Here is a 113,717-nt window from a genome sequence, read left to right on the forward strand (position 1 = left end):
TGCCTGTAGCAGCCACACCTTTAAATACACCACCTAAATCTTCCCCTGCCTCTGCCATCAAGTTCGTTTCCTTGGTTGCATCCGTCATGGCATCGCCAATTGAAACAAGTGAGGGCATTAAGCCTTGGATGAACTGATTTTTAGCCCCTTGAACCTGCATATCTAAAAGCTTCAACTGAACCTTAAACTCTGCCGCTTTTTGGATCGCAGAATCATCCATGATTAAGCCATAACGTTCTGCGGCATCTGCCCAGAACTTAAACCCTTCCCCACCATTTTTAAGTAATGGAATCAAGTTAGTGGTATCTGAAGCCATGGATTCCAGATAGAAAGACATTTGCTGTTGGGAAACGCCTGCCTCCTCAAGCTTATCGACATAAAGCTGCAGTGCTTGTGGGCCTGATAAGTTCTGCATCTCAAGTGCAAGTTTCCGTGCACCCTCAGCACTACCTTCCGTTTGAACAGCAATTTGTTCAAAAAAGTCGACAGCACCACCCGAACCAATAGTAATGAACTCACCAAGCTTTTCATTAAAGTCTTTTAATTGGTCTGCCAATTTATCTGGATTAATATCTACCGATTGAGCCCCAGCAGACATTGCCTGAAATTCTTGCGTTGTCGCATTAGAAATCGCCGCAAATGTTTTTAGCTCCTGCGCTGCATCTGCATAGTTTTTTGCCATTGCAAATACTGCTGCCCCAGCTGCTGTCGCACCCGATACTGCTACAGCCCCATACGCAAGCACGTCCTTTTGCATACTCGAAAAACTAGTTTTGACCTGTTTTTCACTTTCTTTAATTGGCCCTACAAAGTTACCAATTCGGGTGACTAGATCCAGTGTTAATGTTCCAAGCTTGGCACTCATATAAAACCTCTAGGCATAAAAAAACCCCGCTTTCACGAGGCACTTATAATGTAGTCTTTTACTTCATCGCATCTAAGCATTTAATGTGTACATCATTTGAAAATTCCACAAGCTGCCTTTCTCTGAAAGATTCATCTGTAAAAACACCTTGCCTATATGCCTCAACTGCAATCTCTTTCAATACTGTCTTAGATTCCCCTGAAACATCAGCCATGGCATCAATTTCCTTAAATACATCAGCCATCAAAATATTATCTTGATGCTTTTTCATTACATTATTTGCAAATTTAGCCAAATTTATACACGTATTTTCTTTTTCAGAAACCCCATGAGTACCTGTTGATTCTCTGGTGCAAGCAGCAATAACTGATATAAAGATTAAACCAAGGAAAATTTTATTAATAGATGATAATGACTTACTCATAATCATCCACCATTAATCATATAAAAAAAATCATCTTCAGAAATAACAACAATATCTTGCCCTTTTTTGATAAGCGATAACGCTTTATCTTCTTTTGAACTAATGGTTTTACCATTTAATTTAAACAAGTCTTGCTGACCCTTAACCAAATAATTCGTCTTTTTAGTGACGCCTTTTCCTACATCAAATCCTAATTGAGAAGCCATAATACTAGCTTCTACACGTGGCATTCTTAGTTCTCCAGTAAAACATAAAACATCACCAAACCAATCACCTTCAGGATTTCCCCCCTCAATCACTACGTTTGTAGGATTAAGCCCTTCAGCCATACCGCCACGTGCAATTAATGTTGATATCTTCTTTTTAATCAACGAATCACAGTCATCAATTTTTAGTCCTTTCGCATTTAATGCAGAAACTAAAACCCTACCTGCTGCAATTGCATCTGCTAAAGCATCGTGATGTTTATCAATTCTTATGTCATTTAATTGACATACGTTCGCAAGCCCATAACCACTATAAGCTACTTGCTCCCAAGTTCGACGCACCACTCTTGTAATGTCCAACCATCGGTAATCTATTTCATTAAAATTTCTTTCTAACGCAACCTTATCAAATCCTGAATAAATACCTACCACACTATTTCCAATAAGCTGATCTAATTTTGATTTAACCTGTTGAATAGTAGGCGCATTCATTACATGACTTTCATCAATACCATGTATGGAAATATTCATAAAATCAAAGTGTGATTTAGGATTAATCAATGAATCCCAAGTTTCTACCAATTCACCATCTTTAAATACAGCAACGCCAATTTGACATATTGATCTAGGATCAGCATTCGCTGTTTCTACATCCAAAGCTACAAAGTTCATAAAACCCCCTTAAATTATACTTTTAAGGGAAATACTAATTTAGCATATAAAAAAAAGCCACCTTTTCAGATGGCTTAATTTATCTTCTAAACACCCCGCCAATTCAGTTTCCCTAATATCGGCATCAGCTCAACATCTAGCTCTAAAGAACTCTCTAACTTTTCTAAAGATTTAGAAAATAGCTCCAGTTCTTGAATAATGGTTTTACAGTCTTTCTTTACAACATCCAAGTGTGCTCTGCGAATCAAGGTGTACTGATCTGCCCGACGCACCACCAAAGTGCCGTCCTTTTGATTTTCTACAAAGTAACGCCCTTCTGTTTTAGGCAGGTACAAATCATTGCCAGTTGGAGCATAGGGCTTAACTTCATTTTTTACTATTACTTTTTGTTCTTGGTTAAAGTAACAATCTTCTAAACGCTCAAACACATCCCAAGCATGGTCTGTATCCAGCATTTTGGCATGACGCGCTGCACCACGTTCTGTCCATAAAATGATCCTTGCTGCATTCTTTGAAACATTCCCGAAATTTTCGGGGATGTTCTTAAACTCCTTTAGCGCCTCGCCTTGAAGTTTAAAAAAGTGTTTCCCTTCTACAAATCGGTCAGCGTTATAACGAAAATTATCTAAAATATTTTTTTGAGAAACACCATAAAACCCTGCAAGCTGCGCAGTAGTAATTACAGGCTTATTTTTAAAACGAATAACTTGATTTTTAGATGCAGAAATCTGTGTACTCATGGCGAATACTCCTGTTGATATAGGAACGTTCACCACCAAAACTGAGTCCAAGCAATTTGGGTGGCGGATTAAGTAGGATTGGACTTACCAGTCAACAGGGTCTGGCGCACCGAAGTGCTCCTACCTAACCCACCATAGCAGGTGCTTTCAGCAGAGTGCAGAAAGCTATAGGCAATAAAAAACCGCGAAAGCGGTCATATTGACCTGTTGACAAAATTGGAGTCCAATCCAAACACTAGATTTTGCTAGTGCCTTTTTAAAGTAGCTTGGATTGCGCGTCTTGTCAATTTCATTCGAGGTTTTCGCTAATATACAACAAAAATCTAAGTTTAGTTAATTTTTTGCGTAAAATTTAAGTTTACTTAATAAAAACCCGCCTAGACGGGTTTCTTTTTTATCGCTTTCAAACGTTCTTCTTCAAAAGTTGTCACTGGAGCATCTTCATGTGGCATATAGGTCAGAGCAGAGACTGATTCAGGATCTTTCACTTTGAACATTGTGTGATGAGCCATTAAATTACCGAAGCCCTGCTCAACCCTTCGCCCTATGAAGAGTGATCCTCTTTTTTCTCTGTACGCTCTCCAGATTGCAAACTCTCGCGGCGTGATCGTTTTTTTGGCTTTTTCAATGGTCCTTCCACCAATTCCGTTGAGGACAAGTTCGCACCAGAACTCTTCTTCTTCCAGATCCACTCCTTTCCCGAAAAATCATTAACCTCATCGGCTACGCGATACATCACATCCACAATTTCAGATGAAACTTCACCTGTGCTTTGAACCGTTGGGAAAAACGGCTCATCTGCCGAACTATAAATTGCTTTAAAAATAATGGCCTTGGTAATTTGATCAATCGTAGCTGTCTTCCGATCTTCCAAATCCCATGCATCAACAGCAGTAATTGTTTCATCATGCGACAAGCGCTTTACAAGAATTTCACCTTCAAATTCAGCCCCTTTCGAATCACGAAATGTAATTGTCTTTTCGGCGAAAGCACCAGTCCCAACAGCAGCCTTTGCAGCATTTAAGGTAAGCTTTGCCATTATGGAGTCACCTTAAACTGATCAATCACTTCTGATTGGCGTTTCATTGGAATGGTGTGATTCACCATGGCATCTACAGCAAAGACTGGGGAACCTTTACGCAAAATAGCTTCAAAGCTAGACCATGTACGAGTTTCAGGAAGTTCAACATCACTGCCTGTTAATGTTGGCTCCGCAATACCATCTGACCAACCTACATATACTTCAACCCGTTCTTTATTGGCTGCAAGTTGCAACACTGTCATATGCGATTGGTTTTTAGGGTCAGTATCGATTTGTACTGAACCTTCGCCAGGAGTAACAAGTCCATAGTCAGAGGTCGCAGTACTTGTTTCTTCTAGGCATGTTGTAATAATTTCAGTTGCACTGTCGTCACCCAAAACCAATGCTTTAATACAACTCATCTTTGTTAATGTAGGCACAGTACCATGGACAATCCATACAGCAGTACCATTCGCTAAAACACCTTTTTTTTGTGCTGCCATGAGTTACTTCTCCTCAAATCTTAGGCATAAAAAAAGCACCCTGAAAGGTGCTATTTAAAAATTTTAATTAACGTTCAGACCACCAGTTCATATCCCAACCACGGCCAAACAATTTACTTTCAGCATCTTCCAAATCAGGATGCTTACCTGTGTAAAAGAAAGTTGCTGCTTCTAAAACTTTACTTGCTTTCAAACGAATAGCTTCAGCTGCTTTAATATCTGTATGCCACACCACAAACTGAAATGCGTTATTTTCGTTTACGGCACCACAATCTAAAGTACTCCCAGGATCAGATCCAAATCCTTGAAAAACTAAATATGGAACTTCAACTTTTAGGGGAGCTGAAGACGGATAAATTCGATCACCAAGTAATGCGAATACTTCAGGATCAGCTTTTAGCGCACGTGGAATTTCTACAGTCATAAAGCCAGCTCCTTGTCTAATTCTGCGTTGAATACTTCGGCGAACTTATTTGTCACATTTTGTGTATTACTGTTAAACGCTGTTCGCATAAATGGCACCCCCATTGAACCCTTTGTTGGAAATTCAATAAACCGCCAGTGTCTTGTATCCCCACCACTTAATTTGGGTGAAACCCTGCTTGAGAAAGATGCACCACCACGAACACCAACCCGCATTACAAGCTCATTTGGATTGCGTGATTTCCCTGCAGAAACTGCAATATTTTTCCAAATTTGTTCAGCTGTTTGAGGATCATCTATAGCCTTAGCATTTTGTCTTGCGGCATTCCGAACAATGTTCATGCCCTGACGTGATGCTTTACGTACAATCGATTGGACTTTTTTAGGATTCGCAAGCCTTCTAAGTCTAGAAATGGCTTGATCCATTCCCTCAATTTTAAATTCTTCTGACATTTCACCCGCCTTAAGAGCGCTGAATGCCCTCTGAAAGTAAAAATGTGATGTATTCATTTCCGCTGTCTACATCCTCAAGCGCTTGACTATCAATAGCGTAACGCTTGCCTTTGTAGATCACTGACATTTCTGTATTAATGTCTTCGCGATAACGAATTTTTAAACGTGCAACAACTTTGGACTGATTCGCTTGGGCAGCTATCAAATCCTTACCAGATAAATGTGTAACCTTAGCCCACAACTTTTTATAATCAACCCACTCAGCAGGTATTGGATAATTATCTGAGTCACGATCAGGGCCTAAAATTTGGATGGCGACTCGATGCCGTAATTCACTTGCTAGAGACATTTTAATCACCATCCAAATACTGAGACGAAGACTGAGCGTCTGGATCATCATCCTGTAATATTTCGGAAATCAAATCATTGTTTTGATCAATAATTTTTGCCAAAAGAACATTTTGCTCAGCGTGGCTGCTGATCAATGCTGTCATTTGTTGGCTTTGATTGCTGATTGTCTCTAGAAGTTGAGAGACTAAGCTGCTGCAACAATTTTCGCATTCGCAGCTCTGCCCGCTTGGTTTGTTTTCTAATCCACTCACGTCTTTCCTCACAACTTGAACAGGTCATAACGATTACCACTGCATTTCAATACAATAGCTATTTCCTTGATCATCACTTGTATCAAACCAGCGATAACCTAATTCTGAAGCTTTATTTTTAAAGTTTCTTAAATCTACATTTGAATAAATATGCTTAGGAAAAAGAATGCAGCAGGAATCCTTTTTTTCCTTAATCGCTTCTTTGACCTTAGCCTCTGCAATTTTAAGCATTCGATCCAAATCAAGATTTGCCGTACCAAGCCGTAATGCTTCACTTGCCGTCAACATCAAATCACCTCACATAACCAATGGAACGTAATATCGAGAAAGTAAGTCTTTGACTGGCTGTGGTAAAAAACCGTCATTAGAAACGGTATCTTTACCAACTCCACGGTTATCATCAAAGTAACCACACATCATCAAAATTGCTCGCTGATGAATCTTATTTTCAGCATCGAATTTATTCAAAATATGGTCTTTCACGGCCTGTTCCGCACTATCTAAAATTGACTGCAAGTCTTGGGCAACAATGTCATCATCGTCATAGCGAAGATGACGTGCCACGTCAGCTGTTGTCAGCGCCATCATCATCTCCTTTAGACTTTCCCGCACTTGATTCAAACGGATTTTCTTTCGCATCACGCTTTGAAATAGCTTCAAGTGAATAATTTTGTTGTTGCATATATAGAGCATCACCACCTGTAACTGGTGGCAGATTTAATGCTGTTCGTCCTTCATTAGGTGTGACTAATGCACCTTTTACACCTGCAACGTAATAATTCATAAGAGAAATGCTATCCATGCGAAGCAGTGTCGAAAGATCTAGGAAAACCTCATAACCTTGAGACTTCAGATCAAATGCTTCATCAAAACAATTTTCAATGGCCTCAATTGGGCTTTGTAAGCAACTGTTCAGATAGATCCGCTCCATATCCTCAACTTTTTGGCCTTGAGGGATACTGCCAATACCTACTTTCCATGGCGGAACATTGAATACTGAACAACAAACTTCGGCAGCCCATTTATGTTGCTCAATCATTTGCGCATCCGCTGCTGGCATGGCCATTGCGATGTAGTTAACATCGCCACCAAGGACCGCAGTCTTACCAATATTTTCACCTGAATAGTTACTTTCCCACGCGTCTTTAATCTTTTTGGCATCTTCCTCAAGAATCTTGCCAGGCATGGTCAAAATTCCACTAGGACGACCATTATTATTGAAGAACTTGGCACCATATTTCTGAATGGCCACACCTTGAGCTGAACTTAATCCGCAAGCTACAAGTGGGCTAATTCCAACAAGTGGGTGATATAAGCAATTCCAACGGTCATGAATAATTTCAGAAGCAGGCAAAATGATAGATTCTTGCTGATTTGCAAGCTTATCTATTCCTATACGATAAAAAACATCACCCTCATCACTGACAAGAGGTTTAACATTGTCCGGGTTAAGCACAATCAACTGCTCTACATCACCTTGAAAACTCCGAAGCTTTAGAACATAGGTATTACCACGTGTTTCTTTTGAAATAATGTAATACTCAAGAAATTGCTGCATAGTTTGAAAATGATTAGGCTTATCAAAAAAAGGTAGACTTTTATCGCTAGCCTTTACCCAAACACCATTCTCTTTTTTACGTAACTCCAACGGCAACTTGCCAATATCTTTCGAAATGATTGAAATACATGCGAAAACAGCATGAAATGAAAGTTGATCTTCTTGGCTTAGCTCAATATTTCGCTGCCATGCTCCCATGAATGGTTCTAGAATTCGCCATCCGCCACCACCATTGACGGGTGACAAGGATTTTTTGCGAAATACATTGCTAAAAAAACCCATTGATTTCACCCCTTATTTAGATGCTTTAGAGCCTTTCTTGACTGGATTCTCAGGAACTAAAAGCAATTCTGGCTCTTGCACCATGTCTCTAAATTCATCAACTACTGGTCGCCCATTTAAATTTAATAAAATATTAGGCGGGATCTGCTCATATTCTTTTTCAGCTGCCAGACGATCTGCTTCAGCTTTTTCAACTGCTAAACGATCATTTTCTGCTTTTTTTGCCGCAGCTTTTTCATCAAAAATTTCTGCTGCACCCAATTGAATGAGCACATTAGCTTCATAATCCTGAAGGTCTTGCACAGATCCAGCTCGACCAGAGCAAAGATCTTTCAAAAATTTAACTTTTGGCATTTTCTCTACTCAATAAAAAAGCCCCTAAAAATTAGGGGCTTTTGCATAAATTAATTAAGTAAACTGGACATAACCCGCTGCAACACCACGAGGCTTCCAACGAATAAATCGCTCACCACGAATCGCAATCAAATCACTTTGATACAAACTCACCCAATTCGGTGCTGCATCAGTACCCGTATTAATGGATGCTTCAGAACTAATTGCAAAATCAACCGCACCGTCATCAGCCAGAAGAATTTGAGATGGAATAACCAATACGATCTTATCAGCACATGCAGCTGAAATTTCTACAGGCAGAGTCAGCAACTCTTTGGCACCATTGATATTCATACCCTCAAAGTACTTCTTACCCAAGGCATCACGGAGCACACTTAATTTTGCAGCGCGAGTTTCTGACATTACCCATGTTGCACCTTCCAATGTTAGGCCAGCATCAGTTGCCTGTTTAATAACAGCAGCAAGATCCGTTTCAATTGCAACGCCAGTTTCACCAGTACTCGGAATTGCTTCAACACCATTTAAAATGGATGCTGGGCTATCCGTAGATTCAGCTTTCGCTGGATCAAAGAATTGACCATCAATAAATGCTGCCGTTGATTTAAGTAAATCATCCAAGACAAGCCCATCCGCTTTTGGATTTGAAAAGCGCACCAACTCTTCAGAAAGCATAACAATCCCTGCGACTTTAGATTTAGTTAAAGTCACACTACCAAAAGTTGGATTAGTCACAGGTTTAGTTTTTGCTTCCCCTACCCAACCAACAGTTGATGCTCCAGTTTGAGAAGGAACTTTGACATTAAAAGGGACCTGACGCATTTTTGAAGCTAATTTATCGACAGCAGTTTTACCGCGTAGTAATTCGATAAACTCACCAGAAAGCACCTGGAAATCAACCAATGATGCTCCAAATGTAGCTTCAGATGTTGTGCCAACTAAAGCTTTTTGAGTCACTGCATTTTTTACAATCTCTGGAGCACGCCATGAATCGAGCACTTGCGTTGCTGTTACAGCACCTTTACTTAGTGCTGCAACTGCTTGTGCCTTAATAGCAATTGCAAAGCCAATACCTGGTGGCAAATTACTTTTTGTTTCAACAATTGGAGGTTTGCCTTGAGTCGAATTTAAGCCTTTTTCAGAAGTACCGCCTTCAACTGGAACTGTCGTACCAGGTAAGTCAACTTGAGATTTTTGAATTTTTTCCAATCGAGCAAGGTTTGCTTCTAAGTTTTTGATTTCAGCTTCATAACCTTTGATGGTTTCTTCATCAGCACCTTCAGGTGTTGAACCATTATCGTTAGCGGCTTTTGTCATGATGTCTGACATTTTCTTCATACGATCACTGATCGTTGCTTTAATTGCATCAATATGTTCTTGCAAAGTCATACGAGTTTCACTCCAGTAGATTTAAATTTTGGTGTTTCAAACAGCTTTACTCCGCCCACTTTTGGTACTGGAGCTGTTGAATTGGTTGATTGAGGTGGTTTGCACGGCAAAGACTTTGCTTGCTGCTCAATATTCTGTTTATTTGGCTGATCGGGATGGCAGAGTGTCTTAATGCCAGTGATTGTTGCTTCCTGATTCGCAGGAATCGTGACAGCGGATAATTCATACCAATCCCATTTGATGAACTTATATCCCCAAGTACCTTGAATATCAGCCACTTCAAGCCCACGAAAACCAATTGAAAGCCCACGAACTAGGCCCGTTTTAATGCTGTCCCAAGCTTCTTGCAGACGCTTTTTCAGTTCGTCTGATTCAACTTCTTCTGGTTTTACTAACTGGATGACAACCTTAATACCTTCGTCAGTAACTTGAGCTTCAGTGACTTTGCCAATTGGTTGTCGCTTATCGTGCTGCCATAAAAATGGAACTGGCAATGTGAACTGCGCTCCTTTTGGCTCAACAACATCATCAACACGGTCAGGCGTTGGCGTTGTTGCAATACCCTCAAGCTTCCACTCTTCATCATTGACCGACTTAACTTCGAGTAAGCTATAAGCAAGCTTCATCGCTTTTTTACTCCTTGGTTTTACTTCGCTTTGAGCCTGCTTGAAGTGCTTCCAACTTTTCACAAGCCAAAAAAAATCGCTTATCAATGTAAGCGATCTCTTTATCTGTTTTGCCTGCTGTTGTGCAGGCCCCGTAATGGTTTTGCAGGCTCCATTGTCGCCCAATTTCTTGCTTTATATTTTCATTTCGTGTCATACAAAATACACCCCATAGCTTTGAGCTGTTAACTCAGGATTCAATGACATCAAAGCAACTGCGTTAAATGTCGCAATTAATGGATCAATCTTTCCCTTGCCTGATTCTTGTTTTCGAATTGTCATCGCATTGCCCTGGTAAACCCCCTTTGCATTACCTACACACCAATTCATCATGCGCTGGCCAGCATGCTGAAATTTCCCTTCTGCTACTTTTCGTTCAGTGGTCTGTACATATCCTGAAAGCTGATAACCTTGAGGAACACCAATCAATAATTCAAATGGAACTTGTTCAAGCAACCCATCTTGTAGTGACGGCATACCAAGTTTGTCTAAACCGATAGCAGCTTTTTCAGGAAACTTTCCAGCATCATAAATACGCTTACATATTTGAGCTGCTTGACGAACATCATCACCAACGTTCTTTACGATGACCAAATCACCTTCTTTTTCAAAGTCCTTATAAGCTGGAGCATTTTCTTGACGACGCTCTAATGCAATAGGATGTACCCATGCACGGTTCCAACAATACCAAAGCGACCGATCATTTTTATCCCGCCCAATAATCGACATTCCAAACATATCGTCTAAACCACCACCATCGAATCCAGCCGTGCAGATTTCACTTAAATCCAAGATAGATTCAACAAACAACTTATCTTTGTATGCAGAGAGCATCCAAAAGTCTGCACCAGCCCAGCGATCCGCACGCTTATTCATGCCAATTTCGACATTCAAATATTTCGCTAGGAAAATTTGAACCGAATCATCACCACTTTGCTTTGCTTGTTCGTATTTATTTAGCAGGTATCTAATATGAGTAGAGCGCCCCAAGTTAGGATTAGTCACATAGAAATAATCAGGATTAAGATAACTTTCATCATCAATCATGCTTTGTGGAAATTCATACAGTAACGGCAAAAATGAAGGATTAATAATTTCACCATCACGCACCTTACGGGCATAGTCTAATTTCTTTTTAAATACACCAGCTGGCGGCTTGTCTGATTGTGTAGACAACCAAATAAGAAAGCCTTCTGGAAAAGATGCCATACCACCTGTTGCTTCCTCCAGCATAGATTCAGCATTTGCCCTTTCACCAAAAACCCAAAGTTCATCAACTAAAATAAAAGCACCTTTTGATCCAGCGCTTGACCCTGTTTCGGCTGCTACAACAGTTAAAACCGCTTTACTCGAACGATCCGTTATCGTCCTTGTATGTTCTGAAACACCGAAACGTTTTTTTAATTCTGAATCTTCCAAAATCATGTTTTTAATAGGAGTGAAACTATTATCTGCAACCTTTTTAGTTGGTGCGATAATGATAAATTCTGCCGCTTCACGACTATTCAAAATAATCGCTGTCAGCATAATTCCTGCTGCAAGCGTAGACTTGGTGTTCTTCTTGCTAATGAGCATGAAAAACTCATTAATCAATCGCTGCCTTGAAATTGGATCATATGCACCAAAAATCACGCTAACAAAATCAAAAACCCAATCAGCTGTCACTTCACCAATCGTTGGCTTACAATCCACATCAACTAAAATCAACTCTTTAATCACTTCGAGAGCCATTTCAGCTTCGTCAGGAAATAACGGCTCACAAGGTACTAAAGATTTTTTTTGTAAAATCCTTTGCTCCCAATCTAGGCAAGCCGTTGTCCAAGTAGGAAGCATTGATGTCATATCAACTCACCATTCGACTTTCACGTTGCTTTCGTCTTTCATCTGCAGTAGCAAATTTACCTGATTTAGCCACTCCATCAGCAGCATCTTCACGGCCCTGTTTAATCCCAACTTCACCAACTTTGCCCCGCGTATATGGCAAGGCTGCTTTAAGCGCCTCGATGCGATGCTTTATGTCAGCATTAGGGTTTTTCCAAATATGCTTTAAACCCTCAAGAGGATCTTCTATACTCTCTAACGCCTTAAATTCAGCTTCTTTAGCTGCCTGAACTAAAGGCAGAGAATCATGTCCCGCCCCCTCTCCCCCTGATTTTAAAAGCCCGTCCAGATAAGTTAATACCTCGGGGTTTTGCATCAATTGACTGCCTTTTGAGCCTGCGGACTTCTCTGAAAAGCCTGCGGCAATTGCTGCTTCTTTATTTGACTTGCCCTGCACCTTGGCATGGACAAATGCCTTCATCTTTGCAGTTAAAGCCATTTCTTTACCTATAATTCAGTTAGTTTGGAGAAATTAATCTAAATTTATGATTTTCAATAAAAAGTTTATTTACTTTTCTGAAAACAGAGGTTTTTTTTACAAATGAGAATAGGGGGCGGTGTCCGCTTAGACCCAAATTTTTAAAATTTGATACCCCCCACGGGGTTTAATTTGCACCAATATGATGCAAGTTATTAATTTTATTAAGATGTTCCACGAAAACCTTAATAGAATTAATATCTATACATGTTCCACGAATTAAAAATCCCTGCCGTTGCCGACAGGGATTAGAAGTGTCAATCATTATGGCCAACTTATGCGTTAATGGCTTGCCGTCACCAAAGTCAAATCCGTTTTGTACCCGCCTTATCTCAACATCCTGTCGAGCCTATAACGATCATGAGTTTTGCTTTCACATGAGCGTGCCGTCTATTCCAAGCTGTCAACATTGAGCCTTGCTAACGTGTGCAGGCTCTGTATGTTCAATTAATCTTTAATGCGCTGGAGTCCAAGTACAGCCAGTTGCTCATCGTTAAGTGATTCAATGCTTAATTCATGGTGCAGGTACATGACAGGTTTGCCAACCTTCAAACTGAAACCCTCAAGCTGCTCATGTACATACTTTGCTTTCTCAAGGGAACCGAATGACTGGAAGTCACCACGTACAACAATCAACACCGTGTCAGCATGGATTTGTTCAACGTCAATTATGTTCTCAGCCATCAACGCACCATCCCCAGCTTACTTTCTTGCTGCGACTTCTTGTCATGGCATGGCTTGCATAGCGACTGGAGGTTATCCATATCATCAGTACCGCCTTGAGCCTTGTTGACAATGTGGTCACACTCAAGATTCATGGTTACTCGTTGGCACTTGCAACAAGTCCAGCCATCACGCACATGAACAGCATGCTTTAATCGCTGCCAAGGTCTACCGCCACGGCCTTGTCCATAATTCTTCTGGGTGGTCAATGTTGGTTGATTACTCTTCAACGTTGGCAATGAACCACCAAGCTTTGCTAATCGTGTCATCACTTCACCGTATATAATTTCGCGTCTTTGGGAATGGGTTCATGCACTGTCAGCGTTTTGCCCTCATTGATTCGCTGAAAGCATGGTTCACACAATGCTTGCCAGTTTTGAATATTCCAAAATTTAACTTGGCTTGTCGGATCTATAAGGTGGGCAACCTGCTCTGCTGGGCTTGTATAACCACGCTTTGCACAATCATGGCAGTAATTATTTACCAATAAATAATCAGCACATGCTTTACGCCATGCTTTGGATTTATCATCCATCAATGACTTAGCTTTTGCCTTTTCTGCTTTGGCCACAGCACGTTCATGTTCTTTCCAGTGCTCATCCCGTTCACGCTTACCCATACAATCACCAACGAACTCGGCCATAAAAAAACCCACAAGACTGTCACCATGGCAATCTTGTGGGCATAAAAAAACTGCATGAACCTCTGAGAGAACATGCAGTCATTGAATTGAGCCTTACGACTCACTGGAGAACTACAGCGTTTTAATTACAGTTTTCCATTGTGGTAAAAATTAACTTAAATTTGCTTTTGCGTCAATAACTAATTTTACTTAGTTTTACTTACCTGAGTAAAAATTTTATCTTCGCCATTAGACAACTCCATGTTTAGATCTTGAATTACCCGATCTACCCATATTTTCATATGTTTTCGTACAGTGGTATCACTCCAGCCACAAAGTGCAGCTCTAGCTCTTTCAGTTGGTTTATAGCTGGCAGGCACTAAACAAAACTCTGTCACAGCAATCAGCAATATCGATTGATGATAATCATGGCTTACACCTGATTCAGTAAATTTTGATTCATACTTGCCCACCAATATTTCACTAAAAATTTTTACATTCGATTTTGTGTTTGCACCAAAGTATTTAAGGCGAAGTAGGTTGTCCTCAAACTGAGTTAATTTTGCATAACTCATTGCAAGTACTACATCTTGAGCAGTCAATGAAGGCGAACCTCCGTCAATGCGATCAGCACCATAGTCGATTGATTTTGGATTGAGCAAACGTAGGAATTTTTCCATTGGTCAGCCCTCATGTGAATCATGTGAATTACTTGGGAATGACTTTTTTAAGTCATTCACATGGTAAGCCATTGTTTTTATATTTATTTTATTTAAATGTGAATGAGTGAATAATAAAATATTCACACACGCGAAAAGAAAAAAAATAAATACACTTAAAATAGCGCGGAAAGATATAGAGAAAGGGGTTAAAAAATAATTTCTCACGTATACGCATGAGAAACTATTCACTCGTTCACATTGCTTTAATATAGTTTTATTATTCAAGCAATTACCATGTGAACGAGCGTGTGAATGAGGTTTTTTGTTATTCCCATCATTCACATACAACTGGTCACAAACCATTGTTTTAGCGTGAAAAATATTAGGTTCAAACCACTCGTTTGTCAAGAACATCAGGAACCCCCTTTTCAAAATCATTTGCACATTCACCATACCAATCCATATCGGTTTTGCCATCAGGACGATCACCAATGGAAATAATTAATGATTGCCCTTCCTCTCGCCCGTATCTCCAGCGCTGCTTCTCAAGCAATTTAATCCCATCAATTTTCTTTAAATCCTCTGTAAATTTTCGATATGAATATTTATGTTCAAGGGATGATGAAGCCCATTCCTTGTATGAGTCATAGAGCTGCTTTGCCTTACAACTTATGCATTTATATTTGGTTTCACCTGCCACCCATTCATCAATAAATACTTCAATAGATCGCTTACTGGCATTAAGCAACAGTCGTTTTGCATCGGTTATTGGTGGCTTGTCATGCTTAAAATCATCTAAGTCAACGCAAAGCAAATATGTATAAAATGCATCTAAACCATCGCCTGCAATCTCTGCATAAACCTGTTCACTCAATTTTTCATCAAGCTTACTTTCTGGAGCAATCACAAACCACCGACGTGCTTCACCATGTAAGGGGAATGGAATATTTTCATTTGATGCAAAGGCCATATTGAAATAAGCAGGAACTTGTTTTTGCGGACGCTGCTTCTCATTAATCGTGACACTTTTTGCTGTAATTAATGCATTCAAATAAGGCGTAACGTTATATTTAGTAGCATTGGTCGCAATTTCTTCACCAAAAATAAAAGCTGCATTATTCAACCAACCATTAAATTGTGGACTTTCCAGTTCCTGAGATGTAATCACTCGGTGATATTTTCCATAAATACCACCCATGACCTTTTCAAATAGTGTGGTCTTTCCTGAACCCTGAATATGACTGGCCATTAAAACAGCACTGTGTGCCTTTTGACCCTCATTCTGCAAAGGATAGGCTAGCCATTGAATTAACCACTGCTCAATATCTAAATCTCCATTACACAAAGACCAAATCATTTTCAAAATCCCAGCGCAACGTGACCGGGTTATGCCATATTCAAGACGATTTTGATCCTGATCCAAAAGCTCATTGACTGAATACCCCTCAAATGTATTGATATAATTTGGATCAATATCAATTTTTCGAGTTGGATCAAAGATCAATTTTTCATAATCAATTTCACTTCGAGTTGGACTTTCAATCCACTTTTTATATTCATGCGGATACATCAGTTGTGCAGCTGACCATGCAACTACTCTATTTAGAGACTTGTCGTATAAGAATGTTTCACCTTTAAGCAATACACAGTTTTTACTCATATTGGGCGCAACAAAACCCGCCTCTTCCACTAGCAGCTGCTCTACTTCATCTTTTTCAATCGTTTTTCGGTCTTCATGTGTATACCAGTGCTTAAAGACTGCGCTTAACGTATGTTTTAAAGATGAAATTTTAAATTTATGCTTTGTTTTAAGGTCAAATGCATCATTACTGCATGCAATAACCGCATAACGCTGTAAAGCATCTTGTAATTTATCTGGTTTTTCCCCATCCCCTTGAGATTTCTGCCCACCACTTTCGGAAACTTGATTCATGGCAGGTGCAAAATCTAGTGAGAAATCATCCTTAGGAATAACTTGATCTGTAACTATCTGATTTTCCTCACCTGCCGAAGTCATCCCCAAAACGTGGTCGGCTTGTAAAAGGGGGTTCGGGGAAACGGCAAAAGCAGAACATTGCGTAGAAATACCGCTTTCTATCTGCGCACGCACTTCTGCTAACCCGGACATCACATGCAAGTCATTGAAATCTGATGGGTGAGAATTTGATTGTGGCTGCTCTAAAATCTCTTCTTCACTCATACGTTCACCACTTGACTGAATTCGGGAAGAATCACAATACCGCCTGTTGCAGCCACAGCTTTATTAGCGGCTTTTAAGCCTGCATTTGGTGGAGTTGAATGACTGTCATCATCAGCAAAAAATACAAATTTTCCTGATGGATATAGTGATCTTAATTCCATTGCGACTTTATCCATATTCCCTGAATTAAAAACGATAACAACAACATAGCCAGTTGCTTCATAAATACTTGCACCCGTTGCATACCCCTCTGCAAAACCAATCAACTGATCAGGGGAAACAATTTCACCCATAATATAAAAACATCCACTAACACGTCCCCCTGACAAAAATGGCTTATGGCCATCTGCATGAATTTCTTGCACGTTCCAGATTTTTCCGTCCTTATCAAATAATGGAACTATCAAATTTCCTTTTCCATTAATACGGCAGCCATGGTTCTTTACTTGTTTACGCTCTAAGTATGGGCACTCTCGGTCAGCCGACTTATATGCCCAAATACGGGCAGCACGTTTAGCAGCAGTTTCTTGTGCTTTACGCTCTTCCAATTCAGCAGCTTTAGCCTGGGCTTCTGCTTTTTCTTTCCATTTTTTTCGGTCTGCATCTGTTACTTTTGTTTCAGCAGACAAGCCCAATACAGCTCCAACTTCAGTCAAAACTTCTGAGTAATTCATACTTCGTGATTTTTCAATTAGTGCGAAACCATCACCAGCACCACACTGATTGCAGATCCAAGTACCTTTGCCCTGCTTATCATCACAACGAAAACGGTCTTTACCTCCACAAATGGGACATGGCCCATGTATATTTTTCTTCTGTGGGACTGTTATTCCAAAAGCTGGGTAAAGTAAATCTATCCAACGTCCCAATGCAGCGTCGCGAACTTGATCAAACGAAAGTGCCATTATTCATACTCCGCGTCATGTTGCTGCTCAACCATTGCCAGTAACGTTAATGCAACTCGCACCAGATCCATCACATCCTTTTGGATTACAGCCAATTCATCTTCACTGATCACCCTATCACCAATTGCGGTGGCTATAGATTGAGATAAATCGCCTTGTTCACGTGCTAACTTTCCGATTTTCATAACAAAATCTGATGTATTTAGGTGTTCAGGTTTTGGTAATTCAAACCAAGCTGCATTGCCATGAATGGCACAAATACTGTCCATAATTCGACCATCTTGGGTTTCAGATAAAACTGCTTCCAAATGGTAAATATTAGGTTTATGAGTTGGTGTTGTTGGATTCAAAGAACTACGAAACGTATTGATATTGAATCCATTTTTTTCAGCAATAACTGCCATGAGTGAATCATCATTTTGACGGTACACTGCTGCTTTCAATGCCATAGTTAATGACAGTACTGTGCGTTCAATACGCTGTGTGCTAGTGAGTTTCATGTTTAAAACTTCCCAATTCATTCATTTTTTTAGTTATTTGCATGAGCTACATTTTGCTGAGTTTCAAGTGACTTTAGGCGATCCGCAGCAATATCTCTGATCTGATACTCACGTAACTGTGGAATTTGCTCTTTATTCCATCTTGCAACTGCGGCCGTGGTTATCCCCAGAGAATCTGCAAGCTCAGAAAGATTGCAACCTAATAATTCGATAGCTTCGTCTCTAGTCATTACTTTTCCATAAACTAACTTTAGTTAGTTAATTAAATAGAATTTAACTTAGCTAGTCAAGAACTAATATAAGTTAGTTATTAATGAGATTGAGCAATGGAAGATACATACAGCACAATCGGGTCGAGAATCCGCAAATTGAGAAAAGATAAAAAACTAACTCAAAAGGATGTTGCTAAAATCTTAGGAGTATCTGATGCAGCCATTGTGCATTGGGAAAAAGATCTAAACACCCCAAAACTAGAGCACCTTACTATTCTTGCGCCTACGTTAAACACAACAGTTGATTACATCATGTATGGAAAAACTGAAAGTGAAGAGAACGTTAAAGAATATCGACCTATTACTAGAATGCTACCCGTGTTAACACACGTACAATGTGGCAGTATGACAAATGTCCGCTCTATCTCTCCTCATGAAATTGAACAATGGTTACCAGGACCGCCAGAGGCTGGAAAGAATGGTTATTACCTGATTACACAAGGGGTTAGCAACTCACCTTATTTCAATGATGGTGAATTTATTTGTATAGATCCTGATGTTGATTTTAATTCTGTTCAGACTGGTGAAATGATTGTAGTTTGCCAAGATGATGAAGCAACCTTTAAAGCTCTAGTCAGAGATTTCAACAAAATCTACCTAAAAGCCCTAAATGAAAACTTCCAGCCAAACATCATTCCTTTGAAAGAAAATGCTGAGTACAAAGGAAAATATGTTGGAAAATTCACCCCAAGTAAAAAATTCATATAAAAATCTAATTTTTCATTTTTTATAAAACTCAGATTAATCTGAGTTTTTTTATAACTAAAAAATAAAACTAACTTTTATTAGCTAAAATTATTGACAATAAATCTAACCAAAGTTAGTTTAATAAGACAAATTAACTTAAATTGGTTTTTATTATGAACACTTCAAATTCCCATAGTAAAACTGATCAATTCGATCAAACCATCCTCAATCGTCTTCTTGCTGAAGACTTTGGGCAACCTCAGTTGTCTGATCTTGCTTTCTACAAACTTCGGGCTGCTGCACAAATTGGCAATGCAATCTCTGCCATGCGCAATGCAACCAATCAACATGATTTTACTCAAGCCCTCAATCAAGCCGATGCATTTATCACTGCTGCTTTAGATTACGAATTTATTGATCTTTCTGAAAAAGCTGTTTGGCTGGATGAAATGGCTGCCGTCGTTCGTATTCAAACGATTGGAGAGTCTGCATGAACTTAGCCCAAACCCCAGAAAGCATTGTGCCTGAACAATCAGTGATTGATTCATGGCCTACAAAGGTTCGCATAGCTTCGCACCCATGCCAGGAACAAAAACCAGTTGAAGTTATTTTTGATGCTGAACGTTGGCTCTATGAACGCAAAAGTGCTTATCCAATGGTGGAGTGTTTACCTGGTCCAGCTGATGGAATGTGGAAAACATTTCGCTACCACCCTGTTTGCAATGGTGTTGTTTTAAAAGACCAAGATGTTTTGGTTTTGTACCCAAATGGCAATTACTACGTTAAGCCTGATACCAACCAAGAAGGCTGCGAACATCACCCATCAAAATGCTGTCAATGCATGCTCAAAGAAATTGATGAGGAATATCTCAACTGGATGTCAGATGAGGAAAAGCATTTAAGCGCTGCACTGATTTCAATTAATGAGGTGCCGTGATGATCATGATCCTTATTCAAACACTGCCCTTTGCTTTAGTTTTTTTACTAGCAACAGCTTTCATAGCTGGATTGGTTTGGTGTGTATGTACTGCTGTTAACCACGCCAAATACTTAAAACTTGAAGCCAATCACCTTCAAAAAATTATTGAAGATCAGGAGAACGAGCATGCTCAAATTCACTGATAACCAAAAAATAGAACATGTTTTTAATTTAGAAAATTTGGTGCACGTGCATGTGCGCAAGTCTGACGAAAAAAATGTCACGCTCACTATGCATATGCTTGGGCCACACACCATTCCAGTAACTGTTGAAGCTAAGACAGCTAATTTTGTTTTGAGCGAATTAGGGGAACATTATGCAATCGAACATTGATCATAGTGCAATTATCAATAAGGGCAAATCTATTGCCCTTGCCATCCAAGTCGACGACTGGCTGAAGGCGCAGGGCAAATTAGAGCCGATACAAATTCCTTTTGGCCAAACTCGAATGAGTATGAAACCAAAGGACACCGAATATAAAACTGGCCAGCAATCTATGCGCGAATCTATGGCTGATTCTGTTAGTAAAAAAAGACCAGTTTTAAGCTCAACTGATCGTCCTTTAACGAAAGAACAAGAGCGTCATAAATTCAATTTTGAAGCTAAGACGAAAGCTCTTGCTAAAGGTGAAAGTACTTTTGGAGGCAAATGTGACTTGCATGGACTTACCGAGTTCAAAGCCTATCAATCTGGCAAGCATCACTGTGTCAAATGCCGTCAACGTACTAGCCAATTAAGAAAGGAACTTTCAGCATGAAAAATAAATTAATGGTTGATTGTGAAACTTTAGATATTGGCGAACGCCCTGTTTTACTCAGTATTGGTGCCGTGGTTTTTAATGATCAGCAAATTCAAGATTATTTTGAATACTTCATCAATAAAGAGACTGCTATCAGCGAAGGTTTTACTGTTAGTCAAAGCACACTTGATTGGTGGGATCAACAAGATCCAGATGCTCGTGCTTATGCGTTCAACGGTGAGGGAGATATACAAGAAGCCTTGAAGGCCCTGGTTCAATTTTACGAATTAAATGAATGCACTGAAATCTGGTCAAAAGGTTCACTGGCTGACATACGTTGGATTAACAATGCCTTGGATTATTTTGGCATCGAACGACCTTGGAAATATTACAAGGAGTTCTGTTTCCGTACCCTTTTAAAATCTGTACCAAAATTTGATATGCCATTTGTGGGAATGCCCCACAATGCCCTTGATGATGCAATTCATCAGGCTAAACAATTTATTCAAATTAAGAAAATGCAAGCGACACAACATCAGCTGCTCATTGAACAAGGTCAAGCATTCAATGTCCTATCTCAAAAGTGTGCAGATTTAGAATTTAAGCTGCTTCAAAAGGAGGCTGTGTGATGGATTTAAAAAACTCAGCAATCACAGCAATAGTTTTGATCGAATCATTAGTTCATTTACTTAAAAATGAAAACGTAGATATTTCAACGGTAAAGATTACCATTGGAAATAAAAAAGATGGGATTGAATCACCTGAAATACAACTTCAACAGCTTATTGATATATCACTTAAAGAGCTTCTCGAAATAAAGAATGGTGAAAAATCATGACCAATATATCTACAAAATTCAAAATTGACGACAAAGTTGTTTATTCAAATAAGCATGTTCCTAATAAATTAGTCATGACAGTAAAACGCGGTACGTACAAAAGTAGTGGTATGGAAATGGTAACTGTCGAATTACCAGGTGGACTTGCTCATACTTTTGCATCTGAATTAAGAATTGCAACACAAGCTGAAGTTGCAGCAGGTGTCCGTCATGACTCACCTTGACCTGCTCCGGAGCCCAAATTTCAAACGTTCTTTTGAACGTAAAATCGTGGCTCATATCAATGCAGAATATTTGAAAGCCGGTTTAAGTCCACCGCTACCAAAATTTGAAAATGACATGGCTACTTATGCTGAAGCAAATGTCTCGAAATTAGCAAACCGTGTCCGTACTGGAGCTGTGCTTTTTGCACAGTTGCTCGATGAACAAAAGGAGGCCTCTAAATGACTAATGAAATTTTAGATGCCCTACTCGAATTAGGCTTAACAGCTATTGATTGGGTGGATGCATGCCAATTTTCCAAGCTTACTGGCATTGAAGAACAGAAGCTAAACCATAGACGTAAGAAATGGCCAGAAGACAAAGTTTGGTCAAAACAAGACGGCAATATTTATTTTTCAATTCGAGGCTACAACCAATGGTTGACAGATCAAGCGGAACATCGTTACCACAAGGCATCAGGCTCAGAGATGGCACTATTGAAATCAACTTCACCCACAACAAGCAGCGCCAATACATCACGCTCCCGCACCCCGCGAATGCGGAAGGTATTAACGCAGCCCATAAAATTAGAAGTGAGTTAAAGAACAAGGCGAAATGGGGAATTTTAACTGAGCATGATATTGCCCAGGCTAAAGGTGAAATCGTTGATGAAAAGCATACTATTGTTGGTAATGGTGTGCTCTTTCAAGAGGCTGCACAAAAGTATTTAAAGCAATGTGAAAGCAACATGGACACCAAGAAAGGTTATAAAAATATCTTGGAAAAACATTGGATGCCACACTTGGCTTTAGTTCCTATTCATCAAATTACATCTGATGATATTAAGGAAATTATTATTGAAGCTGACTTTCAAACTGCAAAGACATTGAATAACTGTTTAATTCCATTGCGTGGGGTTTTCTCAACTGCGCTGGAGAACAAATATATTTCCGAAAACCCTGTGCAGTTTATTAAAAACAAAAAGGTTCAAGTTGATATACCAGATCCATTCAGTCGTGCGGAAATGACCGCACTATTATCCTGGTTAAACACGAATCTTGAGGACAAAGACCACTTTTATTATTGGTACTATGAAATGGCATTTTGGAGTGGGTGTCGTCCATCAGAATTGATTGCACTGCGCTGGGCAGACATTGATTGGTTTAATGGAACTATACGAATCAATAAAAGTCGTGTACGTGGGCATGAAAAAAATGTGACAAAAACACATGTAGCACGTGAGGTCTATTTAAATGAAAGATCGACTCAAGCTTTAAAGGCGATTAAAGATTTAAAACTCAGTAGCGATTACGTCATGATTTGCCCAGAGACTAATGCTCCATTTTTCAATGAGAAACCACCACGTTTGAGAATGGTGGAAGCCATGAAGTCCTGCATGATCCGCCACCGCCCTGCATATAATGCACGGCATACTTATGCAACCATGCTTTTAATGGATGGCGTTAATGCAGTCTTTGTCGCTGATCAACTTGGCCATAGTCTCCAAATGCTGATTAAGCGATACGCAAAATGGATACATGGAGATAAGAACAGGATAGAAATGGCAAAACTAAACACTACAAATGGCACTTAAGGTGCCTTTTTTAATGTCTATGAAAATGTGGCGGCTTTTGTGGTGAAGTGTGGCAAAAATGTGGCAATAAAAAAGCCACTTTTACAAGTGGCTGATTTATATAAAGAATTTTGGTGGAGGTGGCGGGAGTTGAACCCGCGTCCGCCAGCACTACGCTCGAGAATACTACATGCTTAGATATCGTCTACTGTTTTAACTCTTTGTGACCCGACGAACAGGGTACAAATCGCGATCCTCTTAATTTAGTACAAAACCCCGAGGCTTAGTTTTATACGGACTTGTGTGCGTGCGCTTCAGTCGGACTCTCTAACCACAAGTATTCGGAGAGGCGGACAAGCTGCCCTTAGGCAGCTAGAGCGTATGATTCGTCGTTTGCGACTAAAAAATGCAAATTTGATTTACGAGAGAAAATGCGCTCTCGACATGCATCTATGAGTTTCATCACCAGCGTCGAAGCCAGAAACACCCCCAAAGTAGCGGTAATCATAGCATAGTTGCTAGAAAATACGATCTATTTTCTAAACAAACACACATATTGATGCGCTTAATTACATAATTGCGCTAATATTTTGGTTTTCAAGTCCAACAATAAAATAATTTATGAGCTACTTACTTGCACTCGACCAAGGAACCACTTCGAGTCGTGCCATTATTTTCAATGAACAAGGTCAAGTTCAGGCAACGGCGCAACGCGAAACGCGTATACATACCCCTCAATCAGGCTGGGTAGAACAAGATGCTCAAGAGATTTGGAGCTCACAAATTGCCGTTGTACAGCAGGCTCTGGCCTCTGCTCGTATTTTAGCCAAAGACATCAAAGCCATTGGCCTTACTAACCAAAGAGAAACGACCGTGGTTTGGGATAAACGCACAGGTCAGCCGCTTGCACCAGCCATTATCTGGCAAGACCGTCGTGCATTTGAATGGTGCAATCAGCTCCTACAGCAAAACCTAAAAGATAAGATTCAATCCAAAACTGGACTCCGAATTGACCCTTACTTTAGTGCAGGAAAATTGGTCTGGTTACTCGAGCATGTCAATGGTCTACGCACACTGGCTGAACAGGGGCATGTGGCCTTTGGCACGATTGATAGTTGGCTGATTTGGAATCTTACCCAAGGTGCTCAACATGTCATCGAAGTCAGCAATGCCTCTCGCACCATGCTCATGAACTTAAGTACCCAGCAGTGGGATGAAGAGCTGTTAGATCTATTTAATATTCCGTCTGCATTACTGCCAAAAATCATCAACTCGGACACCTATGTCGCCGATACCGCGGCAGGCTTACTCGGTGCCAATATTCCGATTACAGGCATATTAGGCGACCAACAGTCTGCGCTGTTTGGACAGTCCTGTTTTGACATTGGGACTGCCAAAAATACCTATGGCACAGGTTGTTTTATGCTGTTCAATACAGGCGAGACCGTTCAATACAGTAAGAACAAACTGCTTTCGACGCTGGGTTGGAAAACGCAACATCAAACCACTTATGCCCTAGAAGGCAGTGTATTTATGGCCGGTGCGATTGTTCAGTGGCTACGAGATAATTTAGGCATTATTCAAAAAAGTAGCGATGTTGAAAAATTAGCTTGTACAGTTCAAGATACCGATGGCGTCATGCTAGTTCCGGCATTTACTGGACTCGGTGCACCACATTGGGACAGTGAAGCGCGTGCCCTCTTATGTGGAATGTCGCGTGGAACCAATAAGGCCCATATCGCTCGCGCAGCCTTAGAGTCCATTGCCTTTCAAGTCTCTGATGTACTGACCGCCATGCAAGCCGATATCCAGCAGCCGCTGAAAGAGCTCCGCGTCGATGGTGGTGCCAGCCAAAATGACATGCTGATGCAGTTTCAAGCCGATATTTTAAATGTGCCTGTACTACGCCCTAAGATGCAGGAGTCGACCGCATGGGGCGCAGCGGCCATGGCAGGGTTAAGGTGTGGCGTATTTTCAAGTTTGGATGAAATTGCACAGTCTTGGCAGCTTGAACGTGCTTTTGAACCCAAAATGAGTCCAGATCAACGTGAGTTTCACTTACAACAATGGCAATCTGCCTTGAAACGTGCAAAGTCAGAACTTTGATTATTTAACGCTATTGTTTTGAGATGTCAAAAACATCATAAAATTGCATAATAAAAAACCGCTTCAAGAAAGCGGTTTTTTATTACCTTAATGCGCATGCCCGCCACCGCCTGCCCCTATTTTAGGTTTAGGGCAGAGCCAAATAATAGATGCTGCAAATAGGAACACCAAGGCCAAGATCAGGAAAATATAGTTTGCCGATAAGGTCAACGCTTCTTTATCCACCAGACTAGAAATATAGCCTAATGCACCTTCCGCGCTCATTCCCTGCTGCATCAACACCGACTGGGTTTGATCTGTATGCAAACTGCCGACCATTTCGCTACGTGCAACTTTGGTATGGTCGTCCCAAATAGTGACAGCAATAGAGGCGCCTATCGCCCCTGCCATAGTTCTTAAGAAGTTCATTAAACCTGCGGCTGATGCCATTTCATGCGGCAATACCGATGACAGCGCCATATTTGATAATGGGATAAAGAAAAATGGTACAGCAAAGCCCTGCAAGATTTGCGGCAGTGCCAATGCAAAAAAGTCAGCATCTGTGGTCCAGAACGAGCGCATCAAAGTCACCCCGCCCAAGATGCTCAAACCAAAACTGGCCAGTGCACGTTGGTCATATTTGGTTGCCAATTTCGCCACAATGGGTGACATGGCTAAACTACCAAAACCCATGGTTGCGGTTAAATAACCAGCCCAAGTTGCGGTATAACCCAAATTGATCTGTAACCACTGCGGAATCAGTACAATACTGCCAAAAAATGCGCCAAAGCCAAAGGCTAGTGCCAAGACAGAAATCGTGAAACTACGGTATCTAAAGATTTGGATATTCACCACTGGATGCCGTTCGGTCAGCTCCCAAATGGTAAAAATCACCAAGCCAATCACAGCCGTTAAAGCCAGTACCACGATCGCAGGACTATTAAACCAGTCACGTTCATGCCCCAAATCGAGCATAAGCTGTAATGCCCCAATCCATAAAATCAGAAGGATCAATCCACCGCGATCAATTTTGAGTTTGGCCGTTGCGGTTTCCGCAGGTTTAAGCAGACGCATCGCAGCAAAAGCACACGCTATCCCAACAGGAATATTAATAAAGAAAATCCAGTGCCAAGACATGTTGTCACTAATGGTTCCCCCTAAAATCGGACCAAGAATTGGGCCAACCACTGTCGTCATTGCCCACATGCCCATCGCTTGGGATTGCTTTTCTGGAGGAAAAATCCGCATCAGTAACATCTGACTGAGCGGCATGATCGGGCCACCAAATAAACCTTGGCCAATTCGGCAGAAAACCAACATTTCCAAACTGGTCGATAAACCACAAAATACCGAAAATATGGTGAAGCCAATCAGACTTAAGGTAAAAACTCTCACGCCGCCAAAACGACCTGCGAGCCAGCCTGTTAAGGGAACACAAATCGCTTCAGCCACGGCATAAGAGGTAATCACCCATGTTCCTTGCGAACTCGATACCGCAAGGCTTCCCGTAATATGAGGCACAGAAACATTGGCAATGGTCATGTCCAGCACGACCATAAAGTTGGCCAAAGCGAGGACGAAGGCCGCCAGCATAAGGCGACCACCCTTTAAGTCACCATAGGGAACGTAGCTATTCATGCGCAATTACTTCGATTTCAAATCGATTTGAGCTTCCATCGACAAGCCAACACGTAAAGGATGTTCAGCCAACTCTTTCGGGTCGAGTTGAATACGTACAGGCAAACGTTGTACCACTTTAATCCAGTTGCCTGTGGCATTTTGTGCAGGAATCAGCGCGAAGGCAGAACCTGTTCCACCAGAAAAGCCCAAGACCGTGCCATGGAACTCAACCGAGTCACCATAGAGGTCTGAGGTTAAAACCGCTTTTTGACCTGGGCGCACATTTTCAAGCTGGCTTTCTTTAAAGTTCGCATCGACATATAACTGTGAAATTGGCACCACCACCATGAGCACCGAACCCGGCGCCACACGCTGTCCAACTTGAATTTTTCGGCTCGTCACCACCCCATCAAATGGTGCTTTAATTTCAGTACGTTCTAAATCAAGTAAAGCTTGTTTCAGTTTTGCCTGAGCAACCAAAACATCTGGCGTTGAATTTTCATTGCTACCTTGAATTAAAGCTTCATTTGCAGCCAAGTTACTTTGCGCAGCTTTCTGGCTGGATTTAGCCTGCGCCCAACCCGCTTGCGCCAAGTTATAGCCTGCTTGTGCATTATTTAAAGCAGCTTGTGCCGTGCTTAATTCTTCTTTAGAAATCGCGCCTGTCGCACTCAACTGCTGACGACGGTTCAAGTCATCTTGCGCTTTATCCAACTCTGCTTTGGCTTTAGCCACTTGTGCTTCAGCACTGTGAATGGCGTCATCACTCACAAAGACTTGCGAGTTTAGAGAGCTGCTGTTGGCCGCACTTTGTTTATACTGGCGCTGTGCTTTAAGTAATTCGGCCTGAGCTTGCGCTACAGCAATTTCAGCATCACGATGATCGACCAAAACCAGCACATCACCTTTTTTTACAGTTTGCGTGTCACTGACCAAAACTTTTTCAACTTGGCCTGTCACCATAGAGGTAATCGAGGCCGTTTCCGCGCCCACATAAGCATTATCAGTTGAAACTGAATGGTTAAAGAACAGTTTCCAAATCAAGAATAAAATGGCAGCAATGATCAGGATCACAGCCACGAAACCTAAGCTTTTCTTACGTTTAGCTTTCAGTGCTTGATCATTGATTTGATCGGCTGGATCAGTATCTGGCAGTGTATTTGAGGCATCTGTCATTGATTTTTCCTAAATCTAACAGACTTGGTCAGCCGGCATCATCCCTGCGAAAGGGACATCAGACAAGTATTGTCTGCATTGGTGTCGATGAGAAAGTCACAATAAAATTTGATGCATTCTAAGAGCAAATAATCACATTTTGAGAAAATAAATTGTAACTGCTCAGTCTATTTTAGTTTTCAGCATCCAACTTCCTATTAGATGCTGTAAATTTCACTTGAATATTAAATACTTAATTAATTTAAAACTAATAAGCATAAGAAGCAATCGCTGTTGCAATCGATTTGCCTTCATCATTGACCATGGTCATGCGCATGGTGCAGCCTTTACGCCCCAATCTTAGGGTTTCAGCACGGGCAATAAAGTATTTTCCACGTCCCGGCGCAAGATAATCAACTCGCATATCGACTGTAGCTAAACGGGATACTTTTTTAATGGTGTCCGCAATCGTGTCAGGTTCCGCTTTTTTATACAGCTCCCCCATCGCTACAATGCCACCAATACTGTCTAAAACCGTTGCAGCCACGCCCCCATGTAAAATTTGGAACGCGACATTGCCAATTAAGTAATCTTGCATATCGATATAGGCTTCAATTTTCCCGTCAACGACTCGCATGGTCATGGTGTTGTGCTTAAAAAATGGCGACGCATTAAAAGCCTTAACCAACTGCTCAAAAACCACATCTATATCCACTTTTGCTCCTAAGTGTATGCTGCCCGTCCAGCTTTTTTCACCACTACTCATAACAATCTGCTTCACTCTTAAAACAATAAAAACCCGTCAATATGTGCCCAAAGCCATAAGATAGGTCTACAATACTGACCTAGTTTAATACCGATTATCGAGATTTGTATGACCTATACGTTCAATCGTCCCGCCTTCCCCGCTACTCGCATGCGCCGTATTCGTAAAAATGAACATCTGCGCTCTATGGTTCGCGAGACCCATTTAACGACAGATCATCTTATCTATCCAGTATTTGTACTGCCGGGACAAAACCAAACGCAAGACATTCCCAGTATGCCGAAGGTGCAGCGTCTATCTGCAGACTTACTCTTAAAAAAAGCAGAACGTTTACTTGAACTTGGCGTATCGAAACTGGCGATATTTCCAGTTACTCCCCAAGAAGATAAAAGCTTAAGTGCAGAAGCGGCATGGCGTGAAGATGGTGTGGTTCAAAACACGCTACGTCTGCTCAAAAAAGAATTACCTGAAATGGTGCTGATTACCGATGGCGCACTTGACCCGTATACTACGCATGGTCAAGACGGCATCATTGATGACACGGGTTATGTACTCAATGACGAAACCGTTGAAGCACTGATCAAACAAGGGTTAAGCCACGCTGAAGCTGGAGCAGATGTCTTTGCGCCAAGTGACATGATGGATGGTCGTATCGGTGCGATTCGCCAAGCCTTTGAAGCCAATGGTCATATCTACACCTCAATCATGGCCTATTCAGCAAAATACGCGTCGAGCTTCTATGGCCCTTTCCGTGATGCGGTCGGTTCATCCAGCAACCTCAAAGGTGGCAACAAATACAACTATCAAATGGATGTCGGCAACCGCGCAGAAGCATTACATGAAATTGCCCTCGATATTCAAGAAGGGGCTGACATGGTGATTGTGAAACCGGGTATGCCGTATTTGGACATTGTCCGTGAAGTCAAAGACAACTTCGGTGTGCCGACTTTCGTTTACCAAGTCAGTGGCGAATATGCCATGCTCGCAGCGGCCATCCAAAACGGCTGGTTATCGGACAGCGTGATTATTGAATCACTGATGAGCTGCCGCCGCGCGGGTGCAGATGGCATCTGGACCTATTTTGCAGAAGAAGCTGCACTAAAACTAAAAGATATGAAATAACAGCGCGTTTAGAAGGATTGAGTTGCAATGCATATTGCCATCGTTGGCGCGGGAATCAGTGGTTTACTGACAGCGCTTGAGCTGATTGAACACGGTTGTTCTGTTGAGATTTTTGATCAACAACAAGCGGGGCAAGCGGCTTCATGGGCAGGTGGAGGGATTCTCTCCCCGATGTACCCATGGCGCTATCCACAAAGTGTCAATGACCTCGCCAAATATGGCAAAAGCATGTATCAAGCATGGAATGAAAAAATTAGTCCGGTTTCGGGGATAGATTTTGAAATCCACGAAACAGGTATGCTGATTTTTGATGAAGCTGATTTTGACATTGGCCTAAATTATAAAGATCAACACCAAGAACCGATGCAGCATTGTGAGCTTTTGCAACGTGAGCAACTGGAACAGGTCAATTCCCGCATTTCGACGCGCTTTCAACAAGCCATCCATTTTCCGCAATTGGCTAACGTCCGTAATCCACGACTGCTCAAGTCAATTGTGGAATACCTCAAACGGCAGCCACAAGTCACCTTTCATGAGCAAGCGTGGGTACATACCTTTGACATAGTCAATCAGCAAGTTCAAGGGATAAAAACTGCTGATGGACAAAGCTACCATGCAGATCATGTGGTGATTGCAACAGGCGCATGGTCACAGCACTGGTCCGAACAACTCCAGTGCAGCATTCCAGTGAACCCCGTACAAGGGCAAATGTTACTGTTTAAAACCCCTGAAAACTGGCTACCAACCATGTGTATGAATCAGGTTATGTATCTGATTCCACGTTTGGACGGTCATATCGTTTGTGGTTCAAGCATGGCGGATGTCGGTTTTGACCAACGCCCTTCGCTACAAACCCAGCAAAATATTTATAAAGCCTGTTTGGATATGGTGCCTGAGCTGGCAGATTTCCCAATTGTGAAGCATTGGGCAGGTCTACGCCCAAGTTCACCAACGGGTGTTCCTTATATCGGCCCCTTCCCTGAAATAGCCAATCTCTGGACAAACTTCGGTCACTATAGAAATGGTCTATGTATGGGGCCTGCATCTGCACGACTGCTACGCGAATTGATGTTGGAGCAAAGCTTAACGGTTGACGCCAGCGCCTATAGCCCTGAGCGTTTGGTAAGCTTTGCTTGATCAAACGCTACTTGGCTAAATTTTGCGGTTGAATAATGTGGATCAAGGCTTCTTTTAAAGTGGGATATTTAAACTCAAACCCCTGTGCTTTCAATGCTTCGGGGCGAACAAATTGACCATTCAACACCAATTGAGACTGCTCGCCTAAAAGTAACTTCAGCACAAAAGCTGGTAAAGAAAGTAATGGTCTACGTTTTAGAATTTGCGCTGCGGTTTGTGCAAATGCTGACTGGGTGACTTTTTCTGGACTGATGACATTAAAAACTTGTGCAGTGGTTTCATGCAACATTAAAAACTCAATCGCTCGCAGCACATCTTGAATATGCACCCAGACCACAGGTTGCCGCCCCGAACCGATACGCCCACATAAGTTCATTTTGATCGGAAACAACATTTGCGGCAAAATGCCAGCCCCTCGTCCAAAGACCACACCTAAACGAATAATTTTGGTATTTTGCGACGTGTCTTGCCGTGCAGATTGTTCCCATTTTTGACACAACTCTGACATAAAAATAGACTGCGGCGCTGACTGCTCATTACAACACTCTGACCATTGTTCAGTCGGATCGATGCCATAATAGCCCACTGCCGAACCTGAAATAATACATTTCGGTTTAATATTTCTTTTAGCGAGATATTGATAGAGTATTGTCGTGGTTTCAACACGACTGGCGATCAGCTTTTGCTTGCGGGCATCTGTCCAACGTCCCTGAGCAATACTTTCCCCAGCCAAATTCACCACATAATCAATGCGATCATGCTTGAGTTCTTCTAAAGCTCGAATCCAAGTCAAATGTGGGTGAATTTTAGGCAAATTTTTCTGTCGACTTAAGCCAATCACTTCATAATCTTTTTCTAATAAATAATCGAGCAAGTTTGAACCAATAAAACCACTTGCTCCTGTCACCAATACACGTTCTTTTTGCATAGCGTGATCTCAAATGATGCTTTTGCTCAAACTATAGCATTTAGAGGAAAGCTTTACGATTGATCGATCATTTTTGCTGCCATACGCTCCGCTTGTTTGCCATAAAACCAGTAAGTCAGCACATACAGCGGAATCGCAATCAATAAAATCAGAATCACCACCATACTGATAAACTGTGGTTGTTGGACGTAGAGCATAAAGTTTTGCCAAACTTCAGCATCTCCTTGCGCAAAGATAAATAAACCTAACATGAGAAAGGCAAAGTTATAGCTCCAAAAAATTAGACTAAAACCTAAAGTGAATTTCTTCCGCTCTGCTTGGCTTGGCGCACGGCGCTGCTGCTTAATAAATTTAAGTAAAACCCAAATCATGGCCACCAAATAAGGTACAGCCGTTAATACAGCTCCCATCCCTGTCGGAAGTAGTGCAGCGAGCACACCACAGACACAACTAAAGACAAAACATATGAAAAAAAACCAGAGAAAATATCGTGTTAGCGAAATCATAGCGCTACTTTAAACCCAGCCAAAAAATCATTATAAAAAAAATTCAGTTTTTTTTCATTTTCATGTCAACCAATCGAAGTTGATGTGCGTTAAATAGGGTACAAGGTCGCAGCAACCGTCAACATTGTACCGGCATCCACAATACGTACGGTGACCTTTCCTAGAGCAATAAGATTGGCTCCAAATTTAAATGTTGTCAGCAGCCGACATTTAAGCGTGAAGCAGTTTTCTTTGACCGACGATTTCATCATCACTCGAATCGTCGGTCTTTATTTTTTTGAGGACTGATTTTTCAGTGCTCCCCCACCTCAATAGATCAAGAAACCCTTAAAAGTTAATATGAGTTTAAGTGCTGGACGTCTTCTGCATCCTGAATGACATAACCATTACGTCCCCGCTCTTTGGCCAAATAGAGATTCTGATCGACCTCTTTTAAAAAGGCCATTTTGTCATTTTTTTGCGTTGGGATAATGGTCTTCACCCCTAAACTGACCGATAAACGCTGATCCAATGGCGATGAGCTATGGCAAATATCAGCGGTACGGATACTCTGTAAAATACGCTCCACCACTTCAATTGCAGACGCTTGTGTTGTATCAGGCAATATCAAAATAAACTCTTCCCCGCCAAAACGTGCGACCAAATCACGTGGTCGTGAGACACTTTTTTTCAGTATTTGTGCAATTTGTTTCAGACAAGCATCACCGAGAATATGACCATTATGATCGTTGTATTGTTTAAAATAATCGATATCCAATAAGATGAGGGTCAAAGGTTGCTGTTCACGCTGGGCATTGAGCCACTCACGTTGGTAGCTATCTTCAAAGAAGCGACGGTTGGCAATCTCCGTCAGACCGTCTTGATACGAATATTCTTCCAGTTGTTTTTTCAGTATTTCTAACTCTTGTTCCTGTTTTTTACGCTCCGAAATATCGAACATAAATCCAACCAAACTATCGACTTCCCCATTGGGTTTTCGCACTACATGCACCACATCGCGAATCCAAATATATTCTCCATTTATGGTCAGTGCGCGATAATCCGCCTCATGATCAACCCCAGAAATTGACTGCGCCACACAAAAATCAACCACCCATGCACGATCATTTTCATGTATTCGCATCGCCCAATCTTCGACTGTTCTCCACGAGTCTTGCTTCCAACCCAGCACTTTTTCAATTTGTGGGCCAATATAACTAAACTTTTTGGTACCCCAATCAATACTCCAAGGAATAGCAAGTGTTGATTCAATCAGCGTCTTATACACCAGATCATTAACAATACGAGGCGAACTGAAAATAGAATCAGACATAGTTATGTTCTCCTTATACCCTGTCCTATTCAAGGCATAACTTATTTTTTAGACATTCTGCATAAATCATTCTTATAAAGTCTCAAAATTGAATCCGTGATCGATGTTCACATTTCATTTACGACTTCGACACGATATACAATTTCACAGAATTACATAATACCCCATTAAAAGAACATTTTTTAATCAAAATTTATCTTTTTACTATGGTGTTAATCAAATAAACCCATCACATTCTTTTTCACATAATCGCTCAATAGTTTTTCTGTGCAATTCAACTTAAAAATAGGCACTCAACTATCAGGTCAAAGATTGTCGTCGTAGCGACAATTATCCATCGCATAATTTTGATTTATGTTAGCTTATAGCTCTATTGCGCTTTGAGCTTGGGGTATCTATGGCTGTTCGTTTTTTTCATACATCTGATTGGCATTTGGGACAGTTTTTTTATAACCATTCCCGTCAGTATGAACATGAACAGTTTTTAGCATGGTTACTGGAACAAATCAGTGCAAGACAGCCAAATGCGCTTTTGATTGCAGGAGACATTTTCGATGTCATCAACCCTTCATCGTCCGCACAAAAGCAACTCTATCAGTTCTTAGCGGATGCGCATGCACGTGCACCGCATATGCAAACCCTGATGATTGCAGGCAACCATGACTCAGGCTACCGCATTGAACAAGTTGAACCCTTACTGGCCAAATACAATGCCAAAGCGGTGGGAGTGATTCATAAAAATAGCCAACAACAGATTGATCTTGAGCACTTATTGGTCCCGATTTTAGATGAGCAACAAAATACTGTGGCATGGTGTCTGAGTCTGCCCTTTTTGCGTCCTGCTGAAATTACAGGCTTTAATGAACACACCACCAATAGCCAAAACGCGATTGCCTATTTGCATCAACAACTGATTGCCGTGGCCAAAGCCCGCAAAACAGCAGATCAAGCCCTGATTTTAATGTCTCATGCACATATGCAAGGCGGCGAAACCTCAGACTCTGAACGGCCTATTGTGATTGGGAATGAAGAAGCACTCTCCACGACATTATTTGATGAAATCATTGACTATGTGGCACTCGGGCATTTGCATAAACCTCAAAAAGTCGGTGAAGAGCATATCCGATATAGTGGCTCCCCGATTCCACTATCTTTTAGTGAAATTAACTATAAACATCAGATTGTTGAAGTGACACTTGATCCCACACAAAACGATTCATCCCGTTTTCAATTGAATGTTTTAGCAATACCACGAAGTATTCAACTGCATAAGATACGCGGTGAACTCAATGAAGTACTGGAAAAGCTGCAAGCACTGCCTCAAAGTGCCATCCCAGAGATTGATCAACGTGAATATGTCGATATTGAATACCATACTACTGTTCCACCGCAGCCCAATTTAAGACAACAATTCGAAGAGGCTCTACCCAAAGACCGTTATCGTTTAGTCCGTATTTCACGTCAATATTTAGCGACTGAGCAAGACCCCAATGCACCCGCTAAAGTAAGTTTAGAACCGCCTACACCAGAAAAACTGTTTCAGCAAATTTGGGAAAAACAGGGTTATCACAATGATGCAGAAGTGTTGAACGATTTTATGAGCTTAATGCGTGAAGCAGAACAATGCCTTGCAGATGAACACGAGGCTTAAAGGTTTAGTATGAATATTTTATCGATTCGAATTAAGAACCTTGCTTCACTTTCTGGCGAACATTTGATTGATTTTGAAAGTGATCCCTTAGCCAGTGCAGGTCTGATTGCCATTGTGGGGAAAACAGGCGCAGGTAAATCCACCATTTTAGATGCTATGTGTTTGGCCCTGTTTAACCGTATTCCACGACTAAAAGACAGTGATGGGAAACTTCAAGATGTCGATGGCTCAGAGCTGCTCACCAACTCCCCATTGACCGTTCTGCGTCGTGGCACTGCACATGGTTATGCCGAGCTTTGCTTTATTGCACAAGACCAAAAGCGCTATATCGCGCGTTGGGAATTAAAACGTTCGCGTGAAAAAGCCGATGGCAAACTACAAAGTGTGCAACGTTCTTTAAAATGTGTCACCGATGGTGTTGTGGTTGCGGATAAAGCCAAAGCCGTCGATGAAAATATTAAACGCATCACACAGCTCAGTTTTGAACAATTTACTCGTGCCGTTTTATTGGCCCAATCTGAGGTCACCGTTTTTTTAAAAGCACGGGACAATGAACGCGGCGAATTGCTGGAATATCTAACCAATTCCGCTATTTTTGGGAAAATTGGTCAACTGGCTTATGAGAAAACCAAATCCGTCGCCACGCAGCGCAAAGAACTCGAAAATGTACTGGGTCATATTGAACTATTAACTGGTGAACAAGTCACTGCATTATCGACAGAGTTTCAGCAGTGTGACAGGGATTATAAACAGCTTGAAGCTCAAAAGTCGCAACTAGAAAAACAACAACAATGGTTTGAACGCAAACATAAACTCGACAGTGAAATCATCAACAAACAACAACTCTTCGATACACAAAGCAAGTTACAACAAGATTTAGCTCCTGAGCGCGAACACTTGGCTCGTTTGGAGATCTTTTCAGAAATTCGTGCTGTGGTCTTCCAGCAACAACAGTTACAGCAAACGGTGCAGCAACTGACACCGCGTATTCAACAACAGCAACAATTGTTCAATCATTTACAGCTTAAATTTGAAAGTGAAAAAGCCCAATTTACTCAAGCTGAAATAGCAGTGAATGAACTACAACAGTTTGAAAGTACCCATCATGATGCATTGAATGAGGTGCGTAAATGTATTCAAGAACGTGATTTTATTGGGGCTGAATTTAAGAAAGTTCAGGAAAAATGGCATGCTTTAGAGCAGTCTAAGCTGCCCCTAACTCAGCAACAACAAAAACTTGAACAGCAGATCCAACACATTGATCGACAGCAAACCGAGTGTAAGCAGCAACTGGAAAGCTCACAACAGTTTGTAAACTTAGACAAAGGTCTCAGCGCCCATACTCAACAGCTAGAACAGTTCATTCATCAATATCAAAAAATTGAACATCAGCTCGGGCCACGTGCTCAAGCGGAACATCGGCTAGCATCAGAAAAAGAACAATTACAGCAGTCGATTCAACAGTTCGGGACGATCGAACAGCTTGAAATAAAAGTTGCGCAGACACAACAGCAACGCGAGTTCAAAATCAATCAACTCAGCCAATTCGAGCTGATTCAGCAAAAAATTCAGCAGTTTTTTGACTTACAAGCTGAGGCTACAGAACAGCAAGTACTGCTCAACAACGCCAAAACACAGCTTCAAGCCGTACAACACAATAGTCGACAAGCTGAACAAGTCTTTCAATCTGCCAAAAGTGAACGCATCCAGCTACAACAGGTGTTGCAACAGCAGCGACTTTTGCATGCTGAAAATATCGAAGATTTACGCTCGGCCCTCCAAGACGGCGAACCCTGTTTAGTCTGTGGAAGTACCTCACATCCTTATAAAGTGGAAGATACTGTGCTCTCAAAGGCCCTGTTTGAGCTTCAAAAACAGCAGGAACAACAGGCAACACTGAAAGAACAAAATTGCTTTGATGGCTGGCAACAAGCGCAGCAACAGCTGACTAAACTGAATACTGAAATAGAACAACGCCAAACTCTAATTCAGCAACTTTCTGAAAAAATTAGTACTTTGCAACACGTGTTAATCGAACACAGTCAAACAGCAAATATGACACTCGACTTCACCCTAACAGCATCGGAATTGAAGACTCAGTTCACGCAAATGGCTCAACAATATCACTCGGATTTGCAACAACTCAAACAACAGTCTGAGCAGTTCCAACACAATATTAAAATCCAGCAACAATGCATCCAAAACATTCAACAGATTGAACATTTACTACAAACAGCGAACGGTTTGCACAACCAAGTTCAGCATATCGTGCAGTGTTTATCTGAAGCTGAAAAAATAGCTTGGCAACAGCAGACCACCCAAACCGCTCAGCAAATCTTGATACGCCTAAATACCCGTTCACAACAACTGGAACAGCTGGAACAATGGCATCAGCAACGCGATCAAACCACGCAACAGTTGAAGACCAATCAACTGAATATCGAAAATACCAGTAGGCACATCACTGAAACCAACAAACAGCTCAGTGAGATCAAACAAAGAGGACAGCAAAATACAGAAATAGCCAATCAATTGATCCAACAAATGACAGGCTTAACTGACATCAAAGCCAATGAGTGGCTCATCCAGCACGATCAACATCGCCAGCAGACGCAAAGCCATTATCAACAGCTGAAACAGCATTTTGATCAATTGCGCCATCAATTCGAACAAGAAAAAAATCAGCTAGAACAGCTTAAAGCCCAGTTGCAGCAGAATCAGACCAGTACCAGCCAAGTAGAAAATACCCTTCAACTCTGGCTCAATGCACATCCTGATTTCCACAAATCAGATTTAGATGCGCTGGCTCAAATTAACTCGGCTCAGGAACAACACATCCGTCAGAAATTACAGCATGCAGAACGCCTAGTAAATGAAGCACATGCTGCATTGAAAACTATGCAAGAGCAGTTGAGTGAACATCTGGGCCATCAACCTGAGATTGACCCAGCACAGTTACAACAGCAAATGCAGGAACATCAAACAGCACTGCAAACACAACTTGAACTACGTGATCAACTCAAACTCAAACTTGAGTTGCATCATCAAAATGTCGCCAAACAAAAACAATTTGCAGATCAGATTCAAGCGATACAACAGAAAGAACACCGTTGGGGTAAAATTTCAGGTCTGATGGGAGATGCCACAGGCAAAAAATTCCGTGATTATGCGCAGCAATATAATCTCGATATTTTACTGGAGCATGCCAACCAACAGCTCAACCAACTCTCACAGCGTTATACCTTAAAGCGTTTAGAGCATTCGCTGAGTCTAGCTATTATTGATCATGATATGGATGGAGAGACCCGCTCCGTTGCATCACTTTCTGGCGGTGAGTCTTTCCTGACTGCCCTTGCCCTATCTCTTGCCATTGCCAATATGGCCTCAGGGTCAATGAAAATCGAATCTCTATTTATTGATGAAGGCTTTGGAACTTTAGATGCATCGTCCCTGCACATGGTCATGAATGCTCTCGACCAATTACAGAATCAAGGTCGTAAAGTGGTGCTGATTTCACACATCCAAGAAATGCATGAACGTATTCCTGTACAAATCCAAGTTAAAGCTTTGGGCGCAGGTGCCAGTACTATTGAGGTGGTCGGATAATTTCACATTTTTGAAATGTCAAAGTTTGATTTGTTTTAAGACACCATCTCTCGGTTAGAAATAAAGGGAGCATCCTACTTGATGTAAATGCTCCCTGTGAGATCCAAACGAATGCTTTAATCCGCTGGGAATGCTTTTGGTGGAGGTGCATATTTAGATGCATCTGCGGCTTTGTCTGTAGTCGCCACAGACTGTAGCGGGTAGATCACGGTACCTATCACACCTGTATTTTGGATGGAACCATGATCTGAGTTTGCAGCATAGGCATCTTCAGGTCGACTAAAGGTAAAAGATGCCACCGCAGAGTCACTCTTACGGAAGCCTTCAATAATCAACCCCCCCTGTGGACGAAGCACATAACCTGAATTGCTACGTGATGCTGCACGTCCATCAATAACATCTAAACCATCGACACTGGCAACCACTTCAAATGTGCTATTGCTATGGTTTTGGTATTTGAGTTGATAACTTTGTCCATCTTTGCCAGATAAATAATACTGCTGACCATCTCGAAATAAAGGCAGTGGACGCTGTGCATCATCTACAATCGAAAAACTGATTTTTCCAGCGGCTAATGACAGGCTGTTCACGGCTTTCCCCACGTATTTTTTGCTGGCATAGCGAACTTGTGATTCAGCAATTGGGCTACTGGATAAACGTTTTAAATTGACTTCCGTGACGTTTGAACTAATCTCATCGCCCCACTTGGTGCCTAATTTTTCACTTTTAGCGACCTGAGCATTCTGAACCGTAGCTTCCGCACTCATCTCACTCATTTTGGTATTTGTACTACTACAAGCTGCTACAAATAAGCTTAAAAGCAGGGAGATAAATAAATAGAGTTTTTTCATTTTGGCTTCATCCTAAATGCAATTTTTATCGTTGTCAGGCAATCATTGTTCATCTGTCTAATCTATAGACGGTTCAATTCATGAGTTTAAATTAAGCCTATTTTTTTCAGCAGCCTATTAGTTTTATATAATTGTAAGTTAAGCGCTTCTCACTGCCTTTAAGCTCAAGAATCCCTATTTAGACTTAATGCTGTGAATAATCTCTCGCTCCGAACAAGGCGGTTCCAACGCGAACCATAGTCGACCCAGCTGCAATTGCATCGACCATATCGCCTGACATACCCATGCTTAAGGTATCCCAGTTTTCAGGGTGAACATGCAGCTCTTTTACTTGGTCAAATAACACTTTCGCCGCCTTAAAGGCTTGAGTATTGTTCGGTGCAGGAATCACCATCAAACCACGCAGTTTGATGTTAGGCAACTGACTGATACTTTTTACCAACTCAGCAACCTCGCTAGGTTGACAGCCATCTTTGCTGTCTTGAGCATCGATATTGACCTGTAGACAAAGATTTAATGGTGGTTGCATTATCAGGCGCTGCGCCGATAAACGCTCTGCAATAATTAAACGATCAACCCCATGCACCCATGCAAACTTTTCAGCCAAATGTTTGGTTTTATTGCGTTGTACATGCCCAATAAAATGCCATTCAATCTCTAAATCCTGTAGCGCCTCTATCTTCTGCAAAGCCTCTTGTAAGTAGTTCTCACCAAAGGCGCGTTGACCACAAGCATACATGTCTCGTAACACTTCACTCGGATGTGTTTTAGAAACCGCCAAAAGTTCTACAGACTCTACGCCACGCCCTGAAATTTCGCAGGCCTGTTGAATTTGGGATAACACGTGTTGACGTGAATTTTGCAAGATATTCATTGACGAGGGTCTCATTTCGGTCATCTTTTTTGCTTTGCCTTTCAACAAACTGTTGGTTAAGTTGATTGAAAGCCTTATTATTCTATCAAAATAATTAGCATTTAAATGAACTCGGGGAAATAATGGATATCACAGAATTACTAGCCTTTTCGGCTAAGAACGGGGCATCAGATTTACACTTATCTGCAGGTATGCCACCGATGATTCGTGTCGATGGTGAAGTTCGTCGTATCAATTTACCAGCGTTAGAACACAAAGAAGTGCATAAACTAGTCTATGACATCATGAATGACAAACAACGTCGTGATTTCGAAGAAAAATTAGAAACGGACTTTTCCTTTGAAGTGCCAAGCATTGCTCGCTTTCGTGTGAACGCATTCAACCAAAACCGTGGTGCAGGTGCAGTATTCCGTACCATTCCTTCTAAGGTCCTGACCATGGAAGACTTAGGTTTAGGACAAACCTTTAAAGAGTTGTGTGAATTGCCACGTGGTTTAGTTTTAGTAACGGGGCCTACTGGTTCTGGTAAATCTACCACTTTGGCGGCAATGATCGATTATATTAACGATAACCGCTATGACCACATCTTAACAGTTGAAGACCCAATCGAATTTGTACACCAGTCAAAAAAATGTTTGATCAACCAACGTGAAGTGCACCGTGATACACATGGTTTTAACGAAGCACTGCGCTCTGCACTCCGTGAAGACCCCGATATTATCCTCGTGGGTGAGATGCGTGACCTTGAAACCATTCGTTTGGCGCTCACTGCCGCTGAAACGGGTCACTTGGTCTTCGGTACACTACATACCACCTCTGCGGCAAAAACCATTGACCGTGTGATTGACGTATTCCCTGCTGAAGAAAAAGACATGGTTCGTGCCATGTTGTCTGAATCGCTACAAGCCGTGATTTCTCAAACCTTACTCAAGAAAAATGGCGGTGGCCGTGTTGCCGCGCATGAAATTATGATTGGTATTCCTGCCATTCGTAACTTAATTCGTGAAAACAAAGTGGCACAGATGTATTCTGCTATTCAGACTGGTGCAAACTACGGTATGACCACACTGGATCAAAGTTTGAAAAACTTGGTCACCAAAGGAGTGATCAGTCCACAGACCGCACGTACAGCTGCCAAGCAACCTGAAACCTTCTTATAAGAAAACAATGGATTTGGGGTAGAGATATGGATTTTAACGACTTACTCAATTATATGATTCAACAAAAAGCGTCAGATTTATTTATCACCGCTGATGTTGAGCCCTCCATGAAAATTAACGGTCAAATTGTGCCTGTGGCTAAGGGTAAGCTGACGGGTGATGTCGCGGGACAACTGCTCAACTCAATTATGAGTGAAAAACAGCGTAAAGAATTTGCAGACACACGTGAGTGCAACTTCGCGATTATGAATCGGGATAAAACTGCACGTTTTCGTGTCAGTGCATTTCAACAGCGTGATATGCCAGGTATGGTTTTACGTCGGATTGAGACGCAAATTCCAACAATGGATGAGTTAAAACTTCCGCCTGTACTCAAAGAGTTAGCCATGACCAAACGTGGCATCATCATCTTTGTGGGTGCAACAGGTACGGGTAAATCGACCTCTTTGGCTTCGATCATTGGTTACCGTAACCAAAACTCAAAAGGTCATATCATTACCATTGAAGACCCAATTGAATTTATTCATGAGCATGCAGGCTGTATCATTACCCAGCGTGAAGTGGGCATTGATACGGACTCTTTTGAAATCGCGCTGAAAAACACCTTACGTCAAGCACCCGATGTGATCCTGATTGGTGAGATTCGTTCCCGTGAAACCATGGATTATGCGATTGCCTTTGCTGAAACAGGTCACTTGGTATTTGCAACGCTGCACGCCAACAACGCCAACCAAGCCATCGACCGTATTATTCACTTCTTTGAAGCAGACCGTCATAGCCAATTGTTTATGGACTTGTCTTTAAACCTTAAAGCGATGGTTGCTCAGCAGTTAATTCCAACACCTGACGGTAATTCACGTCGCGCTGCAATTGAGATTTTGATTAACTCACCGTTAATTTCCGATTTGATCCGTAAAGGTGAAATCCACGAAATTAAAGACCTGATGAAGCGTTCTCGTGAACTCGGTATGCAAACCTTTGATCAAGCCTTATTCGATTTGTACAAAGCTAAGCAGATTACCTATAAAGATGCGCTGAAACACGCCGACTCTCCAAACGACTTACGTTTACAAATCAAGTTGTCCGAAGAAGGCGGTGATCGTCTATTGCATGCCAGTGCAAACATCACGTTTGACGGACAAGCTTAAGTATTCCTTTAAACAATAAAAAAGGGCTTCTCATGAAGCCCTTTTTTTAGATCTAAGTGATTACTTTTTACGAAGTGCTTCTTGGCACTCTGCAGCATCACAGTAACCGTATAGGTTTAGGGAGTGACCTGTTAAAGTAAAGCCATGCTTTTCAGCAACTTCGTGCTGCTCATGCTCAATCACTTCGTTGCTAAACTCAACCACTTTGTTGCAGTTTTGACAAACGATATGATCATGATGATCGTCTTGCATGATTTCGAAAACAGAATGGTTATTTTCAAAGTGATGGCGCTGAATAATGCCCGCTGCTTCAAACTGCGTTAACACGCGGTAAACAGTTGCTAAACCGACATCTTCACCTTGTTCAAGTAAAGTCTTATAAATATCTTCCGCACTTAAATGGTGTTGCTTTGAATTTTCTAGTAGTTCTAATATTTTAATTCGTGGAAGTGTAACTTTAAGTCCAGCTTTGCGTAGATCTTGATTTGAAATTGGCATGTAAAAAGGTCTCTCAACAAATTTAAAGTTAGAATATGCAACAAAGTGTAGATGCAGTATGATCTATCCGTGGCTCAATTGCATCATAATTAATTTGGGATAGTGTAGCAAAATGCAAAAAATCATGTTGGCGTTATTCGTCACTTCACTGCTCGCAGGCTGTTCGACCTTGGGCGTTTATAAAGTTGATATTCCTCAAGGTACGCCATTAACTCAAGCACAAGCGTCAAAAATACAAGTTGGCATGAGCCATCAACAAGTTCGCTTTTTGCTTGGCAGCCCGACAGTTTCAGATCCAATGAATCCGCTACGTTGGGACTACATCTACAATTATACCCCAGGAACGTATGCTAAAAAAGCCAAGATTCCTGCTGCACAAGGTCAACACCTGAAAGTCTATTTCGACCCAAACGGTATTGTGCAAAAAATTGAAGGCTTAGAAACCATTCCTGCATCTCAGCCGGGCTTACCAGCATCGAAAGAAGCGATTCTAAACGCGCCCCCACTATAAAGCCTTATTCTAAAAAAGAAACCCCTCAACTGAGGGGTTTTTCATATCATTTCGATTGTTTTAAGCGATTGCCTTTTGCAAAGCGACCCACAGGATTATTTTGTGCACGTATCCTTCGAATATCTTTAGGATTAATGCTCAAAGGTCGGTAAATTTCAACACGATCCCCTGCCTGTAAAACCTGTTGAAGGTCTTTCAAGCGGACACCAAAGATGCCCAATTGTAAAGGCTCAGGCAATTCAACCTGCGAACCTATGCCACTCAGCTGAATCGCATCCTGCGCCGTCATTCCTTCAGAAAATGGCACACTGATATGAAACTGCTGGTCTGCTGTTGCATAGGCAACCCAGACTTGTTGAAGCATGCGCATTAGATCAGTTTTCCAAGTACGGCTACAATGGCCAATACGATAGAAACGGGTAATACAACACGCACAGCAATGCGCCAAATATTATAAAAAGCTTCATTACTAAAGTTCATCGACTTACGTAAATGGCTAATTTTCATAATCCAACCAGCAAAAATGGCATAAATCAAACAAATCACTAAGCCCCACAACATCAGTAAAATGTTAAAGATCAGGCCAGTGGCTGGAATCAACCACACCAACGTTGCAGCCAGCAGCACGAGCCACTGAATCACAATATTTAACTGGCGCTGAGCCAACTGCTCACGTGCCATCTGTAACAGCACGGCTGCCGCTACAACTGCAGTTAAGGCAATCGCATACGCAGGTAATGCCGCTTGGACTGCAAAAAATGCAAAAGCAACCACCGCCAAAATTTGTGCAATCCAAATCGGTAAAACAGTCTTGCTTGCAGCATCTTGCTGTTGAACTTGTGCCAAACTGTTCTGCCAGTACAGGCCGAGTCCTAAACCGCTTGCCACCAAAGCCAATACCGTTGCACTGCCCCATTCTGAAAATTCAACCGGCGTCACTTGCCACTCAGCGGTTCCTGTACCAGAGAGGTTTGCAAGCACTAAGGAGATCAGCACACCGACCGCCGTTAACGCTAAGGTCAACAGACGTGGGGCAAAAGACAACGCAATCGCAACTACAGCCAAAGCAATAAAGATCACGGACGATGTCATATCGGCCAGTGCATATTGATTTAATAATTGCGCAGCATTAGACAACATGCCGCCCGCTAAAAAAGGAATAAAGACGACAGCAAGCCATCCAACAAGACGCCACGTCTGAGAAGCATCGGCATCACGCGTCAAACTCAACAAAGCATTCAATGCCGTGGTTTTTGAACGCTTGGCTAAGGCAATTTCTAAGTAACACACAGGTAAAGCCAAGATCACCATGGTCACTAACCAAAGTAACCAAAAGTCGAGCTGACGTTCAACCTGAATTCCCACCAAGGGTGCAAGTGTGGCAATGATAATAAATGATAAACAAAATGCCATCAGCGGCGATAACCATCGTGACAGAGCATTGTCTTGCATGATGCGTTCCTTCAATAAGTCTTGCGCTATTTTGCCTTGCTCGCTTATGAAAATCAAAAACAAAAAGCAAACCATCAAAACTGATGATTTGCTGCGCTAAATATAATTAAAATTTATTGTTTTTATCCCTCGTTTGGCTCACTTATGAAAAGAAACGAGCAAACCAATTTTTCCCTTTTTTCTTTTCTTTTTCTTTAATAATGCCCATCATATTTTCTTTTACGGCACCGACATAATCTGCATCATCATGCTGGATATGGTTAATCAGCCATTTCGACAACACTTCATGCAGCTCAGCTTCGATTGAATGACCCAGCTCAAAACGGTCACGATAAGATTCAATTTTTTTAATAAATAAATCATGTACACGTTTGTGTGGCACACGATATTTATAACCTGCTTCTTCTTGGAGAGACTCTTCAAAAGTGAAGTGAGACTGTGTGTAATCAATAATATTTTCTAAAATCTGTTTCACGCGTTCACGGTCAGTATTGACATCAATCGCATCAATTTCATTGATATAATCAAGAATACGACGGTGTTGATCGTCAATCACATCGATACCAGTATTATATTCTGGAACCCACTTCATTATCATTCCGACCACCCAATAAAAATTAATAGATTAATTACATGAATTAATCATATCGATTAGAATTAAAAATAAAAGTGAATCAAATTGGTTGGTTTTATACTATTTTCATTAAATTAAACTTAAGTATTTATTTTAAATAAGTAAATAAATTTAAATCCGACCAAAAGAATCAGTTATTATTTAATCAATTTTATTATTTTATAAGTATGTACCAAAATAAAAGCATGTTTTATTTTATTATAAACATGGGCAGAGTAAAACTTGAAGTGCGACATAAACCACCTAATTAATTTAAAGGGTTTATGGAGTATATAAAATTGTCATACCATCATCTTAACTTTGAAGATCGTACTGCATTAATGCTTGAGTCAAGAAAAGAAGGCTTTTCAGCCAGAAAATTTGCTGAACTTATTAAAAGACATCCTAGTACGATCTATCGTGAGCTTAAAAGAAATAGCATCAATGACGTTTATCAAGCTCGATATGCTTCTGATAACACTTTTGCTAGACGTAGACGTGGTCACAGAAAACTCAAAATCGATTCAATCCTCTGGAAATTTATTGTTGAAGCGATCCGTTGTTTATGGTCTCCTCAGCAAATAGCAAAGCGTTTAAAGACATTTCCTGATTTGGATCAAACAATGAATGTAAGCCATACAACGATTTATTCAACGATACGAGCATTACCCAAGGGTGAGTTGAAAAAAGACTTATTATCCTGTCTGCGTCATGAAAATAAAAAGCGAAAAGCTAACGGTGAACCTAAAAAAGATTCTATATTACAGGATATTAAAACTATTCATGAGCGCCCAGCCGAAGTTCAAGAAAGAAAAATACCGGGTCATTGGGAAGCTGATTTAATTAAAGGTAAAGACAATAAAAGTTCGATAGCAACACTTATTGAACGAAATACACGGCTCTGTATCTTGGCAACATTACCTGATGCAAAGGCAGAATCAGTGCGCAAGGCTTTAACTGAAGCTCTGAAATATTTACCTGCAGAACTGCGTAAAACGTTGACCTATGACCGTGGACGCGAGATGGCAGAACATAAAATACTTGAAGAAGATTTAGGCATAGATGTATATTTCTGTGACCCACATTCACCCTGGCAAAAAGGCACATGCGAAAATATGAATGGTTTAATTAGGCAATATTTACCTAAAGGGATTGATTTAAATCAGGCAGATCAGCATTATTTAAATCAAGTTGCCATGTCACTGAATACTCGTCCTAGAAAAGCGTTAGATTGGCTTACACCATTAGAGAAATTTGCTCAGCTTGTTGATTATCATAAGACTTTTCAAACTGTCGCACCTCATGTTTGAATTCGCCCTAATATAAAAGCTTATTTTCAATAAAAAACACATCATAATACCCCCTTGCCTTTTAACCACAAAAATATTGAAGTTATTATTTAGAAGCAATTAATAGAAAAATAAACAAATCTTTTTTAAACAAGCTACTAATAAAAATATCTCCATCGAAAATAAAGTATAAAAATTCAAAAACCATTTAATAAAGTATCAATAGAGTTAAAATACATATAGCTTACTTTTAATTTTAAAGAGGAATACAAGAAATAATTTCTTGTATTCCTGTTATAAGATTGGGAGAACCAAGTTGATAATTTCACCCATTTCTTTGGATCTATTAATTTAAGTTTCGACTTTACTTATTTGAGCTTAGCCATTTGGTCGAGTCACAATCGGGAAAATTGAATCTGGACGTTTAAACATTGCAAAGAATTTTCCAATTTTCAGTGGATTACCTTTGACTTTACTGTCTTTAGAAAGCAGGACTTTTACCCCTTCTATTTGACCTGTAATCATTTTTAGATATAAGGGCTTGGTTAAGGTTAATGTAGGGCAATCCAATGCCAAATCTTTACTTTCATCATAACGCTTAAACTGCATGACTGAGTTTTCAACCCATAATGAAAAATGCTCTTTGGTATCCGACAAAACCAGATTGATACACTGGTTTTCATTTTTTAAATTTTCCACATCTAAATTTGTCGCCATAGCTTCAAGAAATCTTTCAGTTGGTGTATGAATCAATAAATCACTCGGATCAGAAGTATTTTGTAGGGGTACATTATTTTGTAGCTCTTGAGCGCCCACCAAAAAGAAATTACGCCAAGTTGAAGCCTCAGCAGCATAGCCCAATTGACGATAAGTATTCGCCAATAAGTCTTTTGCTTGTTGGTTTTGAGGGTTATTCAACACAATATGTTTTAAAATCTCGGCAGCCCATCTATAGTCAGCTTGAGCGTAGGCATCCCGCGCATTTTTCAATGCATTGTTCTCCCCACCTGCTAACTCAATATATTTTTTTGCAACAGCTTTAGGGGGTAATGGATCTAAATTGGAAGGATGGGCATCGAACCATCCCATATAATATTGGTATACTGCTTTTACATTATGTTTTAGGGTTCCATAATAGCCATGAGCATATAGTTTTTGATCAAGTGCCGCTGGAAGCTTAATTTTTTCGGCAATTTCAGCGCCATTAAAACCAGAGTTCATATATCTCACCGTCTGATCATGCGTGAACTTATAAACATCTCGCTGGGTTTTAATAAAATCTTGAATATTGTCATTGCCCCAGACAGGCCAATGATGCTGTGCAATCAATACATCGGATGCTTTGGCATGCTGCATTGCTTGGTCTAGATAGCCCACCCATTTTAAGGCATCACGGACTTTAGCACCCCGAAGGGTATAAAGATTATGCATGGTATGAGATAGAATTTCTGCGCCGTTATAAAGTTTCAATGATGGGATAGAGAACGTTAATTCTGCTGGTGCTTCTGAACCCGGCACGTTATAAAACACAAAATCCAAGCCATCAACCGTCATTTTCTGTTCTGGTTGAGTGATCAGTTGTGTAGGCTCAAGGATGCCCATTTTTCCCACAGCAACAGCCTTACCTAAACCTGTATCCACCAATCCTTCCGCATTTTTAGGTAGAAAAGTTCCATACATATAAGTCGCACGACGTATCATGGCTGAACCTGCCATCACATTTTCACTGGTCGCTTCTTCCATAAAGCCTTTTGGCGCAATAATTGGAGTTTTTCTAGCGTTAATTTCTTCGCTAGAAAGAACGCCTAATGCACCACCAAAATGATCGATATGGCTATGGGTAAAGATAATGGCTGAAATTTTTTGCTCACCTAAATGCTGTCTAGCAAATTTAAGTGCTGCTTCAGCCGTTTCTTTAGAGGTTAATGTATCCACAATAATCCAGCCAGTATCACCCTGAATGATGGTCATATTTGCCAAATCAAAACCACGAATTTGCCAAACTCGATCTGTTACTTTAAATAGCCCAACATTGTTGTTTAATTTTGCTTGTCGCCATAGAGTGGGATTAACGGTATTTGGTGCTTGATCTTGTAAAAAACTAAATGCATCAAAATCCCAGATAACATTGCCTTTCTCACTTTTAATTTGACCTGTTGGCTTGGCAATAAAGCCCTTTTGAGCCTGATTAAACTCAGTCATATCCTCTAAGTTATACTTCGCCTTATATGTATTATTTGATTCAATGACCGCTTTTTCTACTACAGTATTTGCTGCAAAAACAGAAAATGGCAGAATAAGCATCAATGAAACTGTTAAAAACTTAATTTTCATCTTCTTTCCTTTTTTTAAATAGAGGTGGTCCCACATGTTTGAACAACTAAAAGCTTATTTATAAGTGATACTCTGCTCTAGTTAAGCTACCTTATTTTGTTGTGGTAGCTGGTCATAGTAAAACTCATCTGGAGTCATTTTGTCCAGACTCGAATGAGGTCGTTTCAAATTATAAAATTCAAAATATGCGTTTAATTGCTTCTTCGCATCCAAAACATTGCTGTAGGCTTTGAGATACACCTCTTCATATTTAACGCTCCGCCATAATCGTTCAACCATCACATTATCAACCCATCGACCTTTACCATCCATGCTGATTTGGATGTCATTTGATTTCAATACATGGCAGAGTAAAACTTGAAGTGCGACATAAACCACCTAATTAATTTAAAGGGTTTATGGAGTATATAAAATTGTCATACCATCATCTTAACTTTGAAGATCGTACTGCATTAATGCTTGAGTCAAGAAAAGAAGGCTTTTCAGCCAGAAAATTTGCTGAACTCATTAAAAGACATCCTAGTACGATCTATCGTGAGCTTAAAAGAAATAGCATCAATGACGTTTATCAAGCTCGATATGCTTCTGATAACACCTTCGCTAGACGTAGACGTGGTCACAGAAAACTCAAAATCGATTCAATCCTCTGGAAATTTATTGTTGAAGCGATCCGTTGTTTATGGTCTCCTCAGCAAATAGCAAAGCGTTTAAAGACATTTCCTGATTTGGATCAAACAATGAATGTAAGCCATACAACGATTTATTCAACGATACGAGCATTACCCAAGGGTGAGTTGAAAAAAGACTTATTATCCTGTCTGCGTCATGAAAATAAAAAGCGAAAAGCTAACGGTGAACCTAAAAAAGATTCTATATTACAGGATATTAAAACTATTCATGAGCGCCCAGCCGAAGTTCAAGAAAGAAAAATACCGGGTCATTGGGAAGCTGATTTAATTAAAGGTAAAGACAATAAAAGTTCGATAGCAACACTTATTGAACGAAATACACGGCTCTGTATCTTGGCAACATTACCTGATGCAAAGGCAGAATCAGTGCGCAAGGCTTTAACTGAAGCTCTGAAATATTTACCTGCAGAACTGCGTAAAACGTTGACCTATGACCGTGGACGCGAGATGTCAGAACATAAAATACTCGAAGAAGATTTAGGCATAGATGTATATTTCTGTGACCCACATTCACCTTGGCAAAAAGGCACATGCGAAAATATGAATGGTTTAATTAGGCAATATTTACCTAAAGGGATTGATTTAAATCAGGCAGATCAGCATTATTTAAATCAAGTTGCCATGTCACTGAATACTCGTCCTAGAAAGGCGTTAGATTGGCTTACACCATTAGAGAAATTTGCTCAGCTTGTTGATTATCATATGGCTTTTGAAACTGTCGCACCTCATGTTTGAATTCGCCATGCTTTTATATTCCAATCATTTTGAAATAAATTAATATTGATCCGCTTTAGTAACGCGTTTTAAAGACGGATCTTTGGCTTCTCGGATTAAACGTTCCACATGGGTCATTTGGTGGCGTATCGCTTTGCCATATTGAAATAAAATCATTTCCCCTGGTGCAAAGGCTGTCCACGCTTCATTTTGAGTCAACGGTTCGGTAGTAATCACGGCCACGCGATCCTCTGCGGTAGTCACTTGACTAAAATCGACTTCAACATCAATGTCGATCAGCTGCGCAGGTTTAAATGGGTACTCACGCACCAACCAATGCAGTTTGGTAATGGCATAACTAAACAAGGCTTGTCCATTCGATAAACAAAAATTGAACGTGCCATGCTCCGCAATCCGTGGAGAAATATCCGTTAATAAATCAAAAACTTGATCTAGACTTGGCTCGATATAGCCAAACTTGTTCACCAGCTGATCAAGTAAATAGCAAAATGCACGTTCACTGTCGGTATTGCCAACTGGGGTAAAGCGTCCTGAAAGTACAGGATCAAAGTCATGCAAATCGCCATTATGCGCAAAAATCCACTGTCGCCCCCATAGCTCACGGCTAAATGGATGTGAGTTTTCTAAGTTAATTTTTCCCTGCGTCGCTTTGCGGATATGGGCAATCACATTGCGTGATTTGATCGGATAGTTCCGAATTAATTCAGCAATCGGCGACTCAACTGCAGATTGATTGTCAACGAATAAACGGCAGGCTTTATCCTCAAAAAAAGCTATCCCGAAACCGTCACAATGGTCTGAAGTAATCCCCGCGCGCTGTGAAAAGCCTCGAAATGAAAAGGTAATATCAGTCGGTGTTGCACAGTTCATTCCGAGCAGTTGGCACATAATCTTGATCTTATTTAAACATATTTATTTATGATGGTTTTATTGTGCATGAGTCCTGACTGGCTTGCAATTCACAATGCTTCATAACCCGAACACATTCACGCATAAAACTATTTTTATAAAATGCATAGGCCTAAAAAAAGCCTCCGAAGAGGCTTTTTTAAAATGCTAGTGTTTATTACTGCGATTGGTAATTAATGTACCGACACCATGATCGGTGAAAATCTCCAACAACGTTGCATGTGGCACACGACCATCCACAATATGCGCGCTTACCACACCACCTTTCACCGCATCTAGAGCACAACCCACTTTCGGAATCATCCCGCCGTAAATCACGCCCGTTTCAATGAGACGGTCAACTTCTTGGGTGGTTAGACCCGTGAGCAGGTTTTTATTTTCATCTAAAACACCTGAAATATTGGTCAACAAAATCAGCTTTTCAGCACCTAAAGCTTCAGCCACTTTTCCAGCCACCAAATCCGCGTTGATGTTATAAGTATTGCCCTCTTCATCCACACCTAAAGGTGCAATCACAGGAATAAAATCACCACTGGTAAACATTTCCAATACATCGGTTTTAACACTGGTCACTTCGCCCACTAGGCCTAGATCAATTTTTTGTACCGTGCCATCTTCCGCAGTTTTTTCCATCAGTAACTTTTGTGCACGCAGTAAATTACCATCTTTACCCGTTAAACCAATGGCACGACCGCCATGTTGGTTAATCAAGTTCACGATAGATTTATTCACACTACCGCCCAACACCATTTCAACCACTTCCATGGTCGCTGGATCGGTCACTCGCATACCATCAATACGATCCGACTCACGCCCCAATTGCTTTAAAAACGAATCCACTTGTGGACCGCCGCCATGCACCACGATTGGATTTAAACCGACGGTTTTTAACAAAACGATGTCACGTGCAAACGAGCTCTCAAGCTCAGGATCGGTCATTGCATTGCCACCATATTTCACTACTAGCGTTTTTCCAGCAAAACGTTGAATATACGGCAAAGCTTCAGTCAGGACTTGTGCTTTGTCGAGGCCAGTATGTTGATGTGGCATGTGCCTCTCCTTAATGGGCGTCTAATAGGTCTTGTGCAATCTGCGGATAATCTGCCGTCAGCATGTGCACAAAGTTATGGCGAATTTGATGGAGCCGCTGATCACTGTCCGCGTCGAAACGCACGGTAAAATACTCGCCCGTATTCGATGCTCGAATAATGCCAAATCCATCCTCAAAATCAAGTCTTACGCCATCAATTTTACTCATTTCTGCTTGAAAGTGCTGACTTTGTTTTTCCACATTCGCTAAAACCAGCGCGGGTGAAATCTGATGGGTGCTGATATAAATATCCTCTGTACTGGCACGTTCTGGGTAGTCTGCCAGTGCTTCGGACAAAGTGCATTGCTTCAAACTTAAGTATTCCAGCACACGTAGTGCGGCATATAAACCATCGTCATAACCAAAGCCACGACCATCATTAAATACATAATGCCCTGCATATTCACCGCCAAAAACCGCATGCCCTTCAGATTGCGCCAAATATTTCCGCAAAAAAGAACTACCTGTGCGAATCATTTTTGGAATACCGTGATGGGCCAATACTGTATTTCGAACCATGGTGGAACATTTCACATCAAAAACCACTTCATGTGCTGGATGATCAGCCAAACACATGTGCGCAAACAAGGACAATAAACGGTCTGCTGAAATGATTACGCCCTTTTCATCAATCAATACAACACGGTCACCATCCCCATCAAAGGCAATACCGATATCGGCATGCTGCTGTTGCACGGCGTTTCGTAGTAGATCTAGATGTTTGGCTTGAGATGGATCGGGGGCATGTTCAGGAAATTCACCATTGGCCTCACAGCGTAAAGCATGCACCTCACAGCCGAGTTTCTTTAAGACCAAAACGGCACAACGCCCCGCTGAACCGTATAAACCATCCACCACGACTTTATAGGGTCGCGGTTGAGGCATGAGCTGTATATCATTGAGCAATGCCGCCTGATAAGCCAGACAATATTCAGGCACGATCTGATGTGGCAACGTTTGCCAGTTCATCTCTGCATGGCTGTCAAAATATTCATTTGCATCGCGTGCCACCTGTTGGATTGCCTCAGGTAAAGGAGGCTCACCCTGCATAATCCATTTGATCCCATTATCCGACTTCGGATTGTGGCTGGCTGTCACCATAATGCCATTGCCGTCGAACTGACGTGCCGTGTAATACAACACAGGACTAGCACAACATCCGATGATTTGCGCATCTAAGCCCTGTTTAAGACATTCTTTGTAAATAATTTCTGCAAAAGCAGGACTGCTTTGTCTAGCATCATAACCAATGGCTAAACGTGTCTGCCCAGTCTTTAAATATTGAGTTGCGAGCGCTTGTGTAATGGCACGAATCAGCTCAGCACTCATAACATCCAATTTGCCACGGATGTCATAGGCACGAAAAATATGTGCAGGAAATTTTGGCTGAAAATCCATAGGTCTAACTTCTAATTTATTCAGATCAACAGCTCTTTCAGCTGTCCTTGTTGTTATGCTTAACGCTGGGTTTAATTTTACTAAGGATTCAAAAAAGAGTTGTAACTTTTTATGAACTAAAAATGATCATTCAGCATTAAAACAACAAAGCCTCTTTCAAGGAGAGGCTTTGTTGTTTTACTTTATCACTGAGAGATTAGTTTTGACCAGTATGTCCGAAACCACCTGCACCACGTTCTGTCGCTTCAAATTCATTTACAATATCGAACTGGGCTTGAATCACAGGTACGAGTACATACTGTGCAAGACGTTCACCTGGCTCTAAACTGAAAGCTGTTTGGCTACGGTTCCAAACCGACACCATCAATTCACCTTGATAGTCCGAATCAATTAAACCCACCAAGTTACCCAAAACAATGCCGTGCTTATGACCTAGGCCTGAACGCGGTAAAATTAAACCAGCAAAGTGTGGGTCTTCAATATAAATAGATAAACCTGTTTTGACCAAAACAGTTTGTCCCGGTTCGATGACGGTCGCAGCATCGACACATGCACGAAGGTCTAAGCCTGCTGAACCCGTTGTCGCATAGGTTGGCATTGGCCATTCATTGCCTAAACGTGAATCCAACACTTTAACCTGAACTTTCATTCTCTTTTTCCTAGTACAATAAATTTCTAAAATAAAAAAATATTTAGCGCTTAATCAATGCACGTAAATTATCTAAATAATGCTGCGCTTGTAATTTCGGATCGACATTGCCCGCCAGTTTCTTTTTACGCCCCAGCCATTCCAACTCATCTTGCGGCAACTCATCCAAGAAACGACTTGGTGTCATTTGCTTCATTTGACCGCCCGCCTTACGTTGTTCTGCAAGCGTGATGGTTAAACCCTGACGCGCACGGGTAATGCCCACGTACATCAGGCGACGCTCTTCCTCAACCGTATCTGCGGCAATCGAGTTTTTATGCGGCAGTAACTCTTCCTCAAGACCGATCAGATAGACATATGGAAACTCAAGCCCTTTGGATGCATGCAGCGTGAGCAGGTTTACTTTGTCAGTGTCTTCTTCTTCTTGCTGCTGCTCTAACATATCCAGCAACACCATTTTACGAATTACACTTTCAATGTTTTTCTCATCAACATCTTCAGCACGGTTAATCAAACTTTGAATACTGCTATACAACACTTCAATATTATCCAGCTTGGTTTTTTCTTGCGCAGGCGTCGCCGCAGACTCTTTGACATAGTCGATATAACCCGCTTCAACCATCATCTTGCGAATAATCGGTACAGGTTCATCATCCTCAAGCAACTCACGGGTAAAGGTGGTAATAAAGTCTGCAAACTCCGCCAACTGCGTGGTGGCTTTTTTAGGAATCACCATGGTGAGACGTTGATCACCCGCTGCAGAGAGCAAAGACAAATGATTTTCTTGTGCAAACAGACCCAGCTTTTCTAAAGTCACAGGCCCAATGGCACGTTTAGGTGTATTGATAATTCGCAAAAATGCACTGTCATCTTCAGGATTAATAATGACGCGCAAATAACTCATCACGTCTTTGATTTCAGCTCGTCCGAAGAACGACTGACCACCTGATAATTTGTACGGAATCTGCATTTGACGCAGTTGTGTTTCCAGTGCACGTGCTTGAAAATTACCCCGATACAAAATGGCGTAATCTTTCCAATTTTTACCATTCATCAGTTTATGCGTAATTAAGTCTTTTACTACACGTTCTGACTCATCGTCATCATTGCGGCACGTAATCACTCGAATTACTTCACCATGACCTTTATCTGACCACAGTTTTTTATCAAAAATATGTGGATTGTTACCAATCACAGTATTGGCCGCTTTTAAAATACGACTGGTCGAACGATAGTTCTGTTCGAGTTTAATCACTTTTAAATTGTGAAAATCTTCATTCAGCAAAGCCATGTTTTCAGGCTTGGCACCACGCCATGCGTAGATCGATTGGTCATCATCACCCACCGCAGTGAACTGTCCCATCACCCCGACCAGCAATTTCACCAAAATATACTGTGCGGTGTTGGTGTCTTGATACTCATCGACCAATAAATAGCGAATACGGTTTTGCCAGCGCTCACGTACTTCTGCATTTTCTTGTAAAAGACGCGTCGGCATCACAATTAGGTCATCAAAATCGACCGCATTATAGGCACGTAAATTACGCTCATACAGTTGATACAAGTGCGCAAACTGAACATCTTCTGCGGTTTCACAGGTGGTGTGTGCTTGCTCAGGTGGAATCAGATCGTTTTTCCAATCTGAAATCATCTTCATGGCTTTGGCAATCAGTTCTTTACTTTCCGCACCGGATAAATTGTCACGGTGCATCAAGTCCATCAAAATACGCTTACAGTCGTCCGCATCCAAAATAGAAAAATTATTTTTTAATGGTGTGTGTTTCAGCTCTAAACGCAGCATGTTTAGGCCAAAGGTGTGGAAGGTCGAGACTGAAAGCCCTTTTGCCTCTTCACGTGACAGCAGCTTGGTGACACGTTCTTTCATTTCGCGTGCTGCTTTGTTGGTAAACGTCATCGCGGTAATACGATAAGCAGGAATGCCGCAGTGTTTCACCAAGTAGGCAATCTTACGGGTAATCACCGAAGTTTTACCTGAACCAGCCCCTGCAAGTACTAACAAGGGTCCTTGAGTGTATTTCATGGCTTCAAGTTGCTTGTCATTTAATTGACTTGCCAGTGACATAGTCTTTCCTCTATTTCATTCCGAGCTCGATTATAGTCATCTCCGCTACAGATGCATAATGCAAATTCATATTTTAACAGTCATAAAAAAACCACCCGAAGGTGGTTTTTCAGTCTTCAATAAAAATTATTGAATTGCATAGATGCTGATTTCTACACGACGGTTTTGCTCACGGCCTTCAGCAGTCGCGTTAGATGCGATTGGGTTTGCTGAACCTTGACCTTGTGCATTAATACGTGTTGTAGAAACACCTTGAGATGCCAAGTAACTTGCTACAGATTGCGCACGCGCTTGAGACAGAGGAATATTGATTGAATCATTACCTGTACTGTCTGTATAACCTGTTACAAGTATACCGCTCTTGTTATCTTCAGTTAAGGTTTGCGCAACTTTATTTAAAGTTGAGTAGAAGTTCGGCTTGATGTTTGATTTGTTGGTATCAAAAGTGATGTTACCTGGCATAACCAAACCTACAGAACCATCTGGATTACGTTTAACTTCTACACCAGTACCCGCCATTTGTTGACGAAGTTTCTTCTCTTTGTTGTCAAGGTAAACACCAGTTGCACCACCGACAACTGCGCCAATCGCTGCAGCACGGTTGTTTTGACGACTCGTGTTTGCGTTTCCTTTAGAAATACCATAACCCGCAGCAGCACCAATTAAGGTCCCTAGAGCAGCTTTATCGTATTCCACACCACCAGTGTTATTACCAGTGCTTTGACAACCTGTAAGAACCATTGCCCCAACGACTGCGGAAATTGCTAGTGCACGCATCGCATGCCTCCTTCTTTGTGTGTTTTGTTTATAGACCGAATATTGTCGTAAAACGATGATCTAGACCATTGATTTTTTGTTAACAATAAAGCCTTTATTTACAATATGTAATAAAAAATTTCCTTTTCAAGGCATTCTTCGTCACAATTTCTACACAGTTAATGCTTGGTGCTTTTCTATTTGATCATCCCGTACTATATTGAGCTTTAGAAATAGAACGAGTTGCGAAACGCATTATATTTTAGGGTTTATTTTTATGTCATCACCAAACCAAAAACAACCTTTATTAAAAAAAATCACACGTGGTTTAACTGTTGGTTCAGTCATTACAGGCAGTACTTTTTTTCATGGTCCGCCAGTGCTCGCGCTAGGCCTGACCAAACTGTTTAAAAAATCAAAAAAAGTAGATGAGACCAATATTCAAATCACCAACAGTTGGCTCGCTGTGAACAATTATTTAATCGATCATGTCTTACCCAACACGAAATGGGACATTTCTGTCGACGATGATCTTGAGCTAAGTATGCAGGGCCGTTACCTCATGACTTGCAACCATCAAAGTTGGGTCGACACCACGGTTAACCAATATTTTGGTTTAACCCGTATGCCCCTTACCCGCTTCTTTACCAAGTGGGAACTTATTTTTATTCCATTTGTCGGCCAAGCCTTTAAAATTCTAGGCTTCCCGATGATGAAGCGGCATAGTAAAGAACAAATTACGAAAAACCCTGCGTTGAAAACACGCGATATGGAAGAGGCACGCAAATCTTGTGAACAACTGCTTAGCCAACCATTCACCCTGTTAAATTATTTGGAAGGCACGCGTTTTACACAAGAAAAACATGCACAGCAGCAGTCGCCTTATCAAAATTTACTTAAACCGAAAGCGGGTGGCTTGGCCTTAGCCTTAAGTATTTTAGGTAATGACATTGATGCCTTGGTAGATATGACCATTGTCTATCCCGACGGCGCACCTGGCTATAGCGAATTTTGGCTCGGGGAAGTCCCACGGATTGCGGTCAATTTACGTAAAATTGATATTCCTGCATGGGTACTCGCTGGAAACTATGAAGACGATGCAGACTTTCGAGAAAAATTCCAACAGTGGGTCGATCAACTTTGGACTGAAAAAGACCAATTGATTGAAAAAATGAAAGCCAAATACTCAACGTCCAATTTAACCCAGTAAGGGTCTATGCATGATGCAGAATAACCAAGTCAAAAAGTCTAAATATCATCAGGTTGATCCACAAAGTTTGTATTTCAAACTGTTTTTGATCTATGACATTTTTATGGTGTTTCTCATCATTTTTAACTTATTTTGTTTGTGTGCTAATTTTTTTATCATGAGCAATATCGGTGGATGGTTTTTCCATGCCATTCACCTAGAAAGTGTCTTAAGCTTCTATCGTGAGCATTTGCATCCGTGGGTCATCACCACAGAAGCTTGGTTTATTCTGTTCTTGATTACTGAATTATTGGTGCGTTGGGGCATTGCCATCGTGTATCGACACCATCGTCGCTGGTTTTTCTTTCCCTTCATTCATTGGTACGAAATTTTAGCAATTATTCCTCATTTACGTTTTTTAAGATTATTTCGTGCGGGGGTGATTGCTTTTCGCCTGCATGAGTTGGGCTATAGCGTGATTCCTGAGTCGGTACAAGCCAAGGCCAAATTTTACTACCGCGTGGTGATGGAAGAGCTCTCTGACCGCGTCGTGATTACTGTATTAGATGGGGTGAAGCACGAATTAAATACCAGTTCGACCCATAAAAAAATTATCCATGACCTCGTCGATCATCATCGGGCTTTATTTGCACAAGCATTGGCTGAAATTTTACAAGAATCTCTCGCCACTGAATTGAAACAGCGTCAGTATTTCATTGCTCAGAATGTCGGTCTGATTGTCAATCGTGCGATTGAAGATACCCCTGAACTGACCCAATTACTGCGTTTGATTCCAATTGTGGGTGGAAGAATTGAGCAACAAATTCAAAGTATCGGACAACGACTCGGTGAAAACATCACACAAGGTTTACTGGAACCAATGGTGGTGGGAAATCCTGCACAGCCCAATGCCACCTATCGCTTGATAGCTGAAAAAGTCAGTGATTTAAAAATCGATAATCAGTCTTTGGAACAGTTGGTTGAGTCTGTGGTCTATGAAAGTTTGGATGCCATTCGCAAGCAAGTTAAGGTGAAACAGTGGTTAGAAGAGCTTGAAAAAGATGATCAAGCCAAAGAATAAGCATTAAGGTAAAAATATTACAAACGCAGCTAGTGCAATCCTTCATTTTGTTCTAGGATTTGCTCTATTTACAACATCACTTCTTTAGTAAAAAATAAATCTGAGAAGTCTTAAGGAAAAATTATGGCTGATATCCGGATAACTGGCAGAATGGTCAATGCGATTCGCATTACCCTTGACACCAATGATCATGATGCAATCCGACAGCAATTAAGTAAAACATTACAAAATGCATCGACTGCTGGGGCGTTAGTTGTTCTGGAAAGTAGCGTTGAGCAAGAGTTAATTTCCTTGATTCAATTATTGCTGGATCTAGATGTACAGCCAATGGCAGTACAAGAAGGAATTTTGGCGGAACAAGCCCGTGCCATTCAATTCCCCGTGATTCCTGCGCAAGGTCATGGTATTAGTTCGCAACTTCAAGAAGTCAAAGCAACCAAAGAGCAAGTGGTTGAAGCCCCAGCTCCTGCTACGACAGTTTCTACCAATGCGCCAGTTGCGGCAGCACCTGTTATTCGTCATGCAACTTCATATCATGACGAAATTTTACGTACGGGTCAGTGCTTGGTTCAAAATCAAGGCGATATCATTATTACCGCAGGCATTAACAGCGGCTCGGAAGTGATTGCTTCAGGAAATATACATATTTATGGTAGTGCTCGTGGTAGAGTCATTGCCGGCGAGGGCGGAAACAGCGCTGCACGTATCTTCTGTCATGCTCTAGAAGCTGAATTGGTTTCAATTGCAGGGACCTATTGTGTTGCAGATGATATTCCAGCGCAGCATTTAAAACGCCCAACACATATTTACTTAAATGATCAACAAGAGCTTGTATTTGAAGCGCTTGAATTTTAATGTATAAATAAACACCAAAAGCCCCAAATGATAAATAAGGGGATTTAAACCATAACAGGAGTGGATTCGGTGGCGAAAATTGTTGTCGTAACATCAGGCAAAGGTGGCGTAGGCAAAACTACGACAAGCGCATCTTTTGCAACAGGTTTAGCCCTACGTGGTCACAAAACTGTTGTGATCGATTTTGACGTAGGTTTACGTAACCTTGATTTGATCATGGGTTGTGAACGCCGCGTTGTGTATGATTTTGTCAATGTATTAAATAACGAAGCTCGATTACAACAAGCGCTTATCCGCGATAAAGATATCGAGAATTTATATATTTTACCTGCGTCGCAAACCCGTGATAAAGATGCCTTAACTGATGAAGGCGTAGCACGTGTCATGGATGAGTTGTCACAAGAGTTTGACTACATTATTTGTGACTCACCTGCAGGTATCGAACGCGGTGCAATTTTAGCAATGTACCATGCCGATGAAGCGATTATTGTCACCAACCCTGAAATTTCATCTGTACGTGACTCTGACCGTATTATTGGTATGCTCGACAGCAAAACCAAAAAAGTTGAAATGAATGAAGGTCGTATTCGTAAACACTTGTGTATCACACGCTTCAACCCTGAACGTGCCGATAAACAAGAAATGTTAACCATTGACGACATTTCTAAAGATATTTTACGTGTGCCAACTTTGGGAGTGATTCCTGAGTGTAAGAGTGTTTTACAAGCATCTAACGAAGGTAAACCAGTGATTCTCTTTACTGAAGAAGCAGCAGGCCAAGCCTATGATGACCTTGTGGCACGTTTCTTAGGTGAAGAACGTCCTTACCGTCATATTACGGTGAAGCCTAAAGGCTGGTTAGCACGACTATTTGGAGCGTAGACATGGCAGGATTTTGGAGTAAGCTTTTTAGTAATGATGAAAAACCGTCTAGTGCTCAAACAGCAAAAGATCGTTTGAAAGTCATCGTAGCGTCTGAAAGTGGTTTAGGTAAACGTCTTAGCCAAGACAAAATCGACCAAATGAAGAAAGAAATCATGCAAGTGGTGAATCGCTATGTTCGCGGTGTAGATGAACAGCACATTCAAATGGCTGTCCGTTCTGAAGCGAATATTGAAATGCTTGAAATGAATATCAATTTGCCTGAAGAACGTTAATCTGATTTTTGATTAGTCAAGCAAATTGAATCAAGGCAGAATATGCGCAGACACAAGAAAGTATTTTCTTTGTCTCCCATATTTTGCCTTTTTTAATGATTAAACCAGCAAGGAGATTGCTATGGCATTATCTCAGCCAGCAACGTTCAATGAAGAATGGTCAGATGAGCGTGTATTTGCCTACTTAACTCAGCTTCCTCCTGAAGGTGTGAATGGCGATTTTCATGTGTTGTACCATGCATTTAAACACATGCGCCCAAGTGATTATGAGCGTCTACTCACCCAATTTAAAACGGATGGTCGCGATATTAACGCAACTAATCCAGAAGGTCAGCGCATTCATGACGTCATTGCCGCTTACCCACGTCAGGCAGCACCGTTTTTAGAAGTCTTGGCTAAATTTGCCTAACTCTTCAAAAACAGCAATTTTAAAATGCCAGCTCAGTACGGTAGAACTGGCATTTTTTATGTCTGTAAAAACCACATCCAAAGTGGAAAAGTCAAACCGAAACACAAAGTTTGCAAACTAATGATTGCCGCCATGAGTTGACTATCCCCTTGAAAATATTTGGTTAGGACATAGGCTGCTGAGGCTGTTGGGAGCGAGAAGAATACCACCACAATCATGGTTTCAAATGTTGCTAAACCAAATAAAAGACAGCCTACATAGGCTAAAATAGGTACCAAGATTAAACGCCCAAAGGTATTTAGAATTAGCGCTCGGCCAGCATATTTTAACGCATTAAACTGGAGTGCTGCGCCCACACACAAGAGCCCAAGCGGAAGGCTCATCCCTGCTACTAGCTTTAAAGATTGGCTGATGCTCTCAGGCAAATGCATACCTGAAAAATTAAAAAGAATCCCGACCAGACAGGCCAGAATCAGCGGATTTTTCGCAACCGACCACGCAATATTTTTATAAGACAGTCCCTGCCCTTGAGAAAAACCAAGTACGGACAGTACATTTACCAAAGGAATGACAAAAGCAATAATCATGGCAAAGACTTGCATCCCCGCAGCACCAAAAATCAAAGCCATACTGGTCAAACCAATATAAGTATTAAAACGAATATGACTCTGTAAATAGACGCCAAATTGCGCCACAGGCGTACCATACAGCGCTTTTAATACCCACAGCACCACACTCATCAGCAAGGTCACACTAAAGACCACAGCAAGCGCTGGCAAGACTTGCCCTACATTAAAATGAACGGTGGCTAGACTACTGAACAGCAAAACAGGAAACAAAATCCAATAATTCAGTCTTTCAGCGCCTTGCCAAAATTCTACCGTTAAAAAGCGATACCGCTTTAATACATACCCCATGGCAATGAGTACCACCAATGGAATTAATGCATCAATAATTTGCATGACTGGATGCCTAAACTGAATGATTAAGAAAAAGCCTGCAATCCGCAGGCTTTCTTTTTAAACTAAAATTTCTCGCTTACCGTTCGCACCTTGCGCACTCACGATCCCGTTTTCTTCCATTTGGTCGACAATCCGCGCGGCACGGTTATAGCCTAAACTAAACTTACGTTGTAGCGAGGACACAGAAACCTTGCGTGTTTCCAATACAAAGGATACGCACTGGTCATAAAGTGCATCACGGTTTGGATCGCCATCACCATCTTCAAAGCCACGAGAACTTGGCTCTTCATCAAATGGCGTTAAGATTTCATCAACATAGTTTGGCGAACCCCGTTCACGCCAAGCATCGCAGATGCGGTTGACTTCATCATCGGCAATAAAGGCACCATGTACACGTTCAGGTTCAATTTTACCCGGCCCTAAGAACAACATATCACCATGACCCAGTAAGTCTTCCGCCCCACCAGCATCCAAAATCGTGCGTGAGTCAATTTTCGAGTTCACACGTAAAGCCACACGTGTTGGAATGTTGGCTTTAATCAGACCCGTAATTACATCGACCGATGGACGCTGCGTTGCAAGTAACAAATGAATGCCTGCGGCACGTGACTTTTGTGCCAAACGCGTAATCATTTCTTCAGCTTTCTTACCGACCTGCATAATCATATCGGCAAACTCATCCGCCACAATCACAATCGATGGTAATGGGGTCAAACGTGGTGCACGCTCACCTGCAACCGAATCACTGGCTTTCCAAGTCGGGTCAATCAGCTCTTCACCATTGGCAATCGCTTCTTCCACTTTACGGTTATAGTCCGCCAGCTTACGAATTTTTAAGAAAGACATTAGCTTATAGCGACGTTCCATTTCATTCACACACCAGTTCAAGGCACTGACTGCATCTTTCATGTCCGTGACCACTGGTGTGAGCAAATGTGGAATATCGTTATAGTTAGCGAGCTCTAACTGTTTCGGGTCAATCAAAATTAAACGTAACTCATTCGGCGTATATTTCAACAACATCGATAAAATCATCGAGTTTACTGCCACCGACTTACCTGAACCTGTGGTGCCTGCAACCAGCATATGCGGCGCTTTACCTAAGTCAGCAATGACAGGATTACCTGAAATATCTTTGCCCATTGCCATCGAAAGAATGCTATTCGGATCGGTAAAAGCAGGAATGGTCAACAACTCGATTAAACGCACCATTTCACGTGTGCTATTCGGCACTTCAATCCCGATATACGGTTTACCCGGAATAACTTCGACCACACGTACAGATGCCATGGACATGGAACGTGCCAGATCTCGGGAAATATTGGTCACTTTAGAGGCTTTCACGCCCGGTGCTAAATCCAACTCAAAACGAGTTACTACGGGCCCTGGCTGCGCTTCGACCACTTTGGCTTTGACATTAAACTCTTGTAGTTTAATTTCAAGCAATTCAGATAAACGCGCCAACTGTTCAGCAGTGAAATTGACTTTTTTATTGAGGTCAACTTCATCCAGCAAATCCAACCCTGGCAGTGGTGATAAATCACGACGACGCTCTGCTACTTGCATGGACAAAGACATTGGACGGCCTGATGCATCAGTCAAAGGCGCATCAAAGTCAAACTCTTCTTCGTCTTGCGGTTTTCCAGCGGTGTCCTGCCATGCTTCAATAAACGCTTCTTTGGACAAAACTTCTTTGGCTACAGCCACTGTAGCACTTGTGCTCACTGTATTATGATGCTGAATGGGTGCTTGTACAAAAGCTGATGACTGCGCATAGCTACTGCTGGTCCGCACATCTGAAGCAGCAACTTTCTGCTCCGACCAATCTTCAGCAAGGAATTCGTCTAAATCATCCAATTCATCAAGCTGTGCTTTTGCAATTCCACTCGGCGCTGGTTGTAATGCAACGGGACTTGCAGCAGCACTTAAGGTTGCAACCTCGGCTACCGCAATTGGATCTTCAACCACATGTAAATGAGACACCGGTTCAGGCGTATTGAAGGGGCTGTGAACATCCGTTGCTGTTTTGCCATTGGGTACGGCAGCAAGCAGCTCGTCAAAGATTTCATCATCATCCCAATCAACATTTTTCTTCTGTGCAGGAGCATCGTCTTGGAAATAATGAGGATCAGCAATTGCCGCTGTATGATCTTGCACCACTGCTTGAAAGTGTTGTTCTGGGCTAAATGGGCGATCTTCTTCGGCAGCACGAAGTAAAGCATCAATATCATTTTTATGACGTTGATCTTCACCTGAGTTTAATGCACGCCACACTTCCCCTGTCGCCACCACGCGTTGACTGTCTTGTTCTAATTGGTGCGCTTTTTCTATAGTCCGCTCAAGCTCTACTTCATCATCCACATCCACCTGTTGTTCTTGAACACGTTGCTCTTTGGCCACCATGTCATTAAACAAATGCTCTGCTGAATAGTCGCGCTGAGGTGCTTTAACTGATGCCTCTTGCACGGCTACTGGCGCCTCGACCAATTCCGTTGCTTCAACACTCTTTTTCGGTGCCGTTGCAATCACTTCTTTTTTGACGCTTGGCGTCGTACGATCAAAGGCAGACTCGCTTTCAGGTACGTTACGGTAAAATAAATCTTGTAAATACGCAGGAGTTGCTTTGAGGGTCGCGAAAGTACGGTTCCATTTGATACCGAAAGCCAAGGTCAATAAGACCACGGTAAACACGACCAAAAATAAGGTTGCACCGTAAATGGTTAAAATCTGCGACAAACTTTGTCCCAGTTCATAACCAATAATGCCGCCAGAGGCATTGTCTAATGTGTCCGCTGGAACTTTCCAAAACAAGAACAGTAAGCTAGCGGTTGCAAGCAAAATAAAGAATTGTGCAGCATAACGAAATGGACGGTTTAAAAAACTATGCGGCCACCAGACTTGAATGGCTTCAATGAACAAAAACACAGGAATAAGTAGACTTGCCCAGCCTAAAAAACCGAACAGTAAGTCAGCAATCCACGCCCCAGCAACGCCACTGGCATTCGAGACTTGCAAGGTATCACTTGATATATGCATCCAGCCCGGATCAAATGGGGTATAGGTCACGGTAGCAAGGAACAAATAAATGCCAAACGAGACTAAAAATAATGTCATTAATAAGCGCTGTGCATAAGCACCCGACACCTCAGTCATATACTGTCCTGTAACAAATTCTTCATTAATGTTTTTGTTCGAAACCTAAAGCAAAAGTTTCACAATAAACGTCATATTATGCACCTCTTCTTTATAAAAAGATGCACTATTCTTAAATGCTTTATGTATAGCGAGCAGATGATTTTTCCACTTTTCCCCGCTCTACACCGCATATTTCTTCTATATAGCTCAAATCGATTTGATTGATCAATAATATCGACATTGAACTCACACAACTGTTATAGAGTTTCACGTATAATTCCACAAATTTCTAAATAAAAAAAGGATTCTACGTATGAGCGCTCGTCACTCACGTTTGATTATTCTCGGTTCAGGCCCTGCGGGTTACAGCGCTGCGGTATATGCTGCGCGTGCCAACTTAAAGCCTACATTGATTGCGGGTATCCAACTCGGTGGTCAGCTAACGACAACGACTGAAGTTGATAACTGGCCGGGTGACCCTGAAGGCTTAACAGGTCCTGCACTAATGGAACGTATGCAAGCGCATGCAGAACGTTTTGGTACTGAAATCATCTACGATCATATCAATGAAGTCGACCTTTCTGTACGTCCATTTGTACTCAAAGGTGACATGGATGAGTTCACTTGTGATGCACTGATTATTGCCACAGGTGCGACCGCTCAGTACTTAGGTCTTGAGTCTGAAGCTGCTTTTATGGGCCAAGGCGTAAGCGCATGTGCAACCTGTGATGGTTTCTTCTACAAAAACCAAAAAGTCATGGTTGTGGGTGGCGGTAATACTGCCGTTGAAGAAGCACTATATTTGTCTAACATTGCATCGCATGTGACTTTGGTTCACCGTCGTGATTCATTGCGTTCTGAAAAGATTCTTCAAGATCATTTATTTGAGAAAGAAAAAGAAGGCAAGATCAGCATCATTTGGAATCACCAAGTGGATGAAGTTTTAGGTGACAACACGGGTGTAACCGCCGTTCGCTTAAAATCAACTCAAGACGAATCTACACAAGATATTGATGTTCAAGGTTTGTTTGTTGCAATTGGCCACAAACCAAACAGCGCAATGTTTGATGGTCAACTGAACTTACGTGATGGCTATATCCAAGTTCAAAGCGGTACATCTGGTAATGCCACAGCTGCTTCTGTCGCTGGTGTATTCGCAGCAGGTGACATTGCTGATAGCGTTTATCGCCAAGCGATCACTTCAGCAGGTTCTGGCTGTATGGCTGCGCTAGATGCAGAAAAGTATTTGGATGCTTTAGGCGAATAATCTAAGCCTTGAAAAAGACCGCCTTCCATAGGCGGTTTTTTTATGTATGATCTTAAAGTCATTTTTTATCATGTATACACACCACTATGCAGCAGTTACCGCCTTCTGAGTATATCTTTCCCGATCCGCTTGAAGTTGACCCCGAGGGTGAAGGCTTAATTTGTATCGGTGCAGACCTCTCCCCTTCTACCCTGTTTGAAGCCTACAGCCATGGTTTGTTTCCATGGTTCTCAACAGGCGAGCCCATCTGCTGGTGGTGCCCCGAGCCACGTTGCATCATCCGTCCGCAGGATTATCAGCCCAGTAAAACTCTCATTCGGAGTATGAAAAAGCAAGATTATCGCATCACCATCAATCAGGCTTTTGAACGAGTGATCCGTGCCTGCTCACTACCTCGCAGCTATGCTGATGACACGTGGATCAGCGAAGACATTATTGATGGCTACTGTGCAATGTTTGATGCAGGTTATGGCTATAGTGTTGAAGTATGGGATCAAACACGCTTGGTTGGTGGACTATACGGCGTCAGCATTGGACACGGCTGTTTTGGGGAGTCCATGTTCAGTACCGAAACGGATGTCTCAAAAATGGCATTTTATACGCTGATGTTGATTGGACGTGAAAATAAGCTGCCTTGGATCGACTGCCAATTGGTCAATGATCATCTGTTAAGCCTTGGTGCTTGTACACTTTCTCGGCAAACCTACTTAAAATCGTTACAAGATGTTGTAAATCAACCCGCTATCGATTGGAAAATGTATCAGGACGGTGTATTTTCAAGTAAAACAATAGCGCAAAATGCGCGACTGACTGAATAAAGAATAATAGAGGGATTTATCATGAATTCGTATCACCCGAAGTCCCTACTGAATGATTTACAGTATTACATCACGCCACCGCATGACTGTAGCTATCTAGAAAAAAAGTCAGCTCGGATGGTATTTCTCGATCCAGCACATCGTATGGATGTCGTCACGCTGTCTGAACTTTCTAGGGTGGGTTTTCGCCGGAGTGGTGATTTTGTCTACCGCCCAGAGTGTCATCTATGTCGACAGTGCCTATCTAGCCGCGTACCTGTGCGCGAATTTAAAATGAACAGCAGTCAAAAAAAAGCATGGAAACGCAATCAAGATCTCACTTTAAAAATTACCCGCACTGCAGACGCCACCCAAAAACATTATGACTTATATGAGCGTTATATTTTTAAACGCCATGCCGATGGAGACATGTTCCCGCCTAGCCGTGATCAATTTGATAAATTCCTCGTGCATAGCTGTACTGAGAGCTTTTTCTTAGAACTGTGGAAAGAAGACCAGCTCATCTGTGTTTCGACCTGCGATCCTCTAGATGATGGTTTATCTGCGGTTTATACGTTTTTTGATCCCGATGAAAACAAACGTTCACTAGGGACTTTCGCCATTTTAAAACAAATCGAGCTCGCCAAAGCACGCGCTTTACAGTTTGTGTATTTGGGCTATTGGGTGCCGCACTCAGAAAAAATGAACTATAAATCGCAGTATTTACCGCTAGAATTGTTGATTGATGGTCAGTGGCGCAGACTCAATCATAGTCTGAGCAGCGAGGAAGTACAGCAACTGGGAAACTCCTTAATGACCACCCTACCTTCGGGGTGGAATAACGCCATTATTAAATAATGGCGTTATACAGAAGCTCGACTTTTCTCTTATTTAAATAACTCGGAAAAGTCATCACTACACGATTTCACCATAATAATAGCATGCTCACGGCCACCATCTGATTTAGGATAATAATTTTTACGCAAATCAATTTGATGAAAACCGGACTTTTCATACAAGGCAATCGCTGCTTGATTGCTCTCACGGACTTCTAAGAACACTTGTATTGGGTTGTTTTTGAGTTGTGCCAGTGATGCATCCAATAGCTGGTAACCCAACCCTTTGCCTTGCTGGCTTGGATGAATGGCCATCAACAATAAATTAGCCTCATCAAGAACAGGCTGAAGGATACAAAACCCTACGACCTGCCCTGCCTGTTCAATCACGGTGCTGTGATAAGACTGCATGGACTCTTGGAACTGTTGTAGGCTCCAAGGATGGGTTTGAACTAAATTTTCAATCTGCGCAACTTGGCTTAAGTCCGCAGCTTGCATTAAACGAATCATCTTCGTTTATCTTTCTAAAATGTGGAGGTCACAGTATAAAAAATTTGTGCTAAAAACCGAACAAAAAAAAAGAGCGATTTACATCGCTCAAAGAGCCAAAACTGCTTAAAACCTTAATTTTAGCTTCCACTTCTCAAGTAACGCATCGGTGTCGTGATGATTAGGATGAAAACCCGGTTTAAAGTACATGATCATTTCACGTGCCATCCCTGTAATAATTCCTTTCGATGGACTATATGCATAGGTATAAATATCCTTCAACGCTGCCCTGTTCAGTTGTTTATCTTGCTGTAATAAACGAAATACAAAATACGACTGAACGCAGAATAAAATGCTCATGGCTGCAACCAGCGATCCCGTTCGTAGTAGATAGGATTTGATTCCCTTTCCAAAAACTACTTCAAACACATCATAAGCCACAGCTTTGTGCTCATTTTCTTCAATGGCATGCCATAACCACATGGTTTTCATGGTTTCATCGCGCATCAGCTCTTGAATGTGGTTATTGACCAACAACTGAGAGGCAATGGTTGCAGTAAAATGTTCCAGCGCGGTGGTTGCCGTTAAATCCACCATCTCTTGAGTAATACCCACAGGCTTGCCGAGATAAGCAAACACTTTACGCGTGGTTTGAATTGCACGATCCGTATAGCGATCAAGTGTTGCAACATCGTGCCCATACTTTTGTGCCGAAGCATTAAAACCTTCATGTTCTTGCGTATGCATCGCTTCTTGACCAATAAAGGCTGAAATCTCTTTTTGTAGTTCGGCATTATCTTTGATTGAGGGATGCTGTCTAACGGCACGAACACTGTCGATAAAAAACATTTCACCTGCTGGAAAGAGTGCCGAAAGCGCAGTCATAAAATGGGTCAGTCCAGCTGAACCATTCATCCAATATTCAGGTACGCTTTCAAACTCAAAGTTCATCCGACGTACAGGGAAACTCGCGCCCGCACGGTTGGTGATTTTTACCTTTGCATTCATCTTTCTGCTCCTATGAATATCCTGAAGACATCCATTACTTATAGTTGTTTTCGTCTTTTTATCTTACGTGATTGGGCTCAGCCCATAAGTGCAGTTAGGGTCAGCAAAATATCAGTTTAGGACAGTTTTGAGGACAGATTGTTAGACAATTTAGTGTGCGTAAAGTTCTACGCTATTTTTAGGATGAACACTAAAGCATGCTGTATGCTTACCCTAAAATAATCACTTACTTGCTAAGATGAATAAATAAAAAAAGCGCCCCAAAGGAGCGCTTTTTTTCACACAATCAGATGATTATGCAGTTACTTTAGCAACTACACCAGCACCAACTGTACGACCACCTTCACGGATCGCAAAACGTAGACCTGGGTCCATTGCGATTGGGTGGATTAATTCTACTGACATTTCTACGTTGTCACCAGGCATAACCATTTCAACGCCATCTTGTAATTTGATCGCGCCAGTTACGTCAGTTGTACGGAAGTAGAACTGTGGACGGTAACCATTAAGGAATGGAGTGTGACGACCACCTTCTTCTTTAGAAAGTACGTATACTTCTGCATCGAATTTAGTGTGCGGCTTGATTGCACCTGGTTTAGCAAGTACTTGACCACGTTGTACGTCTTCACGCTTAGTACCACGTAGAAGAACACCACAGTTCTCGCCCGCACGGCCTTCGTCTAGAAGTTTACGGAACATTTCTACGCCAGTTACAGTTGTTTTAACTGTATCTTTGATACCAACGATTTCAACTTCTTCGCCTACTTTCACAATACCAGTTTCTACACGGCCAGTTACTACTGTACCACGACCAGAAATAGAGAATACGTCTTCGATTGGCATTAAGAATGCTTGGTCGATTGCACGTACTGGCTCTGGAATGTAAGTGTCAAGCGCGTCAACAAGCGCAACAACTGCTTCTTCGCCATACTGACCAGCGTCACCGTTAAGTGCAAGAAGAGCTGAACCACGGATAACTGGAGTGTCATCACCTGGGAAGTCATAAGTAGAAAGAAGTTCACGAACTTCCATTTCTACTAATTCAAGAAGTTCTTCATCATCAACAAGGTCACACTTGTTAAGGAATACAAGAATGTAAGGTACACCAACCTGACGAGAAAGAAGGATGTGTTCACGAGTCTGTGGCATTGGACCATCAGTCGCTGCACATACAAGGATCGCGCCGTCCATCTGAGCAGCACCAGTAATCATGTTTTTAACATAATCGGCGTGGCCCGGGCAGTCTACGTGTGCGTAGTGACGAGTTGGAGAATCGTATTCTACGTGTGAAGTATTAATTGTAATACCACGTGCTTTTTCTTCTGGTGCAGAGTCAATTGCAGCGTAGTCTTTCGCTTCGCCACCGAATTTCTTCGCACATACAGTTGCAATTGCAGCTGTTAAAGTTGTTTTACCATGGTCAACGTGACCGATTGTGCCCACGTTAACGTGTGGCTTATTACGTTCAAACTTAGCCTTAGCCATGAGATCTTCCTTTTTAAACTACTCATGCAGGATCACTGCATGAGCACTTGGTTTTTAACTATGAATTAGTTTGGGCTTATAGTAATCGAAAGATTACTCGTCGTCACCTTTTTTACCGCCAGACTGGAATTTAGAAATGATGCCTTCAGCCACGTTACGTGGAGTTTCAGCATATTTAGCAAATTCCATAGAGTATGTTGCACGGCCTTGAGACATAGAACGCATTTGAGTCGCGTAACCAAACATCTCTGCAAGTGGAACTTCAGCTTTAATTGCTTTAGTACCGCCAGGCAAGTCATCCATACCTTGAACCATACCACGACGACGGTTTAAGTCACCCATGATATCGCCCATGTAGTCTTCTGGAGTTTCTACTTCAACTTTCATGATCGGTTCAAGCAAGATAGGATCTGCTTTCATGAAACCGTCACGGAATGCGTAAGAACCTGCCATCTTGAACGATAATTCGTCCGAATCGACATCGTGGTAAGAACCGTCAAACAATGTAGCTTTAATGCCAACAACTGGGTAACCAGCAAGGACACCATTCTTCATACGCTCTTGGATACCTTTATCCACAGCACCGAAGAATTCTTTAGGAACTACACCACCAACAACTTCTTCAGCGAACTCGTAGTCTTTACCAGCATCAGCATCCATTGGCTCTAAACGTACGTATACGTGACCAAATTTACCTTTACCACCAGTTTGACGAACGAATTTACCTTCTTGTTCAACTGACTTTTTGATCGTTTCACGGTAAGAAACCATTGGTTTACCAATGTTTGCTTCAACACCGAATTCACGCTTCATACGGTCAACAATGATGTCAAGGTGAAGTTCACCCATACCAGCGATGATTGTTTGACCTGACTCTTCATCAGTACGAACGCGGAATGATGGATCTTCCTTAGCCAAACGACCTAAAGCAATTGACATTTTTTCTTGGTCAGCTTTAGTTTTTGGTTCAACAGCCAATGCAATTACTGGCTCTGGGAATTCCATACGCTCAAGTGTGATGACATTTTTCTCATCACAAAGTGTATCACCTGTAGTTACGTCTTTAAGACCTACACAAGCAGCGATATCACCCGCACGAATTTCTTCAACGTCTTGACGATCGTTCGCGTGCATTTGCACGATACGGCCGATACGTTCACGTTTAGATTTAACTGGGTTATAAACAGAATCACCTTGTTTAAGAACACCAGAGTAAACACGTACGAAAGTTAAGTTACCTACGAATTTGTCGTTCATGATTTTGAACGCAAGTGCAGAGAACGGAGCTTCGTCAGATGCTTCACGAATCGCTTTAGTTTCAGCTTTATCGTCAAGAACACCTTCAATCGCTTTAACTTCTGTAGGCGACGGTAAGAATTCAATTACTGCGTCCAACATACGTTGAACACCTTTGTTTTTGAATGCTGTACCACAAAGCATTGGTTGAATTTGACAAGCCAAAGTTTGAACACGTAGACCATTAACGATATCTTCTTTAGAAAGATCGCCTTCTTCTAGGTATTTGTCCATTAGCTCTTCAGAAGCTTCAGCAGCAGCTTCAACCATGTTTACACGCCATTCTTCAGCAGTAGCTTGAAGTTCAGCCGGGATTTCACCGTATTCAAACTTCATACCTTGTGAAGCTTCGTCCCAAATGATCGCTTTCATTTCGATCAAGTCGATTACGCCTTGGAAGTTTTCTTCAGCGCCAACAGGGATTACTACAGGTACTGGAGATGCACCTAAACGTGTCTTCATTTGTTCAACAACACGGAAGAAGTTGGCACCAGTACGGTCCATCTTGTTCACGAATGCTAAACGAGGCACTTGGTATTTGTTCGCTTGACGCCATACAGTTTCAGACTGAGGTTGTACACCACCTACAGCACAGTAAACCATACACGCACCATCAAGAACACGCATAGAACGTTCAACTTCAATTGTGAAGTCAACGTGTCCCGGTGTATCAATTACGTTGATACGGTGTTCAGGGAACTGTTTAGACATACCTGACCAGAATGTAGTCGTAGCAGCAGAAGTAATGGTAATACCACGTTCTTGCTCTTGCTCCATCCAGTCCATTGTTGCTGCACCATCGTGTACTTCACCAATTTTGTGAGATACACCTGTGTAGAACAAAATACGTTCTGTAGTCGTGGTTTTACCAGCATCAATGTGCGCAGAAATACCAATGTTACGATAACGAGAAATTGGGGTTTGACGAGCCATGATTTCTTGCATTCCTAAATTTTGTTGTTTAAAACAGGCGCTTTAAGCTGACGAACAGCTTAAAGCGATTCGATGACAGTTTGGCGTAAGCCAAGCTATCACCCTCCTGAATAGGGGCTGTTTTAGTCGCTTAGAAGCGGTAGTGAGAGAATGCTTTGTTGGCTTCAGCCATACGATGCACGTCATCACGTTTTTTAACCGCTGCGCCTTTACCTTCAGCTGCATCAAGCAACTCACCAGCAAGACGTAAAGCCATAGTTTTTTCAGAACGCTTAGCAGCAGCATCTACTAACCAACGCATAGCTAGAGCAGTACGACGGGATGGGCGTACTTCCATAGGTACTTGATAAGTAGCACCACCAACACGGCGTGCTTTTACTTCAACCATAGGACGAACTTTTTCAAGAGTAGTCTCGAAAAATTCAACTGGGTCTACTTTGTTTTTTTCTTGAACGCGGTCTAAAGCACCGTAAACGATACTTTCAGCAATAGATTTTTTACCATCTTGCATTACGTGGTTCATGAATTTAGCGATTGTTTGGCTGCTGAACTTAGGATCCGGAAGGATTTCACGAGCAGCAACTACGCGACGTCTTGGCATTTTAAACTACCTATATATATGACACTTCAGGTTAATCCAGCCGTAGCACAAAGTGTCATGTGCTTTCGCTGGCCTTACTACACGTCGCTTGAATTTCACAAAATTAATGCAGAAATCAGACAAGCGAGACGATAAAGGATTGCAGTTCTAGCGAACTAAGAAGTTAATCTCGAAAGATTATTTCTTAGGACGTTTAGTACCGTATTTAGAACGAGACTGGTTACGATCTTTCACACCAGCACAGTCTAAAGAACCACGAACGGTATGGTAACGTACACCTGGTAAGTCTTTAACACGACCACCACGGATAAGAACAACACTGTGCTCTTGTAGGTTGTGGCCTTCACCACCGATGTAGCTAGAAACTTCAAAGCCAGAAGTTAAACGCACACGGCAAACTTTACGCATTGCTGAGTTAGGTTTTTTAGGTGTAGTTGTGTAAACACGTGTACAAACACCACGACGTTGTGGACAAGCCTTCAACGCAGGAACTTTAGATTTTTCAACTAAAGTCGTACGACCCTTACGGATCAACTGATTTGTTGTTGCCATTTGGCAATTCTCCCGTTAATAAAAAACCCAAAAAAAGACGACTTTTTGAGGGCATGCAATTGTAAGCTAAGACGTAAAAATGGTCAACATTTCAAACTACATGTAATGTTGACCAAATCAGGGCTTTTACAAATTTCTATCTATTTTAAAGGGTTTATTTTTTACTTGGTACATTTCGTCTTTTTGTAACCTTTTTTTCCGTCGGCTCTACCGCAGATTTTGCTGTGACTTTTGAAGCAGTATTAGGTTCATTTGGTGCTAAAGACTCATTATTATTCTGTGTAGCCTCCTCAGCCTCATCCACTGGATATAAATCTGCAAGATCTTCTTCCACGTGTAGGGCTGGTTGCTGCGGTGCGACAGCATCATGGGGTTCAACCATTTGATCTGCGAGCTGTTCCAGCCCTTGTTGAACACGTTCTTCGGTTGCGACAGGCGCTGTGACTTTGTCGGACTTTTTCTGAACTTTTACTTTAGCAATACTTTGATGACCATTTAACTCTACTTCAGCCCCAAGCTTCAAATCTGAGCTATCGGTGTCTGATGTACTGCGCTGTGACAGCAGTCGTGGTGAGGCTTTCACCAAAAGCTCAAGTGAGCGTTCATATGCTGTTAAAGCACTCAGGCTGGTATCTTTTTGTTGAATGATATATTGACGGGCTTGTGAAAAAACCAGTTGTGCTTTTTGGTGTACATCATCAACAAGGCGCCAACTATAAGCTGCACTCACCCCTGCACTGGCAATTGGTGTGAGTTTTGCCAGCTTATTCAGTAGTGATAGGTTAGCAATCGACTGCCCCCATTTCAGCTGACCATCGGCATTGGTCAACCATTTCTTTAAGGCTTCAATGTCATTGCTTGAACCTAAAAGCTGTTGTAACTGAGAGACATCATGCGTTTGCAAGGTACTTGAAATGGCTTTTATCGCCATCAACAAAGTTTGTTTTTCCGCAATCAGCCCAAGATCAATCTGTTTAAAAATAAACTGGACGATGTCTTGATCGGATTCTTTAGTTAAGTCAAAACCATAAGAACGCCCCACTTGGTAGATCATACGTAACGACATCACCAAGGAAGCGGGTACATCTACGGTTGAACCCACAAAGCCCGTTGCTCCAGTCAGTGCGCCTTGCAAGATAGCAATAATTTTATTTTGTTCGGACAGTGCCTGACTAATCCGTTTTGAACGGTCGACATCTTGGGTCAACATTTCTAAATCACGCACACCCGCTTCATCTAAAACGGCATCGACCGAGCTCATACTCGAGCTAAATTGATTGAGCTGGCTAAAAAAATAATCTGCGGCTTTATCGGAAAGTTGTGGCGACACAAAATGCGCGACTCGATTTGCGTTGACATAATGACGTCCTAATAAATGACGTGATACTGTCGGCAGATGGTCTCTTAAGACTTGCTGCGGATGTTCATAACGCTTATTTTTCGATTTTGTTTTTGTACTCGCACTATCACCAGTTGTAGCATTGGTCAGTGCTGAAGCCGTATCTGGGCTCACTTGGTTTAATATGTTTAAACCTGTATGGCTGAGCTTTTTAGCCACTCCGAAGGCATTTGAAAAGAAACCACTGCGCTGTTTATTGTTTGAATCCGCCATTCCGTACCCCGTACTTTATAATCTTTCATTTCTAGCTAAATACTAGGTGTAGTACGCATTTATCTCAATAAGAATATGTGTCTTTTAGTAAAGTTGAAATGCCCTGCTCCCGATTTTAAGACAAGTCAAATTGGCATAGGATTTGCCATAAGAATTAAAAATTCTTTCTGCTATTATGATCTGCATTGAAAACATAAGAGTTGCAATTGGCTTAGAAATAAATTGTTGATTCATCTTTAAGCGTAACTCTGCAAAACCACCATATAAGGGATCTTTAAATGAAACGTGTAGTAATCACTGGCATGGGTATCAACTCATGTATCGGTAATACTTTGGAAGAAGTTACTCATGCATTACAAAACGGGATTTCTGGGACACGTTTTAACCCAACCTATGCTGAACTCAATTTTAAAAGTCATATCAGTGCTGCTGCTGAACAAGACTTTGATGGTATCGACCGTAAGCTGAAACGCTTTATGGGTGTTTGTGCCATGTATGCATATAATGCTGCGGTTGCTGCAGTTGAAAATGCAGGCTTAACAGCAGAGCAAATTGGTGGCAACCCACGCTATGGTATCGCGGGCGGTTCAGGTGGTGGTTCAACTGCATCTGTAGTTGAAATGAAAGAATTGTTAGACACCAAAGGCGCACGTAAAGTTGGTCCGTTCTTCGTGCCACGTAATATGTCGAACACAATTACAGCAAACGTTGGTGTTGCTTTTAAAATGCAAGGTGTTGCACACACCATTACCAGCGCATGCGCAACGTCTGCGGATGCCATTGGTTATGCCTACAATCTGATTCAACTCGGCAAACAAGACTTAATGCTTGCAGGTGGCGGTGAAGAAGATCACTGGTCTCAAAGCTTGTTGTTTGATGCGATGGGTGCACTGTGCTCAAAATACAATGACACACCAGAAACAGCGTCTCGTCCTTACTCTGCTGACCGTGACGGTTTCGTGATTGCTGGCGGTGGCGGTTTTGTAGTGCTTGAGTCTTTAGAACATGCGCAAGCACGTGGTGCCAACATTTTGGCTGAAGTTGTAGGCTATGCGGCAAACTCTGACGGTGCAGACATGGTTGCGCCATCGGGTGAAGGTGCGACACGTTGTGTACTAATGGCACTTGAAGAAGCAAAACAACACGGCGTAGACAAAATTGACTATGTGAATACGCATGGTACGTCGACGCCCGCTGGTGATATCACTGAATTAAAAGCAATGGAACGTGCATTTGGCGAAGGTCAAGTTCCTCCACTGAGCTCAACCAAGTCAATGACAGGTCATAGCTTGGGTGCTGCTGGTGTACAAGAAGCGATCTACTCAGTCCTAATGATGCAAAATAACTTTATTGCACCAAACATCAACGTGACTGAACTGGATGAAGGCGCAAAACCATTTGATATCGTGCTTGAAAAACGTGACGCAAAATTGAATACTGTGATGAGTAACAGTTTCGGTTTTGGCGGCGTAAATGCATGTCTCATTTTCAAAAAGTGGGAAGGCTAAGCCGCCCATTTTAGGGTGACTTGATGGATGCTCCTTCTGATGCTTTCTTGTGGGTAAAAGCATTACATATTATTGCCGTGGTGTGTTGGTTCGCTGCATTGTTCTACTTACCACGGCTCTATGTTTACCATGCCATGAGTGATGATGCCGTCAGTCATCAACGTTTCGAGGTCATGGAACGTAAGTTGTACCGTGGCATTATGTGGCCGTCGATGATTGCAACACTGATCACGGCACATTTCTTGGTCGAATGGGGTGATGCAACGCGCCACTACCATGAAGCCCTGTGGTTCTACCTCAAAGTCGGCTTGGTTGGACTGTTGGTGATTTACCACTTTGTTTGCGGCTATTACCGTAAGAAATTGATTGGTCATGCGCACTACAAGTCACACAAATTTTGGCGCTTCTTTAATGAAATGCCGACCCTCATTTTATTTGCTGTGGTGATTTTAGTCGTGGTGAAACCGACATTTTAAAATCCCACACTTAAAAAGCCCCGATTGATTCGGGGCTTTTTAATGTCTGTACAAAATCAACAGCACAGTTCAAGATCAGTATTACGAACGTATCCAAGATTGACGAATTTTTAAATTGAGTGGGGTCGAATAATATTTCTCAATCGCCCAACTCAAAATAAACACCGCGATAAAATAAACAGGCAACAACATCAACTTTTCAGCCGCTAAAGTGTCTTTTGGGAAATACACCACTTTCATTAAGCCGAGAACAATTAAGTGAAACAAATACATTTCATAGCTACGCTGCCCAATCCAAACCAAACTCCGTGCCGTGTATGAGGCAGGTTTAACTTTCGGCTCTTGAGAAAAGCAAAATATGAGTAACGCCGTAAGTAACGCAAATACGCTGATACCCCATGTACTCACCTCTTTGATGGGTGCATAAAAATATAAAGCGGTCATCAGAAACGCTGTTACTGCAACAATCATTTTTTGATTGTAAATGGCACCTTTGAAATGCTGCGTATAAATTGCGGTGAGGCAGCCAATGGCAATTCCATCGAAACTAGAAAAATAGTGATACAAATAAGCACCACTTTCCTCACCAAAATGGAGGGCACGAAAATATGGTGCATACGCGATGACAGCGAGCAGAAAAACAATAAAGCCTTTGCCTCGACCCAGTGCTAAACACAGGACAGGAAATGCTAAATAGAAGACCTCTTCAACCGATAAAGACCACAATACGCCCAAGGCATAGTTCACCCAGCCGTATTTAATAATTAATAGATTCATCCAGAAGCTCAACGCTGAAAGAACAGTCACAGCATAGGACACCTCTACGCCATTGGGCGACTGATTGAGAAAGGGTTGCAACCCTAAACTTCCGAGCACACTGACCATCGCAACCAATAACACTAGACACGGTATGATGCGGGCAATACGACGGATATAAAAATCTTTCAGCTTAATCTGCGCCAAAGACCCACTACGCTGTAAGGTATGCTGGGTAATCAAAAAACCTGAAATGACAAAAAACATGGTCACCCCATAGTTGCCATTTCTTGCAATCAAGGTACTTAAGCTCTCGCCCCCAATGGGGATGCCGAGAAAGGTATCGTGTAATTTATAAGGGATATTGAAATGGTGAATCAGCACCAAAAGGATGGACACGCCACGCAGAATGTCTATTTTATAATTACGCATAAATCATTATTAAAATTTTAAAGTGCCTCATTAAAAGTGAAATCACCTGATTTAGACAGCTTTTGTATATAAAATCATACAATGATCTAACACTGAATTAGAATCCATTGATTCAGCTCAAGCAAAAAGAAAGCCCTACTTATGCAGGGCTTTCTTTCAAACATCACTTGTACAGAATAAATGTTACTTAGTTGTCCAATTGCTGCCCTAACAGACGTTTTTTCATACGTGGTTTGTACAGCAGTTGATACGTCACGGCTAAAATAATCACCCATAATGGACTGATCATCAATGCGCGAAGGGTATCCGCCTCTAAACTCAAAATAATCAACGTAAAGAACAAAAAGATTAAGACCACATAAGACATCCAAACACCGCCCGGCATCTTAAAGGTCGATTTTGCATGGAGCTCAGGACGCAATTTACGGTAGCGGATATAGCACACCATAATAATGCTCCAAATACTGATGAACAGAATCACACACAATGAGCTGGCTAATGTAAAGGCTTCAACCGTGTTCGGTACAAAGTACTGTAGCGCCGCACCTGCCATGATAAAAGCACATGAGAAGAATAAACCTTTCGCTGGTACCGCACGTTTTGACAGACGTGCTAGGCTCTGTGGTGCTTGCCCTTCTCTTGCCAAACCAAACAGCATACGTGATGTAGAGAACACACCACTATTCATTGAAGACATCACTGAAGACAGCACCACCAAGTTCATAATGATGGCAGAAGTTGGGATACCTGCATGTAAAAATAGTGAAACGAACGGACTTTGATCCGCAGGAATTTGATTCCACGGCGTCACCGACATCACTACAAACAGCGACAAGACATAGAACAAAATGATACGGGTTGGAATCGCATTCACTGCTTTCGGTAAGTTCTTTTCAGGGTCTTTGGTTTCAGCAGCCATGGTTCCAATCAGCTCTACACCGACAAAGGCAAAGAGTGCAATTTGGAAGCCTGCTAAAAAGCCACTGCCACCTTGAGGGAACATACCACCATGTGACCAAACATGACTGAAGCTTGCAACTGAACCGCCCGGTGCTTGGAAATGACTAAACACCATAAAGCCACCAATCAAGATCAACCCTAAAATGGCTAAAATTTTGATTAAAGCAAACCAAAATTCAATTTCACCAAAGAGTTTCACAGTCAGTAAATTTAACCCAAGGACAAACAGCACACAGCCAACACTGATTAAAGCCTGCCCCATGGGAGTAAAGGCCATGTCTGGCGGGAGCCAAAAGCCAAGATAGTTAATAATGGCTGCCAAGTCCGCAATACCAACCAACACCCAACCGAGCCAATAGGACCAACCGATATAGTAACCCGCACCCGGCCCAATCAGATCATGAGCCATATCGATAAACGACTTATAGTGCAAATTTGACAATAAAATTTCGCCCAATGCACGCATCAGGAAGAAGAACATGGTCCCGATAATCATATAAATGATCAGAATAGAAGGACCAGCGAGAGAGATGGTTTTGCCCGAACCCATGAACAGGCCCGTACCAATCGCGCCACCAATGGCAATCAATTGCAGGTGGCGGTTGGATAATTTCCGTTGTAATTCATGCGATGATGCATTTGCACCGTCAGCTTGTGGGGTAGTCGTCATAATTTAACATCCTGTTAAAGTCCTTTTTTGCGTATAAACCATGTTCATACAGTGCTCGTTATCCTAACGGGCGGCATTTATACGCTCATCAGCACTTCGGTTGAAACCCAAGCGCTGATATACACGGGGAGAGTTTAAAAAAATTAGTTTTGTGCAGCTGTCACTGCAATTTCGATCAACCAGTTTGGATTAACCAAATCAGCCTGAATCGTGGCACGCGAAGGCGCTACACAACCATTCATCCAATCAATCCAAATCGCATTGACTGTTGAGAAATCAGAGAGATTTTTGATGTAAAGCTGAGCAGATAACAAACGTGATTTATCTGTATTTGCCAAAGCTAAAAGCTCATCAATTGTTGCTAAAATTTCACGGGTCTGACCTGCGACATCATTGTCGGTATTTTTTGGCACTTGCCCTGACAAATACACCACTTGATTAAACACAGTGACTGCACTCATGACTTCGTTGGTGTTGAATTTTTGAATGTCTGAATGTGACATAGGTCTTTCCTTGTATGAAACTGTATAAAAATAAAATTTAATCTTGGATAAAATTGACACGTGCAGTGACAGCACACATCAGCTCATAGCCAATCGTGCCTGAACCTGCTGCGACTTCATCAATGCTGAGTACAGCACCCTGTTTCGATGTACCCCACAGCACCACTTCACTGCCGACTTGGGCATTTGGAAGGTGAGATAAATCGACTGCTAACATGTCCATGCTGACACGTCCGACCAAGCTACTGCGTTGTCCATCGACTAAAATAGGCGTACCTGTTGCGGTAATCCGTTGATAACCATCGGCATAACCACAAGCCACAATACCCACACGCATGTCGCTTTCAGCAATGAACTTTGAGCCATAACCGACGCTATCGCCTGCTTTTAACTGCTGAATAGCAATCAGCTCACTGCGCAAACTCATGGCTGGTTGCAAGTCCCAGTCTTGAATCGAGTGGCTTGGATAATCTGGAGAGCTGCCATAGAGCATGATGCCGCTACGGATCACATCCGACTGCAACTGTTCATGGCGTAAGATCGCTGCACTGTTACTGACTGAACGTGCACCCGGTAGATCATGGATGATGGCATCAAATAACTGACATTGATGCGCAATGCCTTCACGTCCGAAACGCTCACCATCGGCATCCGAAAAATGCATCATATGAGTCAAACGTTGAACTTGAGGCAAGCTGGAAAGCTGCTGCCACACTTGACGGTACTGTTCTGGACGGAAACCTAAACGGTTCATGCCGCTGTTCATTTTCAAATAAACATCGAACTGCGCCTCTAAAGGAAAACGCGCTAACCATTCGAGTTGATATTCACTATGAATACTGAAGCTTAGGCCCAACTCATGGCAGTCAAATAGGTCTTGCTCTGAGAAAATACCTTCGAGTAACAGAACTGGACCTGTCCAGCCCAAAGCACGGATACGTTTCGCCTCTGCCAAATCGAGCAACGCAAAACCATCGGCAGATTTGAACGCTTGATAGACGCGTTCAATCCCATGACCATAGGCATTGGCTTTGACCACCGCATAGACTTGGCTATTCGGCATTTTAGTGCGAGCAACATTTAAATTATGCTGCAATGATTGGCTATGAATCACTGCAGTAATTGGACGTGGCATTTTCTTCTTCCTTGAATCAATATGACCTAAAACGAATTAGGCTGCTGAAGGGTAACGTTGAATCGATAGACCTTCAGTACTGATGTCTGGTTGATGATTCATCACCAAGTCACTAATGAGCTTGCCTGAACCACATGCCATGGTCCAACCCAGGGTGCCATGTCCTGTATTCAAGAATAAGTTTTTAAAACGAGTCGCACCAATAATCGGCGTAGAGTCTGGTGTCATTGGACGTAAACCCGTCCAGAAACTTGCTTCAGCTAAATTTCCACCTGGGAATAAGTCTTGAGTCACCATTTCCAAGGTCGCACGGCGGTCTTGGTTTAAACCGTGGTTGAAACCACTCAGTTCAGCCATACCACCCACACGGATACGTTGGTCAAAACGCGTAATGGCAATTTTATAAGTTTCATCAAGAACCGTAGACTGCGGTGCAAATGCAGGATCTACAATTGGGATCGTCAATGAGTAGCCTTTGACAGGGTACACAGGCAAATTCAAATTCAATGGTTTTAAGAAATCACGTGAATAACTACCAAAAGCAAGCACATAACGGTCTGCTGTAAGCACTTGACCATCAACCACCACGCCTTTGATTTCATCCCCTTCAACCACAAGTTTTTCAACATTTTGGTTAAATTTAAATTCTACGCCCATGTCTTTCGCAAGATTTGCCAAAGCGTTGGTAAATAAGTAACAGTCACCTGTTTCATCATTCGGTAGATGTAAACCACCAACCAGTTTGTCTTTGGCATAGGCTAAAGCTGGCTCGACTTTGGCTAAGTCATCTTTTAATAATAATTCGTAGTCGACACCACATTCTTTTAATACTTGGATGTCACGTTGTACTGCATCTAGTTGTGCTTCATTACGGAAAACCTGCAAAGTTCCTTTCGCACGGTTTTCATAGTGAATGCCTGTTTCTTTACGCAGTTCACGTAAGCAGTCACGGCTGTATTCAGCAACACGCGTCATACGCTCTTTGTTAATGGCATAACTTTGTGGATTGCAGTTTTTCAACATTTGCGCCATCCAGTTCAACTGCCACATGCTACCATCGATGTTAATCGCTAAAGGTGCATGATGTTGGAACATCCACTTTACGGCTTTAAACGGAATACCGGGTGCAGCCCACGGTGTAGAATAACCTGGAGAGATTTGCCCTGCGTTACCAAAGCTAGTTTCTTCAGCAGGACCAGCTTGACGGTCTAAAACCGTAACGCTTGCGCCTTGTTGTGCAAGGTAATACGCACTTGCAACACCGATGACACCACTACCTAAGACAATTACACGCATGACTGATCCCTTACACACACTAGTTTATTTCACTAGTATATTTTTAGGTTAATAGTTTTTTTCACTGTTTTTAATATTATAATCTAGGTAAATCGCCATTTTTGTCGCGCTAAAATTCTAAACATAGGAAATTTATAATGCGTAAATTAGATCGGATTGATCAGCAGATTTTAGACATTTTGCAGCGCGATGGACGAATTGCGATTAGTGAATTGGCCTCTCGCGTCAACCTCTCAACCACACCCTGTTCAGAACGTGTCAAACGCTTAGAGCGGGACGGTATTATCATGGGTTACTACGCACGACTCAATCCACAACTGGTCGATCGAAACTTATTGGTGTTTTTAGAGATTAAGCTGTCAGCCAAGTCTGGCGATGTGTTTGATCAAGTGGCACGTGACTTGGTCGAAATCCCTGAGGTTTTAGAATGCCATCTGATTTCAGGTGAATTCGATTATTTAGTCAAAGCCCGTTTAAAAGAAATGAGTGCCTACCGACGCCTATTGGGCGATTTACTAAAAAAACTCCCCTCTTCAGCGTCATCGCACAGTTATATTGTGATGGAAGAAGTCAAAGAAAGTTTTTATTTGGACATTCGCTAACAGCTTATTAAAAATATGCGTCTTCAAAGTGCATTCACTTTAAATATTTAAAACCTATCGATTCCCTATTGGAAGTTCTGCACCATGTTTAACAAACTCATGTCTAGCCTTGGCTTACAAGGCATTCAAGTGGATACTCGTCTACACACCACTGCACCACAAGCGGGTCAAGCCATTCAGGGTGAGGTTATTTTTAAAGGTGCCGCGTCTAATAAAATTATCAACGGTATTTATTTAAGGCTCATGACCACAGCCGAGGTTGAGTCAGACGATGCTGAGTACAATAGCGCGTTAAGTATTGCCGAATGGCACATTAGCGGGGCTTTTGAGTTACAAGCCCATCAGTCACATGCATTTCCTTTTTCGATTCAACTACCCTTTGAAACTCCAGTTACAGATGTGCCTTGCCGCGTCAATAAAACCCGAGTGTGGTTACATACACATTTAGATGTGGACTGGGGGCTCGATGCAACTGACAAAGACTATTTACAAATTTTACCGACACCGACCATGCAAGCGTTTATTCAAGCCATGCAGCAATGCGGTTTTCAGTTAATGACCGTCGATGTTGAAAAAGGTCAACTACGTGGCAACGGCTTCCACTCGAGCATTGGTTGTTATCAAGAACTTGAATTTAAACCTACGCAATTGTTCAACAGCATCAATGAAGTTGAAGTGTCCTTTGTGGCAGAGCAACATCAAACCCATGTGCTTTTAGAAGTGGATCGTAAATTTCGTGGTGATGGCTTCAACAGCCTTACCATTCCCCATCAGCAGGCTAATCCTGCACTGTTAGCGAATGAAATTAGACGCATGTTAGGACTTTAATTTTTAATCACTGCGCACGACTGTTTCAATATAGAAAAGTCGTGCGCAGTCGAAAAAGGCGTTATTTAAATCCTGTCCGAATTAAATTCTGTCTGCGTTAAATCAAGTCCAAGACTTCGGCAAAGGTTTTAATTCGTGCTTTAGGTGCTGCTTCCGTCAACTCTTGATCAGAACCATAACCGTATTCCACCGCAATGGTTTCAATACCGTTACGACGTGCACCCAAAATGTCATGCTCACGATCACCAACCATCAGACATTCTTCTGCGTTTAACTGCTCTTTTTCTAAAATATAAGCAATCAAATCTCCCTTATTGGTGCGCTCACCGTTCAGCTCACTGCCATAAGGATGCACGAAGTATTGCAGTAAATTGAAATGTTCTAAGATTTGACGGGCATAGATTTCTGGTTTTGCTGTCGCCAAATACAAATGATAGCCCTGCTCAGTCAGTTTTTTTAAGGTCGGTTCAACATCGGCAAATAAATGGTTTTCATATAAACCTTTCACCGCAAAACGCTCACGATAGCCCAATAAAGCTTGCTCTGCCAAAACATCGTCCACTGTAACATTTAAGAGTTTTGCCAAAGACGCTTTTAGTGGTGGCCCAATAATCCAGTCAATGTTTAGATCTTCAGCAATGGGGTGTCCGACTTTGTTCAAGCCATAACGCGCACTGGTGGTAATGCCAACTTTCGGATCTGTTAAGGTTCCATCTAAATCTAGCAAAATATGTTTAATCACAGCTGATCCTTCTTGGGCTTTAAATAAAATACTATCGAGAGTTCTGCTAAAGTTGCCTATACTATCGCAAATTTTCGCAACAAGGATATTTCTGTGCGCGCAACCGTACTGTGCTTTTCTGGTTTAGACCCTTCAGGTGGTGCTGGTTTACAGGCCGATATCGAAGCGATTGGTCAAAGTGGTGCGCATGCAGCCATTGCGTGTACAGCACTCACTGTTCAAAACTCGCAACAAGTGTTTGGTTTTGAAGCGACGTCAAAAGAATTGCTGTTAGCTCAGGCCCACGCTGTTGTCGGAGATTTACCAATTAAAGCCATAAAATCTGGCATGTTAGGCACCACAGATAATATTGCAGCACTGGCTGAGTTTCTACGTGAACATCCTGAGTACAAGTATGTGCTCGACCCTGTTTTAGTGGCGAACAGTGGCGGTTCATTGGGTGATCAAGCCACCTTAGTCAAAGCCTTTGTTGAGCTGATCCCATTGGCGGACATTATTACCCCAAATACAGTTGAATTACGGGCGTTAACGGGTCTCGATGACTTAGATGCCGCAACACAAAAACTGTTTGAAATGGGTGCCAAAGCGGTACTGGTCAAAGGTGGTCATGAAGACACACCTGACTATATTCGTAATGCCCTGTTTGTGAATGGCAAGCTCATTTCTGAAACTCGCTGCCCGCGTTTAGCAGGCGAATATCACGGTTCAGGTTGTTCGCTGGCGAGTTTTATTGCAGGTCGTTTGGCGCAAGGTGACAGTGTTAAAGTTGCAGTACATCATGCCGAAACATGGCTCTTTGGCGTATTAAAACAGGCAGAAACACCTGTTGAAGGCGGTCAAAAAATTCCAAAGCGTTTTTAAGTTAGAAAAAAACTACAAAGATAAAAGCCAGTCCATGAAGAAATAGACTGGCTTTTTTTAAATTCTAGATTTTATTTTCGGCACAAAATGAATCAGTCACCTTTGGAATGGGGTATTTAACTATCTTGATGACGTTGTTTTAAATGTGCCACATGCTCACGGTTGGTTTTCCATGACTTTTCTAACACTTCTTTTTCAATCCGAAGCTGAATCCGTTTCAGTTTCATCGCTGGAATCACTTCTGTGTTAAAGGTCTTAATATAATCGACCCATGCTTTACCTTTAAATACCGTACTGGGCATCGCAGTTTTAAACTCGCATTCAGACATGAACACCACAGCAGAATGGATATAATCTACATCGACAATATCTTGCAACACACTTTGCAGCACTTTGACGTGTTTATAATTTTGATGCAGCGGATTTTGAAATTTAAAGCTCTTTTTATAAATTTTTTGCGTCCACATCTTTTGACGCTCACCACCAAAAATCCAGCCCTTATAGTTTTTGGTTTCAATCACAAAAACACCAAAGGGGCTCAATACAATATGGTCAATTTGAGTCGTTCCGCCCTGCTCATCAGGCAAAGTCACATCGTTAATTAGAGTATAACGCTCATCCAAATACAATTTCACATGCGCTTGAACTGCGAACTCACCGAATTTTCCTTTCAGATAGGGCTTAAACGCTTTTAAAAGACCGATCCCGAACAAGATCAGTAGCATCCACCACAGTTCTGAAAACACATTCCCCACAATTTGACTTATCATATTATTCATCGTTATTTGAGTTAGAGACACGATTCTTCAAAAGAATACAGATTAAAAAACAAAGTACTTATTTTTAAATTATTAAACTAAAATACGAGCGTAAAAACTCCGAAACACACGCTTAATTCGCAATTTTCTCAAGTTTCAATAAAATATCTTTATTGTCCAAACCGCCTGCAAAGCCGACCAATTTTCCATTCGCCCCCACAACCCGATGACACGGCGCAATAATTGAAATCGGATTTTTGCCATTGGCTGCACCCACTGCACGAACGGCTTTTACATTGCCGATCTGTAGCGCAATATCTTTATAGCTTCGGGTTTCACCAAACGGAATTTGCAGTAAAGCCTGCCAAACTTGCTTCTGAAAATCTGTCCCCGCAAAATCCAAAGGCAAATCAAAACATTGACGTTTTGCCACAAAATACTCGCTCAACTGTCGTTCAGTTTCCAGTAAAATCGGATGCTGATTGTGTTCGATCAGCTCAGCTAAACGTACCCGTTTGGGATTTTCATTTTCCCACAATACGGCAACCAAGGCTTGATCATGTGCCACCAGTCTCAGTACCCCGACAGGAGATGGCATATATTTAAAAAATAAGCGCATGGTTCACCACAAAAATTGTCTATGTATACAATATTATGACGATGAAAGTTTCATCAGTACAAGCCCAGAAATGATTAAAACCGCTGCGAGCATCCGCATGGCATTGGCAGGTTCACCCAAAATCAAAATACCAACCAAAAATGAACCAATCGCGCCGATCCCTGTCCAAACGGTATAGGCAGTGCCCAAAGGTAAGGTCTTCATGGCATAAGACAGCAATGCAAAACTGGCCACCATAAATACAAGAGTCAAAATACTCGGCGTCAGTTTAGTAAAACCATCCGATACTTTCATCGCATAGGCCCAAACCACTTCGAGTAAACCTGCAACTATTAAAATCACCCATGCCATAAGCAATACACCTTTTATTCAGAGCAGAAACAACAAAGCTTCAAACGAAGGATCGCTTGAAGCTCTACATATTTGAATGAATTTAGCTGGATGAGAGTTTCATCAAAATCAGGCCCGATACAATCAGCACCGCAGCAAACATCCGCATAGCCGTTGCGGGCTCACCTAAAATAAAAATCCCCACCAAGAAAGATCCAATCGCACCAATTCCTGTCCAAATGGTATACGCGGTCCCTAGCGGCAATGTTCGCATTGCATAGGCCAGTAAACCAAAACTTAAAATCATGAACACAATGGTGATGATGCTGGGTGTGAGTTTGCTAAACCCTTCGGACAGCTTCATTGAATATGCCCAAACGATTTCAAACAGACCCGCAAAGATAAGAAAAACCCAAGCCATGCTACTGACTCCTCTTCACTAGAGTCAGGCCGTCCTGACGAATTTTCTCAATATGAGGGAGGTCGTTCCTCCTAAATATGCCTTAAATTATAGCAAAGAGCGCACCAAAATGAATTATTTTCACACTTAGAAATCATTAAAGCGCAAAAAAGAGTGATCCATACCAACAGATCACTCTTTCAGCACAACCTTGGTGCAATCTCAGATATTCACTTTAAACCTAAACGTGCGACTTAGAACTTAAAGCGAAGACCCACTCCATACTGCCAACCTTTCTCTTCGTCGCTTTCAGCTTGCCAAGCCGTCGCTTCATTGCCTTTGCTATATTCATAGGCAATGTCCACATAAGGCATGACTTTTTTGCTGATCTCATAACGTGTCTCAAGACCAACGGCTGCACTACTGAGACCCGATTTTTTGGCATATTTAGAGTCATCACTGAAAATAATGTTCAGATCTAAATAAGGCTTGAAAATCAGCTTTTGGGTCAGTAACAAGTCCCGCTCAGTTTCTAAACTAAACGCAGCATAGTTGTCTGCACCAGCATATACATAGGCATCGGTTTCAAAGAAATACGGCGCTAAACCATGTAGGCCAAGCACCCCATCCACTTTTTCTTCCGTATCCCATCCCTGCTGTTCACGCTCCACCTTTTCAGCTCGGTAACGTGCACCCGCCTGTACATCCCAAAAGTCTGAGATCATACGGCTATACAGCACTTTGGCATCATACTCAGCCTTATGCGATTCCTGCTTATCCGCATGGACTTTAATAAACAGCTTGTTTTCATCTGTCCCGATACGGGTTTCAAACTCAGACTTTACACCACCATCTCCGTCTTCATTCAGCAACCATTTGTTATCGACAGTGGTAACCGCATAAATTTGCGCACCGTGCTCTTTGCGGTGATCATGCGTATGTGCTGTTGAATCATAATTCATCTGCTGTACATGTTGTGCGCTAGCCTGTGGAGCAGCTTGAGTTGGAATGGTCATCGCCTGATGCTGTGCATGTTGTGACATCACAGACTCAGTGGTCATGGAGATATTTGCGCTTGCTTCAGCAGGCATATGATGCCCTTCATGCGCCATAGTCGCAGCACTCATCAACACCAAAGAACTACTCAATATGCTTTTTGAAAAAAGATTAATGGTGCGCATGATGATCTCCTTTCTGAGCATTTGGCTGCTTGCTTGGTTGAGTCTGAACTTGCTTCTCCGATGAAGACTGACCCACCGCAGTTTTCTGTTTAAGCATCTGAGCATGTTCATTGGCACTATGCTGATGATGCTCATGTGCCATATCTTTGGACTGAACTTGGCTTGTAGATTTGGCTTTTTGTTTTTCATGCTGTGCATGAGATTCGGCAGCCATAGCTAACGAACTCAATAAGACACTAAGAGCTAAAGTAAAACCTGAAAAAAGATTAGTGATGCGCATGTTCATCTCCTTTTGGTTCAGCTTGAGCTGCTGTTTTTTGCTCTTGAATTGGGGTGGTTGACACTTGACTATCACTCACATTGGCCACAATCAGTTTATTCATCATGCCTGAGCTCATGTGGTACAGCAGATGACAGTGAATGGCCCATTCGCCTAACTCATCTGCGGTCAGTAAAGCGGTCACTGTTTTGCCCGGTGGCACAATCAAAGTGTGCTTATTCGGCATATCAACGGCAGCTTGTCCATTTTCCAGTTGCATAAACATACCGTGCAAATGCATCGGATGCGCCATCATGCTGTCATTGACAAATTTGATCCGAATACGCTCGCCGTACTTCACTTTCAACGGTTCAGCATCGCTAAATTTTTTCCCGTTGATGGTCCACAAATAGCGCTCCATAGTTCCACCCAAACGAATCACTAACTCGCTCGTCGCCTCGCGGGTATCTTTTTGCGGCTCTAAGGATTTCAGATCGCTATATTGCAATGCCTTATCACCTTTAGGGGTAGAGGCATTCGCCCACCCATACACTGGTGTAACAGCTTCCTGTACCGAACTTGCTGTCGTATTATGTTGCGCATGACCCATCTGTGTATGATCCATCTCAGACATGGTCTCATGATTCATCTTCGCATGATCCATTTCAGGCATCGCTTCAGGGTTCATTTTGGAGTGATCCATTGCAGGCATCGCTTCATGACTCATCTTTGAGTGATCCATACCTGAATGTTCTGAGCCGTGTCCCATATCTTCCATGGTCAACAATGAGCGTGGACGTGGCGCAGGCATATTTATACTCTGTGCCATTGGAGTCAACTCATTGTGTAAAGTTCCAATGGCGTAGCCTGAACGGTCAATCGACTCTGCTTCAATTTGATAATGCCCTGCTTTCGGTTCCACAATCACATCATAAGTTTCAGCAGTTCCAATCCTGAACTCATCCACAGGAACGGGTTTAACAGGCTGACCATCTGCACTGACTACCGTCATTTTTAAGTGAGGAATACGGATATCAAAAAAAGACATGGCTGAGGCATTGATAAAACGCAACCGAACCTTCTCGTTCGGCTTAAACATACCTATCCAGTTCTGCTCAGGCGTTTTACCATTAATGAGGAAGGTATAACCCGTAACATCCGACAGATCCGTTTTTAGCATGCGCATTTGGTTCCACATGGAACGGTCTTGCCACGCGGCTTTTAAGCCCTCACGCTGTACTTGTTTCCACACGTCAGCAACGGTTTCACGCTGATTTTGATAATATTCTGCAGAAATCTTCAAATTCTTCTGAATTTGTTCACTGCTCTGCTCATGGAAGTCCGACAGCATCACCACATAATCACGCTCTGCTTTTTCATGCTGAGCTAAAGGCTTTTTGTCTTTGGGATAAATGACCAATGCACCATACAGCCCATCTTGTTCCTGTCCTTTAGAATGCGCATGGTACCAATAGGTGCCACTTTGGCGCACTTTGAACTTATAGACAAATTCGCTCTTCGGCTGAATACCATTAAACCCGTTAAAACCTGGTACACCATCCATCAGCCCAGGCAAAAGCAAACCATGCCAGTGGATCGATGAATCCTGTTTTTTGAGGTTGTTTTTAACCCGAATGACCGCATCATCGCCCTCCTCAAATTCAAGCAAGGGAGCTGGAAACTGTCCGTTGACACTAATCCGCTTGAGCGACTTGCCGGTTAAATTGACGGGACTTTCATCAATCACCAATTGGTATTCTTTGACTGCGGCAAAGCTCCAAGAAGATGACATCAGACACACCCCAAGGATGAGGCTTTGTTTAAATTGAATAGACATGACTAAATCCTAATAATTTTAAAAATAAAGTTTTAAAAATCAGGATTAGGCTTTGGGAGGACGTAGAATTTCTTGCCAATAGCCCACTAAATGTTGAGCTTGATAGCGAAAATGGGGGGATGATTGTGCTAAAGCGGCTTCAAGCTGAACCACTGCAAGCAGTTCAGCCTCTAAAAGTGTCAGCGTTGTTTGGCAGTGATACTGTGCACACTCCTGACACTGAACTTGCTTATTTTGCAGCATATCCGAAGCATGACAGTTGCTCTTCGCTGTTATGTCGGTCTGAGCCATATGCATTTGATGTCCAGAGACTGGACTCAATGATTTCGTTTGATGACAGTCGGGCATGCTTTGCCTGCCTGTTGCATGCGCTGAACTTTGCTCACTGGTTGCAGTCTGCATACTTAGTTGCATCATTTGATGCATCGGCGCTGCCGAAGCTTGGGCAATACCACTCCACCCCATTACCAAAGTAATGAGTAAGACAAACCAAGAATGTGTCTTGAGCAATGAACGCACAATCAATCCTATTTAGTCAGTGAAGAATGATATCTCAACGCAACAAAACGCTCTTTGCATGTAAATGCCTGATCTTTTGTTGCTGATCCCAATCTACAGGATAAGCAAAGAATGCTTTATACACAAGTTTATAAATTTAAATTCAATTACTACGACAGTTTAGCCACTACGCACACTTAAACAATAAAGTTATTTTTTAAACAGTGCTATTTTTAAGTACAGATGAATAAAGCATCAGTAACAATCAGGCATTCACACCATAAAAAGGACTCAAATGAGTCCTTTTTTATACATTTAACGTCTAAATACTAAACCATTGCTATGTAAACGTTTAAACATTAATCAAGTTATCCATATCGTTATCAACATAGATATCCACCAGTTTATCCATAAAGTTATCCACAACCTGTATAGCATTTATACCTATGAGCTTAAACCTTTACCGCACCCACTTTTGCAAGCTCTGCACGCATATCATCAATCACAGCTTTATAATCTGGTTTTCCAAAAATAGCTGAACCCGCAACAAACATATCTGCACCCGCTTCTGCAATCTCGCGAATATTTGCAGGTGACACACCACCATCCACTTCTAAACGAATATCACGCCCTGAAGCATCAATAATTTTGCGCGCTTCACGTAGTTTATCTAAAGTCATCGGAATAAATTTTTGACCACCAAAACCTGGGTTCACACTCATCAACAAAATTTGATCGACTTTATCCAGCACATAATCTAAATAATGTAACGGCGTTGCTGGGTTAAAGACCAAACCAGCTTTTGCACCGCCTGATTTAATCAACTGTAAAGAACGGTCGATATGGTCAGAGGCTTCTGGATGAAAGGTAATAATATCCGCGCCTGCTTCTAGGAAGTCACCAATCATGCGATCGACAGGTTTAACCATCAAATGCACATCAATTGGGGCTTTGATGCCGTAGTTCTTGAGGGCCTTACAAATACCCGCACCAAAAGTCAGGTTTGGCACATAGTGGTTATCCATCACATCAAAGTGAACCACGTCTGCACCTGCTGCAAGTACATGTTCAACGTCTTCACCTAAACGGGCAAAGTCAGCAGAGAGAATAGATGGTGCAATTAAATAAGGCTTGGACATGCGTGTACCTGGCTTATACAAAAGGGAATAAAGGCATTATAGCAAATTCAGCTTTTGAACTGGGACTTGTGAAAAAAGAAAGCGTTAAGCTTTCTAAATTTGCAACGTAGCGTTGCAACATTCAACTTTTCATTTGACTTGAAACTGTTATGGTAAGAGATCAATCGACGAGGTAAATATGAAAAGTACTGCGGATATTGTCACGACAGATGCGGCTCGAATTGCAAAACGACTGGTGAATCATTGGAAACATAAGTTTGAAATCGAACAAGAACCCAGTAGTTTTACCATTATCATGCCTGAAGCCCGCGTACAGTTAAGCCCTCAAGCCGAACATTTACATGTCAGCATTGAGGCGAGTGAAGAGAAACTGAGTCACTTAGAGCACGTAGTCTTAGACCACCTGATCCGTATGGGACAAACGCCACTCACAGCAACATGGACACAAGTTTAAGTCAACGGCTGAATGAATTAGTTTGATAAGCGTTGCTGTTGGTTAAATTGGCGAATAGCTGCAATACGCTCTTGGGTCGCAGGGTGACTTTGGAAAAATGAACCAATGCCACCGTCCTCCTCTTCTTCGGACTTCCCTTGCGGCTGCTTTTCTTCCTCTTCGGCACGTGCATCATCTTCCATACGTGCTAAAAATTTTGCCAAATGTAAGCTGGAGATATGGTTTTTATCCAGCACTTGCATGGCATACAAGTCCGCATCACTTTCAAAATTGCGTGAATAACTGGCACCAACCAAAGCCACGGGCAAAGTTGTAAATAAGGCCGAACTGTCCCCCGTCACCGCAATCAATAGCACACTAAAACCTAAACTGGATAAGGCTTGCTGTAAGCTATGTCGCTCGACCAAGTGCCCTTGCTCATGTGCTAAAACGCCAATAATTTCATGATCATCTTTGGCTAAATTAACCAATTCATCGGTCAGAATAATGGTGTTGTTGGGAATGGCCAACGCATTGGTTCCAATTTGTCCGCCTGCACGAAACAGTACTTTGGCAGGTTGCCCATTGGCAACAAGGTCTTGATAGCTTTGTATGATTTGTTTTTGACGTGCAAGAGGGATAGTCGAAGGTCCCGTCAGCTTAAATACTTGTTCTTGCGCTTCATCACCGAGTTTATAGATGGTATCGGCAGGCAGTTGCATCGCGACATAATGTGCTGCGCTTGGAATACCCCATCTTAAAATGGCGAAGATAAAAGCGGCAACAAACACAACACTAAACAAGATGAGACTTGGTGAGCGTTCTAATTTCCAAATCGAATGCTGTACATGCTTTTTGTTCAACTCAAACCAGTCAGGCAATGCTTGTGGAAATTCAATCCGTGCATCATCTTTCAACTCAATCACAGGTTGAATCTGCCCCAATGCCCCAATCAACTGCATATCGGCATAGTAATAACGACGTTGCTGCTGGTTATAACAGATCAAGACCGTTTCGCTATCTATCGGTGCAATCGTGGCTGGATAAGGCTTAGAAATCTGCCCATCGTAAAAGATGATGTTTTGTTCCTGCATTTAAGCCTCGTTATAGCGAAATATCGATGTCAAAAATATCACTCAGCTCTTCAGCTATCGCATTCGGGTCATCTTGAGCCAAATTGTACATACGATCTGGATCATTTTTTAGGGTTAAAGTTAATGACTCAATTTGATACTGATACAAACGCACCGCAGCCCATGCCGATAACAAACCGAGCGAAAGAATTTTTAAAATCCAGTTGGTCATCACGATCCATGCATAATGCATTTGACCACAGTCCGTTTGGAAAGGACTACGCCCCAACGTGGCTTTATTCCATGTGGTAATAAAAATACGCGCCATCATCAACGGCCAAATCATAAAAGCAGCAATCATATAAATCACCGCCACGATGATCCCAAACTGGGTTGGAGAACTGCTCCCAACTTGAAGAGTGAAGGCAACGAATAATCCTAAAACAAAGACGATTCCAATAAACAAAAACACAGGGATGTACATAGCACGCATATAGTCAGGCCAATCGGCATGTAGCTCAAAACGTAACTGCCCAAGTTGTAAATTATCCAGCGTGTATTTTTTAAAATACCAAAACAGCACTGGGAAAAAGATCCCGAGGGTAAAGATGTAAATCAAAATGCCTTTCAGCGCCAAGATATAGGCTTCTTTGGTTGTGCCTGTAAAATAAAAACGGCTATTGCCAAATTTACTGTTCCGCGCTCGGAAACGAATGGTTGAACGCACCAACCACGGAACCAATAAAAAGATGATGAGGAAACCAATTAAAGAAGCTTGCCAAGATACCTGAGCCAAAGCTGAAGCGCCAAAGTACACGCCCAAAGCAATAATTCGACCAATCAGGATACGTGTAGGTACACCCGTAAAATCAAACTTGCGGCGATAAAACACCGTGTTGCCATAAAAATAGCGTAAGCGTCTAACCTTCGCCCAAGGCGCATATAAACTGAAGGTAACAATGGTCAATAAGATATTCACAATCCAAATGCCAAAGTACTCTCGGGCATTACCACGGAATTGGAAACGAAAGGTCTGTCCCAAATAGGCGTTTGGCTCATCCGTGGGAACGGCTGGTGGAGGTGGCCAGCTTGCTTCAAAAGAAGCCTCTACAGGTGGCAAAGATGCCTCTGAATTTTGCATGTATACCCTATCTATTATTTTACTGTTTTATTTTTTAAGAACAAAAAATCAATCACCCAACCATGTTAATGCCAGTGCTGGATGATTTCTAGTCAAAAATTAAGAATAAATATGACAAATCAAGATTTAAGATTCGAGCTGTACGGCATGAAACTGCAGGTGATCATCGATAAAACTTTGAATAAAGTAATAACCATGGTCATAGCCTGCATGTTCGCGAAGCGTCAGTGGCTGGCCCGCAGCCTGACAGGCTTGCTGAAATAATGCAGGATTGAGCTGGCTATAAAACTGATCACTCAAACCCTGATCAATTAAAATATCGGCAAAATGAGCTGTTTTTGTTTGGACCAAAGCAGTTGCATCATGTTTCAACCACTCAGCTTGATCTGAACCTAAATAGTTTGAAAACGCTTTTTCGCCCCAAGGACATTGACTTGGTGCACAAATCGGAGCAAATGCAGACACCGACTTAAACTTCTCAGGATATTTCAAGGCCAAGGTTAAAGCGCCATGACCGCCCATGCTGTGCCCGAAAATCCCAATACGCTCTGCTTGTACAGCAAATTGCTGAATCACTAAATCATATAACTCTTCAACGATATAGCTTTCCATCTGGAAATGCTCAGCCCACGGTGCTTGGGTGGCATTGATATAAAAACCTGCCCCTTGCCCAATATCCCAATGATCACCTTGCGCAACCTGTTCACCACGAGGAGAAGTATCAGGCGTTACCAAAACCAGACCTAACTGAGCTGCTAAACGCTGTGCGTGCGCTTTAATGGCAAAGGTTTCTTCGGTACAGGTTAAACCCGCCAAATAAAATAATGTTGGACACGCTTGCCCCGCTAACGCTTGAGCGGGTAAATAAATACCAAACCTGCTCTCGCCTTGAAGGCTGATGGAATTAAATCGGTAAATACGCTGTTCACCATCAAAACTACGGTTAGATTGTACTAATTCCATCAGGGTTCCTTTTTAGATCCAAATTAAGGGGTTGTAACAGCTTTAGGTGGAAACAAGCGCTGTTCAAGTTGTGGAAGCATCAGCTCCATATTTTTACCCATCGACCACTGAGGTTCAGAGGGTTCAAAACCTTGTGCTGTTTCCCATTGGCTCACAGTCTTTTGTGCTTGGCTAAAAGCAGTTTCTATACTGTTTTGTTCACGCATTGCTTGATCGAAAAACGCCCGACCAAAATAAGTATAATCGGCTTCATTGGTACAACCAAAAGACTGACGGTCTGCTGCCGAAGCAGTAATGATCAAGGTATTGTCATTTTGCAATGCTGGTACAAAGCTTCCAGAGAAGCACGATGAAATCACAATCACACGCCAGCGAATACCCGATGCATCTAAGGTTTCGCGTAACCATTTCGGGTCGACCTGAGTTAAGTCTAAAGGTGCATTTTCCATTTCGAACTGGTTCGGTAAACCATGCGAAGTCATATATAAAAATAACACATCGCTTTCACGGTTCATTTGCTGTCCCATACGGCGCAGTGACATTTCAATACTGTGTTTAGAGGCAATCGGAATTTCTGTCCGTGTTGCAGGGTTATTCACCAACATCATCGAACGACCCAAAGTACCAAAACGCGTATCGAACTGTTCTTTTATTCGCTCGACTTCCGAACGGAATACATCTTGATAACTCGCTCCCGCCACACCAAGGAAATACCAATGTGACTGGGCAAATTCACCATATTGCACAGACTCTAGTGCTTTATTCAGTAAACGACTTTGTGCATAAAAGGCATCTTCTGCAAAGGTTGGTGGCGTTTCTTCTACTTTCCAAATCGGCTGACTGGTCACTGACATTTGCCAAACCACAAGGGTAAACAGCGTAGCCAAGACAATCAGAGCACGCTCCCACCAAGGCCATTTCAGCTCACGTGAAAACACCCACACCACAGCCAAACTCTGCCAGACAAACAGTACCATGAACACATTCGGCAGGTAGTCGTAGAAGAAATACGGCAGGACATCAATCATGCCCAAATATTGGATAAAACTTTGTAATAACGCGATATGCGTATCCAACACGAGCCAAAGCAATGCTGGTACCAACATCAAACGCGGATTATTCACCCGTTGAGACAGAAAAATCCCGACAATCAGGGCAATGAAAGGCCAAAGTGCGTAACTGACCAAACCTTGTGGGTTAAAGTCACCGATCTCTCCTGCGCTCAACCAGCTAAATAAAGTATTGGCTGAGCCACCTAAAATTCCCCAGAAGATGAGCTGCATAATCGAAGGATGGACAATTTGCAAAGAGCGTCGTGAACCTAGAAACAACCACATCCCCGCAGTTTGGTTGCTTTTAAAATCATGCCAAAAGTTGATGGAGGGTTTGAAGTCGATCATAAGATTCTAATTAAATTGTGACTTGCGTAGGGACACACTAAGTTTATGCTTGATCAGCATTTTATCAATGATGTTTTTAATTATATAACAAATCTTTGCATACTTTTGAAGCAGTCTTCCACTTCAGTCTAAGCGTTCATGCTGAAAATAGGCATCAAAACGGCATGCATCCCCTAGCCACTGATGAGTGGTTTCTTGATTTGCCAAAAATACGGCCAAGCGAGGACGTTTGACCACCACCCGTTTTGCCACTTTTTGCGCTAAGCCAAGCAGATTATCGCCCAGATCCATTTCACCATCTTCAGGCAATAACATATGTAAAAGCTGCATTTGCTTTTTCACTTGCGCCTGTTTTTTCACCGCTTGCTGGTTTTGATCACGTTGTGGAAACATCGGATCTAGATAAACCACATCGACCTTATTGCCCTGCTCTGCTTGTTGCTGCAAATACTCTTCGGAATCTGAAAAAACCAAGTCAATTCGAGTCACCACGGGATTTAAAAATGCATCCTGCAAAGCCTGTTCCTTACTTGACTCTAACAAGGTGAATAAAATGGGATGGCGTTCTACCAAAGTGACATTGGCGCCTAAATGTGCCATGAGCAGTGAATCATGCCCAAGCCCTGCCGTTGCATCAATGAGCTTAGGTTTTTCAGTCAAGTGGCAAGCACGAGCAATCATTTCAGACTTTAACGACGCACGCTTTAAACGTGGAACTTCAGCTTTCCAATCCGGCTGCATTTTCATGCCATTGGCACAAAGCCAAAGCCCATCGGCATCGGCACACAGACCCAGTTCAGGATGAAAACGGAAGAAACGTGCATTTAACTTTTCGGCGACTTCGATGCTGACTTCGACACCACGAGAAAAAAGCACAGCAACATAGTGCTGTGCTTTTTCTAAATGCTCTTGTTCCACATATAAGCGCATTGGGCCTACCATAACTTCCAACCCGTAAAGGCAAACAGTAGAATCACTAAGCCTGAAGCGATGCGATACCATGCAAAAATCATGAAATCACGCTTCGCCACATAAGCGACTAAAGCACGAATCAACAGTAAAGCCGAGATAAAAGAAACAATAATGCCTGTTGCCAATACGATCCAATCTTGTTGTCCGTCAAACACATGCGCACTTTGGTACAAATCTAACAGACCCGCACCAATAATTACTGGAATACCCAAGAAGAATGAAAACTCAGTGGCTGCTTTGCGCGATACACCTAAGAACATCGCGCCAATAATGGTTGCCCCCGAACGTGATGTCCCTGGAATTAAAGACAGCACTTGAATCAGACCAATCCAAATCGCATCTTTTACACTCAGGTCTTCAACTTCATGCACGCGCTCTTGTGGTGGATGCTTTTCAATCCAAATAATAATCAAGCCACCCACAATCAAACCAATAGCAATCGCAATATCATTAAATAAAAGCTCTTTCACCGTTTGACCAAATGTCAAACCAATCAGCACAATAGGAATCGACGCTAAAATTAGCCCAATCCCGAGACGGCGACCTTGGGGTTCACCACTAAAAATTCCCGTTGCTGCCCCCCACAAACGTGTCCAATATTCATAAATGACGGCTGCAATTGCCCCCATTTGAATGGCGATCACAAAGACATCACTTTTTTCTTTGGTCCAAAAATTCATAAGTTCTGAAGCTAAAATTAAATGTCCAGTACTCGAAATGGGTAAGAATTCAGTAATACCTTCAACAATACCCATAATTGCCGCTTTGAGCAGCAGTAAAAGATCCATAAAAAAACCCTAATTATGCTTTGCCCTGTTCCGGGATTTTTTTCCAAGCGTTATCACGTAAATAGACTGGAAGTGCAAGTTCAGCACTCACCCAGTGTTGTTGCTGTGCATTCTTGCGCGCAATTGTGGCAATATCTTGCGCAGTTGCACTTAAATCTTTGTATTGTATTTGTGATGGATCAATTAAGGTTGCGCCTGAACCAACTAAAGTAAACGGTGTACATTCAGTAGCCGCGGCATAGCTTAGAAGCTGTTCTTCATCGACGGCTTGCATGATGCCGTCCGTATCTAATTGAAAACTTGCAATATAGACTTCACTCATGCGAGCGTCTAAAACTGCGGTGACTGTGGTTAGACCGTGCACACGATGTGCAGCTTGTGCGAGCGCTTGTAAAGTTGAAACAGGAACCACAGGCAAATCATTCGACCATGCCAAAGCTTGAGTCACGGCGGCATTAATACGAACGCCGCTAAAAGAACCAGGACCACGACTAAAAGCGATACAAGACAAATCTTCTGTCTTTATATCCAACTGTAAAAACCCTTGTTCAATCATTGGCAGAATCGTTTGCGTTTGTGCTTTTGCGCGCGTATCCAATTGGAAAAAAAGTTCTTGATTTTCATCTACAATAGAGACGGAACACTGCTCATTTGCAGATTCCAATGCCAGCACTTTCATGCACAACCTTAATGATTTAATCTATAAAAACGTGGCTATGATACTCCACTCAAAAGCACTAGGCGAGATGTTCTCGGAATAGAGCTAAAAAAGCCTAGAAAAATCTAGGCTGAATGGGAAAAAGTAAGCTTATAACTGTGCCGGCTCTAAATCGATAAATTGTTTAAAGTGTTCTGCATAATGCAGTGCACTCATTTTCAAACGAGCTTCAGCCGTTTCATCCAAAGTTTTGACGACTTTACCCGGTGAGCCCATAACCAGAGAATTATCTGGAATGACTTTACCTTCCGGAATCAGTGCATTTGCGCCAATAATACAATTTTTACCAATCATGGCATTGTTTAAAACTACGGCATTAATCCCAATCAGACTGTTATCCCCCACGGTGCAACCATGCAACATAGCTTGATGCCCAATCGTGACATAATTGCCAATATTCATTTCAATCCCAGCATCGGTATGTAAAACCGCATTTTCCTGAATATTGGTAAAGTCACCTAAACGAATTTTGCAATTGTCTGCACGTACGACTGCTCCAAACCAAATACTGACTTGCTGCCCCAATTCGACTTGACCGATAACTGTGGCATTTTCCGCAACCCAGCCATTCCATGGTTGATGCATCGCTTGTGGGGCATGACCTTTAAATTTGTACAGCATATCTCTTCCTTAAAATATTAAACTTACTTGGACAACCGAAATGTCGGTGAATTGACTAAAAATGGCCACTCTTTATGGTAACCCAAACCATATTGAAATAATGTAACAAGCATCCGTGCTGTCAGCCCCCAAACAATTTCATTTTCCACCCGCATACTGGGAAAATAGAGAGATTGATGGGCAAAACGAACTTCATAAGGCACAGCAGGCCCTTCCATCAGCTGTTTAAGTGATGCAAAGAAAATACGATCAATTTCTGTCGGCTGGGCAACCAATTCGACTTCAGGCGGAATCAGCCCGACCACAGGTTTGACTAGCATGCCATTACGGGCCTTTTGCATCGGCAAATCACCGAGCAGCTGTACATCAAAAGGATTCAATGCGGTCTCTTCATAAGCTTCACGCAAGGCAACCACGATATTACTGGTATCTTGCGGATCTCTTTTTCCGCCAGGAAAAGACACTTCACCAGCATGATTAGATAGGTAAACAGAGCGGCGGGTCAGTAAAACTTTGGGATTGTCTTCATTGGTGATCGCGATTAACACAGCTGCATCTGCCGATTTAATTTTGTTTGAAAACCGTAACTGTTGCTGCAGTATGCGTGTTAATGAATGTTCATCCATTGAACGTCGTCCCCATCATTCTTTTTTTCATCATAGCTGAATTTGATACTGAAAAAAGAGAAATGATGCCAAAATTTAATTTTTAAGTTATGCTGAGTCTGAACTTTATCATTGATGATGAATATGGACTTTTGCAGCAATTGCGGACAAAAAACAACAGAACAAATCCCTCTTGGCGACCATCAATTGCGTCGTGTTTGCACCTCTTGTAGTTCTATTCATTATGTGAACCCTAAAGTGATTTGTGGCGCACTCGCACTTTGGGAAAATAAAGTATTGTTATGCCGCCGCGCTATTGAACCGCGTTATGGGCTATGGACATTACCAGCAGGTTACATGGAATTGTTTGAAACCATGGAACAAGGTGCTGCACGAGAAACTCGTGAAGAAGCTGAAGCGGAAGTTGAAATTGAACAGCTATATTGCATGTACAATATTCCGCGTATTGGTCAAATTTATGTGCTCTTTAAAGCGAACTTAGTGGATGGAAAATTCGGTGCTGGCGAAGAAAGCATTGAATGTCGTTTATTTGAAGAAGATGAAATTCCGTGGTCAGAACTGGCTTTCCCAAGTGTCGAACATACCTTACGTCACTATTTTGCCGACCGTAAAAGTAATCAATTTAATCTTCATCTCGAAACCCTAGGTACACGCTTAGACCATACAGGTTAATGTTGCCTAATATCAAAAAAAGCCCATCGATGATGGGCTTTTTTGTATTTACAACGATATTATTTGGCTAAGACCTTATAGCAATCAGCAATGTCAATTGAAACCTCACCCTCACGAAAGTCTGCGGCTGCTTGATTGGCAATGCTATTTTTTTCATAATAATTACTCAAATACGCCTTATAGATATTGGTCCACTTTACCCCTGCACCAGAAAAATCACTGAGGGAAATATAAGCACTTTCATTAACATTGGCAGACAATAAATTACCGAGATTAACACGTGCTCCACCAATCACTGTAGAGGTCTGTTTTCCTTCACTATTCACATCACTTACAATATTGGTATTTGCACCAATAACTGCACCATCAATTTTATCAAAGATAGGATTTGCCAAGAGGATACGGAAGGTTACCGCTTTATTTGAAGTATCTGTCGCACCCAATGTCCCAATTCGGTACTGTATTTGATTGTTATCTGTCGTTAAGGTTGCACCCGTTGTTAGTAGCGGTGTACACGCCGTCGTTTTATTACTAGCGGACTGCATATCAGTACGAATATCTCCCGACTCATCAATTGCAATACCTAAGGCTACGCTATCACTAGAGTTTTTTGCCTTAAAAATTAAGTTGGCATACAGTGGAAAAATATACTTCTGCCCAGCCGCTACATTGCTCTTCGACTTAAATACATCATTATCTAAATAGCCAATTGGAAAAATTTTAAAGGCATCAAATGAACCTTTGAAGGTATCTGTGCCATAGTTTTGCTGCCATAAACCATAGGATGATGGGCTAGCATTCGGATCCTTGGTTAATTGTTTATAAAATTTTTCCGTCCCTGCAATTAGATAGTCATTAAACAACTTGCCTTGGGTAATGGTGAAATCATCCGAATTTGGATCTGTCAGGTTAAACTTAAACGGTTGCTGAATACTTTTAGTTAAGGGGTTAATCCAAGACGTTTGCGCTAAAGCATTCATTTTGGCAGGTTCAATATTTTTCAGTAAATCGACCGTCACACTGGTTGCCAAATCACTGCCTAATTGTTCTTTTAATGGTCCACGCCACTGTACACCTGAACCAAAGGTATAACCTTGTCGATCCGTTAAAATAATAAAACTTCCAATTAAATGGCGAAGATTAGCAGGACTAGTCTTGCAGTCTGTAGCATTACAACCATATAAGCCTTGCGGTAAACCAATCCCTGTCTTGTCCGATAGGGCATTTGCAAAAATCGGGAAGTCCGCTTGATAGGTGGCAGAGTTATTCATGAGCACCAATGTTTGGACCACTTTAAAAGCATCCTCATTGCTGACTTGACTGACATCAATCCATGGTCGGATTTTATCTAAGTATGCTCCTGATGCATAATCTTCAGCACTAATCGATGTCAAGAGGAGTGATAAGTCAGCTTTTTTAGAGGCTAAAATACCAAAGGGTTGTACATCCCCAACCACCCCAGCACCACGCTCTAGACCTAAAGCTTGAAAAATTTTCGCCAAAGCCATCGCAATTTTTACGGTCTTATCGTTTGGACTCAAACTGGTTGCAGCCGTTCCACCATTTAACCCTTTTGCCATATCTAAAATACTGAGGCGTGGCAGTGAAGCTGAAACCGTACTCACATTGCCAATTTCAGACAAAGGAACTGTACCGAGTTCGACTTGTTTATCCGAACTTCCAGTCAACAAGAAGTGAATTTTGTCCCCTTCAGAGCACCGACCTGTTGCCGCATTGGTTTTCGGCTCCATCAAAGTCATATACGTATTATCGGGGTCGCTACTACAGACAAAGTTAATCCCATCAACTGGATAATCCAAGGCAAACTCAACACAGTTTTTATCTTTCAGCAAACAGCTTCCGTTGATAGAATTCACTTGATTCGGCTCTGGATTCACATTGGCACTTTCTCCACCACAACCAGCTAAGGCAACAACCAATGTCGACAAGGTAAATGGCCATAAAATTTGTTTTTGCATTTTCATACTCTATTTATTTTTAGCGAATTGCGATTAATTTTAACTGACCGTGATTGGTTAGAACTTTATGTTCGACATCTACAGCAGAAGAGAGTGGTGTCAACAATAAATAATGACTTTGTTCAGGTACATGTAAAATACCTGCGATCATTTCATGCGATAGCATAGAGGGTGAGTTTTCATCATTTTTAAACCCTCCTGCCCCTTCAAGCACACAGGCATTTTGGTCTAAGAACACAGCAAAAGGCCAATAAAATGTGGGATCATTTTGTGTAGATGCATACGAATTTAATTGAATATTTTGAATATTGCTGTCCACTTTGATGATTTCAAATTCAAAATTTTCTTTGATCGGCTTTTTCGGCCAAACATTAATATCGTGATTGGCTTGTAAGCTTTTTGCTTTTCTCAGCTTTTTATCCTTAAAACAAGTTTGTCCTAAGCTAGCGATCGTGTCTTGTTGTGACATTCGGTAATAGGTCGATGCTAAGGCAATCGGTGCTAAGTTTTCTTTTTGCTTTGGTTTAAACATAGTGTTAAGGACAGATTTACTCACTCCTTTTTCTCGCTCAATGACCTGAAAACGAGTCGCTCCAGTTTTATGATCAATCACCCCTTCAGGCATGGTATAAAAACGACGTTTGCCTTCTAAGTTAAATTCACGGTCTTCTAAATATTCATTGCGAACGTAATCAGTTCCATCCATTTGATTAAACATGCTTGAGGATGCTATTGATTTCTCTGCACTTACCGAATCCGTATGAGTTATGCTTTGAGGCGTTGATGCAGGCTTAATGGTTTGAGTACTACTCACTGGGGCTTGCGGGATCTGCTGAGTGGTTTCAATCACTTTTTGTTGAACCAGCACCTTGGTTTCAGTTTTGCTTAATGGACGCTCAGCCTGAATCACTGTAGAAGAAGTGACTTGCTTCTCAGCAGAAAGTTTCTTTTTTGGCGCAGGCTTTGTATCTGGTAAATGAGCCTTCATTTCGGTTATTGGCTGTATCGGCTGTGGTGCAAATTCCTGAGCGGGCATTAGTACTGGTACTCTGACCTCAGAGACTTCACGCGTTTCCTTTTCTTCCTGCTTACGACCCTGTTTCACTTGCTTATCTGGGGACTCACTGGCTTTGCCTTGTACCACCATCGGTCTACCATCTGGACCAATAATCGTAAAAAACTCTCCCGCAAAACTTGCACTCGAAATCCAACCCAATAAGCATAGTGATGAGGGCAATAAAATCCTTTTTATTGTATTCAATGTGCTTACCACCGTGTTCTATAGTTCAACCCTAAAATCGTAATGGTTGTATCTGTTTTTACATTTAAACCGGCATACGGGTTTAATAAAATATTATTTACCCCAGTTTGGTTCGCTAAGCTACTAGAATTTGCAGGAATTTTATCTCGGCTTTGCAAAAAACCAATCGATAGATCTAAATCAGAATCTGCATCAAAACGATAACCAACACCCAAACCAAACAAGCGTGCATTGTTAATCGGCACCATCGTATTCCGTTTATCATCAGGTATCGCACTGGTCCGTGGCTCATAGCCTGCACGGAGTTTTAAACGATCTGTTGCTGAATATTCAATCCCAATACCGTAGTTCCATGGTGACTCAAATGCCAAAGGCAAAGCCAAACTACTATCTGAAATATTGGCTGAAAGCAATTTTGCAATTTTGAGCGCCGAAACTTGACGGTCAAATTCAAATTTAAATTTGTCCCATGCTTTATAGTCGGTCCAACCTACATCGACATTGACTTGTAAATCGGGTAAAAGTTTATATTTAATACCCGCTTGGAAATGTGCTGGATATTCTAAATCCATTGATACCAGACCCGACTCACTGGCTGGTACTGAACTTGGAAAACCTAAAACTGCAGCCAGAATCTGCCCTGTTGGGGAGGACATCAATCCCTTAATGAGTTCTTGTGGTGCTTTAGCATTGTCTATGTGATATTTACCTTTTATCCGCATTTTTGCGGCACTTTGGTAGACCACACCAAAACTAAAATCTTCTGTCGGCTCCCACAGTACACCTAAGTTATAGCTTGGACTCAGAGATTGTTCTGCTGAAAGTTCAAGTTGACCAAAGCGCCCAAAAGGATTCATTCCCTCTTCAGCATTACACATGCCCAGCAAGAGAATGTCGGTAATCACATCAGAGTTTTCTTTGAACGGGGTACAAACGACATCATCAATCATACGCAGCATCCCAATCAACTCATTGGGAAAACGTAGATCATTTTTTAATGCCAAAGCTTGATAAGACATCCCAATTGAACCACCAATGGAAAGTTGATCATTGATTTGGTAGGCCATAGACGGTGATAAATAGGTGATCCGTTCTAGCGCAACTTGTTGACCCATAAAATTGCCAGGATTGCCATCTTCCGCACCGAATCCTGCAATTAATGGCGCATACATAGCTGTTGCAAACGTCATTTTAGAGCCAGGCGGATTATATGCTATACCCGCAGTCGGGGCAGCCACAGGCATACCTTTACCCAAGTCCACCATTTTCTTTAAACCAGGGACATATAAGCTCGGGTATTCAACATCACCGCGGACGGGCCCTTTAAAGTCGGTACAGATATCGGCATCAACTTCAGGCCCATCATTACAAACAATTGGGTCATCTGAATAGCCAAACACGTTATAACCTGCGGGAACAGAGAACTCACGCTCGATATTAAAATCAGCGAGAATACCTTGCACATCCGTTTGCAAACCTTCAATTTTGGTTAGTGCTGCTGGGTTAAAGTGAATAGCACTAATCCCAGGTGGATCAGCAGTGACCGCATTTCCCATTGCCAAAGAGCGAATATCAACTGATAAGTTTTGTCCTAAAGCAGCAAAGGTAACACTAGAATAGCCCGTTAATAATATGGCAGACACCAAAGGGCTAAGTCGGATATTTTTCATACGACTCCCCCTATTATTTAAGCTTTTTTCCAAAACCAAGAATATCTAACGGGAAAGACAACCCTAATGAAACATCAGGCGCATCTTCTGTTAAACCAAGGCCAACCGTCCCATTCACAATTGTTTCAGGTGAAACGCGTACACCTAAGGAAATCGCAAAAGTTGAACTGGTTTGATCTGCTGGAGAGTAACTTTCCCCCGAGCTATAGGTAAATTCAGCCCCAGTATTGAAACTTTGTTGGTATGACATCGTCATTGAGACATCATAGTTAAAGGAATAGGCAAAACCGAAGGCAAAACCACCACTAATCCCAGGTTCAAACGCTTCAATCACACGGCTACCGCGGCGCTGATCTAAGCCCGATTCTTTGAAACCATAGTTTGCAGAGACCGATGCAAACAGCACCACGGGATCAATATATTTACGCGTACTTGCTCCAACACCTGCTGAATAATACCCCTTGCCTGTTGCTAAGTCTGAAGTAGCATTAATTTCATAAGGACTATCCCCAGTTTTAGTAGATACGTTACCAAATAAAATTAAAGGCAAACGGCCAGCTTTGAGTGGAAACGGTTCCCAACGTGCACCAAAGGAAATGTCCCCAAGACCCGCTGTAGAGGTGTCTTTTAATAAGTCAGTTTTGGCAACCAAAGGCAATGATGCTGTTAAGGTTAAGTTATCTCTTAAACCATATTGTGCCGTAAAGGTATTGGTTAGACTGTGTGTTGCATTTTCTTGTACCCGCAGTTGATAGAGCTGACCTTGTGACATCTCTAAATCCAGTTGAGTATCTCGGTAATAGGTATAATCGATGTCGTAATAAGATGAAATCTCACCTTGTTTAATTAATGAATACTGACGTTCATTTGAGGTAAAAACTTCTTCTAAGTTGGTCTCTTTAGTTGCATCACCCTCTTGCTGTTGCAATGCAGACGACGCTGCTTGCTCAACACTTCCAGTGTTTACAGATGCTGGCTTTTCTGGTTGTGCGGGCGCAGTGGTTTGATCCGACCCAACTTGATCTTGTGCTTGCTCAGTAGTTTGTTCTACCTCAACGGTTTCATATCCTCCTAAGCTCGGTTCTTCCGCAGCATAGGCCACCCCAAGAATCATCTGCACACTCACTGCGAGCAGTGTTTTATTCATCCATGTCTTCATCATTGTCCCTTAGCTACACCTTTGTTCTTGTTTTATTTTTTTCACACTTTATTTGTTTTTATAATAAAGCCTGAGAAAATTGTACGTCGGCTGTCCATAGTATTCCGACTCTTTATTTTTATTACGCTCTAGGCGAATTGTAGATGCACGATCGGCTATTTTTTCCATATAGTGTTGCGGATATTGAATATCGACGAGTGCATAGCGATTGACCGTAGCATCATCTACATGTCGCAGATCGGCTTCCTGTAAAGCCAACATATTTTTACGCATTTCAGTCGGAACATTAATTAAAAACAACGTGTTATTTTCCCAAACATCCTTGAAACGTTGTTCATCAAAACCAATATTTCCTAAGGCAGGATCGGCAACATAGACCCGTCCATCTTTATAGCCCTTATACACCACAAAATGTTTAAAACCAGCATAAGAAATTGGAACAATGGCAGGTTGACCTTGCTTGACCAAATCTTCAAATTCCCCCTTGTAGCCTCCACTTTCTAAGCCAAGTGCAGTCACAAAGCGTTTCATGTCCAATAAAGAAAAACTACGACGCTCAATAATTCGCTCATATTCGCCATAGCGAAGCAAGCCATCCATGGTTTGTTGTTCTGTAAGTTGAGCACCGACATAGCCATTGATTAAGGTGGTCAGTGCTGCTGAACCACAACTATAGTCATAAGCTTGACGGACAATGCCTCGAAATTGGTCTTCTACAGCAGGGTTAATTAGGACAGGTTCATGATGCATTCTGGTAAAAGATGCATTTCGAGAGTCTAAAACTTCAGTATAGTAAACCGCTTCCGCTGGTTTTTTCTTAATATCAAAGGCTTCGGTGGCAAAGTAATACATCATTGCTGAGCCCAATGCGATCTCTAACATAGCTTTTTACTTTTTTTAATAATATAGGCATCCCGCCCATTTTTTGTTTTTAGAGTTAATACTCTATATCCATACATTCAAGAAGATACTGCGTTTTATCTAAAAAAAATAGTCTTTTTTTGCATTTTTTATGAATAAATTTTAGAAAAAAAGCGCGTGAATTCACGCGCTTTCTTGAAGTCTAATTTTAGTGCCCCGAAATGGTAATCACAGCACCTGGCATGTATACACCAGCAGCTGGGCTAAAGTAAGTTTGCATACCTTGAACTTCGACATCACCAATAGATGCAGCATTACGGCTACCCAAATGTACACCTTTAACATAAGTGTCGTGCGCGCCACTTGTGCTAATCATACGAATATAGCCCTTATTCGCACCCTCTTCACCAATCACACTAATTTTTTGATTCAGTGTTAAATCTAGAGAATTTGCATCTGCAACTTTAATGCTTTCCACAAAGATTTCGCCTGCAGCACGCGTTCCTGTTTTAGTTGAGTTATCTAAGATACCGAGATCTTTAATTTCTAAACCACCAACCATAGTCGCACTTAATTGGATCATTGCGCCTTGCGGTGCAGCACCTAGTTGGATGTTTGCAGACATTGGACCTGTTTTCAGTGATAAACCACTTAGAATCGGATTCACCGTACCTGTACCACCACGACGGATAGAAGTTGCACCAGTTGCAGGCATATCAGCTGAAGCCACGACACCAATTTGACCAATATTAATATCTAGGCCTGAAACTTGAGCTGCAACATTAATAAATGCATTACCACTGTTTGCATCTGTGTCAATTTGCAAGTCAGCTAAGTTACGAGAAGGAAGTAAATATGCCCCAGCTTTATCATAGTTTGCACCAATGACAATACCGTTAACTTTATTTACATGCGCTGTACCATCAGCATTATCTTTCCCATTACCTTGAATCACAATAGCACCAGCCTTAGCAGTACCACCATTTGCAGTAGCTAAACCATCATTATCGTGAATAAAGACTTTACCGATTTCGACCTTAGAAATACCAATCCCAATACTAATGCCATCTTGACCTGTAGCGGCACTAAGCGAAGCGTCATCCATTGCTTGCATTGCCATTGCATTTGCACTGATTGCCATTGAAGAAACTAAAGCAAGTTTAGTAATAATTTTCATCGCGTTCCTCTCCTAAGAGCTTTATTTTTGTGATATCGATCACTCGGTGTTAGTTACTGTTTTTTTATTTTGTCGCAGTATTAACACCTATCCTTGAGTGACTTTATTGCCTGAACTAAGTTATATGCGAGTGATTTTTTGATCAACTACTGTTGGTCGCAATCCATAGCTTACCGATAAACGGTATTTCCTCTATGCGTACACCTACAATGAGGTAAAATAGCCTGAATTTTTTAATCCTATTTGCGTTAGCATGACTCTAAGCCAATCATTTAAAAAGATAATTTGTGATTCAAGCCTCTCTGTATCTCATATACTACAGGCATTGAATGAGCTCACACAGTTAGTCTATTTACAAAATGACGATGCACCCGTCATTGCTTTTTTACCTGAACGTTACCAAGTTTT

124 protein-coding genes, 1 other RNA gene and 1 pseudogene (2 of these 126 only partly in view) are annotated in these 113,717 nt (G+C 41.8%); 38 read left to right on the forward strand and 88 right to left on the reverse strand.

Translation table 11 applies throughout. The annotated features are described in order from the left end of the window. The 28 genes from ACFN7Z_RS13615 to ACFN7Z_RS13750 form a co-directional block, all read right to left on the reverse strand. Window positions 1–865 carry the 5' portion of a hypothetical protein gene (locus tag ACFN7Z_RS13615; protein WP_395442023.1) on the reverse strand. Its footprint begins 1,649 nt before the window's first position, so the window shows 865 of its 2,514 coding nt (coding positions 1–865); the start codon lies at window positions 863–865; its stop codon lies beyond the left edge, outside the window. Between the two features lie 58 nt (window positions 866–923). Beyond that, a complete protein-coding gene (locus tag ACFN7Z_RS13620) occupies window positions 924–1,289 on the reverse strand; it encodes a hypothetical protein (RefSeq protein ID WP_395442025.1) in 366 nt (121 codons plus the stop codon). A 2-nt stretch (window positions 1,290–1,291) separates the two neighbouring features. Continuing rightward, on the reverse strand, window positions 1,292–2,167 hold the full coding sequence (locus ACFN7Z_RS13625) for an exonuclease domain-containing protein (RefSeq protein WP_395442026.1): 876 nt from the start codon (window positions 2,165–2,167) through the stop codon (window positions 1,292–1,294). Window positions 2,168–2,253: 86 nt separating this feature from the next. Next, the gene (locus ACFN7Z_RS13630) at window positions 2,254–2,943 is read right to left on the reverse strand and encodes an ORF6N domain-containing protein (RefSeq protein WP_395442028.1); all 690 of its coding nucleotides are present in this window, start codon (window positions 2,941–2,943) and stop codon (window positions 2,254–2,256) included. Window positions 2,944–3,284: 341 nt separating this feature from the next. After that, a complete protein-coding gene (locus ACFN7Z_RS13635) occupies window positions 3,285–3,419 on the reverse strand; it encodes a hypothetical protein (protein WP_395442030.1) in 135 nt (44 codons plus the stop codon). A gap of 32 nt (window positions 3,420–3,451) precedes the next feature. After that, window positions 3,452–3,946: a hypothetical protein gene (locus ACFN7Z_RS13640; RefSeq protein ID WP_395442032.1), complete on the reverse strand. Its 495-nt coding sequence runs from the start codon at window positions 3,944–3,946 to the stop codon at window positions 3,452–3,454. After that, window positions 3,946–4,431, reverse strand: coding sequence for a phage tail tube protein (locus tag ACFN7Z_RS13645; protein ID WP_395442034.1), 486 nt, complete (start codon window positions 4,429–4,431; stop codon window positions 3,946–3,948). The genes ACFN7Z_RS13640 and ACFN7Z_RS13645 overlap by 1 nt, the downstream gene beginning before the upstream one ends. 67 nt (window positions 4,432–4,498) lie before the next feature. After that, a complete protein-coding gene (locus ACFN7Z_RS13650) occupies window positions 4,499–4,855 on the reverse strand; it encodes a DUF3168 domain-containing protein (RefSeq protein WP_395442035.1) in 357 nt (118 codons plus the stop codon). Continuing rightward, window positions 4,852–5,307 carry an HK97-gp10 family putative phage morphogenesis protein gene (locus tag ACFN7Z_RS13655; RefSeq protein WP_125274996.1) on the reverse strand — a complete coding sequence of 152 codons (456 nt, stop codon included), beginning with the start codon at window positions 5,305–5,307 and terminating at the stop codon, window positions 4,852–4,854. Before ACFN7Z_RS13655 ends, ACFN7Z_RS13650 begins: the two co-directional genes overlap by 4 nt. 10 nt (window positions 5,308–5,317) lie before the next feature. Next, window positions 5,318–5,656 carry a phage head closure protein gene (locus ACFN7Z_RS13660; protein ID WP_395442037.1) on the reverse strand — a complete coding sequence of 113 codons (339 nt, stop codon included), beginning with the start codon at window positions 5,654–5,656 and terminating at the stop codon, window positions 5,318–5,320. A 1-nt stretch (window position 5,657) separates the two neighbouring features. Further along, window positions 5,658–5,909 carry a hypothetical protein gene (locus ACFN7Z_RS13665; protein WP_395442039.1) on the reverse strand — a complete coding sequence of 84 codons (252 nt, stop codon included), beginning with the start codon at window positions 5,907–5,909 and terminating at the stop codon, window positions 5,658–5,660. A gap of 33 nt (window positions 5,910–5,942) precedes the next feature. Beyond that, window positions 5,943–6,197 (reverse strand): hypothetical protein, encoded by a 255-nt coding sequence (locus ACFN7Z_RS13670; RefSeq protein WP_126038085.1) that lies wholly within the window; start codon window positions 6,195–6,197, stop codon window positions 5,943–5,945. Between the two features lie 9 nt (window positions 6,198–6,206). Beyond that, a complete protein-coding gene (locus ACFN7Z_RS13675; RefSeq protein WP_395442042.1) occupies window positions 6,207–6,494 on the reverse strand; it encodes a head-tail connector protein in 288 nt (95 codons plus the stop codon). Beyond that, complete coding sequence (locus ACFN7Z_RS13680) at window positions 6,475–7,749, reverse strand: phage portal protein (RefSeq protein WP_395442043.1); 1,275 nt, start codon at window positions 7,747–7,749, stop codon at window positions 6,475–6,477. The genes ACFN7Z_RS13675 and ACFN7Z_RS13680 overlap by 20 nt, the downstream gene beginning before the upstream one ends. A 12-nt stretch (window positions 7,750–7,761) precedes the next feature. Further along, window positions 7,762–8,103, reverse strand: coding sequence for a hypothetical protein (locus ACFN7Z_RS13685; RefSeq protein WP_395442045.1), 342 nt, complete (start codon window positions 8,101–8,103; stop codon window positions 7,762–7,764). 54 nt (window positions 8,104–8,157) lie between these two features. Next, on the reverse strand, window positions 8,158–9,489 hold the full coding sequence (locus ACFN7Z_RS13690) for a phage major capsid protein (protein WP_395442047.1): 1,332 nt from the start codon (window positions 9,487–9,489) through the stop codon (window positions 8,158–8,160). Continuing rightward, complete coding sequence (locus tag ACFN7Z_RS13695; protein WP_094148310.1) at window positions 9,486–10,115, reverse strand: HK97 family phage prohead protease; 630 nt, start codon at window positions 10,113–10,115, stop codon at window positions 9,486–9,488. Before ACFN7Z_RS13695 ends, ACFN7Z_RS13690 begins: the two co-directional genes overlap by 4 nt. Window positions 10,116–10,122: 7 nt before the next feature. After that, window positions 10,123–10,311: a hypothetical protein gene (locus ACFN7Z_RS13700; protein ID WP_094148309.1), complete on the reverse strand. Its 189-nt coding sequence runs from the start codon at window positions 10,309–10,311 to the stop codon at window positions 10,123–10,125. After that, window positions 10,308–11,996 (reverse strand): terminase large subunit, encoded by a 1,689-nt coding sequence (locus ACFN7Z_RS13705; protein ID WP_125275150.1) that lies wholly within the window; start codon window positions 11,994–11,996, stop codon window positions 10,308–10,310. Before ACFN7Z_RS13705 ends, ACFN7Z_RS13700 begins: the two co-directional genes overlap by 4 nt. 1 nt (window position 11,997) lies before the next feature. After that, entirely contained in the window at window positions 11,998–12,474 is a 477-nt protein-coding gene (locus ACFN7Z_RS13710) for a terminase small subunit (protein WP_395442050.1), read from the reverse strand. Window positions 12,475–12,960: 486 nt separating this feature from the next. Continuing rightward, window positions 12,961–13,197, reverse strand: a complete 237-nt coding sequence (locus ACFN7Z_RS13715) for a hypothetical protein (RefSeq protein ID WP_395442052.1) — start codon at window positions 13,195–13,197, stop codon at window positions 12,961–12,963. Continuing rightward, entirely contained in the window at window positions 13,197–13,505 is a 309-nt protein-coding gene (locus ACFN7Z_RS13720) for an HNH endonuclease (protein ID WP_395442054.1), read from the reverse strand. The genes ACFN7Z_RS13715 and ACFN7Z_RS13720 overlap by 1 nt, the downstream gene beginning before the upstream one ends. Continuing rightward, the gene (locus ACFN7Z_RS13725) at window positions 13,505–13,879 is read right to left on the reverse strand and encodes a hypothetical protein (protein WP_395442056.1); all 375 of its coding nucleotides are present in this window, start codon (window positions 13,877–13,879) and stop codon (window positions 13,505–13,507) included. Before ACFN7Z_RS13725 ends, ACFN7Z_RS13720 begins: the two co-directional genes overlap by 1 nt. Window positions 13,880–14,064: 185 nt before the next feature. After that, on the reverse strand, window positions 14,065–14,538 hold the full coding sequence (locus ACFN7Z_RS13730) for a hypothetical protein (RefSeq protein WP_094148303.1): 474 nt from the start codon (window positions 14,536–14,538) through the stop codon (window positions 14,065–14,067). A 370-nt stretch (window positions 14,539–14,908) separates the two neighbouring features. After that, on the reverse strand, window positions 14,909–16,720 hold the full coding sequence (locus tag ACFN7Z_RS13735) for a primase-helicase family protein (RefSeq protein WP_395442058.1): 1,812 nt from the start codon (window positions 16,718–16,720) through the stop codon (window positions 14,909–14,911). Continuing rightward, window positions 16,717–17,625, reverse strand: a complete 909-nt coding sequence (locus tag ACFN7Z_RS13740) for a primase-helicase zinc-binding domain-containing protein (protein WP_395442060.1) — start codon at window positions 17,623–17,625, stop codon at window positions 16,717–16,719. Before ACFN7Z_RS13740 ends, ACFN7Z_RS13735 begins: the two co-directional genes overlap by 4 nt. Continuing rightward, on the reverse strand, window positions 17,625–18,125 hold the full coding sequence (locus ACFN7Z_RS13745; RefSeq protein WP_395442062.1) for a phage regulatory CII family protein: 501 nt from the start codon (window positions 18,123–18,125) through the stop codon (window positions 17,625–17,627). The genes ACFN7Z_RS13740 and ACFN7Z_RS13745 overlap by 1 nt, the downstream gene beginning before the upstream one ends. 29 nt (window positions 18,126–18,154) lie before the next feature. Then, window positions 18,155–18,355 carry a Cro/CI family transcriptional regulator gene (locus ACFN7Z_RS13750; protein WP_094148300.1) on the reverse strand — a complete coding sequence of 67 codons (201 nt, stop codon included), beginning with the start codon at window positions 18,353–18,355 and terminating at the stop codon, window positions 18,155–18,157. Between the two features lie 96 nt (window positions 18,356–18,451). Between ACFN7Z_RS13750 and ACFN7Z_RS13755 the strand changes: the two genes are divergently transcribed. The 11 genes from ACFN7Z_RS13755 to ACFN7Z_RS13805 all read left to right on the forward strand — a co-directional run bounded on the left by ACFN7Z_RS13755 (window position 18,452) and on the right by ACFN7Z_RS13805 (window position 23,435). Beyond that, entirely contained in the window at window positions 18,452–19,105 is a 654-nt protein-coding gene (locus ACFN7Z_RS13755; protein ID WP_094148299.1) for a LexA family transcriptional regulator, read from the forward strand. 152 nt (window positions 19,106–19,257) lie between these two features. After that, window positions 19,258–19,578 (forward strand): hypothetical protein, encoded by a 321-nt coding sequence (locus ACFN7Z_RS13760; RefSeq protein ID WP_395442065.1) that lies wholly within the window; start codon window positions 19,258–19,260, stop codon window positions 19,576–19,578. After that, window positions 19,575–20,021, forward strand: coding sequence for a hypothetical protein (locus ACFN7Z_RS13765; protein ID WP_395442067.1), 447 nt, complete (start codon window positions 19,575–19,577; stop codon window positions 20,019–20,021). Before ACFN7Z_RS13760 ends, ACFN7Z_RS13765 begins: the two co-directional genes overlap by 4 nt. Before the next feature lie 5 nt (window positions 20,022–20,026). Further along, window positions 20,027–20,206, forward strand: coding sequence for a hypothetical protein (locus ACFN7Z_RS13770; RefSeq protein WP_395442069.1), 180 nt, complete (start codon window positions 20,027–20,029; stop codon window positions 20,204–20,206). After that, complete coding sequence (locus tag ACFN7Z_RS13775; RefSeq protein ID WP_086209555.1) at window positions 20,190–20,396, forward strand: hypothetical protein; 207 nt, start codon at window positions 20,190–20,192, stop codon at window positions 20,394–20,396. The genes ACFN7Z_RS13770 and ACFN7Z_RS13775 overlap by 17 nt, the downstream gene beginning before the upstream one ends. After that, on the forward strand, window positions 20,380–20,820 hold the full coding sequence (locus ACFN7Z_RS13780) for a hypothetical protein (protein WP_395442071.1): 441 nt from the start codon (window positions 20,380–20,382) through the stop codon (window positions 20,818–20,820). Before ACFN7Z_RS13775 ends, ACFN7Z_RS13780 begins: the two co-directional genes overlap by 17 nt. Next, window positions 20,817–21,431 (forward strand): 3'-5' exonuclease, encoded by a 615-nt coding sequence (locus ACFN7Z_RS13785; protein ID WP_395442073.1) that lies wholly within the window; start codon window positions 20,817–20,819, stop codon window positions 21,429–21,431. Before ACFN7Z_RS13780 ends, ACFN7Z_RS13785 begins: the two co-directional genes overlap by 4 nt. Further along, window positions 21,428–21,640 carry a hypothetical protein gene (locus tag ACFN7Z_RS13790; protein ID WP_395442075.1) on the forward strand — a complete coding sequence of 71 codons (213 nt, stop codon included), beginning with the start codon at window positions 21,428–21,430 and terminating at the stop codon, window positions 21,638–21,640. Before ACFN7Z_RS13785 ends, ACFN7Z_RS13790 begins: the two co-directional genes overlap by 4 nt. Beyond that, a complete protein-coding gene (locus ACFN7Z_RS13795; RefSeq protein ID WP_395442076.1) occupies window positions 21,637–21,864 on the forward strand; it encodes a hypothetical protein in 228 nt (75 codons plus the stop codon). Before ACFN7Z_RS13790 ends, ACFN7Z_RS13795 begins: the two co-directional genes overlap by 4 nt. Then, window positions 21,851–22,087, forward strand: a complete 237-nt coding sequence (locus ACFN7Z_RS13800; protein ID WP_125275191.1) for a hypothetical protein — start codon at window positions 21,851–21,853, stop codon at window positions 22,085–22,087. Before ACFN7Z_RS13795 ends, ACFN7Z_RS13800 begins: the two co-directional genes overlap by 14 nt. Window positions 22,088–22,277: 190 nt before the next feature. Beyond that, entirely contained in the window at window positions 22,278–23,435 is a 1,158-nt protein-coding gene (locus ACFN7Z_RS13805; RefSeq protein ID WP_395442679.1) for a tyrosine-type recombinase/integrase, read from the forward strand. 111 nt (window positions 23,436–23,546) lie between these two features. On the opposite strand, the gene ssrA is transcribed toward ACFN7Z_RS13805, so the two are convergent. Then, window positions 23,547–23,905, reverse strand: a transfer-messenger RNA (tmRNA) gene (gene ssrA, locus ACFN7Z_RS13810). Window positions 23,906–24,035: 130 nt separating this feature from the next. Between ssrA and glpK the strand changes: the two genes are divergently transcribed. Next, window positions 24,036–25,520 carry a glycerol kinase GlpK gene (gene glpK, locus ACFN7Z_RS13815; protein WP_058952289.1) on the forward strand — a complete coding sequence of 495 codons (1,485 nt, stop codon included), beginning with the start codon at window positions 24,036–24,038 and terminating at the stop codon, window positions 25,518–25,520. A gap of 87 nt (window positions 25,521–25,607) precedes the next feature. On the opposite strand, the gene ACFN7Z_RS13820 is transcribed toward glpK, so the two are convergent. The 3 genes from ACFN7Z_RS13820 to ACFN7Z_RS13830 all read right to left on the reverse strand — a co-directional run bounded on the left by ACFN7Z_RS13820 (window position 25,608) and on the right by ACFN7Z_RS13830 (window position 29,040). Beyond that, on the reverse strand, window positions 25,608–27,137 hold the full coding sequence (locus ACFN7Z_RS13820; RefSeq protein WP_058952290.1) for a DHA2 family efflux MFS transporter permease subunit: 1,530 nt from the start codon (window positions 27,135–27,137) through the stop codon (window positions 25,608–25,610). A 6-nt stretch (window positions 27,138–27,143) separates the two neighbouring features. After that, window positions 27,144–28,295 carry an efflux RND transporter periplasmic adaptor subunit gene (locus tag ACFN7Z_RS13825; protein ID WP_004984327.1) on the reverse strand — a complete coding sequence of 384 codons (1,152 nt, stop codon included), beginning with the start codon at window positions 28,293–28,295 and terminating at the stop codon, window positions 27,144–27,146. 247 nt (window positions 28,296–28,542) lie between these two features. Further along, window positions 28,543–29,040, reverse strand: coding sequence for a thioesterase family protein (locus tag ACFN7Z_RS13830; RefSeq protein ID WP_058952291.1), 498 nt, complete (start codon window positions 29,038–29,040; stop codon window positions 28,543–28,545). 108 nt (window positions 29,041–29,148) lie between these two features. On the opposite strand from ACFN7Z_RS13830, the gene hemB reads away from it, so the two are divergent. After that, a complete protein-coding gene (gene hemB / locus ACFN7Z_RS13835) occupies window positions 29,149–30,162 on the forward strand; it encodes a porphobilinogen synthase (protein WP_058952292.1) in 1,014 nt (337 codons plus the stop codon). A 27-nt stretch (window positions 30,163–30,189) separates the two neighbouring features. After that, window positions 30,190–31,299: a glycine oxidase ThiO gene (gene thiO / locus ACFN7Z_RS13840; RefSeq protein ID WP_058952293.1), complete on the forward strand. Its 1,110-nt coding sequence runs from the start codon at window positions 30,190–30,192 to the stop codon at window positions 31,297–31,299. Between the two features lie 7 nt (window positions 31,300–31,306). On the opposite strand, the gene ACFN7Z_RS13845 is transcribed toward thiO, so the two are convergent. The 3 genes from ACFN7Z_RS13845 to ACFN7Z_RS13855 form a co-directional block, all read right to left on the reverse strand. Next, window positions 31,307–32,227, reverse strand: a complete 921-nt coding sequence (locus tag ACFN7Z_RS13845) for a TIGR01777 family oxidoreductase (protein ID WP_058952294.1) — start codon at window positions 32,225–32,227, stop codon at window positions 31,307–31,309. A 53-nt stretch (window positions 32,228–32,280) separates the two neighbouring features. After that, a complete protein-coding gene (locus ACFN7Z_RS13850; protein WP_058952295.1) occupies window positions 32,281–32,733 on the reverse strand; it encodes an ABZJ_00895 family protein in 453 nt (150 codons plus the stop codon). Between the two features lie 334 nt (window positions 32,734–33,067). Further along, window positions 33,068–34,045, reverse strand: coding sequence for a sensor domain-containing diguanylate cyclase (locus tag ACFN7Z_RS13855; protein ID WP_058952296.1), 978 nt, complete (start codon window positions 34,043–34,045; stop codon window positions 33,068–33,070). A 397-nt stretch (window positions 34,046–34,442) separates the two neighbouring features. On the opposite strand from ACFN7Z_RS13855, the gene ACFN7Z_RS13860 reads away from it, so the two are divergent. Next, the gene (locus tag ACFN7Z_RS13860; RefSeq protein ID WP_058952297.1) at window positions 34,443–35,696 is read left to right on the forward strand and encodes an exonuclease SbcCD subunit D; all 1,254 of its coding nucleotides are present in this window, start codon (window positions 34,443–34,445) and stop codon (window positions 35,694–35,696) included. Between the two features lie 9 nt (window positions 35,697–35,705). Next, a complete protein-coding gene (locus ACFN7Z_RS13865; RefSeq protein ID WP_058952298.1) occupies window positions 35,706–39,302 on the forward strand; it encodes an AAA family ATPase in 3,597 nt (1,198 codons plus the stop codon). Window positions 39,303–39,418: 116 nt separating this feature from the next. On the opposite strand, the gene ACFN7Z_RS13870 is transcribed toward ACFN7Z_RS13865, so the two are convergent. Further along, on the reverse strand, window positions 39,419–40,153 hold the full coding sequence (locus ACFN7Z_RS13870) for a hypothetical protein (protein WP_058952299.1): 735 nt from the start codon (window positions 40,151–40,153) through the stop codon (window positions 39,419–39,421). A 184-nt stretch (window positions 40,154–40,337) separates the two neighbouring features. Next, entirely contained in the window at window positions 40,338–41,027 is a 690-nt protein-coding gene (locus ACFN7Z_RS13875) for a YggS family pyridoxal phosphate-dependent enzyme (RefSeq protein ID WP_058952300.1), read from the reverse strand. Window positions 41,028–41,149: 122 nt separating this feature from the next. Here ACFN7Z_RS13875 and ACFN7Z_RS13880 point away from each other — a divergent pair, with 122 nt between their 5' ends. Together ACFN7Z_RS13880 and ACFN7Z_RS13885 are read left to right on the forward strand one after the other, a co-directional pair. Continuing rightward, window positions 41,150–42,187 carry a type IV pilus twitching motility protein PilT gene (locus tag ACFN7Z_RS13880; protein ID WP_004694862.1) on the forward strand — a complete coding sequence of 346 codons (1,038 nt, stop codon included), beginning with the start codon at window positions 41,150–41,152 and terminating at the stop codon, window positions 42,185–42,187. Between the two features lie 26 nt (window positions 42,188–42,213). After that, a complete protein-coding gene (locus ACFN7Z_RS13885) occupies window positions 42,214–43,335 on the forward strand; it encodes a PilT/PilU family type 4a pilus ATPase (protein WP_010326019.1) in 1,122 nt (373 codons plus the stop codon). Window positions 43,336–43,395: 60 nt separating this feature from the next. On the opposite strand, the gene fur is transcribed toward ACFN7Z_RS13885, so the two are convergent. Next, window positions 43,396–43,833, reverse strand: coding sequence for a ferric iron uptake transcriptional regulator (gene fur, locus ACFN7Z_RS13890; protein WP_004694866.1), 438 nt, complete (start codon window positions 43,831–43,833; stop codon window positions 43,396–43,398). Between the two features lie 112 nt (window positions 43,834–43,945). Here fur and ACFN7Z_RS13895 point away from each other — a divergent pair, with 112 nt between their 5' ends. After that, complete coding sequence (locus tag ACFN7Z_RS13895; RefSeq protein ID WP_004694868.1) at window positions 43,946–44,344, forward strand: outer membrane protein assembly factor BamE; 399 nt, start codon at window positions 43,946–43,948, stop codon at window positions 44,342–44,344. A 46-nt stretch (window positions 44,345–44,390) separates the two neighbouring features. Here ACFN7Z_RS13895 and ACFN7Z_RS13900 read toward each other — a convergent pair whose 3' ends face one another. From ACFN7Z_RS13900 to ACFN7Z_RS13910, 3 genes are all read right to left on the reverse strand, one after another. Then, window positions 44,391–44,714 (reverse strand): RnfH family protein, encoded by a 324-nt coding sequence (locus ACFN7Z_RS13900; protein ID WP_010326018.1) that lies wholly within the window; start codon window positions 44,712–44,714, stop codon window positions 44,391–44,393. Next, window positions 44,714–45,796: a membrane protein gene (locus ACFN7Z_RS13905; protein WP_029574954.1), complete on the reverse strand. Its 1,083-nt coding sequence runs from the start codon at window positions 45,794–45,796 to the stop codon at window positions 44,714–44,716. Before ACFN7Z_RS13905 ends, ACFN7Z_RS13900 begins: the two co-directional genes overlap by 1 nt. A gap of 142 nt (window positions 45,797–45,938) precedes the next feature. After that, window positions 45,939–46,394, reverse strand: coding sequence for a bacteriohemerythrin (locus ACFN7Z_RS13910; RefSeq protein WP_005400160.1), 456 nt, complete (start codon window positions 46,392–46,394; stop codon window positions 45,939–45,941). 356 nt (window positions 46,395–46,750) lie between these two features. Here ACFN7Z_RS13910 and ACFN7Z_RS13915 point away from each other — a divergent pair, with 356 nt between their 5' ends. Then, window positions 46,751–47,719 carry an IS30 family transposase gene (locus ACFN7Z_RS13915; protein ID WP_014538385.1) on the forward strand — a complete coding sequence of 323 codons (969 nt, stop codon included), beginning with the start codon at window positions 46,751–46,753 and terminating at the stop codon, window positions 47,717–47,719. 357 nt (window positions 47,720–48,076) lie between these two features. Here the strand turns inward: ACFN7Z_RS13915 and ACFN7Z_RS13920 are convergent, their stop codons facing one another. Next, the gene (locus ACFN7Z_RS13920) at window positions 48,077–50,032 is read right to left on the reverse strand and encodes an alkyl/aryl-sulfatase (protein ID WP_000693745.1); all 1,956 of its coding nucleotides are present in this window, start codon (window positions 50,030–50,032) and stop codon (window positions 48,077–48,079) included. Between the two features lie 81 nt (window positions 50,033–50,113). Then, window positions 50,114–50,374: pseudogene (locus ACFN7Z_RS13925) on the reverse strand (integrase core domain-containing protein); the annotation flags it as partial. A 113-nt stretch (window positions 50,375–50,487) separates the two neighbouring features. On the opposite strand from ACFN7Z_RS13925, the gene ACFN7Z_RS13930 reads away from it, so the two are divergent. Then, complete coding sequence (locus ACFN7Z_RS13930; protein ID WP_005804963.1) at window positions 50,488–51,456, forward strand: IS30 family transposase; 969 nt, start codon at window positions 50,488–50,490, stop codon at window positions 51,454–51,456. 39 nt (window positions 51,457–51,495) lie between these two features. Here ACFN7Z_RS13930 and ACFN7Z_RS13935 read toward each other — a convergent pair whose 3' ends face one another. The 6 genes from ACFN7Z_RS13935 to ACFN7Z_RS13960 all read right to left on the reverse strand — a co-directional run bounded on the left by ACFN7Z_RS13935 (window position 51,496) and on the right by ACFN7Z_RS13960 (window position 58,362). Then, on the reverse strand, window positions 51,496–52,344 hold the full coding sequence (locus tag ACFN7Z_RS13935; protein WP_010326014.1) for a class II glutamine amidotransferase: 849 nt from the start codon (window positions 52,342–52,344) through the stop codon (window positions 51,496–51,498). Between the two features lie 168 nt (window positions 52,345–52,512). Continuing rightward, window positions 52,513–53,415 carry an acetylglutamate kinase gene (gene argB / locus ACFN7Z_RS13940; RefSeq protein WP_004984290.1) on the reverse strand — a complete coding sequence of 301 codons (903 nt, stop codon included), beginning with the start codon at window positions 53,413–53,415 and terminating at the stop codon, window positions 52,513–52,515. 10 nt (window positions 53,416–53,425) lie between these two features. Continuing rightward, complete coding sequence (locus tag ACFN7Z_RS13945) at window positions 53,426–54,853, reverse strand: phosphomannomutase/phosphoglucomutase (RefSeq protein ID WP_010326013.1); 1,428 nt, start codon at window positions 54,851–54,853, stop codon at window positions 53,426–53,428. Window positions 54,854–55,049: 196 nt separating this feature from the next. Beyond that, complete coding sequence (dut, locus tag ACFN7Z_RS13950; protein ID WP_004694889.1) at window positions 55,050–55,502, reverse strand: dUTP diphosphatase; 453 nt, start codon at window positions 55,500–55,502, stop codon at window positions 55,050–55,052. Between the two features lie 43 nt (window positions 55,503–55,545). Continuing rightward, window positions 55,546–57,585, reverse strand: a complete 2,040-nt coding sequence (locus ACFN7Z_RS13955; protein WP_004694892.1) for a UvrD-helicase domain-containing protein — start codon at window positions 57,583–57,585, stop codon at window positions 55,546–55,548. A 126-nt stretch (window positions 57,586–57,711) separates the two neighbouring features. Continuing rightward, window positions 57,712–58,362 carry an OmpA family protein gene (locus ACFN7Z_RS13960; protein WP_010326012.1) on the reverse strand — a complete coding sequence of 217 codons (651 nt, stop codon included), beginning with the start codon at window positions 58,360–58,362 and terminating at the stop codon, window positions 57,712–57,714. A gap of 256 nt (window positions 58,363–58,618) precedes the next feature. On the opposite strand from ACFN7Z_RS13960, the gene ACFN7Z_RS13965 reads away from it, so the two are divergent. The 6 genes from ACFN7Z_RS13965 (at window position 58,619) to ACFN7Z_RS13990 (ending at window position 63,032) form a co-directional block, all read left to right on the forward strand. After that, complete coding sequence (locus ACFN7Z_RS13965; RefSeq protein WP_010326011.1) at window positions 58,619–59,551, forward strand: acyltransferase; 933 nt, start codon at window positions 58,619–58,621, stop codon at window positions 59,549–59,551. 10 nt (window positions 59,552–59,561) lie between these two features. Further along, a complete protein-coding gene (locus ACFN7Z_RS13970) occupies window positions 59,562–60,611 on the forward strand; it encodes a hypothetical protein (protein ID WP_029574953.1) in 1,050 nt (349 codons plus the stop codon). Window positions 60,612–60,734: 123 nt separating this feature from the next. After that, window positions 60,735–61,466: a septum site-determining protein MinC gene (gene minC / locus ACFN7Z_RS13975; protein WP_395442087.1), complete on the forward strand. Its 732-nt coding sequence runs from the start codon at window positions 60,735–60,737 to the stop codon at window positions 61,464–61,466. Window positions 61,467–61,535: 69 nt separating this feature from the next. Continuing rightward, entirely contained in the window at window positions 61,536–62,348 is an 813-nt protein-coding gene (gene minD, locus ACFN7Z_RS13980; protein ID WP_010326008.1) for a septum site-determining protein MinD, read from the forward strand. A gap of 2 nt (window positions 62,349–62,350) precedes the next feature. Further along, entirely contained in the window at window positions 62,351–62,623 is a 273-nt protein-coding gene (gene minE / locus ACFN7Z_RS13985; RefSeq protein ID WP_004694905.1) for a cell division topological specificity factor MinE, read from the forward strand. A 121-nt stretch (window positions 62,624–62,744) separates the two neighbouring features. Then, on the forward strand, window positions 62,745–63,032 hold the full coding sequence (locus ACFN7Z_RS13990; protein WP_004694907.1) for a PA4642 family protein: 288 nt from the start codon (window positions 62,745–62,747) through the stop codon (window positions 63,030–63,032). A gap of 56 nt (window positions 63,033–63,088) precedes the next feature. Here ACFN7Z_RS13990 and ACFN7Z_RS13995 read toward each other — a convergent pair whose 3' ends face one another. After that, window positions 63,089–63,994 carry an AEC family transporter gene (locus tag ACFN7Z_RS13995; RefSeq protein WP_010326007.1) on the reverse strand — a complete coding sequence of 302 codons (906 nt, stop codon included), beginning with the start codon at window positions 63,992–63,994 and terminating at the stop codon, window positions 63,089–63,091. 57 nt (window positions 63,995–64,051) lie between these two features. Next, on the reverse strand, window positions 64,052–67,147 hold the full coding sequence (locus ACFN7Z_RS14000; RefSeq protein ID WP_010326006.1) for a DNA translocase FtsK: 3,096 nt from the start codon (window positions 67,145–67,147) through the stop codon (window positions 64,052–64,054). A 295-nt stretch (window positions 67,148–67,442) separates the two neighbouring features. Here ACFN7Z_RS14000 and trxB point away from each other — a divergent pair, with 295 nt between their 5' ends. From trxB to ACFN7Z_RS14015, 3 genes are all read left to right on the forward strand, one after another. Further along, window positions 67,443–68,396: a thioredoxin-disulfide reductase gene (gene trxB / locus ACFN7Z_RS14005; RefSeq protein ID WP_004694912.1), complete on the forward strand. Its 954-nt coding sequence runs from the start codon at window positions 67,443–67,445 to the stop codon at window positions 68,394–68,396. An 86-nt stretch (window positions 68,397–68,482) separates the two neighbouring features. Further along, window positions 68,483–69,214, forward strand: coding sequence for a leucyl/phenylalanyl-tRNA--protein transferase (aat, locus tag ACFN7Z_RS14010; RefSeq protein ID WP_010326005.1), 732 nt, complete (start codon window positions 68,483–68,485; stop codon window positions 69,212–69,214). 21 nt (window positions 69,215–69,235) lie between these two features. Then, window positions 69,236–70,051, forward strand: a complete 816-nt coding sequence (locus ACFN7Z_RS14015; protein ID WP_010326004.1) for an arginyltransferase — start codon at window positions 69,236–69,238, stop codon at window positions 70,049–70,051. 29 nt (window positions 70,052–70,080) lie between these two features. Here ACFN7Z_RS14015 and rimI read toward each other — a convergent pair whose 3' ends face one another. The 7 genes from rimI to ACFN7Z_RS14050 form a co-directional block, all read right to left on the reverse strand. Then, window positions 70,081–70,539: a ribosomal protein S18-alanine N-acetyltransferase gene (rimI, locus tag ACFN7Z_RS14020; protein ID WP_010326003.1), complete on the reverse strand. Its 459-nt coding sequence runs from the start codon at window positions 70,537–70,539 to the stop codon at window positions 70,081–70,083. Window positions 70,540–70,644: 105 nt separating this feature from the next. Continuing rightward, the gene (locus ACFN7Z_RS14025) at window positions 70,645–71,526 is read right to left on the reverse strand and encodes a metal-dependent hydrolase (RefSeq protein ID WP_010326002.1); all 882 of its coding nucleotides are present in this window, start codon (window positions 71,524–71,526) and stop codon (window positions 70,645–70,647) included. Between the two features lie 294 nt (window positions 71,527–71,820). Further along, the gene (tuf, locus tag ACFN7Z_RS14030) at window positions 71,821–73,011 is read right to left on the reverse strand and encodes an elongation factor Tu (protein ID WP_010325730.1); all 1,191 of its coding nucleotides are present in this window, start codon (window positions 73,009–73,011) and stop codon (window positions 71,821–71,823) included. Window positions 73,012–73,104: 93 nt separating this feature from the next. Next, on the reverse strand, window positions 73,105–75,240 hold the full coding sequence (gene fusA / locus ACFN7Z_RS14035; RefSeq protein ID WP_010326001.1) for an elongation factor G: 2,136 nt from the start codon (window positions 75,238–75,240) through the stop codon (window positions 73,105–73,107). A gap of 130 nt (window positions 75,241–75,370) precedes the next feature. Beyond that, entirely contained in the window at window positions 75,371–75,841 is a 471-nt protein-coding gene (gene rpsG / locus ACFN7Z_RS14040; protein ID WP_004694929.1) for a 30S ribosomal protein S7, read from the reverse strand. A gap of 177 nt (window positions 75,842–76,018) precedes the next feature. Then, a complete protein-coding gene (rpsL, locus tag ACFN7Z_RS14045) occupies window positions 76,019–76,393 on the reverse strand; it encodes a 30S ribosomal protein S12 (protein WP_002050319.1) in 375 nt (124 codons plus the stop codon). Between the two features lie 154 nt (window positions 76,394–76,547). Further along, window positions 76,548–78,005 (reverse strand): EcsC family protein, encoded by a 1,458-nt coding sequence (locus ACFN7Z_RS14050; protein WP_010326000.1) that lies wholly within the window; start codon window positions 78,003–78,005, stop codon window positions 76,548–76,550. A 278-nt stretch (window positions 78,006–78,283) separates the two neighbouring features. Here ACFN7Z_RS14050 and ACFN7Z_RS14055 point away from each other — a divergent pair, with 278 nt between their 5' ends. Together ACFN7Z_RS14055 and ACFN7Z_RS14060 are read left to right on the forward strand one after the other, a co-directional pair. Further along, window positions 78,284–79,513 carry a beta-ketoacyl synthase N-terminal-like domain-containing protein gene (locus ACFN7Z_RS14055; RefSeq protein ID WP_010325999.1) on the forward strand — a complete coding sequence of 410 codons (1,230 nt, stop codon included), beginning with the start codon at window positions 78,284–78,286 and terminating at the stop codon, window positions 79,511–79,513. A gap of 23 nt (window positions 79,514–79,536) precedes the next feature. Next, window positions 79,537–79,989, forward strand: coding sequence for a CopD family protein (locus ACFN7Z_RS14060; RefSeq protein ID WP_010325998.1), 453 nt, complete (start codon window positions 79,537–79,539; stop codon window positions 79,987–79,989). A gap of 81 nt (window positions 79,990–80,070) precedes the next feature. On the opposite strand, the gene ACFN7Z_RS14065 is transcribed toward ACFN7Z_RS14060, so the two are convergent. The 5 genes from ACFN7Z_RS14065 to ACFN7Z_RS14085 all read right to left on the reverse strand — a co-directional run bounded on the left by ACFN7Z_RS14065 (window position 80,071) and on the right by ACFN7Z_RS14085 (window position 85,741). Continuing rightward, window positions 80,071–81,177, reverse strand: a complete 1,107-nt coding sequence (locus ACFN7Z_RS14065; RefSeq protein ID WP_010325997.1) for an acyltransferase — start codon at window positions 81,175–81,177, stop codon at window positions 80,071–80,073. A 187-nt stretch (window positions 81,178–81,364) separates the two neighbouring features. Further along, window positions 81,365–82,807, reverse strand: a complete 1,443-nt coding sequence (locus ACFN7Z_RS14070; protein WP_010325996.1) for an amino acid permease — start codon at window positions 82,805–82,807, stop codon at window positions 81,365–81,367. Window positions 82,808–82,950: 143 nt separating this feature from the next. After that, entirely contained in the window at window positions 82,951–83,310 is a 360-nt protein-coding gene (locus ACFN7Z_RS14075; protein ID WP_004694941.1) for a RidA family protein, read from the reverse strand. Between the two features lie 37 nt (window positions 83,311–83,347). Then, complete coding sequence (gene alr / locus ACFN7Z_RS14080) at window positions 83,348–84,445, reverse strand: alanine racemase (protein ID WP_010325995.1); 1,098 nt, start codon at window positions 84,443–84,445, stop codon at window positions 83,348–83,350. A gap of 36 nt (window positions 84,446–84,481) precedes the next feature. After that, window positions 84,482–85,741 (reverse strand): D-amino acid dehydrogenase, encoded by a 1,260-nt coding sequence (locus ACFN7Z_RS14085; protein WP_004694945.1) that lies wholly within the window; start codon window positions 85,739–85,741, stop codon window positions 84,482–84,484. A gap of 137 nt (window positions 85,742–85,878) precedes the next feature. Here ACFN7Z_RS14085 and ACFN7Z_RS14090 point away from each other — a divergent pair, with 137 nt between their 5' ends. Together ACFN7Z_RS14090 and ACFN7Z_RS14095 are read left to right on the forward strand one after the other, a co-directional pair. Further along, the gene (locus ACFN7Z_RS14090; RefSeq protein WP_004694947.1) at window positions 85,879–86,343 is read left to right on the forward strand and encodes an Lrp/AsnC ligand binding domain-containing protein; all 465 of its coding nucleotides are present in this window, start codon (window positions 85,879–85,881) and stop codon (window positions 86,341–86,343) included. A gap of 84 nt (window positions 86,344–86,427) precedes the next feature. Further along, the gene (locus ACFN7Z_RS14095) at window positions 86,428–87,171 is read left to right on the forward strand and encodes a sporulation protein (protein WP_010325994.1); all 744 of its coding nucleotides are present in this window, start codon (window positions 86,428–86,430) and stop codon (window positions 87,169–87,171) included. Window positions 87,172–87,268: 97 nt separating this feature from the next. Here ACFN7Z_RS14095 and ACFN7Z_RS14100 read toward each other — a convergent pair whose 3' ends face one another. After that, window positions 87,269–87,913 carry an HAD-IA family hydrolase gene (locus ACFN7Z_RS14100; RefSeq protein ID WP_010325993.1) on the reverse strand — a complete coding sequence of 215 codons (645 nt, stop codon included), beginning with the start codon at window positions 87,911–87,913 and terminating at the stop codon, window positions 87,269–87,271. 93 nt (window positions 87,914–88,006) lie between these two features. Here ACFN7Z_RS14100 and ACFN7Z_RS14105 point away from each other — a divergent pair, with 93 nt between their 5' ends. Beyond that, complete coding sequence (locus tag ACFN7Z_RS14105) at window positions 88,007–88,774, forward strand: hydroxymethylpyrimidine/phosphomethylpyrimidine kinase (protein WP_010325992.1); 768 nt, start codon at window positions 88,007–88,009, stop codon at window positions 88,772–88,774. A gap of 116 nt (window positions 88,775–88,890) precedes the next feature. On the opposite strand, the gene ACFN7Z_RS14110 is transcribed toward ACFN7Z_RS14105, so the two are convergent. The 9 genes from ACFN7Z_RS14110 to rpe all read right to left on the reverse strand — a co-directional run bounded on the left by ACFN7Z_RS14110 (window position 88,891) and on the right by rpe (window position 95,795). Further along, window positions 88,891–89,544 (reverse strand): nuclease-related domain-containing protein, encoded by a 654-nt coding sequence (locus tag ACFN7Z_RS14110; RefSeq protein WP_010325991.1) that lies wholly within the window; start codon window positions 89,542–89,544, stop codon window positions 88,891–88,893. Window positions 89,545–89,665: 121 nt separating this feature from the next. After that, window positions 89,666–90,151 (reverse strand): methylated-DNA--[protein]-cysteine S-methyltransferase, encoded by a 486-nt coding sequence (locus ACFN7Z_RS14115; protein WP_010325990.1) that lies wholly within the window; start codon window positions 90,149–90,151, stop codon window positions 89,666–89,668. 33 nt (window positions 90,152–90,184) lie between these two features. Beyond that, on the reverse strand, window positions 90,185–90,502 hold the full coding sequence (gene sugE, locus ACFN7Z_RS14120) for a quaternary ammonium compound efflux SMR transporter SugE (RefSeq protein ID WP_010325989.1): 318 nt from the start codon (window positions 90,500–90,502) through the stop codon (window positions 90,185–90,187). Window positions 90,503–90,584: 82 nt separating this feature from the next. Then, window positions 90,585–90,902: a quaternary ammonium compound efflux SMR transporter SugE gene (sugE, locus tag ACFN7Z_RS14125; protein WP_005400191.1), complete on the reverse strand. Its 318-nt coding sequence runs from the start codon at window positions 90,900–90,902 to the stop codon at window positions 90,585–90,587. 233 nt (window positions 90,903–91,135) lie between these two features. Next, the gene (locus tag ACFN7Z_RS14130; protein WP_010325988.1) at window positions 91,136–92,062 is read right to left on the reverse strand and encodes a copper resistance protein B; all 927 of its coding nucleotides are present in this window, start codon (window positions 92,060–92,062) and stop codon (window positions 91,136–91,138) included. Further along, a complete protein-coding gene (locus tag ACFN7Z_RS14135; protein WP_010325987.1) occupies window positions 92,049–92,342 on the reverse strand; it encodes a hypothetical protein in 294 nt (97 codons plus the stop codon). Before ACFN7Z_RS14135 ends, ACFN7Z_RS14130 begins: the two co-directional genes overlap by 14 nt. Beyond that, the gene (locus ACFN7Z_RS14140) at window positions 92,329–94,158 is read right to left on the reverse strand and encodes a copper resistance system multicopper oxidase (RefSeq protein ID WP_010325986.1); all 1,830 of its coding nucleotides are present in this window, start codon (window positions 94,156–94,158) and stop codon (window positions 92,329–92,331) included. The genes ACFN7Z_RS14135 and ACFN7Z_RS14140 overlap by 14 nt, the downstream gene beginning before the upstream one ends. 45 nt (window positions 94,159–94,203) lie before the next feature. Beyond that, window positions 94,204–94,677 (reverse strand): hypothetical protein, encoded by a 474-nt coding sequence (locus tag ACFN7Z_RS14145; protein ID WP_010325985.1) that lies wholly within the window; start codon window positions 94,675–94,677, stop codon window positions 94,204–94,206. 431 nt (window positions 94,678–95,108) lie between these two features. Further along, window positions 95,109–95,795 carry a ribulose-phosphate 3-epimerase gene (gene rpe, locus ACFN7Z_RS14150; RefSeq protein ID WP_004694978.1) on the reverse strand — a complete coding sequence of 229 codons (687 nt, stop codon included), beginning with the start codon at window positions 95,793–95,795 and terminating at the stop codon, window positions 95,109–95,111. A 178-nt stretch (window positions 95,796–95,973) separates the two neighbouring features. On the opposite strand from rpe, the gene ACFN7Z_RS14155 reads away from it, so the two are divergent. Continuing rightward, window positions 95,974–96,249 (forward strand): DUF2218 domain-containing protein, encoded by a 276-nt coding sequence (locus tag ACFN7Z_RS14155; protein ID WP_010325984.1) that lies wholly within the window; start codon window positions 95,974–95,976, stop codon window positions 96,247–96,249. A gap of 17 nt (window positions 96,250–96,266) precedes the next feature. Here ACFN7Z_RS14155 and ACFN7Z_RS14160 read toward each other — a convergent pair whose 3' ends face one another. From ACFN7Z_RS14160 to ACFN7Z_RS14200, 9 genes are all read right to left on the reverse strand, one after another. Next, complete coding sequence (locus ACFN7Z_RS14160) at window positions 96,267–97,322, reverse strand: M48 family metallopeptidase (RefSeq protein ID WP_010325983.1); 1,056 nt, start codon at window positions 97,320–97,322, stop codon at window positions 96,267–96,269. Window positions 97,323–97,332: 10 nt separating this feature from the next. Then, the gene (locus tag ACFN7Z_RS14165) at window positions 97,333–98,442 is read right to left on the reverse strand and encodes a YjgN family protein (protein ID WP_010325982.1); all 1,110 of its coding nucleotides are present in this window, start codon (window positions 98,440–98,442) and stop codon (window positions 97,333–97,335) included. Between the two features lie 126 nt (window positions 98,443–98,568). Further along, entirely contained in the window at window positions 98,569–99,405 is an 837-nt protein-coding gene (gene fghA, locus ACFN7Z_RS14170; protein WP_010325981.1) for an S-formylglutathione hydrolase, read from the reverse strand. 23 nt (window positions 99,406–99,428) lie between these two features. Continuing rightward, on the reverse strand, window positions 99,429–100,805 hold the full coding sequence (locus tag ACFN7Z_RS14175; RefSeq protein WP_010325980.1) for a C13 family peptidase: 1,377 nt from the start codon (window positions 100,803–100,805) through the stop codon (window positions 99,429–99,431). Between the two features lie 123 nt (window positions 100,806–100,928). Beyond that, window positions 100,929–101,747, reverse strand: a complete 819-nt coding sequence (locus ACFN7Z_RS14180) for a class I SAM-dependent methyltransferase (protein ID WP_010325979.1) — start codon at window positions 101,745–101,747, stop codon at window positions 100,929–100,931. After that, complete coding sequence (locus ACFN7Z_RS14185) at window positions 101,741–102,565, reverse strand: undecaprenyl-diphosphate phosphatase (RefSeq protein WP_010325978.1); 825 nt, start codon at window positions 102,563–102,565, stop codon at window positions 101,741–101,743. The genes ACFN7Z_RS14180 and ACFN7Z_RS14185 overlap by 7 nt, the downstream gene beginning before the upstream one ends. 13 nt (window positions 102,566–102,578) lie before the next feature. Continuing rightward, entirely contained in the window at window positions 102,579–103,244 is a 666-nt protein-coding gene (gene tsaB / locus ACFN7Z_RS14190; RefSeq protein WP_010325977.1) for a tRNA (adenosine(37)-N6)-threonylcarbamoyltransferase complex dimerization subunit type 1 TsaB, read from the reverse strand. Between the two features lie 129 nt (window positions 103,245–103,373). Continuing rightward, entirely contained in the window at window positions 103,374–103,904 is a 531-nt protein-coding gene (locus ACFN7Z_RS14195; RefSeq protein ID WP_010325976.1) for a gamma carbonic anhydrase family protein, read from the reverse strand. A gap of 23 nt (window positions 103,905–103,927) precedes the next feature. Then, window positions 103,928–104,530 carry a CoA pyrophosphatase gene (locus ACFN7Z_RS14200; RefSeq protein ID WP_010325975.1) on the reverse strand — a complete coding sequence of 201 codons (603 nt, stop codon included), beginning with the start codon at window positions 104,528–104,530 and terminating at the stop codon, window positions 103,928–103,930. 123 nt (window positions 104,531–104,653) lie between these two features. On the opposite strand from ACFN7Z_RS14200, the gene ACFN7Z_RS14205 reads away from it, so the two are divergent. After that, a complete protein-coding gene (locus ACFN7Z_RS14205) occupies window positions 104,654–105,202 on the forward strand; it encodes an NUDIX hydrolase (RefSeq protein ID WP_010325974.1) in 549 nt (182 codons plus the stop codon). A 59-nt stretch (window positions 105,203–105,261) separates the two neighbouring features. On the opposite strand, the gene ACFN7Z_RS14210 is transcribed toward ACFN7Z_RS14205, so the two are convergent. From ACFN7Z_RS14210 to ACFN7Z_RS14235, 6 genes are all read right to left on the reverse strand, one after another. After that, entirely contained in the window at window positions 105,262–107,181 is a 1,920-nt protein-coding gene (locus ACFN7Z_RS14210) for a flagellar protein FilF (RefSeq protein ID WP_159151783.1), read from the reverse strand. Between the two features lie 19 nt (window positions 107,182–107,200). Further along, on the reverse strand, window positions 107,201–108,418 hold the full coding sequence (filE, locus tag ACFN7Z_RS14215; protein WP_058952302.1) for a putative pilus assembly protein FilE: 1,218 nt from the start codon (window positions 108,416–108,418) through the stop codon (window positions 107,201–107,203). A 29-nt stretch (window positions 108,419–108,447) separates the two neighbouring features. Further along, window positions 108,448–110,112 (reverse strand): OmpP1/FadL family transporter, encoded by a 1,665-nt coding sequence (locus ACFN7Z_RS14220; protein WP_395442103.1) that lies wholly within the window; start codon window positions 110,110–110,112, stop codon window positions 108,448–108,450. Between the two features lie 13 nt (window positions 110,113–110,125). Next, a complete protein-coding gene (locus tag ACFN7Z_RS14225; RefSeq protein ID WP_159151785.1) occupies window positions 110,126–111,259 on the reverse strand; it encodes a hypothetical protein in 1,134 nt (377 codons plus the stop codon). A gap of 60 nt (window positions 111,260–111,319) precedes the next feature. Then, window positions 111,320–112,153, reverse strand: coding sequence for a C39 family peptidase (locus tag ACFN7Z_RS14230; protein WP_159151786.1), 834 nt, complete (start codon window positions 112,151–112,153; stop codon window positions 111,320–111,322). 187 nt (window positions 112,154–112,340) lie between these two features. Beyond that, a complete protein-coding gene (locus ACFN7Z_RS14235) occupies window positions 112,341–113,309 on the reverse strand; it encodes a DUF6160 family protein (RefSeq protein WP_010325970.1) in 969 nt (322 codons plus the stop codon). A gap of 253 nt (window positions 113,310–113,562) precedes the next feature. On the opposite strand from ACFN7Z_RS14235, the gene pabB reads away from it, so the two are divergent. Next, a protein-coding gene (pabB, locus tag ACFN7Z_RS14240) for an aminodeoxychorismate synthase component I (RefSeq protein ID WP_159151787.1) crosses the window boundary here: on the forward strand, window positions 113,563–113,717 show its start. It continues 1,195 nt past the right edge of the window; the window shows 155 of its 1,350 coding nt (coding positions 1–155); it begins with the start codon at window positions 113,563–113,565; its stop codon lies beyond the right edge, outside the window.

The organism is Acinetobacter sp. P1332 (genome assembly GCF_044057475.1).
In the GTDB taxonomy this organism is placed as follows: Bacteria; Pseudomonadota; Gammaproteobacteria; order Pseudomonadales; family Moraxellaceae; genus Acinetobacter; species Acinetobacter johnsonii.

Bases quoted from the DNA above. Each gene is read 5' to 3' on its own strand.
- ACFN7Z_RS13685 (WP_395442045.1), bottom strand. From the start codon at position 8,103: ATGCCAAAAGTTAAATTTTTGAAAGATCTTTGCTCTGGTCGAGCTGGA.
- ACFN7Z_RS13860 (WP_058952297.1), top strand. From the start codon at position 34,443: ATGGCTGTTCGTTTTTTTCATACATCTGATTGGCATTTGGGACAGTTT.
- ACFN7Z_RS13900 (WP_010326018.1), bottom strand. From the start codon at position 44,714: ATGCGCATGCTTCAACAAGTCTGGGTTGCCTATGCAACAGCAGACCAG.
- ACFN7Z_RS13865 (WP_058952298.1), top strand. From the start codon at position 35,706: ATGAATATTTTATCGATTCGAATTAAGAACCTTGCTTCACTTTCTGGC.
- ACFN7Z_RS13740 (WP_395442060.1), bottom strand. From the start codon at position 17,625: ATGGCACTTTCGTTTGATCAAGTTCGCGACGCTGCATTGGGACGTTGG.
- rpe (WP_004694978.1), bottom strand. From the start codon at position 95,795: ATGTCCAAGCCTTATTTAATTGCACCATCTATTCTCTCTGCTGACTTT.
- ACFN7Z_RS13825 (WP_004984327.1), bottom strand. From the start codon at position 28,295: ATGACAGATGCCTCAAATACACTGCCAGATACTGATCCAGCCGATCAA.
- ACFN7Z_RS14065 (WP_010325997.1), bottom strand. From the start codon at position 81,177: ATGCGTAATTATAAAATAGACATTCTGCGTGGCGTGTCCATCCTTTTG.
- ACFN7Z_RS13760 (WP_395442065.1), top strand. From the start codon at position 19,258: ATGAACACTTCAAATTCCCATAGTAAAACTGATCAATTCGATCAAACC.
- ACFN7Z_RS14175 (WP_010325980.1), bottom strand. From the start codon at position 100,805: ATGATCGACTTCAAACCCTCCATCAACTTTTGGCATGATTTTAAAAGC.
- aat (WP_010326005.1), top strand. From the start codon at position 68,483: ATGCAGCAGTTACCGCCTTCTGAGTATATCTTTCCCGATCCGCTTGAA.
- ACFN7Z_RS13970 (WP_029574953.1), top strand. From the start codon at position 59,562: ATGATGCAGAATAACCAAGTCAAAAAGTCTAAATATCATCAGGTTGAT.
- rpsG (WP_004694929.1), bottom strand. From the start codon at position 75,841: ATGCCAAGACGTCGCGTAGTTGCTGCTCGTGAAATCCTTCCGGATCCT.
- ACFN7Z_RS14220 (WP_395442103.1), bottom strand. From the start codon at position 110,112: ATGAAAAATATCCGACTTAGCCCTTTGGTGTCTGCCATATTATTAACG.
- ACFN7Z_RS14075 (WP_004694941.1), bottom strand. From the start codon at position 83,310: ATGTCACATTCAGACATTCAAAAATTCAACACCAACGAAGTCATGAGT.
- ACFN7Z_RS14110 (WP_010325991.1), bottom strand. From the start codon at position 89,544: ATGATAAGTCAAATTGTGGGGAATGTGTTTTCAGAACTGTGGTGGATG.
- ACFN7Z_RS13965 (WP_010326011.1), top strand. From the start codon at position 58,619: ATGTCATCACCAAACCAAAAACAACCTTTATTAAAAAAAATCACACGT.
- ACFN7Z_RS14050 (WP_010326000.1), bottom strand. From the start codon at position 78,005: ATGGCGGATTCAAACAATAAACAGCGCAGTGGTTTCTTTTCAAATGCC.
- ACFN7Z_RS14055 (WP_010325999.1), top strand. From the start codon at position 78,284: ATGAAACGTGTAGTAATCACTGGCATGGGTATCAACTCATGTATCGGT.
- ACFN7Z_RS13880 (WP_004694862.1), top strand. From the start codon at position 41,150: ATGGATATCACAGAATTACTAGCCTTTTCGGCTAAGAACGGGGCATCA.
- ACFN7Z_RS13905 (WP_029574954.1), bottom strand. From the start codon at position 45,796: ATGCAAGACAATGCTCTGTCACGATGGTTATCGCCGCTGATGGCATTT.
- ACFN7Z_RS13625 (WP_395442026.1), bottom strand. From the start codon at position 2,167: ATGAACTTTGTAGCTTTGGATGTAGAAACAGCGAATGCTGATCCTAGA.
- ACFN7Z_RS13645 (WP_395442034.1), bottom strand. From the start codon at position 4,431: ATGGCAGCACAAAAAAAAGGTGTTTTAGCGAATGGTACTGCTGTATGG.
- ACFN7Z_RS14060 (WP_010325998.1), top strand. From the start codon at position 79,537: ATGGATGCTCCTTCTGATGCTTTCTTGTGGGTAAAAGCATTACATATT.
- ACFN7Z_RS14205 (WP_010325974.1), top strand. From the start codon at position 104,654: ATGGACTTTTGCAGCAATTGCGGACAAAAAACAACAGAACAAATCCCT.
- ACFN7Z_RS13765 (WP_395442067.1), top strand. From the start codon at position 19,575: ATGAACTTAGCCCAAACCCCAGAAAGCATTGTGCCTGAACAATCAGTG.
- ACFN7Z_RS13910 (WP_005400160.1), bottom strand. From the start codon at position 46,394: ATGATAATGAAGTGGGTTCCAGAATATAATACTGGTATCGATGTGATT.
- ACFN7Z_RS13680 (WP_395442043.1), bottom strand. From the start codon at position 7,749: ATGGGTTTTTTTAGCAATGTATTTCGCAAAAAATCCTTGTCACCCGTC.
- ACFN7Z_RS13920 (WP_000693745.1), bottom strand. From the start codon at position 50,032: ATGAAAATTAAGTTTTTAACAGTTTCATTGATGCTTATTCTGCCATTT.
- ACFN7Z_RS14165 (WP_010325982.1), bottom strand. From the start codon at position 98,442: ATGCAAAATTCAGAGGCATCTTTGCCACCTGTAGAGGCTTCTTTTGAA.
- ACFN7Z_RS14155 (WP_010325984.1), top strand. From the start codon at position 95,974: ATGAAAAGTACTGCGGATATTGTCACGACAGATGCGGCTCGAATTGCA.
- ACFN7Z_RS13635 (WP_395442030.1), bottom strand. From the start codon at position 3,419: ATGGCTCATCACACAATGTTCAAAGTGAAAGATCCTGAATCAGTCTCT.
- rimI (WP_010326003.1), bottom strand. From the start codon at position 70,539: ATGATTCGTTTAATGCAAGCTGCGGACTTAAGCCAAGTTGCGCAGATT.
- ACFN7Z_RS13885 (WP_010326019.1), top strand. From the start codon at position 42,214: ATGGATTTTAACGACTTACTCAATTATATGATTCAACAAAAAGCGTCA.
- ACFN7Z_RS13620 (WP_395442025.1), bottom strand. From the start codon at position 1,289: ATGAGTAAGTCATTATCATCTATTAATAAAATTTTCCTTGGTTTAATC.
- ACFN7Z_RS14130 (WP_010325988.1), bottom strand. From the start codon at position 92,062: ATGCGCACCATTAATCTTTTTTCAAAAAGCATATTGAGTAGTTCTTTG.
- fusA (WP_010326001.1), bottom strand. From the start codon at position 75,240: ATGGCTCGTCAAACCCCAATTTCTCGTTATCGTAACATTGGTATTTCT.
- ACFN7Z_RS13805 (WP_395442679.1), top strand. From the start codon at position 22,278: ATGGTTGACAGATCAAGCGGAACATCGTTACCACAAGGCATCAGGCTC.
- ACFN7Z_RS13800 (WP_125275191.1), top strand. From the start codon at position 21,851: ATGACTCACCTTGACCTGCTCCGGAGCCCAAATTTCAAACGTTCTTTT.
- ACFN7Z_RS13930 (WP_005804963.1), top strand. From the start codon at position 50,488: ATGCTTGAGTCAAGAAAAGAAGGCTTTTCAGCCAGAAAATTTGCTGAA.
- dut (WP_004694889.1), bottom strand. From the start codon at position 55,502: ATGAAAGTTCAGGTTAAAGTGTTGGATTCACGTTTAGGCAATGAATGG.
- ACFN7Z_RS14000 (WP_010326006.1), bottom strand. From the start codon at position 67,147: ATGACTGAGGTGTCGGGTGCTTATGCACAGCGCTTATTAATGACATTA.
- ACFN7Z_RS13875 (WP_058952300.1), bottom strand. From the start codon at position 41,027: ATGAATATCTTGCAAAATTCACGTCAACACGTGTTATCCCAAATTCAA.
- ACFN7Z_RS13935 (WP_010326014.1), bottom strand. From the start codon at position 52,344: ATGTGCCAACTGCTCGGAATGAACTGTGCAACACCGACTGATATTACC.
- ACFN7Z_RS13735 (WP_395442058.1), bottom strand. From the start codon at position 16,720: ATGAGTGAAGAAGAGATTTTAGAGCAGCCACAATCAAATTCTCACCCA.
- thiO (WP_058952293.1), top strand. From the start codon at position 30,190: ATGCATATTGCCATCGTTGGCGCGGGAATCAGTGGTTTACTGACAGCG.
- ACFN7Z_RS13945 (WP_010326013.1), bottom strand. From the start codon at position 54,853: ATGGATTTTCAGCCAAAATTTCCTGCACATATTTTTCGTGCCTATGAC.
- ACFN7Z_RS13795 (WP_395442076.1), top strand. From the start codon at position 21,637: ATGACCAATATATCTACAAAATTCAAAATTGACGACAAAGTTGTTTAT.
- fghA (WP_010325981.1), bottom strand. From the start codon at position 99,405: ATGGAATTAGTACAATCTAACCGTAGTTTTGATGGTGAACAGCGTATT.
- ACFN7Z_RS14160 (WP_010325983.1), bottom strand. From the start codon at position 97,322: ATGCAGGAACAAAACATCATCTTTTACGATGGGCAGATTTCTAAGCCT.
- ACFN7Z_RS13775 (WP_086209555.1), top strand. From the start codon at position 20,190: ATGCTCAAATTCACTGATAACCAAAAAATAGAACATGTTTTTAATTTA.
- ACFN7Z_RS14210 (WP_159151783.1), bottom strand. From the start codon at position 107,181: ATGCAAAAACAAATTTTATGGCCATTTACCTTGTCGACATTGGTTGTT.
- tsaB (WP_010325977.1), bottom strand. From the start codon at position 103,244: ATGAAAGTGCTGGCATTGGAATCTGCAAATGAGCAGTGTTCCGTCTCT.
- tuf (WP_010325730.1), bottom strand. From the start codon at position 73,011: ATGGCTAAGGCTAAGTTTGAACGTAATAAGCCACACGTTAACGTGGGC.
- ACFN7Z_RS13770 (WP_395442069.1), top strand. From the start codon at position 20,027: ATGATCCTTATTCAAACACTGCCCTTTGCTTTAGTTTTTTTACTAGCA.
- ACFN7Z_RS14070 (WP_010325996.1), bottom strand. From the start codon at position 82,807: ATGACGACTACCCCACAAGCTGACGGTGCAAATGCATCATCGCATGAA.
- ACFN7Z_RS13745 (WP_395442062.1), bottom strand. From the start codon at position 18,125: ATGAAACTCACTAGCACACAGCGTATTGAACGCACAGTACTGTCATTA.
- ACFN7Z_RS13730 (WP_094148303.1), bottom strand. From the start codon at position 14,538: ATGGAAAAATTCCTACGTTTGCTCAATCCAAAATCAATCGACTATGGT.
- trxB (WP_004694912.1), top strand. From the start codon at position 67,443: ATGAGCGCTCGTCACTCACGTTTGATTATTCTCGGTTCAGGCCCTGCG.
- ACFN7Z_RS14090 (WP_004694947.1), top strand. From the start codon at position 85,879: ATGCGTAAATTAGATCGGATTGATCAGCAGATTTTAGACATTTTGCAG.
- ACFN7Z_RS13710 (WP_395442050.1), bottom strand. From the start codon at position 12,474: ATGGCTTTAACTGCAAAGATGAAGGCATTTGTCCATGCCAAGGTGCAG.
- ACFN7Z_RS14025 (WP_010326002.1), bottom strand. From the start codon at position 71,526: ATGAATGCAAAGGTAAAAATCACCAACCGTGCGGGCGCGAGTTTCCCT.
- minE (WP_004694905.1), top strand. From the start codon at position 62,351: ATGGCAGGATTTTGGAGTAAGCTTTTTAGTAATGATGAAAAACCGTCT.
- ACFN7Z_RS14140 (WP_010325986.1), bottom strand. From the start codon at position 94,158: ATGTCTATTCAATTTAAACAAAGCCTCATCCTTGGGGTGTGTCTGATG.
- ACFN7Z_RS13995 (WP_010326007.1), bottom strand. From the start codon at position 63,994: ATGCAAATTATTGATGCATTAATTCCATTGGTGGTACTCATTGCCATG.
- ACFN7Z_RS13700 (WP_094148309.1), bottom strand. From the start codon at position 10,311: ATGACACGAAATGAAAATATAAAGCAAGAAATTGGGCGACAATGGAGC.
- ACFN7Z_RS13675 (WP_395442042.1), bottom strand. From the start codon at position 6,494: ATGGCGCTGACAACAGCTGACGTGGCACGTCATCTTCGCTATGACGAT.
- ACFN7Z_RS13660 (WP_395442037.1), bottom strand. From the start codon at position 5,656: ATGTCTCTAGCAAGTGAATTACGGCATCGAGTCGCCATCCAAATTTTA.
- ACFN7Z_RS13655 (WP_125274996.1), bottom strand. From the start codon at position 5,307: ATGTCAGAAGAATTTAAAATTGAGGGAATGGATCAAGCCATTTCTAGA.
- ACFN7Z_RS14095 (WP_010325994.1), top strand. From the start codon at position 86,428: ATGTTTAACAAACTCATGTCTAGCCTTGGCTTACAAGGCATTCAAGTG.
- ACFN7Z_RS13705 (WP_125275150.1), bottom strand. From the start codon at position 11,996: ATGACATCAATGCTTCCTACTTGGACAACGGCTTGCCTAGATTGGGAG.
- argB (WP_004984290.1), bottom strand. From the start codon at position 53,415: ATGCCACATCAACATACTGGCCTCGACAAAGCACAAGTCCTGACTGAA.
- ACFN7Z_RS13845 (WP_058952294.1), bottom strand. From the start codon at position 32,227: ATGCAAAAAGAACGTGTATTGGTGACAGGAGCAAGTGGTTTTATTGGT.
- glpK (WP_058952289.1), top strand. From the start codon at position 24,036: ATGAGCTACTTACTTGCACTCGACCAAGGAACCACTTCGAGTCGTGCC.
- ACFN7Z_RS13820 (WP_058952290.1), bottom strand. From the start codon at position 27,137: ATGAATAGCTACGTTCCCTATGGTGACTTAAAGGGTGGTCGCCTTATG.
- alr (WP_010325995.1), bottom strand. From the start codon at position 84,445: ATGCCACGTCCAATTACTGCAGTGATTCATAGCCAATCATTGCAGCAT.
- ACFN7Z_RS14200 (WP_010325975.1), bottom strand. From the start codon at position 104,530: ATGGATGAACATTCATTAACACGCATACTGCAGCAACAGTTACGGTTT.
- ACFN7Z_RS14135 (WP_010325987.1), bottom strand. From the start codon at position 92,342: ATGCGCATCACTAATCTTTTTTCAGGTTTTACTTTAGCTCTTAGTGTC.
- ACFN7Z_RS13915 (WP_014538385.1), top strand. From the start codon at position 46,751: ATGCTTGAGTCAAGAAAAGAAGGCTTTTCAGCCAGAAAATTTGCTGAA.
- ACFN7Z_RS14015 (WP_010326004.1), top strand. From the start codon at position 69,236: ATGAATTCGTATCACCCGAAGTCCCTACTGAATGATTTACAGTATTAC.
- ACFN7Z_RS13715 (WP_395442052.1), bottom strand. From the start codon at position 13,197: ATGGCTGAGAACATAATTGACGTTGAACAAATCCATGCTGACACGGTG.
- ACFN7Z_RS13720 (WP_395442054.1), bottom strand. From the start codon at position 13,505: ATGACACGATTAGCAAAGCTTGGTGGTTCATTGCCAACGTTGAAGAGT.
- ACFN7Z_RS14085 (WP_004694945.1), bottom strand. From the start codon at position 85,741: ATGCGTGTAATTGTCTTAGGTAGTGGTGTCATCGGTGTTGCAAGTGCG.
- ACFN7Z_RS13960 (WP_010326012.1), bottom strand. From the start codon at position 58,362: ATGCGTGCACTAGCAATTTCCGCAGTCGTTGGGGCAATGGTTCTTACA.
- ACFN7Z_RS13670 (WP_126038085.1), bottom strand. From the start codon at position 6,197: ATGTTGACGGCAAGTGAAGCATTACGGCTTGGTACGGCAAATCTTGAT.
- ACFN7Z_RS13830 (WP_058952291.1), bottom strand. From the start codon at position 29,040: ATGAGTAGTGGTGAAAAAAGCTGGACGGGCAGCATACACTTAGGAGCA.
- rpsL (WP_002050319.1), bottom strand. From the start codon at position 76,393: ATGGCAACAACAAATCAGTTGATCCGTAAGGGTCGTACGACTTTAGTT.
- ACFN7Z_RS13695 (WP_094148310.1), bottom strand. From the start codon at position 10,115: ATGAAGCTTGCTTATAGCTTACTCGAAGTTAAGTCGGTCAATGATGAA.
- sugE (WP_005400191.1), bottom strand. From the start codon at position 90,902: ATGGCTTGGGTTTTTCTTATCTTTGCGGGTCTGTTTGAAATCGTTTGG.
- sugE (WP_010325989.1), bottom strand. From the start codon at position 90,502: ATGGCATGGGTGATTTTAATAGTTGCAGGTTTACTCGAAGTGGTTTGG.
- ACFN7Z_RS13955 (WP_004694892.1), bottom strand. From the start codon at position 57,585: ATGTCACTGGCAAGTCAATTAAATGACAAGCAACTTGAAGCCATGAAA.
- ACFN7Z_RS14195 (WP_010325976.1), bottom strand. From the start codon at position 103,904: ATGCTGTACAAATTTAAAGGTCATGCCCCACAAGCGATGCATCAACCA.
- ACFN7Z_RS13850 (WP_058952295.1), bottom strand. From the start codon at position 32,733: ATGATTTCGCTAACACGATATTTTCTCTGGTTTTTTTTCATATGTTTT.
- ACFN7Z_RS14115 (WP_010325990.1), bottom strand. From the start codon at position 90,151: ATGCGCTTATTTTTTAAATATATGCCATCTCCTGTCGGGGTACTGAGA.
- ACFN7Z_RS14180 (WP_010325979.1), bottom strand. From the start codon at position 101,747: ATGGTAGGCCCAATGCGCTTATATGTGGAACAAGAGCATTTAGAAAAA.
- ACFN7Z_RS13780 (WP_395442071.1), top strand. From the start codon at position 20,380: ATGCAATCGAACATTGATCATAGTGCAATTATCAATAAGGGCAAATCT.
- ACFN7Z_RS13895 (WP_004694868.1), top strand. From the start codon at position 43,946: ATGCAAAAAATCATGTTGGCGTTATTCGTCACTTCACTGCTCGCAGGC.
- hemB (WP_058952292.1), top strand. From the start codon at position 29,149: ATGACCTATACGTTCAATCGTCCCGCCTTCCCCGCTACTCGCATGCGC.
- ACFN7Z_RS14230 (WP_159151786.1), bottom strand. From the start codon at position 112,153: ATGTTAGAGATCGCATTGGGCTCAGCAATGATGTATTACTTTGCCACC.
- ACFN7Z_RS13690 (WP_395442047.1), bottom strand. From the start codon at position 9,489: ATGACTTTGCAAGAACATATTGATGCAATTAAAGCAACGATCAGTGAT.
- ACFN7Z_RS13870 (WP_058952299.1), bottom strand. From the start codon at position 40,153: ATGAAAAAACTCTATTTATTTATCTCCCTGCTTTTAAGCTTATTTGTA.
- ACFN7Z_RS13650 (WP_395442035.1), bottom strand. From the start codon at position 4,855: ATGACTGTAGAAATTCCACGTGCGCTAAAAGCTGATCCTGAAGTATTC.
- ACFN7Z_RS13755 (WP_094148299.1), top strand. From the start codon at position 18,452: ATGGAAGATACATACAGCACAATCGGGTCGAGAATCCGCAAATTGAGA.
- ACFN7Z_RS13855 (WP_058952296.1), bottom strand. From the start codon at position 34,045: ATGTCTGATTCTATTTTCAGTTCGCCTCGTATTGTTAATGATCTGGTG.
- ACFN7Z_RS13725 (WP_395442056.1), bottom strand. From the start codon at position 13,879: ATGGCCGAGTTCGTTGGTGATTGTATGGGTAAGCGTGAACGGGATGAG.
- ACFN7Z_RS13990 (WP_004694907.1), top strand. From the start codon at position 62,745: ATGGCATTATCTCAGCCAGCAACGTTCAATGAAGAATGGTCAGATGAG.
- minC (WP_395442087.1), top strand. From the start codon at position 60,735: ATGGCTGATATCCGGATAACTGGCAGAATGGTCAATGCGATTCGCATT.
- ACFN7Z_RS14235 (WP_010325970.1), bottom strand. From the start codon at position 113,309: ATGAAAATTATTACTAAACTTGCTTTAGTTTCTTCAATGGCAATCAGT.
- ACFN7Z_RS13750 (WP_094148300.1), bottom strand. From the start codon at position 18,355: ATGACTAGAGACGAAGCTATCGAATTATTAGGTTGCAATCTTTCTGAG.
- ACFN7Z_RS14225 (WP_159151785.1), bottom strand. From the start codon at position 111,259: ATGAATAAAACACTGCTCGCAGTGAGTGTGCAGATGATTCTTGGGGTG.
- ACFN7Z_RS13640 (WP_395442032.1), bottom strand. From the start codon at position 3,946: ATGGCAAAGCTTACCTTAAATGCTGCAAAGGCTGCTGTTGGGACTGGT.
- ACFN7Z_RS13785 (WP_395442073.1), top strand. From the start codon at position 20,817: ATGAAAAATAAATTAATGGTTGATTGTGAAACTTTAGATATTGGCGAA.
- fur (WP_004694866.1), bottom strand. From the start codon at position 43,833: ATGCCAATTTCAAATCAAGATCTACGCAAAGCTGGACTTAAAGTTACA.
- ACFN7Z_RS14185 (WP_010325978.1), bottom strand. From the start codon at position 102,565: ATGGATCTTTTACTGCTGCTCAAAGCGGCAATTATGGGTATTGTTGAA.